96 protein-coding genes and 3 pseudogenes (2 of these 99 only partly in view) are annotated in these 113529 nt (G+C 65.9%); 42 read left to right on the top strand and 57 right to left on the bottom strand.

From position 1 onward, the window contains the following. The 10 genes from LDJ84_RS12775 to LDJ84_RS12730 all read left to right on the top strand — a co-directional run. Window positions 1-262 carry the 3' end of a methionine ABC transporter permease gene (locus tag LDJ84_RS12775; RefSeq protein ID WP_024765489.1) on the top strand. It extends 404 nt beyond the left edge of the window, so only the last 262 of its 666 coding nucleotides appear in the window; its start codon lies beyond the left edge, outside the window; the stop codon is at window positions 260-262. A 126-nt stretch (window positions 263-388) separates the two neighbouring features. Further along, entirely contained in the window at window positions 389-1159 is a 771-nt protein-coding gene (locus LDJ84_RS12770) for a MetQ/NlpA family ABC transporter substrate-binding protein (RefSeq protein ID WP_024765490.1), read from the top strand. A 173-nt stretch (window positions 1160-1332) separates the two neighbouring features. Then, window positions 1333-2568, top strand: a complete 1236-nt coding sequence (locus LDJ84_RS12765; RefSeq protein WP_024765491.1) for an SfnB family sulfur acquisition oxidoreductase — start codon at window positions 1333-1335, stop codon at window positions 2566-2568. A gap of 9 nt (window positions 2569-2577) precedes the next feature. Next, entirely contained in the window at window positions 2578-3780 is a 1203-nt protein-coding gene (locus tag LDJ84_RS12760; protein ID WP_024765492.1) for an SfnB family sulfur acquisition oxidoreductase, read from the top strand. Continuing rightward, complete coding sequence (locus tag LDJ84_RS12755; RefSeq protein WP_170859866.1) at window positions 3777-5174, top strand: LLM class flavin-dependent oxidoreductase; 1398 nt, start codon at window positions 3777-3779, stop codon at window positions 5172-5174. Before LDJ84_RS12760 ends, LDJ84_RS12755 begins: the two co-directional genes overlap by 4 nt. 39 nt (window positions 5175-5213) lie before the next feature. Then, window positions 5214-6011, top strand: coding sequence for a MetQ/NlpA family ABC transporter substrate-binding protein (locus LDJ84_RS12750; protein WP_037015040.1), 798 nt, complete (start codon window positions 5214-5216; stop codon window positions 6009-6011). Between the two features lie 135 nt (window positions 6012-6146). Continuing rightward, window positions 6147-7208, top strand: a complete 1062-nt coding sequence (locus LDJ84_RS12745; protein ID WP_226046417.1) for a methionine ABC transporter ATP-binding protein — start codon at window positions 6147-6149, stop codon at window positions 7206-7208. Then, complete coding sequence (locus LDJ84_RS12740) at window positions 7171-7845, top strand: methionine ABC transporter permease (protein ID WP_162483998.1); 675 nt, start codon at window positions 7171-7173, stop codon at window positions 7843-7845. Before LDJ84_RS12745 ends, LDJ84_RS12740 begins: the two co-directional genes overlap by 38 nt. A gap of 135 nt (window positions 7846-7980) precedes the next feature. Then, entirely contained in the window at window positions 7981-8490 is a 510-nt protein-coding gene (locus LDJ84_RS12735) for a hypothetical protein (protein WP_037015035.1), read from the top strand. 38 nt (window positions 8491-8528) lie between these two features. Then, window positions 8529-8882 carry a VOC family protein gene (locus LDJ84_RS12730; protein WP_065084738.1) on the top strand — a complete coding sequence of 118 codons (354 nt, stop codon included), beginning with the start codon at window positions 8529-8531 and terminating at the stop codon, window positions 8880-8882. An 80-nt stretch (window positions 8883-8962) separates the two neighbouring features. Here the strand turns inward: LDJ84_RS12730 and LDJ84_RS12725 are convergent, their stop codons facing one another. Together LDJ84_RS12725 and LDJ84_RS12720 are read right to left on the bottom strand one after the other, a co-directional pair. Further along, window positions 8963-9784 carry an alpha/beta fold hydrolase gene (locus LDJ84_RS12725; protein WP_024765498.1) on the bottom strand — a complete coding sequence of 274 codons (822 nt, stop codon included), beginning with the start codon at window positions 9782-9784 and terminating at the stop codon, window positions 8963-8965. A 139-nt stretch (window positions 9785-9923) separates the two neighbouring features. Then, a complete protein-coding gene (locus tag LDJ84_RS12720) occupies window positions 9924-10823 on the bottom strand; it encodes a LysR family transcriptional regulator (protein WP_024765499.1) in 900 nt (299 codons plus the stop codon). A gap of 114 nt (window positions 10824-10937) precedes the next feature. On the opposite strand from LDJ84_RS12720, the gene LDJ84_RS12715 reads away from it, so the two are divergent. Both LDJ84_RS12715 and LDJ84_RS12710 read left to right on the top strand, forming a co-directional pair. After that, entirely contained in the window at window positions 10938-11930 is a 993-nt protein-coding gene (locus LDJ84_RS12715) for an aldo/keto reductase (protein ID WP_226046416.1), read from the top strand. 67 nt (window positions 11931-11997) lie between these two features. Beyond that, on the top strand, window positions 11998-12465 hold the full coding sequence (locus LDJ84_RS12710) for a thermonuclease family protein (protein ID WP_226046415.1): 468 nt from the start codon (window positions 11998-12000) through the stop codon (window positions 12463-12465). Window positions 12466-12467: 2 nt separating this feature from the next. Here the strand turns inward: LDJ84_RS12710 and LDJ84_RS12705 are convergent, their stop codons facing one another. The 5 genes from LDJ84_RS12705 to LDJ84_RS12685 form a co-directional block, all read right to left on the bottom strand. After that, complete coding sequence (locus LDJ84_RS12705) at window positions 12468-13268, bottom strand: substrate-binding periplasmic protein (RefSeq protein ID WP_205345948.1); 801 nt, start codon at window positions 13266-13268, stop codon at window positions 12468-12470. 100 nt (window positions 13269-13368) lie between these two features. Further along, on the bottom strand, window positions 13369-16086 hold the full coding sequence (gene mgtA / locus LDJ84_RS12700; protein ID WP_226046414.1) for a magnesium-translocating P-type ATPase: 2718 nt from the start codon (window positions 16084-16086) through the stop codon (window positions 13369-13371). 125 nt (window positions 16087-16211) lie between these two features. After that, the gene (locus tag LDJ84_RS12695) at window positions 16212-19877 is read right to left on the bottom strand and encodes a translocation/assembly module TamB domain-containing protein (RefSeq protein WP_226046582.1); all 3666 of its coding nucleotides are present in this window, start codon (window positions 19875-19877) and stop codon (window positions 16212-16214) included. A 14-nt stretch (window positions 19878-19891) separates the two neighbouring features. Then, window positions 19892-21619 carry an autotransporter assembly complex protein TamA gene (locus tag LDJ84_RS12690; protein WP_413247447.1) on the bottom strand — a complete coding sequence of 576 codons (1728 nt, stop codon included), beginning with the start codon at window positions 21617-21619 and terminating at the stop codon, window positions 19892-19894. A gap of 80 nt (window positions 21620-21699) precedes the next feature. After that, window positions 21700-22347 carry a GNAT family N-acetyltransferase gene (locus LDJ84_RS12685; RefSeq protein ID WP_170859860.1) on the bottom strand — a complete coding sequence of 216 codons (648 nt, stop codon included), beginning with the start codon at window positions 22345-22347 and terminating at the stop codon, window positions 21700-21702. Window positions 22348-22476: 129 nt separating this feature from the next. On the opposite strand from LDJ84_RS12685, the gene xthA reads away from it, so the two are divergent. Further along, window positions 22477-23289, top strand: coding sequence for an exodeoxyribonuclease III (xthA, locus tag LDJ84_RS12680; protein ID WP_054907912.1), 813 nt, complete (start codon window positions 22477-22479; stop codon window positions 23287-23289). Window positions 23290-23350: 61 nt separating this feature from the next. Here the strand turns inward: xthA and LDJ84_RS12675 are convergent, their stop codons facing one another. From LDJ84_RS12675 to LDJ84_RS12660, 4 genes are all read right to left on the bottom strand, one after another. Further along, complete coding sequence (locus tag LDJ84_RS12675; protein WP_226046413.1) at window positions 23351-24502, bottom strand: hypothetical protein; 1152 nt, start codon at window positions 24500-24502, stop codon at window positions 23351-23353. A gap of 389 nt (window positions 24503-24891) precedes the next feature. Further along, entirely contained in the window at window positions 24892-25515 is a 624-nt protein-coding gene (locus LDJ84_RS12670; protein ID WP_024765507.1) for a response regulator transcription factor, read from the bottom strand. Between the two features lie 231 nt (window positions 25516-25746). Continuing rightward, window positions 25747-28383 (bottom strand): hypothetical protein, encoded by a 2637-nt coding sequence (locus LDJ84_RS12665; RefSeq protein ID WP_226046412.1) that lies wholly within the window; start codon window positions 28381-28383, stop codon window positions 25747-25749. Between the two features lie 124 nt (window positions 28384-28507). Continuing rightward, on the bottom strand, window positions 28508-28750 hold the full coding sequence (locus LDJ84_RS12660) for a hypothetical protein (RefSeq protein WP_024765509.1): 243 nt from the start codon (window positions 28748-28750) through the stop codon (window positions 28508-28510). A gap of 197 nt (window positions 28751-28947) precedes the next feature. On the opposite strand from LDJ84_RS12660, the gene LDJ84_RS12655 reads away from it, so the two are divergent. From LDJ84_RS12655 to LDJ84_RS12645, 3 genes are all read left to right on the top strand, one after another. Then, window positions 28948-30330 carry a substrate-binding domain-containing protein gene (locus LDJ84_RS12655; RefSeq protein WP_084357608.1) on the top strand — a complete coding sequence of 461 codons (1383 nt, stop codon included), beginning with the start codon at window positions 28948-28950 and terminating at the stop codon, window positions 30328-30330. A gap of 201 nt (window positions 30331-30531) precedes the next feature. Further along, the gene (locus tag LDJ84_RS12650) at window positions 30532-31575 is read left to right on the top strand and encodes a TerC family protein (RefSeq protein ID WP_037015020.1); all 1044 of its coding nucleotides are present in this window, start codon (window positions 30532-30534) and stop codon (window positions 31573-31575) included. Next, window positions 31541-31741: a hypothetical protein gene (locus LDJ84_RS12645; protein ID WP_037015017.1), complete on the top strand. Its 201-nt coding sequence runs from the start codon at window positions 31541-31543 to the stop codon at window positions 31739-31741. Before LDJ84_RS12650 ends, LDJ84_RS12645 begins: the two co-directional genes overlap by 35 nt. 205 nt (window positions 31742-31946) lie before the next feature. On the opposite strand, the gene LDJ84_RS12640 is transcribed toward LDJ84_RS12645, so the two are convergent. Continuing rightward, on the bottom strand, window positions 31947-33176 hold the full coding sequence (locus LDJ84_RS12640) for an acyl-CoA dehydrogenase (RefSeq protein ID WP_024765513.1): 1230 nt from the start codon (window positions 33174-33176) through the stop codon (window positions 31947-31949). Window positions 33177-33343: 167 nt separating this feature from the next. Here LDJ84_RS12640 and LDJ84_RS12635 point away from each other — a divergent pair, with 167 nt between their 5' ends. Next, window positions 33344-34276, top strand: a complete 933-nt coding sequence (locus tag LDJ84_RS12635; RefSeq protein ID WP_024765514.1) for a LysR family transcriptional regulator — start codon at window positions 33344-33346, stop codon at window positions 34274-34276. Window positions 34277-34415: 139 nt separating this feature from the next. Here the strand turns inward: LDJ84_RS12635 and LDJ84_RS12630 are convergent, their stop codons facing one another. From LDJ84_RS12630 to LDJ84_RS12600, 8 genes and pseudogenes are all read right to left on the bottom strand, one after another. Further along, the gene (locus tag LDJ84_RS12630; RefSeq protein WP_065084727.1) at window positions 34416-35543 is read right to left on the bottom strand and encodes an acyl-CoA dehydrogenase family protein; all 1128 of its coding nucleotides are present in this window, start codon (window positions 35541-35543) and stop codon (window positions 34416-34418) included. A 10-nt stretch (window positions 35544-35553) separates the two neighbouring features. After that, complete coding sequence (locus tag LDJ84_RS12625) at window positions 35554-36744, bottom strand: acetyl-CoA C-acyltransferase (RefSeq protein ID WP_170859893.1); 1191 nt, start codon at window positions 36742-36744, stop codon at window positions 35554-35556. Window positions 36745-36752: 8 nt separating this feature from the next. Further along, window positions 36753-37523 carry a 3-hydroxyacyl-CoA dehydrogenase gene (locus LDJ84_RS12620; protein WP_054907902.1) on the bottom strand — a complete coding sequence of 257 codons (771 nt, stop codon included), beginning with the start codon at window positions 37521-37523 and terminating at the stop codon, window positions 36753-36755. A gap of 18 nt (window positions 37524-37541) precedes the next feature. Next, window positions 37542-39206, bottom strand: coding sequence for an acyl-CoA synthetase (locus LDJ84_RS12615; RefSeq protein WP_226046411.1), 1665 nt, complete (start codon window positions 39204-39206; stop codon window positions 37542-37544). Between the two features lie 197 nt (window positions 39207-39403). After that, window positions 39404-40159 carry a methyl-accepting chemotaxis protein gene (locus LDJ84_RS30930; protein WP_371914062.1) on the bottom strand — a complete coding sequence of 252 codons (756 nt, stop codon included), beginning with the start codon at window positions 40157-40159 and terminating at the stop codon, window positions 39404-39406. 102 nt (window positions 40160-40261) lie between these two features. Then, window positions 40262-41380, bottom strand: a pseudogene (locus LDJ84_RS30925) (HAMP domain-containing protein); the annotation flags it as partial. Window positions 41381-41625: 245 nt separating this feature from the next. Further along, the gene (locus LDJ84_RS12605; RefSeq protein WP_226046409.1) at window positions 41626-42648 is read right to left on the bottom strand and encodes an AraC family transcriptional regulator; all 1023 of its coding nucleotides are present in this window, start codon (window positions 42646-42648) and stop codon (window positions 41626-41628) included. Between the two features lie 51 nt (window positions 42649-42699). After that, window positions 42700-44379 carry an AMP-binding protein gene (locus tag LDJ84_RS12600; RefSeq protein ID WP_024765566.1) on the bottom strand — a complete coding sequence of 560 codons (1680 nt, stop codon included), beginning with the start codon at window positions 44377-44379 and terminating at the stop codon, window positions 42700-42702. Between the two features lie 504 nt (window positions 44380-44883). Here LDJ84_RS12600 and pbpG point away from each other — a divergent pair. The 4 genes from pbpG (at window position 44884) to LDJ84_RS12580 (ending at window position 48440) form a co-directional block, all read left to right on the top strand. Beyond that, window positions 44884-45813, top strand: coding sequence for a D-alanyl-D-alanine endopeptidase (gene pbpG / locus LDJ84_RS12595; protein ID WP_169937884.1), 930 nt, complete (start codon window positions 44884-44886; stop codon window positions 45811-45813). A 161-nt stretch (window positions 45814-45974) separates the two neighbouring features. Further along, window positions 45975-46514, top strand: a complete 540-nt coding sequence (locus tag LDJ84_RS12590) for a PaaI family thioesterase (protein WP_413247446.1) — start codon at window positions 45975-45977, stop codon at window positions 46512-46514. 21 nt (window positions 46515-46535) lie between these two features. Continuing rightward, entirely contained in the window at window positions 46536-47669 is a 1134-nt protein-coding gene (locus tag LDJ84_RS12585; protein ID WP_169887799.1) for a thiolase family protein, read from the top strand. A 204-nt stretch (window positions 47670-47873) separates the two neighbouring features. Continuing rightward, window positions 47874-48440 carry a TetR/AcrR family transcriptional regulator gene (locus LDJ84_RS12580; protein WP_065084108.1) on the top strand — a complete coding sequence of 189 codons (567 nt, stop codon included), beginning with the start codon at window positions 47874-47876 and terminating at the stop codon, window positions 48438-48440. 160 nt (window positions 48441-48600) lie between these two features. Here the strand turns inward: LDJ84_RS12580 and LDJ84_RS12575 are convergent, their stop codons facing one another. Then, window positions 48601-49401, bottom strand: a complete 801-nt coding sequence (locus LDJ84_RS12575) for an SDR family NAD(P)-dependent oxidoreductase (protein WP_226046408.1) — start codon at window positions 49399-49401, stop codon at window positions 48601-48603. 197 nt (window positions 49402-49598) lie between these two features. Between LDJ84_RS12575 and LDJ84_RS30920 the strand changes: the two genes are divergently transcribed. Continuing rightward, complete coding sequence (locus tag LDJ84_RS30920; RefSeq protein WP_413247459.1) at window positions 49599-49877, top strand: PSPA7_2676 family Cys-rich small protein; 279 nt, start codon at window positions 49599-49601, stop codon at window positions 49875-49877. Between the two features lie 76 nt (window positions 49878-49953). Here LDJ84_RS30920 and peaD read toward each other — a convergent pair whose 3' ends face one another. From peaD to ccsA, 5 genes are all read right to left on the bottom strand, one after another. After that, the gene (gene peaD / locus LDJ84_RS12570; RefSeq protein ID WP_083195996.1) at window positions 49954-51087 is read right to left on the bottom strand and encodes a quinohemoprotein amine dehydrogenase subunit beta; all 1134 of its coding nucleotides are present in this window, start codon (window positions 51085-51087) and stop codon (window positions 49954-49956) included. Between the two features lie 59 nt (window positions 51088-51146). Continuing rightward, entirely contained in the window at window positions 51147-51470 is a 324-nt protein-coding gene (gene qhpC / locus LDJ84_RS12565; protein WP_015477047.1) for a quinohemoprotein amine dehydrogenase subunit gamma, read from the bottom strand. Window position 51471: 1 nt separating this feature from the next. Continuing rightward, window positions 51472-52902 (bottom strand): quinohemoprotein amine dehydrogenase maturation protein, encoded by a 1431-nt coding sequence (peaB, locus tag LDJ84_RS12560; protein WP_226046407.1) that lies wholly within the window; start codon window positions 52900-52902, stop codon window positions 51472-51474. A 75-nt stretch (window positions 52903-52977) separates the two neighbouring features. Next, window positions 52978-54549 carry a quinohemoprotein amine dehydrogenase subunit alpha gene (gene peaA / locus LDJ84_RS12555; protein ID WP_037007359.1) on the bottom strand — a complete coding sequence of 524 codons (1572 nt, stop codon included), beginning with the start codon at window positions 54547-54549 and terminating at the stop codon, window positions 52978-52980. A 197-nt stretch (window positions 54550-54746) separates the two neighbouring features. Beyond that, window positions 54747-56930, bottom strand: coding sequence for a cytochrome c biogenesis protein CcsA (ccsA, locus tag LDJ84_RS12550; protein WP_024765573.1), 2184 nt, complete (start codon window positions 56928-56930; stop codon window positions 54747-54749). Between the two features lie 489 nt (window positions 56931-57419). Between ccsA and LDJ84_RS12545 the strand changes: the two genes are divergently transcribed. Beyond that, the gene (locus LDJ84_RS12545) at window positions 57420-59096 is read left to right on the top strand and encodes an MFS transporter (protein ID WP_024765574.1); all 1677 of its coding nucleotides are present in this window, start codon (window positions 57420-57422) and stop codon (window positions 59094-59096) included. Window positions 59097-59269: 173 nt separating this feature from the next. Then, entirely contained in the window at window positions 59270-60763 is a 1494-nt protein-coding gene (locus LDJ84_RS12540; RefSeq protein WP_226046406.1) for an aldehyde dehydrogenase family protein, read from the top strand. 87 nt (window positions 60764-60850) lie between these two features. Here the strand turns inward: LDJ84_RS12540 and LDJ84_RS12535 are convergent, their stop codons facing one another. Continuing rightward, window positions 60851-61510, bottom strand: coding sequence for a glutathione S-transferase family protein (locus LDJ84_RS12535; RefSeq protein WP_024765576.1), 660 nt, complete (start codon window positions 61508-61510; stop codon window positions 60851-60853). 260 nt (window positions 61511-61770) lie between these two features. Here LDJ84_RS12535 and LDJ84_RS12530 point away from each other — a divergent pair, with 260 nt between their 5' ends. Further along, a complete protein-coding gene (locus LDJ84_RS12530) occupies window positions 61771-62784 on the top strand; it encodes a GlxA family transcriptional regulator (RefSeq protein WP_128082559.1) in 1014 nt (337 codons plus the stop codon). A 150-nt stretch (window positions 62785-62934) separates the two neighbouring features. Here the strand turns inward: LDJ84_RS12530 and LDJ84_RS12525 are convergent, their stop codons facing one another. Together LDJ84_RS12525 and LDJ84_RS12520 are read right to left on the bottom strand one after the other, a co-directional pair. Next, complete coding sequence (locus LDJ84_RS12525) at window positions 62935-64629, bottom strand: amidase (RefSeq protein WP_024765578.1); 1695 nt, start codon at window positions 64627-64629, stop codon at window positions 62935-62937. A 449-nt stretch (window positions 64630-65078) separates the two neighbouring features. After that, the gene (locus LDJ84_RS12520; protein WP_226046405.1) at window positions 65079-65468 is read right to left on the bottom strand and encodes a hypothetical protein; all 390 of its coding nucleotides are present in this window, start codon (window positions 65466-65468) and stop codon (window positions 65079-65081) included. Between the two features lie 202 nt (window positions 65469-65670). Here LDJ84_RS12520 and LDJ84_RS12515 point away from each other — a divergent pair, with 202 nt between their 5' ends. Further along, entirely contained in the window at window positions 65671-66090 is a 420-nt protein-coding gene (locus LDJ84_RS12515) for a hypothetical protein (RefSeq protein WP_024765580.1), read from the top strand. A gap of 4 nt (window positions 66091-66094) precedes the next feature. On the opposite strand, the gene LDJ84_RS12510 is transcribed toward LDJ84_RS12515, so the two are convergent. Together LDJ84_RS12510 and LDJ84_RS12505 are read right to left on the bottom strand one after the other, a co-directional pair. After that, window positions 66095-66595: a GNAT family N-acetyltransferase gene (locus LDJ84_RS12510; RefSeq protein ID WP_065084116.1), complete on the bottom strand. Its 501-nt coding sequence runs from the start codon at window positions 66593-66595 to the stop codon at window positions 66095-66097. An 84-nt stretch (window positions 66596-66679) separates the two neighbouring features. Then, complete coding sequence (locus LDJ84_RS12505; protein ID WP_037012222.1) at window positions 66680-67075, bottom strand: RidA family protein; 396 nt, start codon at window positions 67073-67075, stop codon at window positions 66680-66682. 153 nt (window positions 67076-67228) lie between these two features. Between LDJ84_RS12505 and LDJ84_RS12500 the strand changes: the two genes are divergently transcribed. Continuing rightward, window positions 67229-68152: a LysR family transcriptional regulator gene (locus tag LDJ84_RS12500; RefSeq protein WP_226046404.1), complete on the top strand. Its 924-nt coding sequence runs from the start codon at window positions 67229-67231 to the stop codon at window positions 68150-68152. A gap of 11 nt (window positions 68153-68163) precedes the next feature. Here the strand turns inward: LDJ84_RS12500 and LDJ84_RS12495 are convergent, their stop codons facing one another. Then, window positions 68164-68829, bottom strand: coding sequence for an O-methyltransferase (locus tag LDJ84_RS12495; protein ID WP_037012220.1), 666 nt, complete (start codon window positions 68827-68829; stop codon window positions 68164-68166). A gap of 95 nt (window positions 68830-68924) precedes the next feature. Here LDJ84_RS12495 and LDJ84_RS12490 point away from each other — a divergent pair, with 95 nt between their 5' ends. After that, window positions 68925-69554: a TetR family transcriptional regulator gene (locus LDJ84_RS12490; RefSeq protein WP_226046403.1), complete on the top strand. Its 630-nt coding sequence runs from the start codon at window positions 68925-68927 to the stop codon at window positions 69552-69554. 4 nt (window positions 69555-69558) lie between these two features. Here the strand turns inward: LDJ84_RS12490 and LDJ84_RS12485 are convergent, their stop codons facing one another. The 3 genes and pseudogenes from LDJ84_RS12485 to LDJ84_RS12475 form a co-directional block, all read right to left on the bottom strand. Continuing rightward, entirely contained in the window at window positions 69559-70251 is a 693-nt protein-coding gene (locus LDJ84_RS12485) for a B3/4 domain-containing protein (RefSeq protein ID WP_024765585.1), read from the bottom strand. 494 nt (window positions 70252-70745) lie between these two features. Further along, window positions 70746-70922 (bottom strand): LysR substrate-binding domain-containing protein, encoded by a 177-nt coding sequence (locus LDJ84_RS12480; RefSeq protein WP_226046402.1) that lies wholly within the window; start codon window positions 70920-70922, stop codon window positions 70746-70748. Between the two features lie 50 nt (window positions 70923-70972). Then, a pseudogene (locus LDJ84_RS12475) lies at window positions 70973-71134 on the bottom strand (LysR family transcriptional regulator); the annotation flags it as partial. 321 nt (window positions 71135-71455) lie between these two features. Between LDJ84_RS12475 and LDJ84_RS12470 the strand changes: the two are divergent. Next, the gene (locus LDJ84_RS12470; RefSeq protein ID WP_024765586.1) at window positions 71456-73003 is read left to right on the top strand and encodes a nucleobase:cation symporter-2 family protein; all 1548 of its coding nucleotides are present in this window, start codon (window positions 71456-71458) and stop codon (window positions 73001-73003) included. 49 nt (window positions 73004-73052) lie between these two features. Here LDJ84_RS12470 and LDJ84_RS12465 read toward each other — a convergent pair whose 3' ends face one another. The 3 genes from LDJ84_RS12465 to ptrR form a co-directional block, all read right to left on the bottom strand. Next, complete coding sequence (locus LDJ84_RS12465) at window positions 73053-73862, bottom strand: N-acetylmuramoyl-L-alanine amidase (RefSeq protein WP_226046401.1); 810 nt, start codon at window positions 73860-73862, stop codon at window positions 73053-73055. Then, window positions 73859-74845, bottom strand: coding sequence for a hypothetical protein (locus LDJ84_RS12460; protein WP_024765588.1), 987 nt, complete (start codon window positions 74843-74845; stop codon window positions 73859-73861). The genes LDJ84_RS12465 and LDJ84_RS12460 overlap by 4 nt, the downstream gene beginning before the upstream one ends. Before the next feature lie 223 nt (window positions 74846-75068). Next, complete coding sequence (gene ptrR / locus LDJ84_RS12455; RefSeq protein WP_024765589.1) at window positions 75069-75947, bottom strand: putrescine utilization regulator PtrR; 879 nt, start codon at window positions 75945-75947, stop codon at window positions 75069-75071. 132 nt (window positions 75948-76079) lie between these two features. Here ptrR and LDJ84_RS12450 point away from each other — a divergent pair, with 132 nt between their 5' ends. Beyond that, window positions 76080-77465: an NAD-dependent succinate-semialdehyde dehydrogenase gene (locus LDJ84_RS12450; RefSeq protein WP_024765590.1), complete on the top strand. Its 1386-nt coding sequence runs from the start codon at window positions 76080-76082 to the stop codon at window positions 77463-77465. 249 nt (window positions 77466-77714) lie between these two features. Here LDJ84_RS12450 and LDJ84_RS12445 read toward each other — a convergent pair whose 3' ends face one another. The 5 genes from LDJ84_RS12445 to LDJ84_RS12425 all read right to left on the bottom strand — a co-directional run bounded on the left by LDJ84_RS12445 (window position 77715) and on the right by LDJ84_RS12425 (window position 84189). Next, entirely contained in the window at window positions 77715-78242 is a 528-nt protein-coding gene (locus LDJ84_RS12445) for a DUF3828 domain-containing protein (protein ID WP_038803153.1), read from the bottom strand. A 63-nt stretch (window positions 78243-78305) separates the two neighbouring features. After that, window positions 78306-79622: an NAD(P)/FAD-dependent oxidoreductase gene (locus LDJ84_RS12440; protein ID WP_024765592.1), complete on the bottom strand. Its 1317-nt coding sequence runs from the start codon at window positions 79620-79622 to the stop codon at window positions 78306-78308. Window positions 79623-79902: 280 nt separating this feature from the next. Continuing rightward, window positions 79903-80574 (bottom strand): S8 family serine peptidase, encoded by a 672-nt coding sequence (locus tag LDJ84_RS12435; RefSeq protein WP_226046400.1) that lies wholly within the window; start codon window positions 80572-80574, stop codon window positions 79903-79905. Further along, the gene (locus LDJ84_RS12430) at window positions 80564-82291 is read right to left on the bottom strand and encodes an ABC transporter ATP-binding protein (RefSeq protein ID WP_226046399.1); all 1728 of its coding nucleotides are present in this window, start codon (window positions 82289-82291) and stop codon (window positions 80564-80566) included. The genes LDJ84_RS12435 and LDJ84_RS12430 overlap by 11 nt, the downstream gene beginning before the upstream one ends. Then, window positions 82291-84189, bottom strand: coding sequence for a sigma-54-dependent Fis family transcriptional regulator (locus tag LDJ84_RS12425; protein ID WP_084359756.1), 1899 nt, complete (start codon window positions 84187-84189; stop codon window positions 82291-82293). The genes LDJ84_RS12430 and LDJ84_RS12425 overlap by 1 nt, the downstream gene beginning before the upstream one ends. Window positions 84190-84430: 241 nt before the next feature. Between LDJ84_RS12425 and LDJ84_RS12420 the strand changes: the two genes are divergently transcribed. From LDJ84_RS12420 to LDJ84_RS12370, 11 genes and pseudogenes are all read left to right on the top strand, one after another. Then, window positions 84431-84835 (top strand): MerR family transcriptional regulator, encoded by a 405-nt coding sequence (locus tag LDJ84_RS12420; RefSeq protein ID WP_024765595.1) that lies wholly within the window; start codon window positions 84431-84433, stop codon window positions 84833-84835. A gap of 56 nt (window positions 84836-84891) precedes the next feature. Then, window positions 84892-86055 carry an isovaleryl-CoA dehydrogenase gene (locus LDJ84_RS12415; RefSeq protein ID WP_024765596.1) on the top strand — a complete coding sequence of 388 codons (1164 nt, stop codon included), beginning with the start codon at window positions 84892-84894 and terminating at the stop codon, window positions 86053-86055. Window positions 86056-86229: 174 nt separating this feature from the next. Beyond that, window positions 86230-87837, top strand: coding sequence for a carboxyl transferase domain-containing protein (locus LDJ84_RS12410; protein WP_084359757.1), 1608 nt, complete (start codon window positions 86230-86232; stop codon window positions 87835-87837). Between the two features lie 10 nt (window positions 87838-87847). Continuing rightward, window positions 87848-88660: a gamma-carboxygeranoyl-CoA hydratase gene (locus LDJ84_RS12405; protein WP_084359758.1), complete on the top strand. Its 813-nt coding sequence runs from the start codon at window positions 87848-87850 to the stop codon at window positions 88658-88660. Continuing rightward, window positions 88660-90621, top strand: coding sequence for an acetyl/propionyl/methylcrotonyl-CoA carboxylase subunit alpha (locus LDJ84_RS12400; RefSeq protein WP_169887811.1), 1962 nt, complete (start codon window positions 88660-88662; stop codon window positions 90619-90621). Before LDJ84_RS12405 ends, LDJ84_RS12400 begins: the two co-directional genes overlap by 1 nt. 135 nt (window positions 90622-90756) lie before the next feature. Then, window positions 90757-91659, top strand: a complete 903-nt coding sequence (locus LDJ84_RS12395) for a hydroxymethylglutaryl-CoA lyase (protein ID WP_037018116.1) — start codon at window positions 90757-90759, stop codon at window positions 91657-91659. Window positions 91660-91988: 329 nt separating this feature from the next. After that, a pseudogene (locus tag LDJ84_RS12390) lies at window positions 91989-93459 on the top strand (sigma-54 interaction domain-containing protein). Between the two features lie 263 nt (window positions 93460-93722). Continuing rightward, window positions 93723-94988 (top strand): OprD family porin, encoded by a 1266-nt coding sequence (locus tag LDJ84_RS12385; RefSeq protein ID WP_226046398.1) that lies wholly within the window; start codon window positions 93723-93725, stop codon window positions 94986-94988. A 78-nt stretch (window positions 94989-95066) separates the two neighbouring features. Continuing rightward, on the top strand, window positions 95067-96458 hold the full coding sequence (locus LDJ84_RS12380; protein WP_226046397.1) for a GntP family permease: 1392 nt from the start codon (window positions 95067-95069) through the stop codon (window positions 96456-96458). Window positions 96459-96516: 58 nt separating this feature from the next. Beyond that, window positions 96517-97287: a 3-hydroxybutyrate dehydrogenase gene (locus LDJ84_RS12375; RefSeq protein ID WP_084359763.1), complete on the top strand. Its 771-nt coding sequence runs from the start codon at window positions 96517-96519 to the stop codon at window positions 97285-97287. A 95-nt stretch (window positions 97288-97382) separates the two neighbouring features. Beyond that, window positions 97383-99338, top strand: coding sequence for an acetoacetate--CoA ligase (locus tag LDJ84_RS12370; protein WP_084359764.1), 1956 nt, complete (start codon window positions 97383-97385; stop codon window positions 99336-99338). A gap of 150 nt (window positions 99339-99488) precedes the next feature. On the opposite strand, the gene pcaC is transcribed toward LDJ84_RS12370, so the two are convergent. From pcaC to LDJ84_RS12325, 9 genes are all read right to left on the bottom strand, one after another. Next, window positions 99489-99887 carry a 4-carboxymuconolactone decarboxylase gene (pcaC, locus tag LDJ84_RS12365; protein ID WP_024765605.1) on the bottom strand — a complete coding sequence of 133 codons (399 nt, stop codon included), beginning with the start codon at window positions 99885-99887 and terminating at the stop codon, window positions 99489-99491. Between the two features lie 37 nt (window positions 99888-99924). Then, window positions 99925-100713 carry a 3-oxoadipate enol-lactonase gene (gene pcaD, locus LDJ84_RS12360; protein WP_024765606.1) on the bottom strand — a complete coding sequence of 263 codons (789 nt, stop codon included), beginning with the start codon at window positions 100711-100713 and terminating at the stop codon, window positions 99925-99927. A gap of 9 nt (window positions 100714-100722) precedes the next feature. After that, window positions 100723-102048: a 3-carboxy-cis,cis-muconate cycloisomerase gene (locus LDJ84_RS12355; protein WP_051445678.1), complete on the bottom strand. Its 1326-nt coding sequence runs from the start codon at window positions 102046-102048 to the stop codon at window positions 100723-100725. 258 nt (window positions 102049-102306) lie between these two features. Continuing rightward, entirely contained in the window at window positions 102307-103512 is a 1206-nt protein-coding gene (gene pcaF, locus LDJ84_RS12350; RefSeq protein WP_038803150.1) for a 3-oxoadipyl-CoA thiolase, read from the bottom strand. Continuing rightward, window positions 103509-104291, bottom strand: coding sequence for a CoA-transferase subunit beta (locus LDJ84_RS12345; protein ID WP_024767506.1), 783 nt, complete (start codon window positions 104289-104291; stop codon window positions 103509-103511). The genes pcaF and LDJ84_RS12345 overlap by 4 nt, the downstream gene beginning before the upstream one ends. After that, the gene (locus LDJ84_RS12340) at window positions 104291-105139 is read right to left on the bottom strand and encodes a CoA transferase subunit A (protein ID WP_038803149.1); all 849 of its coding nucleotides are present in this window, start codon (window positions 105137-105139) and stop codon (window positions 104291-104293) included. Before LDJ84_RS12340 ends, LDJ84_RS12345 begins: the two co-directional genes overlap by 1 nt. Window positions 105140-105410: 271 nt before the next feature. Continuing rightward, entirely contained in the window at window positions 105411-106343 is a 933-nt protein-coding gene (catA, locus tag LDJ84_RS12335; RefSeq protein ID WP_038803148.1) for a catechol 1,2-dioxygenase, read from the bottom strand. A 47-nt stretch (window positions 106344-106390) separates the two neighbouring features. Then, on the bottom strand, window positions 106391-106681 hold the full coding sequence (gene catC, locus LDJ84_RS12330; RefSeq protein WP_015477003.1) for a muconolactone Delta-isomerase: 291 nt from the start codon (window positions 106679-106681) through the stop codon (window positions 106391-106393). A 42-nt stretch (window positions 106682-106723) separates the two neighbouring features. Then, window positions 106724-107845, bottom strand: coding sequence for a muconate cycloisomerase family protein (locus LDJ84_RS12325; RefSeq protein ID WP_038803147.1), 1122 nt, complete (start codon window positions 107843-107845; stop codon window positions 106724-106726). 148 nt (window positions 107846-107993) lie between these two features. Between LDJ84_RS12325 and LDJ84_RS12320 the strand changes: the two genes are divergently transcribed. Beyond that, window positions 107994-108866, top strand: coding sequence for a LysR family transcriptional regulator (locus tag LDJ84_RS12320; protein WP_024763347.1), 873 nt, complete (start codon window positions 107994-107996; stop codon window positions 108864-108866). Window positions 108867-108884: 18 nt separating this feature from the next. Here the strand turns inward: LDJ84_RS12320 and LDJ84_RS12315 are convergent, their stop codons facing one another. The 5 genes from LDJ84_RS12315 to LDJ84_RS12295 all read right to left on the bottom strand — a co-directional run. Beyond that, the gene (locus tag LDJ84_RS12315) at window positions 108885-109658 is read right to left on the bottom strand and encodes a 1,6-dihydroxycyclohexa-2,4-diene-1-carboxylate dehydrogenase (protein WP_024763346.1); all 774 of its coding nucleotides are present in this window, start codon (window positions 109656-109658) and stop codon (window positions 108885-108887) included. A 145-nt stretch (window positions 109659-109803) separates the two neighbouring features. Continuing rightward, window positions 109804-110817, bottom strand: coding sequence for a benzoate 1,2-dioxygenase electron transfer component BenC (gene benC / locus LDJ84_RS12310; protein WP_024763345.1), 1014 nt, complete (start codon window positions 110815-110817; stop codon window positions 109804-109806). A gap of 78 nt (window positions 110818-110895) precedes the next feature. Continuing rightward, entirely contained in the window at window positions 110896-111381 is a 486-nt protein-coding gene (gene benB / locus LDJ84_RS12305) for a benzoate 1,2-dioxygenase small subunit (protein WP_065086574.1), read from the bottom strand. Then, window positions 111381-112748, bottom strand: a complete 1368-nt coding sequence (gene benA, locus LDJ84_RS12300) for a benzoate 1,2-dioxygenase large subunit (protein WP_226046396.1) — start codon at window positions 112746-112748, stop codon at window positions 111381-111383. Before benA ends, benB begins: the two co-directional genes overlap by 1 nt. A gap of 442 nt (window positions 112749-113190) precedes the next feature. Next, window positions 113191-113529 carry the 3' portion of an AraC family transcriptional regulator gene (locus LDJ84_RS12295; protein WP_226046395.1) on the bottom strand. 615 nt of this gene lie beyond the right edge of the window, so the window shows 339 of its 954 coding nt (coding positions 616-954); its start codon lies off the right edge, out of view; its stop codon occupies window positions 113191-113193.

Raw genomic sequence — 113529 nt, 5'->3', positions numbered from 1 at the left:
GCAGATCATCTGGCACACGCTGCTGCCGGAAGCCCGCACCGGGCTGATCGCTGCCGTCACCGTGACTGCCATCGTGCTGGTGGACTACACCGCGATGTCCGGCGTGATCGGCGGCGGCGGCCTCGGCGACCTGGCGATCCGCTTCGGTTACCAGCGCTTCCAGACCGACGTGATGATCATCACCGTCGCCCTGCTGATCCTGCTGGTGCAGGCCCTGCAGATGAGCGGCGACCGACTGGTGGCGCGCTACACCCGGCGCTGAAATCCCCGCCCACTCCCTCTCCGGGAGCGGCACCCAGAACACCCGCCGGCAGCCGGGCTCCGCTGCCCTCAAGGCCCCACGTCCACACCACGACGGCCCACCCACTATTGCCAAGGAGCAACACCCATGAAAAAGGCCATCGCCATTCTGGCGGCCGTCGTCGCCTTCTCCGCCCACGCAGGGGAAAAACTCGTTGTCGGCGCCACCCCGGTGCCGCACGCGGAAATCCTCGAGTTCGTCAAACCGGAACTGGCCAAGGAAGGCGTCGACCTGGACATCAAGGTCTTCACCGACTTCATCCAGCCCAACCTGCAACTCGCGCAGAAGAACCTCGACGCCAACTACTACCAGTACCGCCCGTTCCTCGATGACTTCAACAAGACCCGCCACACCGACCTGGTGCCGGTGGTGGGCATCCACATCGAGCCGTTCGGCGCCTACTCCACCAAGTACAAGTCCCTCGCCGAACTGCCCGACGGCGCCAGCGTGGCCATCCCCAACGACCCGGTGAACACCGGCCGCGCCCTGGTACTGCTGGCCGAGAGTGGCCTGATCAAGCTCAAGGATCCGAGCAATCCGCAATCCACCGAGCGCGACATTACCGACAACCCCAAACACCTGAAGATCCGTGAACTGGAAGGTGCCCTGCTCGCCCGCGCCGTGAAGCAGGTGGACCTGGCCTTCATCTTCGCCAACTACGCCCTGGAAGCAGGCATCGACACCAAGAGCGCGCTGATCGTGGAGAAAGGCAAGGACCTCTACGCCGAGTTCCTGGTGGCGCGTCCGGACAACATCCAGGACCCAGGCATCCAGAAGCTGGCCAAGGTGCTGAATTCGCCGGAGGTCCGCCAGTTCATCCTGACCCGCTACAAGGGCGAGATTGCGCCGGCGTTCTGATCGAGCTCCGGAAACGGTCTGCTGCGCGTCGGCCATGCCGCGCTGGGCAGGGACTCGCAATGCTCATTCACTGGAGTGAACAGCACTTCCGAGTCCCTGCCCGCCTTGCCTGGCTCTGGCTCGCCAGACCTCGATACCACCGGCAGCAACAAAAGCAAAAAAGAAGGCAACGCATGACCAACGAATCCGCACCCAAGGACCTTCGTGACCAGGCGCCCCGGCTACTCCCGGCGCGCCGTATCAGCAACGACGCCCAGGCCATCGAAGCCGCCCACGAAGTGGCCCGCCTGGCGAAACCCGGAGCCGCCGCCCGCGACCGCGAGCGCGCGCTGCCCTGGAGCGAACTGGAACACTTCACCGCCCTCGGCCTGGGCGGCATCAGCATTCCCCGCGAGTACGGCGGCGCGCAGGTTTCCTACGCCACCGTCGCCGAAGTCTTCCGCGTGATCTGTGCCGCCGACCCGGCTCTGGGGCAGATCCCGCAGAACCAGTTCGGCCTGCTCAACGTCATCGACAACGTCGCCAGCGACGCACAGAAGCGCGTGCTGTTCGGCGGCGTACTCAACGGCCGGCGCATCGGCAATGCCGGCCCCGAGCGTAATACCAGGAACACCCTCGAACTCAAGGCACGACTGGTGCGCGACGGCGAGCAGTTCCGCGTCAGTGGCGAGAAGTTCTATTCAACCGGCGCGCTGTTCGCCCATTGGGTCGCGGTGAAAGCCATCGACGAAGACGGCCGCGCGGTCATGGGCTTCGTCGAACGTGGCGTGGATGGCCTGCGCATCGTCGACGACTGGTCCGGCTTCGGCCAGCGCACCACCGCCAGCGGCACCGTGCTGCTGGATAACGCACCCGTCGCTGACTCGCTGGTGATCCACAACGGTCGCCTGGCCGACATCCCGAACATCCAGGGCGCCGTCTCGCAACTGATCCAGGCCGCCATTGATGCCGGCATCGCGGCGAACGCCCTGGAAGACGCCATCGACTTCATCCGCACGCGCACCCGCCCCTTTATCGACGCCAACGTCGAGCAGGCCAGCGAAGAGCCTTTCACCCTCTTCGAGATCGGCCGCCTGCAGGTCGAACTGCACGCCGCCGAGGCGCTGCTGGAGCGCGCCGGCCATGTGCTCGACGAAGTCAGCGCACGCCCCGTCGACGACGAGTCCGCCGCCCGCGCGTCCATCGCCGTGGCCGAGGCCAAGGTGCTGACCACCGAGATCAGCCTGGCCGCCAGCGAGAAGCTCTTCGAACTGGCCGGCAGCCGCGCCACCCTCGCCGAGTTCAACCTCGACCGCCACTGGCGCAACGCCCGCGTGCACACCCTGCACGACCCGGTGCGCTGGAAGGTCCAGGCGGTTGGCGCCTACCACCTCAACGGCGCCCGCCCGGCGCGACATTCCTGGATCTGAGGAGCGCCGATGAACAGTCTCGTACAGCCAAATCCCGTCCACATCATCCGCAGCGACGACGAAGCCCTCGACGTCGCCCACGCCTTGGCCGCCGACTTCCGCGCAGGCGCCATCGCCCGCGACCGCGAGCGGCGCCTGCCGTGGGACGAACTAGAACGCTTCAGCCGCTCCGGCCTGTGGGGCATCACCGTGCCGCGCGAGTATGGCGGCGCGGGCGTCTCCCGCGTCACCGTGGCGCGGGTGATCGCCATCATCTCCGCCGCCGACGGCTCACTGGGGCAGATTCCGCAGAACCATTTCTATGCCATCGAACTGCTGCGGGTGAATGGCAACGACGAGCAGAAAGCCCGCCTGTTCGCCGAGGTGCTGGCCGGCGTGCGCTTCGGCAATGCGCTGGCGGAGATCGGCACCCGTACCGCCCATGATCGCACCACGCGCCTCAAGCGCGAGGACGGCCGCCTGCGCATTCACGGCCGCAAGTTCTACTGCACCGGCGCGCTGTATGCGCAGCGCATTCCGACGCTGGTGATCGATGACGATGGCCTGCAGCAATTCGCCTTCATCCCGCGCGACACCCCGGGCGTCGAGATCATCGACGACTGGTCCGGCTTCGGCCAGCGCACCACCGGCAGCGGCAGCGTGGTGTTCGACGGCGCGCAGGTCGGCGAGGACGACATCGTCTCGTTCCAGGCTGCTTTCGAACGCCCGACCACCGTTGGCCCTTACGCACAGATTCTGCACGCGGCCATCGATGTCGGCATCGCTCGGGGCGCTTATGAAGACACGCTGACCTTCCTGCGCGAGAAGGCACGGCCGTGGATCGATTCGGGGGTGGACAAGGCCAGCGATGATCCGCTGGCGATCAACGAGGTGGGCCGCCTGGCGATCCGCCTGCATGCCGCCGAAGCGCTGCTGGACCGCTCCGGCCGAGTGCTCGACGCAGCCACCGCCGAGCCGACTGCCGAAAGCGTTGCCGCCGCGTCCATCGCCGTGGCCGAGGCGCGCGCCATTACCACCGAAGTCTCGCTGCTCGCCGGCAGCAAGCTGATCGAACTGGGCGGCAGCCGCGCCAGCCTCGCCGAACTGGGCCTGGATCGCCACTGGCGCAACGCACGCGTGCACACCCTGCACGACCCGGCGCGCTGGAAGTATTTCGCGGTGGGCAACTACTACCTCAACGGCAAGCTCCCGCCGCGCCGGGGAACCCTATGAGCCAGAAACAGATTCTCCTCAACGCCTTCAGCATGAATTGCGTCGGCCATATCAACCACGGCCTGTGGACCCACCCGCGCGACCGCTCGACGGACTTCAACAGGCTCAGCCACTGGACCGAGCTCGCCCGCCTGCTGGAGAAAGGCCTGTTCGACGGCCTGTTCCTGGCCGATATCCTCGGCGTCTACGACGTCTACCAGAACGGCATCGAGCTCACCGCGAAGGAGGCCATCCAGCTGCCGGTGAACGACCCGCTGATGCTGGTCTCGGCCATGGCCGGCGTTACGCAAAATCTGGGCTTCGGCGTCACCGCCAACCTCACCTACGAGGCACCCTACCCGTTCGCCCGGCGCCTCTCCACCCTCGACCATCTGAGCGATGGCCGGGTCGGCTGGAATATCGTCACCGGTTACCTGGAAAGCACCGCCCGCGCCATGGGCCAGGACCGGCAGATCGACCACGACCGCCGCTACGACCGCGCCGACGAATACCTGGAGGTGCTCTACAAGCTCTGGGAAGGCAGCTGGGAAGACGACGCGGTAATCGCCGACCGCCAGCGCCGCCTCTACGCGCAGCCGGGCAAGGTGCACAAGGTCCGCCACCACGGCGAGTTCTTCGACGTCGAGGGCTACCACCTCAGCCAGCCATCGCCGCAGCGCACGCCACTCTTGTTCCAGGCCGGCGCGTCCAATCGCGGGCTCGCCTTCGCAGCACGCCACGCCGAGTGCGTGTTCGTCTCGGCACAGAGCCGTGAAGCCACCCGCGTGCTGGTGGACCGCATCCGCCAGGCGGCAGTGGACGCGGGGCGTCGGCCGGACGACATCAAGGTGTTCATGGGCATCAACGTCATCGTCGCACCGACCGAGGCCGAGGCGCGCGACAAGCTCGCCGAGTACCGCCGCTTCGCCAGCGCCGAGGCCGGGCTTGCGCACTTCGCCAGCACCACCGGCATAGACTTCTCGCGCTACGCGCTGGACGAGCCGATCCGCTACGAAAAGACCAATGCCATCGAGTCCGCCACCAAGGCCCTGACCGTGGCCCGTACCGACGCCACCGTGCGCCAGTTGCTGGAACAGTTCACCCTCGGCGGCCGCTACACCACGCTGGTGGGCGACCCGGTGCAGGTAGCGGACGAGCTGCTGGGCTGGATCAACGAGGCGGGCCTGGACGGCTTCAACCTCACCCGCACCGTGGAGCCGGAAAGCTACGCCGACTTCATTGAGCTGGTGGTGCCCGAATTGCAGAACCGCGGCGCCTACAAGACCGCCTACGAGGCCGGCACCCTGCGGGAAAAACTCTTCGGCGCCGGCCGCGCCCGACTGCCCGCGCAGCACGTCGGCGCGAGCTATCGCCAGGCAACCGCCACTGGAGCGACTCCAGCCTTCTCTCTTTAAAAGGCCGTCAGGCTCTAAACCCCATAAGGATTCGTTGCCATGCATGCACGCTTCAAGCTCACCCTCGGCCTCTCGCTGAGCCTCCTCGCCGCCGGCCTCGCCCAGGCCGCCGATACCCTGCGCCTGGGCACCACCGCCGCCTTCGCCCCTCCGCTGGAAGTGGCGGTGAAGGAAGCCGCCGCACAAGGCCTGAAGGTCGAGCTGGTGGAATTCACCGACTGGAATGCGCCGAACATCACCCTCGACCACGGCGACATCGATGCCAACTACTTCCAGCACACGCCCTTCCTGGAAAACGCCAACCGCGAAGGCGGGCTGCACCTGAAGGCCTTCGCACCGGGGATCATCAACAACGTCGGCCTGTATTCGACCAAATACAAGGCCATCGCCGACCTGCCCGAGGGCGCCAAGGTCGCCATCGCCAACGACCCCATCAATGGCGGCCGCGGCCTGCAGCTGCTGCAGAAGGCCGGGCTGCTCAAGCTCAAGGATGGAGTGGGCTACAAGGCGACGCTGGACGACATCGTCGCCAACCCCAGGCACATTCAGATCATCGAACTGGAAGCCGTGCAGCTGGTGCGCGCGCTGGATGACGTCGACCTGGCCCAGGGCTACCCGCACTATATCCGCCTGGCCGGCACCATCGATCCGAACAGCGCGCTGCTGTTCGACGGTATCGAGAACAAGGAGTACGTCATCCAGTTCGTCACCCGCGATGACTACAAGGACCCGGACGGCAAGCTGAAGAAATTCGTCGACCTCTACCAGCATTCACCGCAGGTGCGCGCCGCGCTGGACAAGGCCCATGGCTCGCTCTACCAACCCGGCTGGCAGTGAGCGCGCCGACGTTCATCGGTAAGGGTAAATGTCTTCTTCTGCGAAGCCGAGGCGGAGCTTTTTCCCTATCCCCAGCCCTCTCCCTGAAGGGAGAGGGCAACCAGCCTTCTCCGAACTCCAGAACAGGCCCCCACCATGGTCAGCTTCAACCGTAACCTCGAACTCGCCACCCAGCACATCGCCCTGCGCGGCCTGGGCAAGACCTACGCCGGCCACCACGGCCCGGTGGAGGCACTGAGCGATATCGAACTCTCCGTCCGCCGTGGCGAAGTGTTCGGCATCATCGGCCGCAGCGGCGCCGGCAAGAGCTCGCTGATCCGCACCCTCAACCGCCTGGAGCAACCCAGCGTCGGCCAGGTGCTGATCGACGGCGAGGACATCGGCGCCTTCGACGCCCAGCAACTGGTCGGCCTGCGCCGCCGCGTCGGCATGATCTTCCAGCACTTCAACCTGATGTCGGCCAAGACGGTCGCACAGAACATCGCCCTGCCCCTGCGCGTGGCCGGCGTGCCCAAGGCGCGCATCGCCGAGCGGGTGGACGAACTGCTACAGCTCGTAGGGCTGCAGGACAAGCGCCACGCCTACCCGGCGCAACTCTCCGGCGGGCAGAAGCAGCGCGTCGGCATTGCCCGCGCGCTGGTGCACCAGCCGGAAATCCTGCTCTGCGACGAGGCCACTTCGGCGCTGGACCCGGAGAGCACCCAGGCCATCCTCGCCCTGCTGCGCGACATCAACCGCCGCCTCGGCCTGACCATCGTGCTGATCACCCACGAGATGGCGGTGATCCGGGAAATCTGCGACCGCGTGGTGGTGCTCGAACGGGGCAGCATCGTTGAGCAAGGCGACGTCTGGGAGGTCTTCGGCAACCCGCAGCACGAAGTCAGCCGCACCCTGCTCGGCTCGCTGCAGCAGCACCTGCCGCCGGACCTGCTGGCGCGGCTGGAAAATCCGTCGGACGACGAGGTCATCCTCGACCTGCACTACACCGGTGTACGCGAGCAGGAGCCCGACCTGCTGGCCATTGCCCAGGCACTGGGCAGCCGCATCAGTCTGCTGCACGGCGGCATCGAACGTATCCAGGGCCGCGCCCTTGGTCGCCTGCTGCTGAGCGTCGCCGCGCCCGCAACCAGCGCTGCGCAACTGCTCGAACGCGCCCGCGATGTTGCCGATCGCCTGGAGGTGCTCCCCCATGCCTGACCGCCTGCTGCAAGGCCTGCTCGACACTCTGCTGATGATCGGCGCATCCTCGGCCATCGTCCTGCTGGTGGGCATTCCGCTGGCCCTGGTGCTGGTCACCACCGGCCCCGGCGGGATCTTCCAGGCGCGCCTGGTCAACCAGAGCCTGGGCAGCGTGGTCAATGTGCTGCGCTCGATCCCGTTCCTGATCCTGATGGTCGCGCTGATCCCCTTCACCCGCCTGATCGTCGGCACCAGCTACGGCGTCTGGGCCGCGGTCGTGCCGCTGACCATCGCCGCCACGCCGTTCTTTGCGCGCATCGCCGAAGTCAGCCTGCGCGAGGTCGACCACGGCTTGATCGAGGCCGCGCAGGCGATGGGCTGCCAACCCCGGCACATCATCTGGAACGTGCTGCTGCCCGAGGCACGGCCAGGCATCGTCGCCGGCTTCACCATCACCCTGGTGACCATGATCAACTCCTCGGCCATGGCGGGCGCCATCGGTGCTGGCGGCCTCGGCGACCTGGCCTACCGCTACGGCTACCAGCGCTTCGATACACAGGTGATGCTCACCGTGATCATCCTGCTGGTGGCGTTGGTGACCCTGATCCAGTTCGGCGGCGACCGCCTGGCGCGCTGGCTGAACAAGCGGCTGTGACGTTCGTCGGCTGAATCCGCCACGGCCCCGCTCCGACGCGGGTTGCGTCTAACCTGACAACACACCCGCCCCTCCGTGCCCCGGCACAGCTCGTGGATGCGTGGCGTCCCTGTGCTCACTGCGGAGGCGTTCGTCATGGCCAACCCCCTTTCCACCCTGGGTATCGTGCATACCGCCATCAGCCTGGTGCCCCTGGTCGCGGGCATCTGGGCGTTCTATCAGGCGGGGCGCATCGACCCGCGCAGCCGTGTCGGCAGGTGGTATGTCTACGGGATGATCCTCGGCGTGCTGACGGCATTCGGACTCTCCAGTACCGGCGGCTTCAACGCGGGGCACGCCATCGGCATCCTCTGCCTGGTCGCCATTGCGGTGGGCAGCTACGCGCAGCGCGTCGGCGCCCTCGGCGGCCTGGGCGAGTACGTGGAAACGGCGGCGATGAGCTTCAGCTTCTTCCTGATGATGATCCCGACGCTCAACGAATCGCTGTCGCGCCTGCCGCCGTCGAACCCCATCGGCCAGGGTCCGGATTCGCCACCGGTGCAAACAGCGGTGACTATCGCGCTGCTGGTCTTCGTCGTCGGTGTGCTCTACCAGTTCTACCGCATCCATCGTCGGCGGATGCCGCCGGCACGCCCGGCACACTGAGGGTCTATGCTGGCGGTTGTCCTTATCGGAGCTCCGCCATGACCGTCCGCCGCATCGTCGCCAACCTCGCCGCCGGCCAGCCTGCCGAAGTCGCGCGTTTCTATCGCGAACTGTTCGACCTAGAGATCGTGATGGACCACGGCTGGCTGATCACGCTCGCCAGCGGCGAAAGCGCACTCGCGCAGTTGAGCCTGGCCAGCGAAGGGGGCTCCGGCGCGCCGGTGCCAGGCCTGTCCATCGAGGTGGACAATCTCGATGAGGTGTATCAGCGTGCCCAGGCCGCCGGCCACGAGATTGTCTATGCGTTGACCCTCGAGCCCTGGGGCGTGCGGCGGTTCTTCGTGCGCGATCCACAGGGGACGCTGGTGAATGCACTCCAGCATGTTCATTAAGAAGTGGGTGTGCGAGCAGGCTCGCTCCTACAACTGCCTGTGCGCTACTCCTGCAGGAGCGAGCTTGCTCGTGAATGGCTTCAGCGATTGAGGAAGCCCAACAGATCCGCGTTCACCTGGTCGGCCATGGTGGTACACATGCCGTGCGACCCGCCCTTGTACACCTTCAGCTCACCTTTCTGCACCAGCTCGACAGAGCGCTGGCCGGCGGCGCCAATGGGCACGATCTGATCGTCATCGCCGTGGAGGATCAGCGCCGGCACGTCGATCTTCTTCAGGTCCTCGGTGTAATCCACTTCGGAGAACTCACGGACGCACAGGTACAAGCCCAGGTGCCCGCCCATCATGCCCTGCAGCCAGAAGTTGTCGATGACTCCCTGGGAAACCTTCACACCCGGCCGGTTGTAGCCGTAGAAAGGTAGCGCCAGGTCCTTGAAGAACTGCGAGCGGTCTTCCTTCACGCCCTTGCGGATGCCGTCGAACACGTCGATCGGCAAACCACCGGGGTTGGCGGCGGTCTTGAGCATCAGCGGCGGCACCGCACCGATCAGCACGGCGCCGGAAAGCCGCTTGGTGCCATGCCGGCCGATATAGTGCGCCACCTCGCCGCCACCGGTGGAGTGGCCCACCAGTGTGGCGCCCTTGAGGTCAAGTGCCTCGATCACCGCCGCCAGGTCGTCGGCGTAGGTATCCATGTCATTGCCATTGGCCGGCTGGCCCGAGCGTCCATGGCCGCGCCGGTCATGGGCGATGACACGGTAGCCCTTCTGCACCAGGAACAGCATCTGCGCGTCCCAGGCGTCAGCATTGAGCGGCCAGCCATGGGAGAACACCACTGGCTGCCCGCTGCCCCAATCCTTGTAGAAGATCTCGGTGCCATCTTTCGCTTTCACGATGCTCATTTGGGTCGTTTCCTTCAGGGAGTAGTTGAAAAGAAACGCCGCAACTTCAGCGACTGCAAACCGCTCTACGGCGGCCTTGAGCATAGTCAGCACAGTGACGGCGGCAGGTTTCGCCGGCAGCTTTCCGACGAGCGACGGCTCAGCCGATGCCCGCCTCGAACAAACCGCCGAGCCAGTCGGAGAACACCCGCAGGCGCCGCGACATCTGCCGGCGCACTGGATACAGCACGCTGACCGGCAACGGTGGCGGCTGCCAGGCGCGCAGTACTTCGAGCAGCTCACCGCTGGCCAGCCCCTCGCGCAAGTGGTAGCGCGGCGCCTGGATCATCCCGAAACCGGCACGGCAGGCGGCGATGTAGGCATCGGCGTTGTTCACCGTGATCCGGCTGGGCAACCGCTGGGTACGCAGTTGGCCGTCGAAGCGGAACTCCAGGTCGAAGATGCGCCCGCTGGAAGCCGACTGATAGTTCACCGCCAAGTGCCCTTCGAGCCGCTGCGGATGCTCGGGCAGCCCGAACTCCTGCGCGTAGGCGCGCCCCACGCAGGTGAGTTGCTCGAGCTCGGCGATACGCCGGCCGACCAGGCTGGAATCCGGCAATTCTCCGGCGCGCAGCACGCAGTCCACCCCCTCGCGAACCAGGTCCACCTGGCGGTCGTTCAGGCTCAGCTCCAGCTCGATCTGCGGGTAGCGCCGGCAGAACTCCGGCAGCGCCGGGATCACCACCAGCCGCCCCAGCGAGCTGGGCAGGTCGATGCGCAGCTTGCCGCGCGGGTTGTCGGGGGAGTCGGAGAAGCAGTTCTCCGCTTCCTCCAGATCCTCCAGCAGGCGCACACAGCGCTCGTAGTAAGCCTGCCCGTCGGCGGTGACACTCACCTGCCGGGTGGTGCGGCGCAGCAGTTGCACGCCCAGGTGCGTCTCCAATTGCTGGATCAGCTGGGTCACGCTGGCGCGCGGCAGCTGGAGGCTGTCCGCCGCCTTGCCGAAGGCCCTGAGTTCGACGATGCGGGTGTAGACCTGCATGGCCTGCAAGCGGTCCATAACACGCTCCGATTATTCATCCATACCGAATAGTTAAACCGTAATCCGCTGGTTTATCCATACCAGACAAACAACAAGAATGGTCCTGCCCTTTCCTCACCTGGAGAATCCCGCATGAAAACCCGTCGCCTGGGCCCGCAAGGCCCCATCGTCTCCGCCATCGGCCTCGGTTGCATGGGCATGTCCGACTTCTACACCACCGGCAGCGATGAAGCCGAATCCATCGCCACCCTGCACCGTGCGCTGGAACTGGGCGTCACGCTGCTCGACACTGCCGACATCTATGGCCCGCACACCAACGAGGAACTGCTCGGCCGCGCCCTGAAGGGCAAGCGCGAACAGGTCTTCCTTGCCACCAAGTTCGGCATCGTGCGCACCCCGGACCAGCCGCAGGTACGCGGCGCCAACGGCAGCCCGGAGTACATCCGCCAGGCCGTGGAAGGCAGCCTGCAGCGCCTGGGCACCGACCACATCGATCTCTACTACCAGCACCGCGTCGACCCGAAGGTACCCATCGAGGAAACCGTCGGTGCCATGGCCGAGTTGGTGAAGGCCGGCAAGGTGCGCTTCCTCGGCCTCAGCGAAGCCTCGGCAGAAACCCTGGAGCGCGCGCACCGGGTCCACCCGATCACCGCGCTGCAGAGCGAGTACTCATTGTGGACCCGCGACCCGGAGGAGAACGGCGTGCTGGCCGCCTGTGCACGCCTGGGAGTCGGCTTCGTGCCCTACAGCCCGCTGGGCCGGGGCTTCCTCACCGGTGCGTTGAAGAGCCCCGATGACTTCGCCGAGGATGACTATCGCCGCTCCAGCCCACGCTTCACCGGCGAGAATTTCGCGAAGAACCTGCAACTGGTGGACAAGGTCGCCGAGCTGGCCGCCGCTCGGGACGTGAAACCCTCGCAACTGGCGCTGGCCTGGGTGCTGGCCCAGGGCGAGCACCTCGTGCCCATCCCCGGCACCAAGCAGCGCAAGTACCTGGAGGAGAACGTCGCCGCCGTGAACCTGGCGCTGACCCAGGCTGAACTGCTCGAACTGGACGCGATCTTCCCGGCCGGCGCCGCCGCCGGCGGGCGCTACAGCGAACAGGTGATGGCGCTGATCCAGTAAAAGCTCTGCAGCGGCGCTCCGGTGGACGCTCGCAGCGGTTATGCTGACGGGGTCCGCCGGAGGCTCCATGCGATTCGTTCCCGCCGCACTGCTCGTACTATCCTTCCTTCCCCTCGCCGCCCACGCGGATGAGGAATGCCAGGTGACGGCCGTCTTCAGCGGCGACCAGTTGACCTGCCAGCGCGCGGACGGTGGCGACACCACCATCCACCTGCGCGGCGTGACCGCTCCGGAACTGGAGCAGCCCTTCGGCCAACGTTCCCGCGCAGCCCTGGTGCAGCTTGCCCTGGGCAAGAGCGCCACCCTCAAGCACGCCGAACCGCAGGCCGACGGCAGCCTGCGCGCGGCGGTGTGGGTCACTCCGGCGGAGTGCCCGAACTGCGGCCACACCCTGGATATCGGCCGCGCCCAGTTGAGCATCGGCCTCGCACGCTGGCGGCAGAGCGACGCGCAGACGCCCGAGGAAGTCGGCCAGTACCAGTTCGAGGAACACGAAGCCAAGGCGCGCCGAATCAACCTCTGGCGCAAGCCCTGAAGTCAATTGCTGACATAGTGCTGCAGGATGCGCCGATCCTCGCCCTCTTCCACCAGGGTCTTGAGCATCTGCACATAGCGACGGACGAAACCCTCGTCCTGGGTGCGCTTGCTGAACGCGACCTCCGCCGACTCCGCTGACACCACCACGCCCGTAGGTTCGATGCGCCCCGCCAGGCCCAGTTGCTGAAGCTCATACTGGCCGCTGTGCTCGTCGGCGATGATGCCGTCGATGCGCCCCTTGTCGACCATATGCCAGAGGTTGCTGCGGTTTGGGTTGAAGAACACCCGCGCGGCGTAGTCCGGATCGGCCATCAGTTGGCGGAAGGGTTCGCCGTAGGACACATCGATCTGTGCGCCGAGACGGAAGTCGCGGCCGGCCAGATCGGACAGCTGCTGCAGGCTGTCGCGCTGGGGCAAACCGCGTCGGACAAAGAGGATGTTGCGCGAGGGCGGCAACAGTGCACCGGAGAACCAGGCATAGACCTCGCGCTCGGGCTTGCGGAAGGCGCCGGGCAACACGTCGAGGCGGCCCAGCTCCAGCTCCTTCAACGCCCGCGCCCAGGGCAGCTTGACCATGCGCACCTGGCAACCCAGGCGCTCCAGCACGGCACGGTTCAGTTCGACGTAGAGACCTCCGATGCGGCCGTCGGGCAACTGCATGCTGAACGGCGGGTCGTCATCCCAGCGCAGTGACTTTTCGCAGGCAGCCAGCGGCAAGCTGGCCAGCGCCAGGCCCAGCAGGACCAGGCGCTTGAAGCGCACACGCAGGAGCAACGGCAGGCGAACGGCTCGCGATGGCAATATCTCGACTCACAGCGGGAGAAGACGGACGCCGCAGTGTATTGAACCCCATGCCCGCGTGACCAGCGGTGATCGGGTTCGGACGTTCGTCCCGTTTCGCTCACTGCCAGCCGTAGCGCCGCGCGAACCAGCCCTTCACCGCCTGGGTCAGCGCCATGTAGCCCAACAGGATGGCCACCAGCCAAGGCCAGTAACCCAGCGGCAACGCCTCCATGCGGAAGGAGTGCGCCAGCGGTCCCATGGGCAGGAAGATCGCCACCGCGACGATCACCAGGGTCATGCCCAGCAGCGGCCAGGCGGCGCGGCTTTGCAGGAAGGGAATGCGCCGGGTGCGGATCATGTGCACCACCAGCAGTTGCGAGATCAGCCCCTCGACGAACCAGCCGGACTGGAACAGCGTCTGGTGCACGGGTGAGCTCGCACCGAACACATGCCAGAGCACGAGGAAGGTGGCGATGTCGAAGATCGAACTGATCGGCCCGAAGAACACCATGAAACGCCCCAGCCCGTCCGGGTTCCATTGCTGCGGTTTGCGCAGCAGCTCGTCGTCGACATGGTCGAAGGGAATGGCAACCTGCGACAGGTCGTAGAGCAGGTTCTGCACCAGCAGCTGCAGCGGCAGCATCGGCAGGAACGGAATGAAGGCACTGGCCACCAGCACGCTGAACACGTTGCCGAAGTTGGAGCTGGCGGTCATGCGGATGTACTTGAGCATGTTGGCGAAGGTGCGGCGACCTTCGATGACGCCCTCCTCCAGGACCATCAGGCTCTTTTCCAGGAGGATCAGGTCGGCGGCTTCCTTGGCGATGTCCACCGCCGAATCCACCGAGATGCCGATGTCCGCCGTGCGCAGCGCCGGAGCGTCGTTGATGCCGTCGCCGAGGAAGCCGACCACATGGCCGCGCTCGCGCAGCACGCGCACCAGGCGCTCCTTGTGACTGGGGGTGAGCTTGGCGAACAGCGTGGTGCGCTCGGCCAGTTCGCCCAGCGCGGTATCGTCCAGTTCGTCCAGCTGCGGGCCGAGCAGCACACCCTCGACCACCAGGCCCACATCACGGCAGACCTTGAGGCTTACCCGCTCGTTGTCGCCGGTCAGCACCTTCACGGCCACGCCGTTCTGTGCCAGCGCGCGCAGCGCCGGGGCGGTGGTTTCCTTGGGCGGATCGAGGAAGGCGATGTAGCCGGCCAGGCACAGCCGGCTCTCGTCCGCCACGCCGTAGGTATCGCGGGTCGGCGGCAACTCGCGAGTGGCGACGGCGACCACCCGCAAGCCTTCCTGGTTGAGCTCGTCGGCCACCGCGCGAATGCTGTCCAGGCGGGCACCGGTCAGCGGCTCGATACCCTCGGCGGTCTCCACCGATCCGCACACCGCCAGCACTTCTTCCAGCGCGCCCTTGCAGATCAGCAGGTGGTTGTCCTCGCGTTCACTGACCACCACCGACATGCGCCGGCGGGCGAAGTCGAAGGGAATCTCGTCGAGCTTGCGGAAGCGGCTGTCCACCTTGAGCGCATGGCGCAGCTCGACGTGTTCGAGCACGGCGACGTCCAGCAGGTTCTTCAGGCCGGTCTGGTAGTGGCTGTTGAGGAAGGCCAGTTGCAGCACGCGGTCCTGCACCTGGCCGAAGGCGTCGGTGTGGCGTTCGAGGACGATGCGGTCCTGGGTCAGGGTACCGGTCTTGTCGGTGCAGAGGATGTCCATCGCGCCGAAGTTCTGGATGGCGTCCAGACGCTTGACGATCACCTTGCGCCTGCTGAGCACCACCGCGCCCTTGGCCAGGGTCGAGGTGACGATCATCGGAAGCATTTCCGGGGTCAGGCCGACGGCGATGGACAGCGCGAACAGCGCGGCCTCCAGCCAGTCACCCTTGGTGAAGCCATTGATCAGCAGGACCACCGGCGCCATCACCAGCATGAAGCGGATCAGCAGCCAACTGACGCGGTTCACCCCGGTCTGGAACGCGGTCGGCGTCGGATCGCTGGCGATCACTCGCTCGGCAAGGGAGCCGAAGTAAGTGCGCGTGCCGGTGCCGATCACCACCGCCAGGGCGGAGCCGCTGACCACCGTGGTGCCCATGAAGCACAGGCTGTCGCGCTCCAGCGGATTGCCCTGGCGGGCATCGCGCAGCTGGGCGAACTTCTCGACCGGCAGGGATTCGCCGGTCAGTGCAGCCTGGCCGACGAAGAGGTCCTTGGCGCTCAGCAGGCGCACGTCCGCCGGCACCATGTCGCCGGCCGACAGCCACAGCACATCGCCGGGCACCAGTTGACGGATCGGCACCTCCACGCGCAGCGCGGGGCCATCGTCCTCGGCGCTGCGGAATACCGTGGCGGTGTTGCTGACCATCGCCTTGAGCTTTTCGGCGGCCCGGTTGGAGCGCTTCTCCTGGATGAAACGCAGCAACGTGGAAATAGCCACCATACTGCCGATCACCACGGCGGCCTCGACGTCCTCGGTAAGCCAGGAGATGGTCGCCAGCACGGTGAGCAGCAGGTTGAAGGGATTGCAGTAGCAGTACCACAGGTGCATCCAGGCGCCGATCGGCCGGTCCTGGTCGACCTCGTTCAGCCCGTCGCGCTGGCGGCGTTCCTCTGCCTCGGTTTCGCTGAGGCCCTCGCGCCGGCTTTCCAGGCGCTCCAGCACAGAGGCGGACTCCAGCGCGGACCATTCCAGCAGGCTCGAGGTCAGCGCATTGGACGCCTGGCGCCCGACGGCGGAGCCCCGCAGCAGGTCGCGTGCGGCCAGCCGGCGCAATTGACGGGCCGGGAAGCCCTTGTTGATGAATTCGAGCAGGTGGGTCCTGATGAGGTCCAGGCGCATGATGACTCTCCCCTTGTGCGCCACGTCGTCCGGCGGCGGGGGAAGTCTGTGCCGGCTACCTTAAGGGGCCATGAAGGCTGGCGGGGCCGGGGCGGAAGAGTCGGCAGCAACGCTGCCGACTGCACTCAGAAGTCGCGCTTGTAGAAGATATCCAGCGAACTGGCCAGGCCGCTGGCGGCCTCCAGGTAGACCTTCTTGCTCAGCAGGTAGCGCAGCGCGATGGTGTTGGCCGGCTCGAACACGCCCACGCCATAACGCAGGCTGAGACGGTCGGAGAGCTGGCCGCTGGCGACCACGCTGGTGCTGTTGCCGGTGCCCTCGGTGTCCAGCTGGAAGTCCTGGATACCCAGCCTCTGCGCCACCTCGCCGGTCAATGGCGCACTGCCCGCCAGACCGAGCGCCAGGGCCGCCTCGCCCAGCATGTTGCTGTCCTCGCCGCTGGACATCGGCCGCCCCAGCACCAGGTAGGACAGCGCCTGCTGCTGGCTCATGGCGGGCTCGGAGAACACCTCGCTGCGCGGCTGCTCGGCATTGCCGGTCAGGCGCAGGCCGGCCACCACGTCGTCGACCTTGCGGATCGCTTCGACATCGAGGAACGGCTGGTCGATCGGCCCGGCGAACAGCAGCCGCGCACGGCGGATGGTCAGCTTCTGACCGTAGGCGCGGTAGCGGCCGTTGTTCAGGCGCAGCTCGCCGCGGGTGTCCATGTTGTCGCCGATGTGCACCTGGCCGGCCAGTTCGGCATTCAGGCCGAAGCCGCTGAAGGTCAGCTTGTCGCTGCCGACCTTGACGTCGATGTCCATGTTCAGCGCCAGGGCGCTCCTGGGTTCCTGCTTCGCGCCGACGATCACGGTGTCGTCGGAGACCTTGACCGTGGACGGCGGCAACTGGCGAATGGTGATGGCGCCGCGCGGCACCTGCACCGAACCGGAAACCGCGAGCTTCTCACCCGCCATCTGCACGCTGAGGTCCGGTTCGACCTCCAGGTTGGCGTAAGGCTCCACGGTGACCGGCAAACGATTGCCGCGCAGCTTCACGTCGACATCCAGGCCACTGGCCCAGGCGATGCGTCCGGACAGGCTGCCGTTGCCGTTCTCGCCCGCCTTCCAGTCACCACTCAGGTCGACCTGCTCGCCGGCGATCCGCGCGGTGACCTGCAGCTGCTCGAAGCGCGTCGGCAGATCGCCACCGGAGATTTCGCTGTCACTCAGGCGCAGTTCGCCGTCCACCCGGGGCGCCAGCAGGCCGCCGGAAATCTGCCCGCTGCCATTGAGATGGCCTTTCAGGGTTTCCACCATGGGCGCGAACGGCCGGGCCAGGGAGATATCCAGGCCATTGAGGCTGAAGGTGCCGTTGACCGGCTTGTTCTTCGGGCGCGGATCGAGCTGGACCTGGGCCTGCAGGCTGCCGAGCTTGTCGCCCTGGAACTGCAGGTTGGTGTCGATGCGCCGTGGCGTCAGGCGACTTTCCAGCTGCAGGCGCTGGTAGGGGAAGTCGACCCATTCCTCCTGCTCCTTGATGCGCAGGGTGCCGTCATTGGCATTGATCAGGATCGAACCGTTCGGCCCGCTGCCAGGCAGGTCGAGCTGCACGTCGCCGTCGAGCTTGCCCTTCCAGGCAAAGTCTTCCGGCAGCCAGCGCGCCAGGCTGTCCAGCGGGAACTCGCGCAGGTGCATGCGCAGGCGCGGGTCGGGCATCAGGCGCTGGTCTTCCATGCACAGGCTGGCCGGGCCGGAGGCCCAGCAATGGGCGCCAAGGTTGATGCGCCCGTCCGCCAGACGCTCCAGGCGCGCCGGCTGCTGCAAGCGCCAGTCCTGTCCGCCGCTCTGTATATCGCCTTTCGCGAGGCGTCCGCGCCAGTCCTTGCCGTTCCAGTCGCCATCCAGGCCGAGGTCGAGCACCACCGGCTTGCCCTGCAGGTTCAGGGCAAGCTGCTGGCGCTTGAGATCGCCGCTGCCGTCCAGCTTGAGCACGCCGAAATCCGTATCGCCGCTGCGCAGGCCCTGGGCCGTCAGGTTGACCCGGCCGCGCTGGGCGGCATCCAGGGAAGCGTTCAGGTCCAGCGTGCGCAGACCCTGGTCGGCGTAGACGACGCGCTGGCCGTCAAGCTTGAGCTGCCCCTGCGGCGCCTGCAGCGTGCCGGCAAGATCGAGCTGGCCGCTGACCTTGCCGAACAATTGCGGCCACAACTGGCCCAGGCGATTCAGCGCGATATCCAGGCGGCCGGACAACCGCTGGTCCAGCGCAGCTTGCCCGCTGATGCGGTTGTCGCCCAGTTGCAGCGTCAGTCCATCGACCTTCCACGCCTGACCGGCCGCCACGGCATTTGCCTTGAAAATGGCTGGCTGGCCGCGCAAGCGCCCCTGCAGGTCGAGGTTGGCATCAAGGTTCAACGCCTCGCCCTTGAGCGAGCCCTTGCTGCGCAGCGGCCCGCCGAGGCGACCGGGCATCTCCTCCAGCCAGTAGGCCGGGTCGAGGTCGGACAGGTCGAGGGCCGCATCCCAGGTAACCGCGTCGGCGAAGCCGACCTTCAGGTGTCCTTCGGCCTTGCCCTGACCCGCCACCAGTTTCAGCGACGGCAGGAAGACTTCCGAGAGGTTGCCCGACACCGGGCTGGCCAGGGTGAAGTCGCCGGCAGGCCCCTTGAAGGCGCCATCGAAGTTGCCCAGGTAGGCACCCTCGCTGTAGCTCACTTCGGCCTTGAAGGTATGCACGCTCACCGGCGGCTCGTCGATGGCCGGATACAGGCGGCGCCAGGGGAAGTCGAGCCAGTCGAGCTGAGCGTTCGCAGCGAAGGCATCCTTCCAGTCGAGCCGGCCGGTCAGCGCCACGCGCTGGTCCTTGGCGGCACTCAGGTCCAGCGCGGCGATATCCGCGCCCTGGGCGTCGACACGGCCGCGCAGCGTCAGTACCACCGGGCTTTCCTCGGCAGGCAACACGGCAGCGCCGGCCAGTTGGTAGCCATCCTTGAGATTGCCGCTGGCGTTCAGGCGCAGTTGGTTCAGCGTCAGGGTATCGGGCAGCGAGGCGTCCGCCTTGAAGCCGTCGGCAGTCACCAGTGCGGTGGCCGGCAGGTTCTCCGCCAGCGGTTGCAGGTCACCTTCCAGGGTGCCGTTCAGATAGCCACTGCTCCGCGCCTGCAACTTCAGGTGGCCCATCAGCTCGCCACTGGCCTGCAGTCGCAGGGTCCAGGGTTGCTCGCCCGGCGCCGGCAGGCCGAGAGTGCCCTCAGCTTCAAGCGGCCAGCCCTGCGTGGGTTTCAGCAAGCCCTTGAGCGACAGGTTCAGGCCATCGCGGGCGAGCTTTACCGAATCGATATGCAGGCCTTCGCGGTCCCAGTGCGCCGCCAGTTCAGCGTCGCGCAGCTGTTCCTGGCCATCCAGCAGGAAGCGGCCAATACGGATATCGCCCAGCTCCAGCGACAGCGGCAGGCTCAGGTCGGGCAGCTCGATTGGGCCGGAGGACTCGCTCGGCTCGCTTGGCGGCAGGGTCAGCAGCACTTCGTTGGCCACCACCTTGTGCAAGCACAGGGTCATGCGCAGCAGGCAGGCGGGCGACCAGTCGATCTGTGGCTGATCGAGCACCAGATGCGTGGCGCCATCGCTCCATTCCAGGCGCTTGGCGCTGAAACCGCCGGCGAGGCGACCGTCGAATCCTTCCACGTTCAGGCCCGGCACCCAGCTCAACACCGCACGGCTGCCGGCTGGAGTGCCGAGCAAGGCAGCCGCGGCGATAACCAGCAGCAGAATCAGCCCGAGCAGGCCGCCCAGGCTCCAGCGCAGCGCGCGCATCCAGCCCACGCGACTCACAACTCAGGCCCCATGGAGAAGTGCAGGCGGATGCCGCCGTCCTCATCCAGGCCGTCGGCGAGGTCCAGGCGCAACGGGCCGACCGGGGAAATCCAGCGGATGCCGATACCAACGCCAGTCTTGATCGAGGGGAAGTCCAGCGAATTGAAGGAGTTGCCCTGGTCGACGAAGGCGGCGATGCGCCAGCGCTCGGCGACGGGATACTGGTATTCGACGCTGCCGGCGACCATGTAGCGGCCGCCAATGCGGTCGCCATCGGAGTTCTTCGGCGACAGCGTCTGGTAGTCGTAGCCACGCACGCTCTGGTCGCCACCGGCGAAAAAGCGCAGCGACGGCGGGATCGCGCTGTAGTCATTGGTGGCGATGCCGCCGACCTGGATGCGTCCTAGCAAGCGCTGCCCTCCCCAGAAACTGGTCACGCCCTTGGCCATGGCGTTGATGTGCGCCACGTCGGCGTCCGCCAGCAGACCTTCCTTGGCGCCCTTCACTTCGAACTGCAGACGGTAGCCCTTGCCGGGGTCGATCTTGTTGTCGGCTTCGAGGATCGAGTAACCGATCCCCGGCATCAGGAAGCTGCTCAGACCCGAATCGTCACCCAGCTTGTACTCCTCGCGCTGCCAGTTCAGCGAGACGACCCGCTGCCAGCCGCTGTCGAGCTTGTGGTGCCACTCGCCACCGAGCGTGAGCAGCTTGCTCTCGGTGTCCACCAGGTCTTCGTACTGGTAGCCGCTGGTGAAGCGCAGCTTGTCGGTGAGTGGCGGGTCCAGCGGGATCTCGTACCAGGCGCCGACGTTCTGCCGGGGCGCCGAGACTTCCGCCTCGAAGCCCAGGCTATGGCCCTGCGGGTTGACCCAGTGGCGGGTCCAGGTCGCCCGAGCGCGCGGCCCCACGTCCGTCGAGAAGCCGAGGCCAAGCCCCATGGTGCGCGGCTTGCGCGCTTCCAGGTGAACGTGCACCGGCACCACCTCGCCATCAGCATTGGTCGGTGCAGCGTCGACCCGCACGCCATCGAAATAGCCGCTGGATTGCAGAGCCTGGTTGAGATCGGCAATCTGCTCGGAATCGTAGTCGCTGCCTTCCTTGAACGGCACCATGCGCTGCAGCAGGTCCTCGTCGAAGGGGAAATCGCCGGCGAAGTCGACCTTGCCCAGCCGGTAGCGCGGCCCGCTGGCGTAGACCAGCTCGATATCCGCCACACCCGCCTCGGGGTCGATGCGCAACTGCTGCTGGGTGAACTGCCCGCGGAAGAAACCGAAGCGCGAAGCCTGGTTCTGGATCAGCCGCTTGGCGTCCTCGTAGGCGCCGTGGTTGAGCTGCGCACCAGGCTTCAGGGAATCCCCGCCGGGAACGCGGAAGCTCTTGAGCTTGGCGGCCGGCCCGTCAACTCGCACCGTCACATTACGCAGGTGCACGGGCTCGCCTGGCCGCACATTGATCCGCAGCGTGGGCACCTTGTCATCGGTCACCCGGCCACGGATCCGCGCCTGGTAGTAACCCAAAGCCTGGGCGGCCTTCTGCGCCTGCTCCACGGCATTGCGCCGGAATCTTTGCAGGGCCGCCTGATCACGCTCGCCAAGGCTGCCCACATAGGCCTCGATATTGGCCTTGAGCGCAGCGTTGGCGGGGGTGACACGAACGTCGAGATGGGCTTCGACCGCCAGCGCCCTCTGCAAGCAGAAGGCCATTACCAGCAGCAGCCCAAGCAATCCTTGGACAACTCTCATGGCGCGAAATGCTAGCACGGGTTTTCCCCGCGATGCCTCACCCTAGAGCGTAGGAAACGTCTGAGCGACTGACCGCCGGCCTATCCCGCAGCTGCCTTTGCCGCCTCGCGCCCGGCATTCGGATGGAACAGGACATGCTCGCGGATCGGTCCCAGGGCAACTTCACCGAGTTCCTCGTAGCCATGACGCCGATAGAACTCCAGGTACCGTGCGTTGCCCGTATCCAGCACCAGCCCTTGCGAGCCGCCATCCTCGGCGCACCAGGTATGCAGCGCGTCGAGAAGCTGTTCGCCCAGGTGCTTGCCCTGGAACTCCGGGTGCACGCCAATCAGCGGCAGGATGTGGTATGGCCCCGGCGGCAGGCAGCCAATCACGGCGGCGTGGTAGTCCAGATAGCGCCGGGTGCAGCCCAGGCCGGTGGTCAGCAGCATGCGCATGCGCCAGAACCAGCTTTCAGTGACATCCAGCCGGCGCTGCGGCGGAACGATCAGCGCGACGCCCACCAAGCGGTCCTCGAGCAGCAGCCCGATGGATGGCAACTCCTCGAGGAAGTGCTGGTTGACCAGTTCACGGATGGTGGCTCGCACGCGCTGGTCGAATCCAGGGCGATCGGATTCGAACAGATAGGCAAAAGTGGGTTCGTGACGATAGGCGTGGTACAGCAGCGAGCGGACTTCACGGCTGTAGCTGCCGTCCAGCAGACGGACTTCGGCGCGGGTATCAGGCATGCGGACGCCTCTTCTTGTGAGTTCTTCTTATGGTTATGAGTCCAGCCACAAAACCCTAGCAGCGCCTCGCCGGGGTCGCCAGGGTCCGTCCACCTGGGCTAGCATCGTGCTTTTGCCAGGGCGCCCAGGATGAAAATCGTCTCTTTCAATATCAACGGTTTGCGCGCACGTCCCCACCAGCTCCAGGCGATCATCGAACGCCACCAGCCGGACGTGATCGGCCTGCAGGAAACCAAGGTCGCCGACGAACAGTTCCCCCGCGAGGAAATCGAAGCCCTCGGCTACCACGTGCACTACCACGGGCAGAAAGGCCACTACGGCGTCGCCCTGCTCTCCCGTCAGGAGCCGCTGGAACTGCAGCGCGGCTTCCCCAACGACGGCGAGGAATCCCAGCGCCGCTTCATCTGGGGCACCTTCAAGGACGCCCAGGGTCAGTTGATCACCGTGATGAACGGCTACTTCCCGCAGGGCGAGAGCCGTGATCATCCGGTGAAGTTCCCGGCCAAGCAGCGCTTCTACGCCGACCTCCAGGACCTGCTGGAAACCCGCTTCCAGCCCGACCAGCAACTGATCGTGATGGGCGATATCAACATCTCGCCGGAAGACTGCGACATCGGTATCGGCGAAGAGAATCGCAAGCGCTGGCTGAAGACCGGCAAGTGCAGCTTCCTGCCGGAAGAGCGCGAATGGTTGGCACGCCTCAAGGGCTGGGGTCTGGTGGACAGTTTCCGCCTGCAGAACCCGAGCGTGGATGACCGCTTCAGTTGGTTCGACTACCGCAGTCGCGGCTTCGAGGACACCCCCAAGCGCGGCCTGCGCATTGACGTCATCCTCGCCTCCGAAGCCCTGCGCGGGCGCATTGCCGATACCGGTGTGGACTACGACATCCGCGGTATGGAAAAGCCGTCCGACCATGCGCCGATCTGGTTGCAGCTGAAGTGACACCCTGAGTGAAAAGCCCGGCAAGGGCCGGGCTATTTCATTCTCAGGCTCGGCTTCGGGCTCAGGCCTCTTCCGTGCCGGTTCCCACAGTCTTGCTGATAGCACTGTAGGTGGTGTTGAAGCGTACGGTTTCGTTGAATCCCTTGACGATGGCGCCAAAGCGCTCCTTGGCATCGAGCAGTTGCTTGAAACGATCGGACAGCTCCGCGCCCTGACGTTGCAGCCCCACCTCTCGATCATCCAGTTCCTGCACCCGTGCGCGTAGCTGATTCAACTGACGGTCAATGCTTTGCTGCTCCTGGCTCAGGATCTCGGCACGTTTCGTCGTCGCGCGGTCGCGGCTGTCGACTGTTTCAGCAAGGGCCTGCAGCGCGCTGCTGCGCTCTGCGAGCACGGCAGCATTGTGCTCGGCAATACGTTCGATGCCGTGCTTCTCTTCCTGCAACCGTTGTTCCTGCTGGCTCAGGCGTTCCTCACGCTCGGCCAGCTGACGCTCACGCTCAAGCGCCGCCAGGCGACGCTCCTCGAGCGCCTCGCGCATTTTCACGATCTCCAGCTTCTGCTGCGACAAGCCATGGGCCATTCCCGCCAGGGAATCGAGCGTGGACTGCACGTCGTGCAGTACGCCGTCGGTTTCAAGGGAGGACGACTGACGTACAGTCACAGCCGACTCCACGGGCGCCTGGGCATTTGCGACTCCGGAGCTGACGGATTGGGCTTGGGCATTCATGGTGGAGGATTCCTCGTTGGAAAAGTGAAAGGCCGGCTCGCCGGCAGGCGAGAGGATTGCTGCGTCAGCCACATTGCATTCGGCGTCATGCGCATATGCCGGCAGTTGGAGCGAATCGAGCAGAGTCGTGACGGCTTCAGCTTCATTGATCGCCGGACAGGCAGATGCTGCGTCGCTGATCATTGCCAACGGCTCGATGGAGTCGGAGCAACTGGGCTCCACAGGGCCCAGCCCCGAGCAGGCCGAGGCGAGATCGTCGAGATCCCGCTCCAGGTTTTCGAAAGCCTTCACGGAATGGAGATCGGCCGGTTCCCCAACTCCAGTCACGGCGTTCACTTGGATTGGGATATATCCCACCGACACGGAAGGACGAACCATGCCTTCGGTGGTCGCAGGCAGAGGAGACAGGAGCCCGGGCAGATCGTCCTCGATATCTGGGGAAAGAAATGCGGTTTCCTGAACGGACGGCTGAGTGGCGGTCATGGCTGACAAGCCCTCTTCTTGATGTCCTTCGTACCGCTTCGCATCTGAAGTCATGAAACGTCCTACCCTGAAGGGTGGTCAGCCCCACCGTCCCGACAGAACGCTCGACAATGCGAACGAGCCCTGGAATCTGATGGTGATTGCGCTTCGAAAGCAGAGGCAATCAGGCCGACTGGATGAGCCGATGGGCTGCCCCGCTCTACCTTGATAGTTTGAGACCGGGACAGGTTGCGGGAAGGATTCTCACAGCCCTATGTCGTCATGAATGTCAGTAACTTCCTGCATGGGCGAAGGAAAACTATGTAAGACCACCCGAATCATTCGACGCCTCGCAGGACAATCAACCCACTGGGCTCCAGGATCCGACTGATAGCTCGAGCGCCCCGCCATTAGAGCAGCCCAATCTGTTCGCTGATGCTGAACAGCTCATCGAGAGTCGTGGCGGACAGTTTCCGCATCAGTTGCCTCCTGTGCTGGCCGATGCTTGCTCCCGACAATGCCAGGACATCGGCCAGCGCCCCGACCGAGCGCCCCCTGCGTAACCCATAGAGAACGGCCACCAAATGGGTGGGAAGTGCTAGCGCGGACTCCAGTCGGGGATCACGGTCCAACGGCAGACGCGCGTGCTCGGGAAATATCTTTCCGCCCGCGAGAACGGCGTCGACGGCCCGACCGATCAGGGTCGGACGGTCGTCCATCAGCAGAAACCCCGACACGCCGATGCGAATCGCCCGTTGAATGTTCAGTGGCGATCCCAGGCTGGAGCAGACCAGCACCGGGGTAGTGGCCTTGAGTCGGCCATCCCGTCGAAGCATGGTGACCAGTTCCATGCCATGGATGTCGGGCAGCTCCAGGGTCACCACCAGGAGATCACAGCTGCTGGTATCCAGGCCACTCAAGGCTTGGCGTGCAAACTTGAAATGCACGTCACACTGATGACCGTGGTCCAGCAGAAACCGGCGAAGCGCGACGAAGTCACGTCGCAACGGTTCGATGAGAACTACGCGGGCCATGTTCCTCCTTGCAGCAAAGGCCCCACGGGCCGGGTGCGACATGGCGCATCGACAGAAATCGCCGCCGCAGTCGTTCCCGCAGAATGTCATTGAATGGCTGCCGCAACGGTATTCATGGCAATCAAATGAACGTAAACGGACCAATCCGGGTCTCGGCAACGCCCATACGACAGCGCACCCGCTGTGACAGCAGCTCGGCCAGCAGGTTTTCCAACCTACCGGCCTGCTCGGTTACTCGCTCACTGTCTTGGAAATGGCCGACAAGGTGCTGTTGAACTGCACCGTCTCGTTGAAACTCTTGACGATGGTGCTGAACTTATCCTTGGCGCTCTGCAACTGCTTGAGCCGCACCGCCAGTTCCTCGGTCTTGCGCTTGAGTGCGCTTTCAAGTTCATCCAATTCGCTCGCTCGGCCGCGCAGGCTGGCCGAGTGCTCATCGATGCGCTGCTGCTCCAGCTGGATAGACTCGGCACGTTTAAGAGTCGCCTTGTCGCGCATATCGACTGTCTGGGCCAGCTCCTTCAGTGCTTCGCTGCGTTCTGCCAGCAGGCGATTGTTCTCGGCGGCCATGCGATCCAGATTGGCCTTGGCCTCCTTGAGGTGGTTCTCGAGCTGCAGCAGACGCTCTTCCTTGTCACCCACCAGGCGCTCGCGCTCCTGCAACTGGGTGCTCCACTCCTCCAGCTCTTCCTGCAAACGGCCGGCGGCCTGCTTCTGCTGGGTCAGTCCCTGGGCCATCCCGGCAAGGGAGTTGAGGGTACTCTGGACGTCGGAGAGAACATCTTCCGGGTCCGCCTCGAGCTGAGGCACATTCAGCACAGCCGACACTTCCTGCAACTCCACCGAGGTTACTGGGACAGCCGTTTCCCGCACCTCGGCCTCAGGTAACTCATCGTGCACATGGGTCATTTCAGTTTCCTTCTGGATAAAGACTCCCTGAAGCACCGCTGCCTCAAGGTGGTTGTCAGCCAGTGGCTGGGGCTCGACTGCGGGAACTGCAGGAGCCACGCTCGACTGGGAAGTGGTCGCCGCCGCGACATCGATCGAGGTGGTAACGAGGAACTCCGACCCTGAGGACTCTTCGTCGTTGCAGCCGCACGGCAGGCTGTGTTTGCCGTCGTGATTGGTACTGGCTGCCTCCAGCATCGCCAGCGCGTCTTCAAGGCTTGCGATGATCGGCTCCAGGGCTACGTCGCTCTGAGCAGGGCCGCAGCCGGAAACGCCATGACTGGATTGCTCGTCCATTGCAGGCTGCACCATCAAGTGGTCGGATTGACCTGCCGAGGTCCGGTTCTCCTGGGGCAGGACGGCTTCCGTCAGCGTGTCTTCTTCCGGCTCGAAATGCCCTAACGCCTCCGCTGCGACTCGCACTGTGGAAACCGCTTCGTCCAGCGACTGCAGATCCATTGCACCAACTCCGGCCGCCACTGCCGATTCGGGTGACGCCGCTGGCTCCACCATCGGGGTCGACAAAGGCTCGACAGCTGCAGCCCCCTCTTGAAGATCCGCCACCTTGGCACCATCCGGCTCGGGGAACTTCTCCACCTGCACAATTTCCTGCTCGACCAATGCCTGCTGTTCGGGCTCATCCGGGACATCGGCACCGGTCGCATCAACAGCCGAAAGCTCCGAAGACTCGATCGGAACCTGAACAGCCAACTCAGGCGCGAGGGGGGCGTCGTCGATAGGTTCATCAAGGTCGGCACCACCCGTCACATCATTCGACTGCCATTCGAGAGAGCGCTCATCCACGGTGGACTCGTGGTGGACAAAGGCCTCGGTGTGCGGACTCTCCAGCGGCTCCAGAATGTCCGGGGCGTCTGGCAGAGACTGGGCGAGCGATGCGTGTACTACGACCTCATCTGAGAAGATGCCGGGGGATATTTCGGTGTTTTGCCGATCCGGCTGCGGGGTCAATACGGACGTCGACGGAACAGGCTCTGCTTCAGCGGACTCGGGCGGTGTGCCGATTGGCTCGGCGCCTACTTCCCGCTCCGGCAGGAAAGGCCTGTCCGGCTCGATTAGTATCGACTCTTCGCGAACGGGCTGTTCCGAGGCATCTGCCACAATCCTCTCGACGCCCTCCACCGCCGCGGAAGCGGCTGACACCGAAGCCACCGTTGAATACATCGGCACCGACCCCGAAACTGGGGCGGTCTCATGGCCGGTAACAGCTGGCGATTCCACGGCTTGCAGCTCATCCGTCACGGTGCCACCGGAGCCATGCTGTTCAATTGGCTCTACGGCAGTGCCTTCCGCATGTTGCGTAGTCTCGCTGCTCTCTTCATCTGCCGTGTCCGAGCTACTCACGGGATCCAGGAATTCCGCATCCAAAACATCCGATGACACGGCATCCATCGAGACTTGGCTGAGAACTGCATCGGCGTCACTGGGCAGGCCATCGAACCGCTCCTGATCACCGGTGGAGTCGGACATATCCTCGCTACCAACTATGGAAGCCTGCTCCTGCTCTCTCTTCAATCGCGACAAGCGGGCGAACTGTGCGAAATCCGGAATCATCTCCGAACTCCACTCGAAGGCCAGGTCTGCCAGTGCTGAACTGGCTTGCGGCGTCTCTACCGGCAGCGGAGCCTGATTCGCCGTCTCGCTTTGAGGACTGACTGCAGGCACGGCCCTACGCCGGTTCAACATCCCGGACCTTGCCAGCAGGTGCAACCATGAGTGCACTTGTTGCGTCGGCAGTCTGATCCCCTTGAACGTCAGCTCCCGCGGATACAGCACACTCAAAGTGCGCCGGCGCCACGGGCGCCCCCAGTGATTGGCAGAGGCGTTGTGTACAGCCAGGGAAATCAGCTTGACAGGATGCTCGGGGCCGACCGGCGTTGGTGCACTACGGGGGTGAGTCATGATTAATGTCCGGCGGGGATGTTAAAACCGCGCAAGTTTCGCTTGGCCGGAAAACTGGCGTTATCAGGTAATCCTGATGAGCCTGAAGTATTTTCCCATCACCCTTCCTCTGGGTCTGCGTTGATCAACGGTGGCGAAAATCGTGCAATGGCTTCGATGCATAGCGGCCCCGCGGGTGGCGACGCAGCGCGCCAGCCAGGTCGAGCAGTGTCGTCAGGACAAACAGCGGGGCGACCAGCCACAGCGTCGCGAAGGCGTTCTCCACCATCGATTCGGGTGCCACCACCAGGGTTGCAGCCATCAGCGTCACCAGCAGGATGAGCACCAGCTTCATCAGAAGCGACGAAAAGTCGAGAATCTCGTCCATTTTGCTCTCCGGCCTGCTCGCACAAGGTGATCTGTATAACCCCGCCCGCACGGAGTCGAAATCGGAAATCTCCGACAACCCGCCAGTCATATCCGAAGGCAGCGGCAGGCAGTCAGCAGCCCAGCGATGCGTCATATCGGTGCAATGATTCCGACTTAATCTGCCGCGCCAACGATGCCTCAAATGGAAGTTGACCCATGCAGTACAAGCCGAGCCCCAGCGACGCCCAACCCTGGCCCGTGACCATCGCCTGGCTCACCATCGCCTTCATCTGCTATGCGTTCCCCTGGTCGGCGTTCGCGGCTCTGCCTTCGTCCCGGGGCGGCGAGCCGGTACTGCGCATCCAGGGCTCCAACACCATCGGTGCGCACCTGCTGCCGGAGCTGGTGAAAGGCCTGCTGGTGAGCGAGGGCTACAGCGACGTCACTGCCAAGCCGGGCAAGGCGGAGAACGAACAGCGAATCATCGGTCGCACCCAGGACGGCAAGGAGGCCATCGTCGACCTGGCCGCCCACGGTTCCAGCACCGGCTTCCTCGCCCTGAAGGACAACAGTGCCGAGCTGGCAGCCGCCTCGCGCCCGATCAAGGACGCCGAAGTCGCAGGCCTCTCGGCATCGGGCAACCTGCGCAGCGCCAAGGCCGAACAGGTGATCGGCATCGATGGCCTGGCAATCATCGTCAATGCAGCCAACCCACTGGATGAACTGACCACCGATACGCTGGCGAAGATCTTTTCCGGCGAGGTGAAAACCTGGGAAGAGATTGGCGGGCGAGGTGGTGCCATTCGCCTGTATTCCCGCGACGACAACTCCGGCACCTTCGATACCTTCAAGGAGCTTGTCCTCGCGAGTCACGGCAAGGCGCTGGCCAGTGGCGTCCAGCGTTTCGAATCCAGCGACCAGTTGTCCGCCGAAGTGAGCAAGGACCCGCAGGGCATTGGCTTCGTCGGCCTGTCGTCCGTCCAGAATGCCAAGGCGCTGCGCATTGCCGACGGCGACTCCCAGGCCATGCCGCCATCGACAACGCTGATCGCCACCGAGGACTACCCACTGTCGCGCCGCCTGTTCCTCTACATGAAGCCCGAAGAGCCAAACCGCTGGGCCCGCGCCCTGCTGCAGTTCGCCCAGGGTGACAAGGGCCAGGCCCTGGTCAGCGCCAGCGGCTTCGTCGGCCAGCGTGTACAGGCAGTGAAGATGGCACCGCGTGCCAGCATGCCGGAGAACTATCAGGCCCTGGCGCGAGACGCCGAGCGCCTGTCGGTGAACTTCCGTTTCCGCGAAGGCAGCGCAACCCTGGACAACAAGGCACAGCGCGATATCGACCGACTGCTCGCCTACCTGCAGCAGGCCGGCAAGATGAACAAGCAGGCCGTGCTGGTCGGTTTCGGCGATCCCAAGCAGGACCCGGCGCGCGCCGAACTGCTTTCCAAGCTGCGCGCCATGGCCGTGCGCCGTGAGCTGGCCAAGGAAGGCGTGATGTTCCGCGAGATCAGCGGGATGGGCGATGCCCTGCCGGTGGCAGCCAACAGCGACAATGACGGACGGGTGAGGAATCGCCGCGTCGAAGTCTGGGTCTACTGATCCCCCTGGCGATCAGCGTCTAGACTGTCTGAAGGAAGCTGATCGCCCGGTCTGGAAATACTGTAGGAACTTGTTACGTTCCTTCGCTTGTCTCTGCCAGGCGCTCTGCTATTTTCCCGCCAGTGACGCCGGGCCCCTCTGACGGTTGCCAACCGCCATGTCGGAGTCACTTTTCGACAACGACACTAAGGGAGGGGCCAAATGACAGCTCTGCACGCCTTTTTAACCGAACCATTCCTCGGAACCGCCACCTGGTTCTGGCTGGCCTTCCTGGCCATCGTGATTCTTCTCCTCGTACTCGACCTGGGCGTCCTGCAACGCGATCACCACGAGATCGGCGTGCGCGAGAGCCTGATGCTCTCTGCCGGCTACTTCGCCTGCGGCCTGGCCTTCGGTGGCTGGGTCTGGTACGAGTTCGGCGCCACCAGCGCGGTGGAGTACTACACCGGCTTCCTCGTCGAACAGTCGCTATCGATGGACAACGTGTTCGTCATGGCGATGATCTTCGGCTTCTTCGGCATCCCTCGCCGTTACCAGCACCAGGTGCTGTTCTGGGGCATTCTCGGTGCCATCGTCATGCGCGCGCTGATGATTGGCCTGGGCGCCGCGCTGGTGAAGGAATTCGAGTGGATCATGTACGTATTCGGTGCCTTCCTGCTGTTCAGCGGCGTGAAGATGCTGTTCAGCAAACATGATGCCGAGCCGGACCTGGCCAACAACCCGGTGCTGAAGTTCCTGCGCAAGCGCATCCGCATGACCGACACCATTCACGAACACCACTTCTTCGTGAAGATGCCGGACGCCTCGGGCAAGCTGGTGCGCTACGCCACCCCGCTGTTCCTGGCGCTGATCCTGATCGAGCTGGCCGACCTGGTATTCGCCGTCGACAGCGTGCCGGCGATCTTCGCCATCACCCAGGATCCTTTCATCGTCTACACCTCGAACATCTTCGCCATCCTGGGCCTGCGCGCCCTGTACTTCTCGCTGGCGGCGATGATCCATCGATTCGTGTACCTCAAGTACGCCCTGGCGCTGGTCCTGGTGTTCATCGGCACGAAGATTTTCCTGCACGGATTCATCGGCAAGGTTCCCGCCGCACTGTCCCTTGGCGTAACCTTCGGCCTTTTGGCGGGTGGCATACTGCTATCCTTGCTCAAGACGCGCAGAACCGGCGAGGAACCGCTGGAAATCGTCAGCCAGGAGAGGATCCATGCAAGCGCTGGAGGTGAGGATCGAAGCCGTTGAGTTTCGCGGCAGGGCCTATTGGCAGGTCCGTCTCGGTCGTCGCGCGCTGCGATTTCCCCACGAGGCCGCTGCGCGGGCCTTCGCCGCCCAGTTGCACACGCGCCGGGAGTGGTTGCTGACGCAGCAGAGCCAGGCGGATGGGCCGGAGCCGTCACCGGAACAGTGAATGAACAGGGCCAGCGCAAGCTGGCCTTGTTCTGTGTGCCGTTGCACAACCGATATCCGACACCCTGCGCGGGACGCCCCACCTTCCGCGATGGTGTCCGGCACGATGCAGGCCAATCCCGGACGGAGTCCGCTTCTACGAAAAGCACCCTGTCCCGCCCAAGAAAAAGGCCCGCATCAGCGGGCTTTTTCATTGCAGGTTGCGATCAGTGACTGCTGCGCAGCGCGTCACGCGGTACGTACTTGCCGATCTCGTACTTGCCGATGGCCGCACGGTGCACCTCGTCCGGGCCGTCGGCCAGGCGCAGGGTACGCTGCATGGCGTACCAGTAGGCCAGGGGGAAGTCGTTGGAGACGCCGGCGCCGCCGTGCATCTGGATGGCGCGATCGATCACCTGCAGGGCGACGTTGGGCGCGACGACCTTGATCTGGGCAATCTCGCTCTGGGCAAACTTGTTGCCAGCCTTGTCCATCATGTACGCGGCATTGAGGGTCAGCAGGCGGGCCTGGTTGATCTCGATGCGCGAGTTGGCGATGTGGTCGATATTGCCGCCCAGGCGCGCCAGCGGCTTGCCGAAGGCGGTACGACTGACGGAGCGCTTGCACATCAGTTCCAGCGCGCGCTCGGCCATGCCGATGGAGCGCATGCAGTGGTGGATGCGGCCTGGGCCGAGGCGCCCCTGGGCGATCTCGAAGCCGCGGCCTTCGCCGAGCAGGACGTTCTCGTAGGGCACGCGGACGTTCTCGAACAGCACTTCGGCGTGGCCGTGCGGAGCGTCGTCGTAGCCGAATACAGGCAGCGGACGGAGAATCTTCACGCCGGGGGCGTCGGTGGGAACGAGGATCATCGAGTGTTGCTGGTGACGCGGTGCATCCGGATTGGTCAGGCCCATGAAGATCATGATCTTGCAGCGCGGGTCGCAGGCGCCGGAGGTCCACCACTTGCGGCCATTGATAACCCACTCGTCACCATCGCGCACGGCGTTGGCCTGCATGTTGGTGGCGTCGGAAGAAGCCACGCCCGGCTCGGTCATGGCGAATGCGGAGCGGATCTCGCCGCGCAGCAGCGGCTCCAGCCAGGTGCGCTTGTGTTCTTCGGAGCCGTAGCGCACCAGCACTTCCATGTTACCGGTGTCGGGAGCTGCGCAGTTGAAGGGTTCGGAGCCGATCAGCGAGCGGCCCATGATCTCGGCCAGCGGTGCGTATTCCATGTTGGTCAGGCCAGCGCCCAGCTCGGACTCGGGCAGGAACAGGTTCCACAGGCCTTCGGCTTTCGCCTTGACCTTGAGGTCTTCCATGATTTGCGTGGGCTGCCAGCGGTCACCCTGGGCCACTTGCTCCTCGAACACCTTTTCGGCGGGATAGACGTTGGCTTCCATGAACGCGGTGAGGCGCTCACGCAGGTCCTGAACCTTGGCGGAATAAGCGAAATCCATGGGGGCTAACCTTCTGGCGGCGGTTGTTTGTGTGGTGATGATGCTAGAACAGCCAAGGGCATTTACCCAGCCTATTATCCGAATCAATGAACATTCATAACCCGTATGGACCTGAGCGTCGGTTCGGGTATGATCGGGCCAAAACAATGACAAGCGGAGCCCCGGTAATGAACCTCAGCAAGGTCGATCTGAACCTGTTCATCGTCTTCGACGCGATCTACACCGAAGCCAACCTGACCCGCGCCGGACAGATCGTCGGCATTACCCAGCCCGCCGTCTCCAACGCCCTCGCCCGCCTGCGCGAAACCTTCAACGACCCGCTGTTCGTGCGCACCGCGCAGGGCATGGTGCCCACGCCCATGGCGCAGAACATCATCGGCCCGGTACGCAACGCGCTGCAGCTGCTGCGTGTGTCGGTACAGGAAAGCCGCACCTTCACCCCGACCCAGGCGAACAAGACCTACCGCATCAGCATGACCGACCTCACCGAGGCCATCGTCCTGCCGCCTCTGTTCCAGCGCCTGCGCCGCCAGGCGCCGAACGTGCACATCGAGAGCTTCCTCTCCAAGCGCCGCGAAACCACCAAGGAACTGGCCGCCGGCCGCCTGGACTTCGCCGTCGACGCGCCGCTGAACACCGACCCGCAGGTACGCCACGTCAAGCTGATGGAAGACCGCTACGTCTGCGCCATGCGCCAGGGCCATGCGCTGGCCAAGGACAAGGTAACGCTGGAGGAATACCTGTCGGTGGCGCACATCCAGATTTCCAGCCGCCGCAGCGGCTTGGGCTACGTCGACCTGTCGCTGGGCAAGATGGGCCTGCAGCGTAAGATCGCCCTGCGTTCGCAGCACTACCTGATGGCCTCCACCGTGGTACAGCAGACCGACATGGTGGTCACCGTGCCCGAGCGCTTTGCCCGCCACCACGGCCTGCACTTCGTCGACCTGCCGGTGAATGACGTGCCGAAGCTGGAAACCCACCTGTACTGGCACGAAAGCACCGACCAGGACCCGGCCAACCGCTGGATGCGCGAGCAGATCATCGAACTGTGCCAGCAGGTGACGGCGCGCGAAGCGCGCGAGGCGGCGGAGCGCGCCTGATGCCTGGAGCGATCCCATTGATGGGTATCGCTTCGCTCCCCGCCATAAGCGAAGGCGTCATGCTCGACAAGCCACCTGCAGACCCCGCCCTGCCGAAGTGCCTGTCCAACGAACAGGCCGGGGTCTGCCGGCGAACCCTTTACAAGCTGCGCGCGATCACCAGTCGCTGCACGTCGCTGGTGCCTTCGTAGATCTGGCACACGCGCACGTCACGGTAGATGCGCTCCACCGGGTAGTCCTGCAGATAGCCGTAACCGCCCAGGGTCTGGATCGCCGCGGAGCACACCCGCTCGGCCATTTCCGAGGCGAACAGCTTGGCCATGGAGGCTTCGGTCAGGCACGGCAGGCCGGCTTCGCGCAGGCTGGCCGCGTGGTGAACCATCTGCCGGGCCACGGCGATCTCGGTAGCCATATCGCTCAAGCGGAAAGCCACGGCCTGGTGCTGGATGATCGGTTTGCCGAAGGTTTCGCGCTCGTGGGCGTAGTCGCGGGCGTACTCGAACGCGGCGCGGGCCATGCCGACGGCTTGCGAAGCGATGCCGATGCGGCCGCCTTCCAGGTTTGCCAGGGCGATGGCGTAGCCCTGCCCCTCTTCGCCCAGCCTGTAGCTCGCAGGAATACGCATGTCGTCGAAGGCAATCTGGCAGGTATCGGAAGCGTGCTGGCCGAGCTTGTCCTCGACGCGTACCACGCGATAGCCAGGCGTTTCGGTCGGCACGATGAAGGCGCTGATGCCTTTCTTGCCTGCCGCCGCATCGGTCACTGCGAAGACGATCACTACACCAGCATGGCTGCCGGAGGTGATGAACTGCTTGCTGCCGTTCAGCACGTAATGGTCGCCGTCCCGGCGTGCGCGGGTTTTCAGGAAGCTGGCGTCGGAGCCGGCCTGCGGCTCGGTCAGGGCAAAGGCGCCGATCATCTCGCCACGGGCCAGGGGCACAAGGAACTGGCGCTTCTGCTCGTCGTTGCCGAACTTGGCGATGGGCATGCAGCCCACCGAATTGTGCACGCTCATGATGGTCGAGCAGGCGCCGTCGCCGGCGGCGATCTCTTCCAGCGCCATGGCGTAGGCCAGGTGGCCGGTCTGCGCGCCGCCCCACTGCTCCGCCACCAGCATGCCGAGGAAGCCGAGGTCGGCCATTTCCTTGATGGCCTCGGCCGGGAAACGGTGCTCGCGGTCCCAGTCGGCGGCAAAGGGTTTCAGCCGCTCCTGGGCGAACTGGCGGGCAACGTCACGGATCTGGAGGTCTTCTTCGCTGGGAATCATGGCTCGCTCCTTAGGCCAGGCGCTCGACCGCGATGGCCGTGGCTTCGCCGCCACCGATGCACACCGAGGCCACGCCGCGCTTGAGGTCGTACTGCTTGAGCGCCGACAGCAGGGTCACGATCACCCGCGCGCCGGAAGCACCGATGGGATGACCGAGGGCGCAGGCGCCGCCGTGGACATTGAGCTTGTCATGGGGAATATCCAGGTCGCGCATGGCGGCCATGGCGACGACGGCGAAGGCTTCGTTGACCTCGAACAGATCGACGTCGCCGATCGCCCAGCCGGTGCGTTGCATCAGGCGCTCAACCGCGCCCACCGGGGCAGTCGGGAACAGGTTCGGCGCATCGGCGTAGGACGAATGGCCACGGATCGCCGCCAGCGGGGTCAAACCGCGCTTCTCGGCTTCGGACAGGCGCATCAGCACCAGTGCGGCGGCGCCGTCGGAGATGGAGCTGGCATTGGCCGCCGTCACGGTGCCGCCTTCGCGGAAGGCCGGCTTCAGGCTCGGAATCTTGTCCAGCTTCGCCTTCGGCGGCTGCTCGTCTTCACTGATGGCACGCAGTTCCTTGCCAGCCTTCACAGTGACCGCGACGATCTCGTCCTTGAAGCGGCCTTCGCTCATGGCCTTCTGCGCGCGGCTCAGCGAGGTGATGGCGTAGTCATCCTGCTGCTCACGGGTAAAGCCGTATTTCTCGGCGCAGTCCTCGGCGAAGGTGCCCATCAGGCGGCCCTTGTCGTAGGCGTCCTCGAGGCCGTCGAGGAACATGTGGTCAAGCACCTTGCCGTGGCCCATGCGGTAGCCGCTGCGGGCGCGCTCCAACAGATACGGTGCGTTGGACATGCTCTCCATGCCACCAGCCAAGGCGACGCGGGCGCTACCGGCGAGGATGGCGTCGTGGGCCATCATCGCGGCCTTCATGCCCGAGCCACACATCTTGTTCACCGTGGAGCACGGCGTGCCACGCGCCAGCCCCGCGCCCAGCACCGCCTGGCGCGCGGGCGCCTGGCCCTGGCCGGCGGCGAGCACGCAGCCGAGTACGGCTTCATCCACTTCTTCGGCACCCAGGCGGGCGCGCTCGACGGCCGCACGGATCGCGGCTGCGCCGAGGGTGGCGGCGGTGACATCCTTGAAGTCGCCGAGGAAGCCGCCCATGGGGGTACGGGTGGCGCTGACGATGACGATGGGATCGTTCATGGCAATTCTCCTGCTTACTTCGCGGCCATGCGGATGGCGCCGTCGAGGCGGATCACTTCGCCGTTGAGCATGCTGTTCTCGATGATGTGGCGGGCCAGCGCGGCGTACTCGTCGGGACGACCGAGGCGCGGCGGGAACGGCACGCTGGCGCCGAGGGAGTCCCGGACTTCCTGGGGCATGGCGGCCATCATCGGCGTCTCGAAGATGCCGGGGGCGATGGTCATCACGCGGATGCCCGAGCGCGCCAGTTCGCGGGCGATCGGCAGGGTCATGCCGACCACGGCGCTCTTGGAGGCGGAATACGCGGCCTGTCCGATCTGCCCGTCGAAGGCCGCCACCGAGGCGGTGTTGATGATGATGCCGCGCTCGCCGCCGGCGTCCGGCTGGTTCTGCGCCATGGCTTCGGCGGCCAGGCGCAGCATATTGAAGGTGCCGATCAGGTTGATGTTGATGGTGCGGGCGAAGCTTTCCAGCCCGTGCACGCCATTGCGGCCAATGACTTTCTCCGCCGGCGCCACGCCCGCGCAGTTGGCCAGCCCATGCAGCGCACCAAAGGCGTCCAGGGCGAGTTGCACGGCAGCCTTGCCGTCCGCCTCGCTGCACACGTCGGTGCGGATGAAGCGTGCATTGGCTTCGCCCAGTTCGGCAGCCTGGGCCGCACCGGCTTCGGCGTTGATATCGGCCAGCACCACCTTGGCGCCAGCGCTCACCAGCAGCTTCGCGGTGGCCGCACCGAGGCCGGAACCGCCGCCGGTGATGAGGAATACCTTGTTCTGGATCTGCATGAAGTTTCTCCGCTGGACTTAGTGAGCCGCCGCTTTCTCGGCCGCTTCGCGTTGCTTGGCGATCTCCTGGTTGCGCAGGAGGAAGCGCTGGATCTTGCCGCTGGGGGTCTTGGGCAGTTCCTCGACGAACTCCACTTCCCGCGGGTAGCTGTGCGCCGACAGTCGCTTGCGCACGTACTGTTGTAGTTCCTCGGCCAACTCCGCGCCCGGCCGGTAGGAGGAACAGAGCACCACGAAGGCCTTGACCAGTTCGGTGCGTTCCGGGTCCGGCTTGCCGATCACCGCCGCCTCGATCACCGCCGGGTGCTCGATCAGCGCGCTCTCCACGTCGAACGGGCCGACGCGGTAGCCGGAGGTGGTGATCAGGTCGTCGGCGCGACCGACGAAGCTGATGCTGCCGTCAGCGTTCAGCTCCACGGTGTCGCCGCTGAGGTAGTAGTCGCCAACGAAGGATTTGGTTTCCATGTCCTGGTAACCGGCGAACCACATCAGCGGCGAGCGCTTGCGGTCCATGGCCAGCACGCCGGGCTGGCCGGCGGGCAGCTCGTTACCCTGCTCGTCCAGCACCACCACGCGGTGGCCGGGGATGGAGAAGCCGGCAGCGCCCAGGTGCACCGGGTGTTCCAGCTCGTGGTGATTGGCCAGCACCATGCCCAACTCGGTCTGGCCGTAGTGGTCGTGGATGGTTACACCCAGCTCGCTGGCGAACCAGCGGATGACTTCCGGCGTCAGCGGCTCGCCGGCGCTGCTCACGGCACGCAGGCGGCCCTTGAGCGGTTTGGACGCTGCCTCGCCAGCCGCGATCAGCAGACGGTAGGCGGTGGGCGAGCCAGCCAGGTTGGTGATGCCGTACTGGCGCACGATGCGGCAAGTGCTCTCCACCGTGAACGCGCCTTCGTAGAAGGTGATCGGGTGCCCCATGGCCAGCGGCCCGGTGAGGCCATAGTAGAGGCCGTAGGCCCAGCCCGGATCGGCGAGGTTCCAGAACGAATCCTCCTCGCGAAGCCCGACCGCATCGCGCATGTAGCCGACGAAGGCGACGATGGCCTTCAGCGGCACGGCCAGCGGCTTGGCCAGCCCGGTGGTGCCGGAGGTGAACATCAGCAGGAAGGGATCTTCGCCGCTGCGCAGGACAGGTTCGAAGTCCGGCGAGTGTCGTTCCAGTTCGGCCCAGAAGCTGTAGTCGCCATGACGAATACCCTGCCCCTTCGGCCCGCCGACGGTGACCCGCGTGGGGGCGTCGGGGACCTCGTCGAGCTTGCCGCGGTTGGCGCCGTCGGTGACCACCACCTTGCTGCCGGCGAGCTTGACACGGTGCTCGATGGCCTTGGGTCCGAAGGCGGTGAACAGCGGCTGGTAGACCGCGCCGAGGCGCCAGGTACCGAGTACGGCGATCAGCAACTCCGGGGTACGCGGCAGCATGCCGGAGACGCAGTCGCCGGGGCGCACGCCGAGGCTGTACAGGAAGCTGGCGAAGCGGCCGGAAAGTTCTTTCAGCTGGGTGAAGGTGTAGCTGGCGCTGTCACCGTCCTTGCCCTCCCAGAACAGCGCGACGCGGCCGGGAATGGCGTGGCGGTCGCAGCATTCGACACAGGCGTTGAGGGCATCGAGGTTGCCGGCCAGGACGGCGTCGGCGGCGGCGAAGTAGTCGAACTCGGCCGTGGCGGCGGTATGGGAACGCATCGCGGAACTCCTGGGTTTGTTCTTGTGTGGAGTCCTCTGATGTTCCCGCTGCACTGGCGCGCGGGCAATGTCGAAAGCCGCCAACCTGGATGAGCGGATTGGACAGCCCGGCGAGTGCTTTTGTTGGGTGGATAACGCGCCAGCGTTATCCACCGCTGGCTGAGCGGCCTGCCTTCCTTGAATGGCAGGCCCGGAACTCAAACCCTGAACTGATCCATCAACCCCTGCTGGTGATTCGCCAGCTTGTTCAGCGACTGGCTCACCTGCGCCGACTCCTGCGCCTGGCTCGACAGCGATTCGGTGACGTCACGGATGCCTGCCACGTTGCGGTTGATCTCCTCGGCCACGGCACTCTGCTCCTCGGCGGCGCTGGCGATCTGCAGGTTCATGTCGGTGATCACGCTGACCGCATCGCCGATGCGCTTGAGCGCGGCCACGGCCTGCTCGACCTGGGACACGCTGTCTTGGGCCTGGCGGTGGCTGTTGCTCATGGCGCCAACCACGTCGCGGGTACCGTTCTGCAGGCCCTCGATGACCTGGCGGATTTCCTCCACCGAATCCTGGGTGCGCTTGGCGAGGTTGCGCACCTCGTCGGCGACCACCGCGAAGCCGCGCCCGGCTTCACCGGCGCGAGCCGCTTCGATGGCGGCGTTGAGCGCCAGCAGGTTGGTCTGCTCGGCGATGCCGCGAATCACTTCCAGCACCGAGCCGATCTGCTCGCTGCTGGCGGCCAAGCCTTCCACCTGGCTCATGGCACTGCTCATGTCGCTGGCCAGTTCGTCGATCAGGCGGGTGGTGTTGTCGATCACGTTGAGGCCGTCGCGGGTCGCACCGTCGGCGCCACGGGCGGCATCGGCGGCCATGGCGGCGCTGTTGGCGACGTCGTGGGCGGTGGCGCTCATCTCCTGCGAAGCAGTGGCAACCTGGTCGACTTCGCGGAACTGCTGCTGCATGCCGGCACTGGTCTGGCTGGCGATTTCCGAGGACTGGTCGGCGGTGGCGCGGGCGTCGTGCACCGAGGATTTCACGTCGCGGATGATCGGCTGCAGCTTGTCGAGGAAGCGGTTGAACCAGCCGGCCAGCTCGCCCAGTTCATCCTTGCCGGCGTAGTCCAGGCGCTTGGTCAGGTCGCCTTCGCCGCTGGCGATGTTGCGCAACATGGCGGCCACACCGAGGATCGGCCGGGTCACGCCGCGGGCGGTGAGCCAGACCAGCAGCAGGCCGACGATGGCGGCGATCAGGCCGAAGATCGTCTGCCACAGCGCGCCGCTGGAGTTGCGCTCATCGAGCTGCTTCTGCAGTTGCAGCGCGGGCGCCAGCAGCACGTCCTGCGGTACGTCGAGCACCACGGCCCATGGCTTGGTGGCGTCCGGGATCGGCAGCAGCGGCTCGACCACCCGCAGTTGGCCATCCTTCTCCAGCACCTGCGGGCGACCGCTGGCCTGCAGCGACAGCAGTTCGGCGGCCTGGCCGGGAATGGCCTTCTCCAGCGGCTGGCCGAGCAACGCTTCGTCGCTACTGTAGCCGGCGAGCAGGCCCGCCGGGCTGACGATGCTGACGCTGCCGGCACCGTCGTAGAGCTCGCGGTCGCCATCAACGGCCAGCTGTTGCAGGCGGCTGAGGCTGATGTCGATACCGATCACGGCGATGACCTTGTCCTGATCCATCAGCGGGAAAGTCACGGTGGTCATCAGCACCTTGGTGCCCGAGGCGCTGTCGAAATAGGGGTTGAGCACGCAGGCCTTGCGGGTCTGCAGCGGGCACAGCTGCCAGGTGTTGAACGGGCTGCCGTCGAGCATGGCCGAGGTGTCGGCGATCATGTCTTCGGTCACTGCCAGGCCGGTCATTTCACCGGAGGCCTTCTGCGCCCAGTAGGCACCGAAGCGGCCCTTTTCGTTGCTGCCGGCATCGGGCTGGTCATGGAAGGCGGCGTCCTGGCCGTCCAGCGCATCGGGCTCGAAGACCACGTAGAGGCTGAGCAGGTTGGGGTTGCTCTTCAGGCCGTCACGCACCAGCAGGTTGAGGTCCTTGCGCACGGCTGCCGGGTCCGCGCCGTGCTTGGTGGACTGTTCGCGCAGTTGGGCGACCTGGCGGGAGAACTGGTTGCCGAAGTGGTACACGTCGGTGAAGAAGCGCTGGATGATTTCCGCCTGCTGCTCGCTGCGCGCCTGCATCCGCGACTTGGCCGCGTCCTTGAGCATGTCAGCGTTGGCCGCCTTGATCAGCTGCGCATCATGGTTCATCCGGAACAGCGAGAGGCCGACCAGCAGGCAGACGATACAGAGCAGGCAAAGGCCGGTCAGCAGCGTAATCTTCCACTGGATCGAAAGGCGGGACAGGGGCATGGAGGGGCGTCCTTGGGCAAGAGCGGTTCTGTGTCGTTCTATCGGCTTGAAAGGCGGCTACTTGAGCGGCGCCCTTAAATTTCAGGCTCCTGGCGGATCAGTGCGCGGTATTGCCCCGGCGTCGATCCGGTCCATTTGCGGAACGCCTTGTAGAAGGCGCTGGTGTCGGCGAAACCCAGCTCTTCGGCCAGGTCGGCGAAGTTGCCGTCGCCGCTGTCCAGCCGTGCAAGGGCGAGGTCGCGGCGCAACTGGTCCTTGAGTGCCTGGTAGGACTGCCCCTCGGCGGCCAGCTTGCGGCGCAGGGTCGAGGGCGCCATGTAGAAGTGGCTGGCCAGCGCGTCGAGGTCCGGCCAGCGCTCGAACTTCAGGCTGCGCAGGTAGGCCTTGGTACGTGCAGCGAGGCTCTGCGGGTCGCGGTAGCGCACCAGGATATTGGCCGGCGCGCCACCCAGGAATCGCCGCAACTCGCGCTCGTCGCGGCGCACCGGCAGCTCCAGCGCTTCGGCGTTGAACAGCAGGCGCGACTGGCGGCGGGCGAAGCGCAGATTGTCACAGAACATCACCCGGTAGTCCTCGATGAAATCCGGCCGTGGACAACGCAGCTCGATGGCGAGGATCGGGATGCGCCGCCCCACCAGCCAGCAGGCCAGGCCATGCAGCATCAACCACAGGGTGAAGTAGCAGAAAGCGCGAGGCGCGGAGCTTGCAGGCTCGTCGAGGGTGATCGAGGCGACGCCGTCCTGGCGCACCAGGCGCGGCGAGAAGTCGTCGAACACCAGGCCCATGAAGCGCAGCGCGGCGTTCATCGCCGCTTCCAGGGTCAGTTCGCGGATCGCAGCAGCGGCCATGAAGTTGAAGCTGCCGGACTTCATGCGCCGGGCATTCATGCCGAAGAACTCGTCGTCCATCTCCTTCGCCAGGCGCAGCCAGAGCCGCGCGTAAGCCTGGCTGGAAACCCGCGCGTAAGGCTTGCCGAACAGCTCCGGGGCGATGCCGGCGGCGGCCAATAGAGGCCCGTCGTCACGGCCGGCGCGACGAAACTCGGCCAGCGCTTCGCTGACCAGGCGGATGGAGATGGTGCCCTTCTCTACGCCCATGGCGCGCCGATGTCAGGGACGCACGCCTGGGCGCAGGAAGGTGTCGAGCGCTCAGCCACGCTTGGCGCGCACCTCGTCGATGCTGATTTCGCGCATGCGGAACTTCTGGATCTTGCCGGTCACCGTCATCGGGAACTCGTCGCAGAAGCGGAAGTGGCGCGGCACCTTGAAGTGGGCGATGGCGTTCTTGCAGAAGGCGCGCAGTTCGTCCTCGGCGACGCTGTGGCCGGGGTGGAACTTGACCCAGGCCACCAGCTCCTCGCCGTACTTCTCGTCGGGAATGCCGATCACCTGCGCGTCGGCCACGGCGTGGTGGGTATAGAGGAACTCCTCGATCTCGCGCGGATAGATGTTCTCGCCGCCGCGGATGATCATGTCCTTGCTGCGCCCGACAATGCGCACGTTGCCCGCCTCGTCCATCTCGGCGAGATCGCCGGTGAGCATCCAGCGCGCCGGGCTGATGGCCTCGGAAGTCGCCTGCGGGTTGTTCCAGTAGCCGAGCATCACGCTGTAGCCACGGGTGCAGAGTTCGCCGATGGTGCCGCGCGGGACGACGCGGCCGTCGGCGTCGATGATCTTGCTTTCCAGGTGCGGCTGGGTGCGACCGACGGTGGTGACGCGGGTTTCCAGGTCGTCTTCCGGGCCGGTCTGCAGGGACACCGGGCTGGTCTCGGTCATGCCGTAGGCAATCTGTACCTCGGCCATGTGCATCTCGTCGATCACGCGGCGCATCACTTCGATCGGGCAGGTGGCGCCGGCCATGATGCCGGTGCGCAGGCTGGAGAGGTCGAAGTCGTGGCGGGTCGGGTGATCCAGTTCGGCAATGAACATGGTGGGCACGCCGTACAGCGCGGTGGCCTTCTCTTCTGCCACCGCCGCCAGGGTTGCCTCGGGCTCGAAGCTGGGCGCGGGGTAGATCATGGTGGAGCCGTGGGTCAGGCAGCCGAGGTTGCCCATCACCATGCCGAAGCAGTGGTACAGCGGCACCGGGATCACCAGGCGGTCGTGCTCGGTGAGGCCGAGGCTGTCGCCGACCATGAGGCCGTTGTTGAGGATGTTGTAGTGGCTGAGCGTGGCGCCCTTGGGGAAACCGGTGGTGCCAGAGGTGTACTGGATGTTGATCGGCTCGTCGAACTGCAGCAGCGCCTGGCGCTCGGCCAGCTCGGTGGCGGACGTGCCACGGCCCAGCGGCTCCAGCTGGCTCCAGCGCAGGAAGCCGGACGGCGCCGTATCGGACAGGCTGATCACCCCGCGCAGCTCCGGCAGGCGGTCGCTGGACAGCTCGCCCGGTCGCCCCTGCCCCAGTTCGGGCAGCAGGTCGGCAAGCATGCCGTGGTAATCGGACGTCTTGAACGCATCGGCGCACACCAGCCAGCGGCAGCCGGACTGCTTGAGCGCGTATTCGAGTTCGCTCACCCGGTAGGCCGGGTTGATGTTGACCAGCACTGCGCCGACCTTGGCGCTGGCGAACTGGGTGACACACCATTGCGCGCAGTTGGGCGCCCAGATGCCCAGTCGGTCGCCGGGGCGCAGGCCGAGGGCGAGGAAAGCGCGGGCGATGCCATTGACCACCTCGGCCAGCTCGGCCCAGGTGTAGCGCAGGTTCTGGTGACGCACGACCAGAGCCTCGCGGGCCGCGAAACGCTCTACCGTGGCGTCGAAGGCAGCGCCGACGGTCATGGCCAGCAGGGGTTTGTCCTGGGGGCCGCGGGTGTAACTCAGGTGGTTCATGGCTTTCCCTTGTTGTGCTTGTTCTGGGATCAACGCTGAACGATCGGCTCTGGCAGCGGTGCCAAAGCACCGAGAGCCAACCTACCCGGCCGGACTGACTGACCGGTCGCGGGCGACGGAGAATGTTTACGTTAACGTAAAGGTAAACGCAACCCCGACCATCGGCAGAACGATGTTGGCGGGCGCCTCCGCATCATTCAGGATAGCTACTCACAAAGCGTGCCATTCGGCCTGAAAGCCAGAGCTGGCGAGGCCTTGAGAAGAGTTTCGGAAGTTCGCCTCCCAACCGCTGCGGTTGCATTTCGCAACAGCTCGAGCTGGTAGCTGAGCTACGGCCGCCAGTACCAGTCGTGGCCTTGCTTGGACGACGTCGGCACGTCTCAGGCTGTCGCAAACTGAGACGCCCAGCGCCAGGTGCGCTAGCGCAGGCCTTGCAGTAGAATTCGACGAAAATGCCTACATGGATGTAGACAAATTCCCACTCAACGCTTGCGAATCACATCCATGACTACTCGTCGTTCGATACTGAGCCTGCTGTTTGCCTGCGCCGCTGTTGTCTGTACATCGAACTCCTTTGCTGCCACCCCCAAGACGGCCTCCCCCAAAGAACTCGTCCTCGCCTCCGGCAGCGCGCTGGTGGTCGACCTGGAGAACGGTAAGACCCTCTACTCCAGCAACCCCAACCTGGTAGTGCCTATCGCCTCGGTGACCAAGCTGATGACCGCGATGGTTACCTTGGACGCCAAGCTGCCGATGAACGAGCTGATCCCCGTGGACATCTCCGAGACCGCCGAGATGAAGGGCGTGTTCTCCCGCGTCCACCTGGGCAGCATGATCAGCCGCCAGAACATGCTGCTGTTGGCGCTGATGTCCTCGGAAAACCGCGCCGCCGCCAGCCTCGCCCACAACTACCCGGGCGGCTCCAGGGCCTTCGTCGCAGCCATGAACGCCAAGGCGAAATCCCTCGGCATGACCAGCACTCATTATGTCGAGCCCACCGGCCTGTCGATCCACAACGTTTCCGACGCCAATGACCTGATCCGCCTGGCCAAGGCTGCCTACACCTACCCGCAGATCCGCCAGTTGAGCACCACGGCGACCAGCGATGCGCGCTTCAGCAAGCCCAGCTATTCGCTGAGCTTCTTCAACACCAACCCGCTGGTGCGCAACGGCAAGTGGGACATCCGCCTGACCAAGACCGGCTTCACCAACGACGCCGGCCACTGCCTGGTGATGGTTACCATGATGAACGGCCGCCCGGTCGCCCTGGCCCTGCTCGATGCCTTTGGCAAACGCACCCACGTGGCCGACGCCGGTCGCATCCGCCGCTGGGTCGAAACCGGTGTCGCTTCGCCGGTGCCCGCCGTCGCCCTGCAATACAAGGCTCAGCGCAGCCAGGCCCGTGCGGCCAGCATGACCGCCACCGCCGAGTAAAGCCCTCCGCGCTGGCGGAGTCCGCTCCGCCAGCGCCCTCTCCTTCCCACTTTCCCTGTCGTTTCAGCCCTGCTGGATGGCGCTTCCGTCACTTATATGCCGATCATCATTCAATGCTAGTATGATGATCGTAATATTTAATCGAAGTGCTGGAGCCCGCGATGACCGAACTGACACTGACCCGTGAACAGAAGATTGCCGCCTGGGAAGCGGCGGCCGCGCAAATGCGCCAGCGCCTGGCCGAGCCTGGCGTGATTGCCGTGCAGGAACTGCGCAGCAAGACGCCCCAGGAGTTCTTCGACGGCATCGGAGCAGGCGAGCTGCCCGCCCCGCCGATCAACGCGCTGATCGGCTTCGTCCCGCTGGAATGGAGCCAGGGCCGCTTCATCTTCCAGGGCACCCCGGACATGCGCCACTACAACCCGCTGGGCACCGTGCACGGCGGCTACGCGGCCACGCTGCTGGACTCGGCCATGGGCTGCGCGGTGCACACCATGCTCGAACCGGGCCTGGGCTACACCACCACCGACCTGCGCATCAGCTACATCCGCGCACTGACCCGCGACACCGGACCGATCCGCGCCGAGGGCACGATCGTGCATGTCGGCCGCTCCACCGCCCTGGCCGAAGGCCGTCTCTACGACGTGGACGGCAAGCTCTACGCCACCGGTTCCACCACCTGCCTGATCCTCGGGCGCTGACAGCTGTTCAGGAGACCGACCATGACTTCCGTAGTGATCGCGGGTTATGCCCGCTCCCCGTTCCACTTCGCCAAAAAGGGCGCGCTGATCGACGTACGCCCGGACGACCTCGCCGCGCAGACCGTCAAGGCACTGGTACAACGCAGCGCCCTGGATGCCAGCCTGATCGAGGACCTGATCATGGGCTGCGCCTATCCCGAGGCCGAACAGGGCATGAATATCGCGCGCATCACCAGCTTCCTCGCCGGGCTGCCGGAAACGGTGGCCGGCGCCACGGTGAACCGTTTCTGCGGCTCGTCCATGACGTCCATCCACTTCGCCGCCGGGCAGATCCAACTCGGCGCCGGCGATGCGTTCATCTGCGCCGGCGTGGAATCCATGACCCGCGTGCCCATGGGTGGCTTCAACCTGTCACCCAACCCGCACCTGCTGGCCGAATTCCCGCAGGCCTACATGCCGATGGGGCAGACAGCGGAAATCGTCGCCGAGCGCTTCGGCATCTCGCGCGCGGACCAGGAAGCCATGGCGGTGGACTCCCATGCCAAGGCGGCCCGTGCCCGCGAGCAAGGGCTGCTGGCCGCGGAGATCGTGCCCATCGACACACCCAACGGCGTGGTCAACGAGGACGGCTGCATCCGCCCCGGCACCAACCTGGAGGCGCTGGCGCAGCTCAAACCGGCGTTCGGCGGCAGCGTCACCGCGGGTACTGCCTCCCCCCTCACCGATGGCGCAGCGGCCGTGCTGGTGTGCAGCGAAGACTTCGCCCGTGCCCATGGGCTGGACATCCTGGCGCGGGTGAAAGCCGTCGCCGTGGTTGGCTGCCCGCCGGAAATCATGGGCATGGGCCCGCTCTATGCCACCCGCAAGCTGCTCGACCGCGCGGGTCTGCGCATGGCCGACATCGACCTGGTGGAAATCAACGAAGCCTTCTCCAGCCAGGCACTGGCCTGCCTGCGCGGGCTTGAGCTGGATATCGACCGCGTCAACCTGCACGGCGGTGCCCTGGCCATCGGTCACCCGCTGGGCGCAACCGGTGCGCGCATCACCGGCAAGGCGGCGGCGCTGCTGAAGGAAACCGGCGGGCGTTATGCCATTGCCACCCAGTGCATTGGTGGCGGGCAAGGTGTGGCGACGTTGCTGGAAGCTGTTCGCTGACGGTTACCGAGCGCTATTGACGTTTGTGGGAGCGAGGGGAACGCCTGGTCCTTGCTCGCGAACCTGGACCCGCTGCGGGGGTTCGTTCGCGAGCAAGCTCGCTCCTGCAACTCCATCCACACCTCTGCCCTGAATCACCTCTCCTCACCCACCCTGCGTTAGAATGTCACCCAGCATTCCATGCACCGCAGGAGACACCCGGTCATGCGTTACTCCGAAGACCACAAGGCCCAGACCCGCGAACGCATCATCAACGAGGCGGCACAGCGCTTCCGCAGCGAAGGCGTCGACGCCACCGGCCTGCAGACGTTGATGAAGGCGCTGGGCCTGACCCACGGCGGCTTTTACGCGCACTTCAAGTCCAAGGACGAACTGGTGGAAATCGCCCTGCAGCAGGCCGCCGAGCAACTGCGCCCGGTGGTCGACCAGCAGTTCGCCAAGGACGACCCGCTGCCCGGCTTCATCGACCAGTACCTCTCCACCGGCCATCGCAACACGCCGGGCAAGGGCTGCCCGTTGCCGACCATCTCTGCCGAACTGGGCGCCCGCGGGCATGCCAGCGCCACCACGGACGCCATCGTCCAGGCACGCATCAAAGCCATCGAGCAGGCGCTGCCAACCGAGCATGCCGAGGACCAAAGCGTCGCCCTGCTCGCCACCCTGATTGGCGCGCTCGTGCTGTCGCGCAGCGTGGCGGACACCGAGCTGGCCGAGCGCATCCTGGACAGCACCCGCCGGCACCTGAAGCGGGAAATCGGCGCGGCGGAATAAGAGACACCCGCAGGACCGAGGGGGACGCCCAGTCCATGCTCGCGAACCGCTTGGCAGCGTGCCTTGCAGGTTCGCGAGCAAGCTCGCTCCTACAAAGAGCCGCGCATAAAAAAGCCCCGGCGCAAGGCCGGGGCAAGCTTTTCGCCACTCAGTTACCCGGTTAGCCCACTGCAACTCCGTAGCGCTGCGCCGGCACGCTGCGCGAGAGGTTCGGCGCCAATTTCAGGCGCGCAGCGGTGAAGGCGTCGAACTCGCCGGCATCCGGCAGCGCCGGCAGGGTCACTACTTCGCCCTGGGCCAGGCCGGCCAGCGCGGCGTCGACCATGTGGTTCACGTCCATCAGCATTTCCGCCGGCAGTGCGGAGATATCGGTGCCGGCGCGATCCCAGATTTCAGTGCGGGTGGCACCCGGCAGCACGGCCTGGATACGCAGGCCCTGCGGCGCCAGTTCCTGCTGCATGGATTGGGTCAGGTTGAGCACGAAGGCCTTGGTGGCGCTGTAGCTGCCGTTGAACAGCTCCGGCGCCAGGGCCAGCACCGAGGCCACGTTGATGATGGTGCCGCGCCCGGCGAAGGCCTTGGCGGCAGCGCCGGCCAGGCGCGCGGTGGCGGTGACGTTCAGCTCGATCATGCTTTCCAGGCGGTCCAGGTCGGTCTCCAGCAGGGTGCCGTTGATGGCGACACCGGCATTGTTCAGCAGCAGGCTGATGCTGCTGTCTTCGGCCAGGCGCGCTTCGACGCGGGCACGATCCTCGCGACGGGTGAGGTCGGCCTTGAGCACATCCACGGCAACGCCGTACTCCTCGCCCAGCCGTGCGGCCAGGGCCTCCAGGCGTTGCTGGTCGCGGGCCACCAGCAGCAGGTCGTAGCCCTGGGCGGCGAAGCGCTGGGCGTAGGTGGCGCCGATGCCGGAGGAAGCACCGGTGATCAGTGCGCGGCCCAGTTCGGATTTGGCATACATGGTTCTGTCTCCAGTGAGGCGGTTGCCCCGCATGCAAGGTGGGTAGGGCCGATTGGCCGTCTGGAATGTCCGACCCGATTCAGATTATGGCCGTCATCTGAAGGTGAATATTATGCTCATAATATTAACTGTCAAGGTCCATTCCCTGAGGGTGACGAGTGGTAACCGGCGTGGCGGCAGACCGCACCGCACGGGCCATGAAGGCCATTGGGCGGTTTAGATTGCCCATTCTAGAGCGCGCGCGAGAACCTCTCGGGCGTCTCCACACAAGAACAAGCCGGGAGCCACACCTGCACCTTTCTGCCTGTCTCAACACCGGCGTTGCCGGAGGAGGACACATGCGATTGCGCTGCTTTTTCCTGGGCTGTGCTTGGGATGAAGGGAATCTGACCGAGGTCGGCCATGTGCCGATGCTGTGCCAGCGCTGTGCGCGCTGCGGGGCGCAGCGGTACCTGAGGCCCGCTCCGGAAATCTGAGCCGGGATTGCGGGCCGGAAACGAAGCTGCCCGGAGCACGCAAGTGCTCCGGACAGTCCGGTACAGCGGAGGTGAATCAGTTCGCCACGAAGGCCTGGCTGGTGGTGATCGCCATGTCGCCGCCGGGCAGCTTCAGATCGCCGATGCGCTCCAGGCTGTCGGCATCGTAGATCGCCACGTCGTTCAGGGTGCCGGTCAGGTACAGCTTGTTGCCGGCCTTGTTGGTCGACAGGCAGTAGTAGGAGTGGTCCAGGTTCGCCGCCTTGACCAGCTTCTGCTCCTTGATGTCGTACTTGGCCAGGCGGTTCAGCACGCCGTAGATGACGTTGCGGTCCTTGGCCGAGCGAATACCGCTGAAGTACACCTCGGTGACCGGGCCGAAATCGACGGTCTCGGTCTTGCCGGTGGCCAGGTCGATGTTGAAGAAGCCGTAGAGGAAATCGGCCGTGGCCATGTCCTGCTTGGCGTCCTTGAACTTCGCCGTGGTGTAGAGCAGCGAGAAGTCACGCGGGTAGGTCTGCTGGTTCCACACGTAGAGCACATCTGGCGGCGCGTAGTTGGGGCGCTTCCAGTTGCGGCTGGGGATGATCACGTCGAACTTGCCGGTCTTCACGTCCACCTTGTAGATGTCCGGGCCCGCCACGTAGAGGGTGCCGTCATCGCCGCTCTGCATGATGGTCAGCTGACGCGGCGCCGGGAAGGTGCGCACCGGCTTGGCGCCCATGCCGTCGGCCACCGAGTAGACCTGCAGGCGCGGCTGCTGCACTTCGTAGTGTTCGGAGAGGATCAGCGTCGGGTTGGCGATGGCGTAGATCTCCTTGCCGTCGTGACTGACGGTCATGGAGAACATCGCCCGCGCGTTCTCGCCCGGCTTCTGCGCGATGGTGGCGTGGAACACCGGTTTGCAGTCATCGAGCTGGATGCCGTAGATGTCCGCGTAGTGGTTGCTGAGGATGTAGGCGACCTTGCGATCCGGCGACAGCTGGGTCATGCCCGGGCCATAGGCGCCGGGGATCGCGCAGGTCTTGTAGAGCTTGTCGGTCTGCATGTCGATGACGTGCAGGTTGTTCGGGTAGTTGGTGCTGATCAGGTACTCGTGGCCACTTTCCAGCGCTTTGCCGGTGTCGGTGCCGGCATCGGCGGCGACGGCTTGCAGCGCGCAGGCCAGCGAGAGGCCACCGAGCGCGGCGGCGAATGCTTTTCTGGACATGCAGGTTTTCCTCTTGTTCTTCTGGTCCATGCTCTTTGGGCCGATATTCGTCAGTCCGGTCATTTGTCGTCCGGGAATACGGTGCCGAGGTTGCGCCAGTTCTCGGCCGAGGCCTGCGCATCCTTGTTCCAGTCGGGGTAGGTGCTCATCATGTCCGGCACCTGGGCCGGCCACCAGCAGGGGTCGGAGCAGCCGTAGAGGTCCGCTTCCATCGGCTGGCAGAGCGAGGACACGCCGCCGAACACGTCGACTTCCCAGCCCGGGTCGGTGGTGGCCGCGCAGCCGGCCACGGAGTTCATCGCCACCACGTCCTCGATGCGATCCTCGGCGGCGGCCTGTTCGAGCTTCTGTGCTTTGGTGTTGATCGCTTTCAGATGTTTCATGTCAGTGCGCCTTCCGCGGAGTGATGTGGCGGTCGATGAAGCTGGGGTTGGAAGCCATGATCCGGCTGTAGACCTCGATGCCGAAATCGACCCAGTCCCTCATCAGTTCGCAGTAGTGGTAGGTGGGGTGCGCCGGGTCGCCGTAGCGCGCATAGCTCTCGTGGTAGCAGCCGCCGGAGCAGAGGTTGCGGATGTGGCAGCTGGCGCAGCCGGTGTCAGTGCGGTCCAGACGCTGGGAGAGGAACTCGTTCAGCTCGGCCTGCTTCACCCCTTCATGGACGTTGCCGAAGGTCGGCAGCGAGGAGCCGGTGAAGCGGTGGCACAGGTTCAGCTCGCCCTTGTGGTCCACCGCCAGCATCTTCAGCCCGGCGCCGCACGGCAGGGCCTTCTTCTGCCCTTCGTGGATATCGGTGATCAGCTGGTGCAGGTTGGAGAAGCCGATGTTGCGCCCTTGCAGTGCCTCGTCCAGGTAGCGCCGGCCGAGGGCCTTCATGCCGGCGAAGACCGCCTTCAACTCGTCCCCGGTGAGGTTGTAGCTGCTGATGTCGCCCGAGGTGACCGGGGCGAAGCCGACTTCGGCAAAACCCATCTCGTTGAACAGGTGATTCCAGATGGTCTCGACATCGGTGACGCCGGTGGTCAGCGTCACCCGCGCGCCGACCGGCCGCGCGGTATAGCGCGACAGCAGCATGTCGGCCTTGCGCCGCACCACGTCATAGGTGCCCTGCCCGCCCACGGTGATGCGGTTGCGGTCGTGCACCGTCTTCGGCCCGTCGATGCTGATGGACAGTCCGAAGCGATGGGCGTTGAGCCAGTCGACGATTTCCTCGGTGAGCAGCGTGGCGTTGGTGGTCATGACGAAGTCCACCGTCTTGCCCAGTTCGCCGAAACGGCGCTCGCAATACGCGACCATGTGCTCGATCAGCGGGCGGTTGGACAGCGGTTCGCCGCCGAAGAACACCACGGTGTAGCGCTGCTCGTCGGGGGACTCCTGGATCAGCATTTCCACCGAGGCCTCGGCGGTTTCCGCACCCATCTTCTTGCCGGCGGAGGGCTTGTCCAGGTCTTCCTTGTAGCAGTACGTGCAGCTGAGGTTGCAGCCGGTGTTGACGTTCAGCACCACGGTATTGAGTGCGGTACGGTCAACCTTCTTGATACCGATTTCAGGGGTCAGCGGCGAGCCGTCGCTGACCAGCTCCAGCGCGATCAGCTCGCGCAGGGTCTCGTCGATTTCCTCGGCGCCGAAGCGCCCGGCCAGGCGTTGGGTCAGCTCGTCCGGCGAGCAGGCATGCCCGCGCAGCGCGTCGATGATCCCGCCGGTCAACTCGTCGCTGGCGAACAGCGAGGAGCTGGGGATATGGAACAATAGGCGGTCGGCGTCGACCTGCACTTCATGCAGGTTGCGTTCGACCAGATTCAAGATGGCGCCCATGGCGACCTCCCGGAACTTGCTTGCCAATCCCCGTCCGAAGACGGGGTTCAGGGGTTCAGTTCATCCGATCCCGCATCACGGAATCGGCGGGTTGTTCCAACGCTGCACGGTGACGATCATGTGCCCTTCGCCCTTGTGCGACTGGCCGGCGTCGTCCACCGCGGCAATCACCTTCAGGTTGCCGGCATTGTTGGTCATCATCTTGCGCGCCGGGTTCGGGCCGGCGTCACCCGGCGTGAAGATGCCGCTGTCGGCGTCCATCACCCCGGCGTACTTCACGTCCTGGTCTTCCTTGGCGCGGTCGTCGAACGGCTCCACCGACCACTGCGCGGGGAACACGCCGATGCGGAACGGTTTGCCGTCGGCACCCTTGCCCCAGGCCTCGGCGTCGAAGCTGCCCTGGACCTTGGGCGTCGAGCCGCCATTGCCGCCGATGCGGGAGATGGAGAACTCCGGCACCACCTTCACTTCGGCGATGTCCTTGTACACCGCGAGGCTTCCACCCTTGGCGCTGCCCACGGCAACATCGCGCTCGCCGACGGCAGCGGAGTCGGCAGCCTTGACCTTGACGGTCACGCGCTCGGGCGTCGCGGAAACCACCGACACCACCTCGACGCCCGGGCCGAACGACGGCTTGCCTTTAAGGCCGCTGCCGATGACGCTGACTTCGGTCTCGGCGCCCGCCTTCAGGTACGCCGGCTGCACGCCCAGGACGCGGCTGGTGCCGTTCTGTGCGGCGACGAAGTCCAGGCCGCGCTCGTCGTGGGCCTTGTCGAACATGCGGCCCTGCATCTGGCCGTTCAGGGCGGCGAACACCTGGCGCATGGTGACGTCACCGACCTTCACCGCGCCGCGCCATTCGTAGCCGTTGTAGAGCACAGCGCTGCCCTCGCCATCGAACGGCGAACCGTCGGCATACTTGCCGGTCACGCTGACCTTGAAGGCGTCGTCGCCGTCCTTTGCGACTTTCATGCTGCCCGCGACATCGCCCTTGCCCGGCATGTGCCCGGCGAAGCTCCATTCGCCGGCCAGTGTCTCGGCCTTGGGCCGGTTCTTCTGCCAGTCGCTCCAGGCCTTGTCTTCCAGCGGGAAGCGCTTGGCCAGCTCCGGGACCATCTCCTTCTTCGCCAGGTCGAACCAGTCACGGTCACGGGCCAGGGCCTGGTATTCCAGAGACGGCCAGCGGCCGAGGTGGAAGTTCACCAGCTTCTCCCACTCCGCCGCCGGGCGGCGCTGCAGGGCGATGCGCGCGCCCGAGTGGCAACGGGCGCACATCTGCTCGAAGTTGGTATCGAATGTCTCGACGGTGTTCAGCCGGCGCTCGAGGGCGTAGCGCACGCCTTCGGTCTCGCTGGGCGCCAGGCCCTGCTTGTCGGCGAGGAACTTGACCACCGCACGACGCTCCTCGTCGGTGATCTTCAGGCCGTACATCACCTGCATGCGGCCGATGCTCATCAGCCAGCCCTCGGGGGTCTTCCGCTGATGACTGATACGGCTGAGGGAGTTGTTGCCTTCGGGCGTGTGGCACGCCTGGCACTTGGCGTTGATGATCGCCTGGCCCTCGGGTGCGGCCTGGGCCGTCTGGTGCAACGCGAGGGCCAGTGCGGCCAGGGTTCCGGCACCCAGATAGTGCCGAAGTCGTGTCATCTTCAAGGTCAGGCCTCCTCGGTATTCTTGTTGGTTATTGGCGCCCACCGATGGGCTAAGAGCGAGCTCTTGAAAGCGGTTTAGCAGGTTGTGTGCCACTCCTTTGCAAACCCCGCCTACTCAGGCTTCCGGCGGTACTTGCCGGCACGCCCGGCGGGTGGCAGCGGGGTTGCGACGTCACATTTCGCGATTGCTGTCTAACTCTGAGACAGGGCCTGTGAGACACCCTGCGAAGCAGTATGGTCCTGCCTGCGCAAAGTGCCGCCCGCCGGCAGCATCAGGGCGCCGAACAGCATGGTGAGCAGGCCGATCCAGACCAGCGAGAGGAACGGAAAGCGGCGCACCACCACCACGCTCTCGATGTCGTCGCCGGGCTGGTTGAGCAGACGCGCCGAGGCTGGCACCCATATCTGCAGATCGCCCCTCCAGCCACGGACGATGAAGGGATGCAGCACGTAACCGCGATCCGAGGCGAAGCGCGCGTAGTGGTAGTCGAGGATTTCACAGAGCTGGCGAACCGGGCCCTGGTAGGCCGGCGGGTTGCCGCGGCTGTCCTGGAACAGCGCGTGGCCGGCCAATGTGCGCTCGCCGTCGCGCAACTCGACCTTGGCCACCGCGTGGTAACCGGAGAAATCCGGGCGGCTGGAATCCGGCGAGACGCGCATCTGCATGCCGCCGATCACCGCGTGCCACTGCTCGAAGGACGTGCCCGGCGGGATGCTGATCTGCTGGTAGCTGTTCAGCGCCGTGGCGGCCAGCCCACCCACCAGCGCAATCACCGCGCCGCCGTGCACCAGCGCCAGCCCGCCGCTGTAGCGCAGGTTGCCCAGGCGTCGGCTGCGCCACAGGCTCTGCACGCCCCACAGCAGGCAACTGCCCATCAGGAAGGCGCCCCCCAGCAGCGCCGCGTCCAGCCAGGGCAGCACCTGCACGATATTCTGCGAAAGCATGCCGTCGCCGTTGTAGCCGCCGCTCAGCCAACCGCCGCGCCAGCCGGTCCAGAGCATCAGGGCGGCCATCAGGGCGGTTGCCAGCAGCGCCAGCCGAGGTCGCCCGCAACGGCGCAGGAAGCTGTAGCCGCCCATCAGGCCGAGGGCCGCCAGCAGCGGCACCACCCAGTGCGCCAGGCCGTAGCCGTTGACGTCCCACTGGTCGAAGGCGCGACGCAGGCTGTCCATCTCGGCGGTGGTGGCCCAGGCGGTCAGGGTTTCGAAGAAGGGTTTCAGCTCGCTCGGCCGCTCCATCCCCAGCCATTCGTAGAGGTGCGCCTGGAGCAGCGCGCCGAGGGCCAGCAGGCCGGTGCCGGCGAACAGGTAGATGGCCACGTCCAGCGTCCAGTCCGAGGCTCCGCGCCGCCGCCCTGCCCGCTTGCGGGATCGCCATCCGGCCAGCAGGTGGAACGCCGCCAGGGCCAGCAGGATCGCCGCCAATGCCAGGTGGCTGAGCCAGGACGTGGTACCGATGTAGCGGTGCGAGCTGGCCAGAACCGTGCTGCGAGTCACCGCCATGGCGCCGCAGGCCATGGCCGCCGCCAGCAGGCTGAGCACCGGCAGCAGACGTGCGTAGGCGCCGTCAGCGCGCCAGCGACGGGCACCGTGCAACACCGCGCCAAGCAGCGCCCAGATGATGAAGGCCGAGGTCTGCACCGGGTCCCAGTGCCACAGCTGGCCGTAGGTGAAATCTTCCATGGCCCAGGCCATGCCGACGCCAATGCCCGCGCTGAGGATCAGCCAGGCGCGACGGCTATAGCGCGGCATCACCCAGGCATAGGCGTGCCCGCCTCGCCCCAGCGCTTCGAGCGCGGCCCCGGCGGGCGCCAGCACCCAGGCATAGGCGCAGAGAATCAGCGGCGCGTGCAACGACATCCAGAACGTCTGCAGGTGCGCGTTCATGCCCTGGCTCGGCTGCGCCGCCAGCCAATCCCCCGGTGTCGCACTGAACGGCCCGAGCCAGGCGGCGGTGGCGGCATACCAGGCAGCGATCAGCGCCATGCCGCGCCCCGCCCAACCGGGCAGCGCGGCGCTTTTCAGGGCGATCGCCATGCAGAAGGTCGCCAGCAGCAGCACCGTGCCTTCGTCGCCACCCCAGAGATTGGAAAACTTCAGGTAGGCCGGCAGCCCCGCGCTGCTGTAGAGCCACGCATAACGCAGCTGAAAGTGGTCGGCCACCAGGTGCAACGCCAGCGCCAGGCAGGCGCCGCAGAGCGCACCGACGGCAATCGGCCAAGCCGGCCCTCGCCATTCATGGCGGATGGCGCCCAGGGCAATCAGACCCGCCAGCGCCCAGAGCAAAGCGTTGCCCACGCCGGGCAGCAACCACAGCAAAAGGCAGGTCAGCGCGGCGGCCGACGGCCCCGCCATCCACGGCAACGACAGATGCATCCTCTTCAAGCCAGGCCTCCTTGTGCAGCGCCGACGCGGCGCTTGGCGAAACCCAGCGCTCTTCACGTTGCGTGCCAGGGGGGAAAATCCTTGTGAAACAGCAGGCTGCGCTCACGCGATGGGCAATGCGGCGTGGCAGATCGCGACAGCTGTAGCAGCCTGAGACAGCTCCACCCGTTATAGACGATGGTCTAACAGCAGAAAGCCATCATCGAATACCGCTCCCGAGAAAGGCGCCAGCCAGACGCGTCACTTCCCACCGCTTGTCCAGAACAGGTGCCAATCCGCGCCAGCCGGGGCTTTTCCGGTGATGGCCAGTGGATATCCGCGGCAGGCCGATTATGCTTCTCATTGACCTTGCGACGTGCCGCAGGGCTGCCTGTATTCAAGCTTCGCGCAATCCGTACGACCTGACATCAGCCCTGGGCTCGAGTGCGGTAACGGTATTGAGGGACTCCGGCCCAACACAACAACAAGACGGAGACGAACATGGCACAGACATACAGCCCGTCCGCGGGCAACGCGCCTTCCACCGGAGTGACGAAGGAGGAGCGCAAGGTCATCTTTGCCTCCTCCCTGGGCACCGTTTTCGAATGGTACGACTTCTACCTCTACGGCTCCCTGGCGGCGATCATCGCCAAGCACTTCTTCGCCGGGGTCAACGAAACCACCGCCTTCATCTTCGCCCTGCTGGCCTTCGCCGCCGGCTTCGCGGTGCGGCCCTTCGGCGCCATCGTGTTCGGCCGCCTGGGCGACATGATCGGGCGTAAGCACACCTTCCTCATCACCATCGTCATCATGGGCGTGTCCACCGCCGTAGTCGGCCTGCTACCGGCCTACTCCACCATCGGCGTCGCTGCGCCGATCATCCTCATCACCCTGCGCCTGCTGCAGGGCCTGGCGCTGGGCGGCGAGTACGGCGGCGCGGCGACCTACGTCGCCGAGCACGCGCCCAAGGGCAAGCGGGGCTTCTTCACCTCGTGGATCCAGACCACCGCGACCCTCGGCCTGTTCCTCTCGCTGCTGGTGATCATGGCCTGCCGCACCGTGCTCGGCACCGAGGCGTTCGAAGCCTGGGGCTGGCGGATTCCGTTCCTGCTGTCGATCCTGCTGCTGATCATCTCGGTGTACATCCGCCTGCAACTCGCCGAGTCGCCGGTGTTCATGAAGATGAAGGAAGAAGGCAAGGCCTCCAAGGCGCCGCTGACCGAGTCCTTCGGCCGCTGGGAGAACCTCAAGGTGGTGATCATGTCGCTGCTCGGCGGCACCGCCGGCCAGGCCGTGGTCTGGTACACCGGGCAGTTCTACGCGCTGTTCTTCCTGCTGCAGACACTGAAGATCGACCCGCAGACCGCCAACCTGCTGATCGCCGGCTCCCTACTGCTGGGCACACCGTTCTTCGTGTTCTTCGGCAGCCTGTCCGATCGCATCGGCCGCAAGAAGATCATCATGACCGGCTGCATCCTCGCGGCGCTGACCTACTTCCCGATCTTCCACGGGCTGACCCAGTTCGGTAACCCGGACGTGTTCGCCGCCCAGGAGAAGAACCCGGTGACGGTGGTCGCCGACCCGAGCGCCTGTGCCTTCCAGTTCGACCCGGTGGGCAAGGCCAGATTCGTCAGCTCCTGCGACATGGCCAAAAGCCTGCTGGCCAAGCGCGCGATCCCCTACGAAAACCTCAAGGCCGAAACGGGCGCCGTCGCCCAGGTGCACATCGGCGACAAGGTCATCGCCAGCTTCGAAGGGGCCGGCATGCCGGCGGCAGAGTTCAAGGTGCAGTCCGAAGTCTTCACCGCGCAACTGGCCGCCTCGCTGAAGGAAGCCGGCTACCCCGAGAAGGCCGACCCGGCGAAGATCAACCACCTGATGATGCTGGTGCTGCTGACCGTCCTGGTGATCTACGTGACCATGGTCTACGGCCCCATCGCCGCGTGGCTGGTAGAGCTGTTCCCGACGCGCATCCGCTACACCTCCATGTCACTGCCCTACCACATCGGCAACGGCTGGTTCGGCGGCTTCCTGCCCACCGTCGCCTTCGCCATGGTGGCGGCCACCGGGGACATCTACTACGGGCTCTGGTACCCCATCGTCATTGCCGTGATGACGGCGGTGCTGGGCATTCTGTTCCTGCCGGAGACCAAGGACCGGGATATCACCCGCACCTGAGCCCGACGTCTCAGCCGCTGTCGCACAATGCGACAGCGGCTTTCCTTTTTCTTTTCCTCCATAAAAATAAAATCCTTTTAAGTCATAAAGTTGCCTTCAATTTTCAGCCTTGGCACAGCCGTTGCGATATCCCGCCTCAACGTTCCTGGAACAGACAACAAGAGGCCACCGCAATGCTCGCTTCCCTGCCCATCAAGCCCGAATCCCGCGCCTTCCTGCAGCGCGCGCCGAAGATGCTCATCGGTGCCGACTGGACCTCCGCCAGCGACGGCGCCCTGATGGACCTGCGCAATCCGGCCACCGGCGAAGTGCTCTGCCAGGTGCCGGCCGGCACCGTCGCCGATGTCGACCGCGCCGTGCGCGCCGCACGCCAGGCCTTCGATGACTCCGCCTGGAGCCGCACCCGCCCGCGCGAGCGGCAGAACCTGCTGTGGAAGCTCGCCGAGCTGATGGAGCGCGATGCCGACCTGCTGGCCGAACTCGAATGCCTGAACAACGGCAAGAGCGCCGCCGTCGCCCGCGTGATGGACGTGCAACTGGCCATCGACTTCCTGCGCTACATGGCCGGCTACGCCACCAAGATCGAAGGCACCACCGTGGACGTATCGATGCCGCTGATGCCCGACGGCGACTTCCACGGCTACATCCGCCGCGAAGCCGTCGGCGTGGTCGGCGCCATCGTCGCCTGGAACTTCCCGCTGCTGCTGGCCTGCTGGAAGCTCGGCCCGGCGCTGGCCACCGGCTGCTCGGTGGTGCTCAAGCCCGCCGACGAGACGCCGCTGTCCGCGCTGAAACTTGCCGAACTCGTCCTCGAAGCGGGCTACCCGGCCGGCGTGTTCAACGTCGTCACCGGCACCGGCATCACCGCGGGCGCCGCCCTCTCCCACCACCCGCTGGTGGACAAGCTGACCTTCACCGGCTCCACCCCGGTGGGCAAGCAGATCGGCAAGGCGGCCATGGACAACATGACCCGCGTGACCCTGGAGCTGGGCGGCAAGTCGCCGACCATCGTCATGGCCGACGCCGACCTGGCCACCGCCGCAGCCGGCGCCGCCCAGGCGATCTTCTTCAACCAGGGCCAGGTCTGCTGCGCCGGCTCGCGCCTGTATGTGCAGCGCAAGCACTTCGACAACGTGGTGGCCGACATCGCCGGCATCGCCAATGGCATGAAGCTGGGCAACGGGCTCGACCCGAGCATCGACATGGGCCCGCTGATCTCCGCCAAGCAGCAGAAGCGCGTGTTCGACTACATCGAACTGGGCCGCGACAAGGGCGCCACCATCGCCTGCGGCGGCGAGCAGTTCGGCCCCGGCTACTTCGTCAAGCCGACGGTGATCGTCGACGTCGACCAGAAGAACCCGCTGGTGCAGGAAGAGATCTTCGGCCCGGTGCTGGTCGCCCTGCCCTTCGACGACATCGAGGATGCCCTGCGCCTGGCCAACGACAGCCCCTACGGCCTGGGCGCGAGCGTCTGGTCCAACGACCTGGCGGCGGTGCACCGCATGGTGCCGCGCATCAAGTCCGGCTCGGTGTGGGTCAACTGCCACAGCGCGCTGGACCCGGCGTTGCCCTTCGGTGGCTACAAGATGTCCGGCCTCGGCCGCGAAATGGGCGCCGCCGCCATCGAGCACTACACCGAGCTGAAGTCGGTGCTGATTCGCCTGTAACTCTCCACTCGTCTACCTCGTCCGCGCATCCTCTGTGCGGGTCTTGCATCCCCCGGACGCGGCAGCGCACGGGGGATTTTTTTGCGCTCAATCGCGATCCGGCGCTCCCAGCGGGAACAGTGTCCGCAGAGGTCGCGCATCCTCCACCGCGCGGGCGAAGGACGGGCGCGCCAGCAGGCGCGAACGGTAGGCGCGCAGGGTCGGGTAGCGGTCGCCGATGGGGTGGGTCCAGTCGGCGTAGAACAGCGAAGGTGCCGCAGCGCAGTCGGCCAGGCTGAAGCTGTCGCCCGCCGCCCAGGCGCGCCCGGCCAGTTCCTCTTCCAGCCAGGCATAGGCCAGTTCGAGCTTGCTCACCGCGTGGGCCAGGCCTTCGGCACGCTTGCTCGCCTCACCGCTCATGGCCCCCAGCACGGCGTGCTGCACCGGGGTCATCACGTGCCAGTCGAAGAAGCGGTCGAGGAAGCGCACGTCCAGCGCCTTCAGCGGATCGTCCGGCAACAGCCGCACCGGGCCGGGATGCTGCAAGTGGAGGTACTCGATGATGATGCTGGTCTCGGCGACGCTGTGCTCACCGTCGAGCAGCACCGGGAACTTCGCCAGCGGCCACAGGCGCAGCCAGTGCGCACCGTTGTCCGGCTCATCCGGGCCCAGGCCGCGGAACTCGAAGGGCGTGGCGTTCTCGTACAGCGCGATCAGCACCTTCTGCGTGTAGGAGGAAAAGAGATGGCCGAAAAGGACAAGGGACATGGCGGAATTACCTGGGGTGGACCAAAGCCTTGAGCCTAGCCCCGAATGCAGGGGAGCGACCGACGGCCCCGCCGACCGGCCATGTCGTTTTTGGCGATGCCCACGACGATGTCGAGTAACTCACAGCTCTGCCACTGCCTTAGCTTGAGTCTCACGGCGCCCCCATTCCCAGCCCGCCCACGGCCATCGGGCCGTTCACGGTTGACGCTTGCCCACAGGAGAACCGCCAATTGGTCGAACGCCGCCAGTTCAGTGGGGCCATGCAGAGGCGCAACCTGCGCTATCTCGACGGAAAGTCCCGGGAGCCCGGCCGTCTCGCGCGGGTAGGCTTCCTGCTGCTGGAGCACTTCTCCCTGCCGGCCTTCACCCAGGCTCTGGATACTCTGGTCACCGCCAACCTCATCCGCGCACAAACCTTCGCCACCCAGACCTTCAGCCTCGATGGCGAGTCGGTCACCAGCGACCTGGGCCTGGTGATCTGCCCCGGCGCGACGCTGACCTCGGCGCAACTCGCCGAGCTCGACCTGCTGGTGGTCTGCGGCGGCTTGCGCACCTCGCTGCGCGCGATCCCCGAGCTGACGCGCCTGCTGCGGATCGCCGCCGACCGCGGCATCGCCCTCGCCGGCCTGTGGAACGGCGCCTGGTTCCTCGGCCAGGCGGGCCTGCTGGACGGCTACCGTTGCGCCATCCACCCGGAGAACCGCGCGGCGCTGGCGGAGATCGCCCGGCACAGCGATGTCACCAGCGAGAGCTACCAGGCCGACCGCGACCGCCTCACCGCCGCCAGTCCCACCGGCGCCTTCAACCTGGTGCTGGAGTGGATCAATGTGCGACACGGCCGCGAACTGGTCGACGCCATTGTCGACATCCTGGCCTTCGAGGAGTCCCGCTTCCGCCGCACTCGCCCGGCACTGCACGAGAAGCTCAGCGAGCCATTGCGCGAGGCGATCAACCTGATGAGCGCGAACATCGAGGAACCGCTGAGCCAGGACCAGCTGTCGAACTACGTCGGGCGCTCCAAGCGGCAGATCGAGCGACTGTTCCAGGACCAACTGGGCACCACGCCGGTACGCTATTACCTGGAGCTGCGCATTACCGAAAGCCGTCGCCTGCTGCAGCATTCCAGCCTGCCGATGTACGAGGTGGGGCTGGCCTGCGGCTTCGTCTCGCCCAGCCATTTCAGCAAGTGCTACACGTCCTTCTACGGCTACTCGCCGTCCAAGGAGTCGCGCTTCGGTTGCGTGAAGGCGGTGCGCACAGGGGAGCGGTTGTAGAGGCACGCTTCGGCAACCGGGCCGGCGCCTGGTCGCTAATATGGCCCATTAGCACGCCAGATCATCGAAAACGTCGCACCCAGCGCTTCTGGCAATAAAAAACCGCGCCCTGGGGCGCGGTTTTTCATCCTGCTGGAAGCAACCGACCGATCAGCCCAGCGGCGGCGTGCTCGGCGGCACCAGGCGCTTGGAGCCGGTGGCCTCGAAGGCCGCGGCAAAGGTCAGCAGCGCCGAGTCGTCATAGGCGCGACCGGCGAAGGTCAGGCCCACCGGCATGCCGATGTCGGCCATCACGCCCATGGGCACGGTGACGGTCGGCACGCCCAGGTGACGGATCGCCAGGTTGCCGTTGGCCACCCAGATGCCGTTGCTCCAGGCGATGTCGGCCGACTCCGGATTGACGTCGGCGTCCGCCGGGCCGACATCGGCCACGGTGGGGAACAGCACGGCGTCCAGCTTCAGCCCGTCCATCCAGTCTTCCAGATCGAGCTTGCGGGTCTTTTCCAGGCCACGCAGGCCGTCGGGCAGGGTCTCGATCTGGTCCCAGGTCTTCAGGCCGCGCTTGGCCATGTTGACGTACTCGTCCATGCCGGCGACCAGGTCGTCCTCGCGGTTGGGCAAGGTGCCCGGATCGTGCGGGAATATCTGCGGACCATCGACGTCGGCCAGCTTGTTCAGCTTGGGGTCGCCGTTGGCGCGCAGGAAGTCGTCGAAGCCCCAGCCGGACAGCTCCCACAGTTCATCGTGGAGGAACTCGGGGGATACGATGCCGCGGTTGAATACGGTCGGCGCGCCGGGACGGTCGCCCTCGCAGTTGGAGACCAGCGGGAAATCCACTTCGACGACTTCGGCGCCGGCGGCTTCCAGGGCCTTGCGGGCCTGTTCCCAGAGGTCGATGACCGAGGCGCGGGTGTTGATGCGCTGGCCGGTCGGGCCGCCGATGCCAGGCTTCTCGCTGGTGCCGGCCAGTTCGTCCTTGTTGATGAACATGCGCGGCACGCCCAGGCGCTTGCCCTTGAGGGCTTCGGGGCCGGCGGCGAGGTCCAGGTAGGACGCCGGGCGCACTTCGCTGACGGCGGGGATCGGCACCCACGGCTGCAGGCGCCACAGGTCGCCACGCTTGTCGGCGTCTTCGGCGACGACCACGTCGAGCACTTCCAGCAGGTCGGCCATGGTGCGGGCGTAGGGCACCACCACGTCCATGGTCGGGGTCAGCGGCCAGTTGCCACGCACCGAGATCACGCCACGGGACGGGGTGTAGGCGCACAGGCCGTTGTTCGAGGCCGGGCCGCGGCCGCTGGACCAGGTCTCTTCCGCCAGGCCAAAGGCCGAGAAGCTCGCGGCGGTCGCAGTGCCGGCACCGTTGGAGGAGCCGGAGGCGAAGGGCGCGGTGAGGAACTTGCGGTTGTACGGGCTTTCAGCACGGCCGTAGACGCCGCGCTGCATGCCACCGTTGGCCATGGGCGGCATGTTGGTCTTGCCCAGGCAGATGGCGCCGCCGGCGCGCAGGCGCTCGACGGTGAAGGCGTCGCGGTAGGCGATCAGGTCCTTGAAGGCCGGGCTGCCGGAAGCGGCGGTCAAGCCTTTCACCAGGTAGCTGTCCTTGGCGGTGTACGGAATGCCGTCCAGCGGGCCGAGGGTTTCGCCACGGGCGCGGCGGGCGTCGGAGGCTTCGGCTTCCTTCAGGGCCTCGGGGTTGCGCACGACCACGGCGTTGAGCTTGGTCGGGCCATCGTAGGCATCGATGCGCGCGAGGTAGGCCTTGACCAGTTCGACCGCGGTGGTGCGGCCCGACTCGAGGGCTTCACGCAGCTGCGCAATGGAAACTTCGGTTACCTCGATCATGCTTTCACCGTCGGCTGAAGGTTGGTGGGAAGGGGCAGGTCTGCGTCGCGAAGGACCCAGACGGCGCAAGTCGGAAAATGCGTGTTCATCTCGATTCTCTTGTACTTCTGTTACGCGACGGGAGTGAGTTTACCGTCGGCCGGCGGCGTCGTTCAGCGCCCGGCGGACAAACCGGATGCGCATCCTGGGCAAGGCAGGGCGAATACAGCCGCCAGGGCGCACACACTGGCATGTCCGATCAGAATACACAACACGCGTAAATTAAAAAAAACGCCCGCCGAGCGCGGACTCGACGGGCGAGATACGGGTGCCGGGGGAAGCACCCTTGGAGAGTGAATCAGCGAAAGCCCGAAGGCAGACGCTGGCGCAGGCTACTCGCCGCCTGCCGGCGCTGGGCGGGTCGCTGGGGGGAGCGATCCGCCCGAAGACGTATCAACCTCTACAGATCATCAACCGTGCTGCGAGCACTGGTAGGCGGCGTCCAGCAACTCGCCCTTGTCCTGCCAGGCGCTGCGCTGGAAGGCGCTGAAATGGTTGCCGCCGGCGATGGGGGTCACCTGGACGATGCCGCTGGCCTGCAGCGGATCGGCGCTGCCGGTGAGCAACTGGCGGGTGGTGCCGCGGTCGCTGACGAACGTGGCGGTGCCGGGAGTCAGCCTGCCGTCGACGCAGTTGAGGTAGGCGCTGCTGTCCTGGGCAGTCATGCCACCGAGGCTATCCCAGCTCAGCTGGCTTTCGGAGGTCGCCGCGCAGCCGGTCAGGCTTGCCAACGCCAGCAGCAGCGGACCAAGGGCGATACGGGCAGCCGGGCGATTGGCGGTGGGGCGCTGGGTGTTCATCGATTCTGTCCCTTGCTCGGTTCATCGATCTCGTGGGGCAGATAGTCAGCCGCGCCCGGCCCGCGCACCACTCGATTGCATCGATAGTGAAGCTCGACGGCATTGATGGTTGCGCGCCGCTGCGCAGGAAGTTCGAACCCTCCCCGCCCTGGCCGGTCGCAAATCAGGAAGCCCCCGACTTTCCAACCCCGGAGGACATGCCATGAGCTACGACTGGGACCTGATCGAACGCCTGCTGCTGCGCGCCCAGGAATGCGCCGACCAACCCTACAAGGCTCGCGAATGCGGCGAGGAAGTGGCCGAGCAGCACCGGCTGCAGGGCGAGCCGGTGGAGGGCAGCACGGATCATCTGAAGAAGGTCGCTGGCGACCTGGAGGGCGATCTCTACGCCAACGGCTATATCCAGGAGCGCCCGCGCGAGCACGGCGGCACCGGCAACAACTTCGAGCTGACCGAACGCGGCACCGAGCTGCTCACGCTGATCAGCCGCAGCTTCCCGGACCACCTGGTATTCCGCCAGCTGCTCGACGAGCAGGGCGAGGCGGCGCTGCTGCCGGAATCCTTCGACCGGCTGGCCGAGCGCGCCACCCGCGACCGGGTGAACGATCGACCGGAGCGCTGAAGGCTCAGGCGGCTGGCAATTCCATGACCATCTCGTGCCACGCCATGCCGCCATGGTCGGACGCCGACGGCTTGACGTAGCGGTAGCCGAAGCGCTCGTAGAGCGGCACATGGCGGTCCTTGCACATCAGGTGGATGGTGCGCTTGCCCAGGCCCGCCATGCGTTCGACGAAGGTGCGCATCAGCAGCGACGCATAGCCCTTGCCCTGCTGCGCCGGGTCGATCACCACCGACATGATCACCACGTTGGGCGCCGCCGGATCATGGCCGATGAGTTCCTTGAAGCCCTCGTCGGACATCACCACGTCGAACGCGCAGCCACTGTTGATGAAGCCGATGATCTCGCCGTCCAGCTCCATGATCAGGAAGCCTTCGGGATATTGCGCGATGCGCGTGGCGATCTTCTCGTGCGTCGCCGCCTCGTCGCCCTCGTAGGCGGTGGTTTCGATCGCGAAGCAACGGTCGGTGTCGGCGGGAACGGCGGTGCGGAAGGTCGGAGCGGTCATGGGGAAATCCTGGCAGGGCAAAACAGGACGGCATGGTAAAGAAACCCGGCCGTCCCGTCTCGCCGCCCTGCCCTGCGGCCGGTTTCAGCCCTGTGGCAGGCGCGCGATCACCTTGATCTCGAAATCGAAGCCGTAGAGCCAGGTCACGCCCACCGCCGTCACCGTCGGATAGGGGGCTGCGCCCCAATAGTCGGCGGCGACCTGCCAGGCGCGCTCGAAATTCGCCTGGGGGTCGACCATGAAGATCGTCACGTCCATCACGTCATCGAAGCTGCAACCGGCGGCGTCGAGGATCCCGTTGAGGTTTGCGAAGGCGCGCCGCACCTGGGCATCCAGCCCGGCCTCGGGCGAACCGTCCTCGCGGCTGCCAACCTGACCTGAGACGAACAGCAGGCCGTTGCTGCGGATCGCCGGGGAATAGCGGTTGCGTTCATAAAGAGCCTGGCGGCCGGAAGGGAAAACCACGTCACGTGTACTCATCTGCTTGCTCCAGCGAGGGGCGCGATGGCCCCGGTTCAACGATGGAGGCAGGTTACGGCGCGCGGGGGCAGCGATAATCGGGCAACACTGGTCAGCATTGTTTGTAGAATCCAAACAATCAGCCCCTCTCAACGCAGGTCAGCCGGAGCCGCCATGGACCGTTTCGATGCGATGCAAGCCTTCGCCCGCGTGGTGGAAACCGGCAGCTTCACCAAGGCCGCCGACACCCTGCACATGAGCCGCACCAGCGTGACCCAGCTGATCCAGCAGCTGGAGGCGCGCCTGCGCGTGCGCCTGCTCAACCGCACCACGCGCAAACTCAACCTCACCGCCGACGGCGCCGCCTACTACGAGCGCGTGGTGCGCCTGCTGGCGGACATGGACGACGCCGAGACCAGCCTCTCCAGCGCCGCCGCCCTGCCTCGCGGGCGCCTGAGGGTGGACGTGCCCAGCCCGCTGGCGCGCATCCTGCTGATCCCCGCGCTGCCGGACTTCCACGCGCGCTACCCGGACATCCAGATCGACCTGGGCGTCAGCGACCGCATGGTCGACCTCATCGATGAGAATGTGGATTGCGTGGTCCGCGGTGGCGAACTTACCGATCAATCGCTGATGGCCCGGCGCGTCGGCGACCTGCAGTTGGGGGTCTTCGCCGCGCCTTCCTACCTGCAGCGCGCCGGAATGCCGGAACACCCGCGTGACCTGGGGAACAGCCAGCAGCGCATCGTCGGTTACCTCTGGGCGCGCACCGGCAAGCCGTTGTCGTACGCGCTGCACAAGGCGGGAGAGACCGTGCAGGTCCAGGGGCGGCCGGTGCTGACCGTGGACGACGGCAACGCCTACCTCGCCGCCGGTATCGCCGGCATGGGGGTGCTCTGGCTGCCGCGCTACATGGCCGACGAGGCCGTGGCGCGCGGCGAACTGGTGGAGCTGTTCGCCGGCTGGACGATGGAAACCATGCCGCTGTTCGTGGCCTTCCCGCCCAACCGCCACGTCAGCGCGAAGCTGAGGGTGTTCATCGACTGGATCGTCGAGCTGATGGCGCGGCACGCGCCGGTGGCCCAGCCCCAGCTCTAGACAGCGCAACTTCAACCCAGGCGCATGGACAATTCCACGTCATCGGCAAACGGAATCGACAGGTAGCGCCCGCCCGGCAGGCGGACCTCCGCCAGGTACTCCGCGCTGTAGTCGGCGTTGTCGGCGATGACCAGCGCACCGGGCCGCAGGCGGTTTTCCACCAGGGCGAGGACTTCCGGGTAGAGCGCCTTGGCGCCGTCGAGCAGCAACAGGTCGATGCTCTCAGGCAGGTCGCGGGCCAGCGTCTGCAGTGCATCGCCCTCGCGGATTTCCACCAGGTCGGCCACGCCACCCGCGACCAGGTTGGCCTGGGCGCGTGCCACTTTCGAAGGCTCGAACTCGCTGGTGATCAGCCGGCCGCCGCCGTTGTCGCGCAAAGCAGCCGCCAGGTGCAGCGTCGAAATACCGAAGGAAGTGCCGAATTCGACGATGTGCCTGGCGCCGATGCTGCGCGCCAGCATGTACAACAGCGCAGCGGTTTCCCGCGAGACGGGCAGCGGCTGGTCCCTGAGCTGGCCGTAGAGCTCCCGATACTGGGTCTTGCTCTGCATCAGGCGCGTCAGCGCGGCCTGGTCGAGATTGGCGAAGGCCGGGCTGGACTGGGGAGAGGCCGCATCAGCTTCCTCGAAGAGGCGTTGCAGCAGGGGTGCCAAGGGGGCAGAAGTGAGGGTCGTCATGCTGGTCTCCGGATAGGGGATTGAGCGCGAACAAGCGCCCGACTAGAATGCGACGAATTCGTCAGGTTACACTATTCGCATTGCCGGAGAGCCCCATGCCCGAACGCCGCAGCCCGCGTATTTCCACGCGCAAGGAGCCGAAACAGGCGCGCTCCAACGACCTGGTGACGGCCATTCTGGATGCCGCTGTTCAGGTTCTGGAGAAGGAAGGCGCCTCGCGTTTCACCACCGCGCGCGTGGCCGAGCGCGCCGGGGTCAGTGTCGGCTCGCTGTACCAGTACTTCCCGAACAAGGCGGCGATCCTGTTCCGCCTGCAGAGCGACGAATGGCGGCAAACCACGGAGATGTTGCGCGGCCTGCTGGCGGACGAAACGCAGGCGCCATTGCAGCGCCTGCGCAACCTCGTCCATGCCTTCATCCGCTCCGAGTGCGAAGAGGCGCGCATGCGCATCGCCCTGAGCGATGCCGCCCCGCTCTACCGCGATGCGCCGGAGGCCCGCGAAGCCAAGGCCGCCGGCGAGGGGATTTTCCAGGGGTTCATCGCCGAAGCCCTCCCGCTCGCTCCCGAAACCCAGCGCACGCTGGCTTGCGAGTTGATCACCACGACGCTCAGCTCAGTGGGCAAGCAGTTCTCGGAAAGCCCGCGCAGCGCCGAGCAGATCGACGCCTTCAGCGATGCGCTGGCAGATATGTTCTGCGCCTACCTGAAGAGCCTCATGCAGTAGAGGCTTACTCCCGGCACTCCACCAACTGCGCCTCGGCCTTGGCGCCCGGCATCATCGCCTGCAACCCGGCGATCAGTTGGTCGCCCGCCTCGCGCAGGGCTTCCAGCGGCATCTGCGGCAGGCTTTCGAGGATGAACCACATCTGCTGCGCGTCGGCGTCCAGGCGGGTGCGCACGCCCTGCCGCCAGTTCCAGCGGCGACAGGTGACACCGAGGTCGTCACGCCAGATGACTTCGCCGGATTCGGGCGATTCGTGGGCCGGCGCGCCGTCCTTCATGGTGTCGAAGAGTTCGTTGCCGTCGGCGATCACCAGGCGCGGGGTTCCGGCGTAGGCGGCGAGGTTCTCCCCACCCACCGGAATCGCGAACTGCACGCTGATGGCGTTGTACAGGTCCACCACCGGATCGATGACCGGCAGACTGCCGTCACGCAGTACACGCTTGCGCAGCGCCTCCGCCGAGCAGGGCGTGCGCTGAGGCTTGGCACCAAAACGGCGGAACACGTCGGCCCACGCCGCCAGGTGTGCCTCGGCCCAGGCCGGCTCGCCCGCCAGGAGAGCCGCGCAGGCTCGCTGCAGGGCCTGCTCGGCCACCGCCGGGTGGCGGATCGGCGCGGCCTCGACCGTGATGCTCAGGGCCCGAAAGCCGGGGGCGATGGCGGCGATGGCGGGGGCAATGCGAGGCGTGACGGGATGCATGACGAAATCCTTGGTGTACAGCGAATGCGGACGATCAAATTGCCCATCTCAGCGGTGGACGAAGTTGCGCTTGTGGTAGTCGCCCCAGGCAACGGACAGGGTTTTCAGCAGGCAAAGCAAAGTGGTCCATCTGGACTTCATGGGAATGTCTCCGGAATCGGTGGGCACGAAGGCGCCGGGCAGCAAGCCTGGCCAGGCTATTTCTACCGGGAAGGCGCCGACGCTGCCATGAAATCCCCGAATGAAGTATTAGCCAGGCTTATGCAAGCTCTCAAAAATCAGTCCAGCTAATCCGCAATGCTTTAGTCGAACAGAACTGTCGGGCCACAGAAATCGTGCATTGAAGTGCGCCCCTGCCAGCGGTGAGATGGAGAAGGACATCAGCATCCTGACCGACATCCAGTTCACGGATGGGCGCGGTTACGGCTACTGAGGCCTGCGCCCAAGCCGCCTTTTGCAGACTCACCCAAGCCACAGCGCTCCCGGGTTGAGCACTACTCACCAACCGACAGCAACCACTCGATGAACGCCCGGACCTCCGGGCGTTCCCGCTTCGCCTCGGGGCAGACCACGTAGTAGTTGTGCACTGCCGCCACCGAGATCGGCGCCGGACGCACCAGCCGGCCTTCGTCGAGGTCGCGCTGTGAAACCGTCTCGTCGCTGAGCGCCACGCCGAAGCCAGCGCGCTGGCCACGCTCTTCTGCAGCGCTCGCCCACTGGCGGTCAGCACCAACTGGCGGCCGCGCTTCTCGAACAGCTCCACACCCAGGCCGGCCTGCAGCGCCTTGACCTGCTGGCTGACCGCGCCAGTGGCGGGAGGGCCACCTTCTGAAGCAATCCTGCGCAAATCGTGACGGACGGTTATAGCAGGAGCGGCCTTCACCCGGGAACGCAACGCGCTCCAGGCACCTCTGGCCCGCAATTTGCGAAGTCCTGTGTCCAGGTGGGTGCAAAGAAGCTTGCGGCGCTTTGCATGCAGCCAACTGGTGCTTTTGGATTCAAGAATGCACACATTTTGGGCAGAGCATACCGAGTCAGGATTTCATGCATAACGCTGATTACAGAGCCATCTCAACGGAAAAGGCACCTAACCACCCGGTCAGATTCCTGATCATTGGACGCGAAAATGTATACAAACCAGTGGATATTTCCCACGAACTTTGTCTACAGTGGCCGCACAACAAAAACAAGCGAGTCCTCAGCCATGAATGATCGTTCAGCTGTAGCGTCCGCCGGCGCACGCCCGGAAGACGAGAACCTCGGAATCGGCGCCAACCTGGCGTACGGCCTGCAACACGTTCTGACCATGTACGGCGGAATCGTCGCCGTACCCCTGATCCTCGGCCAGGCGGCCGGGCTCTCCCCCAGCGAAATCGGCCTGCTGATCGCCGCCTCGCTGTTCGCCGGTGGCCTCGCCACCCTGCTGCAGACCCTCGGCATCCCGTTCTTCGGCTCACAGATGCCGCTGGTGCAGGGCGTATCCTTCGCTGGCGTCGCCACCATGATCGCCATCCTCGGCGGCGGCTATGAGGGCGGCGGTCTGAATGCCGTGCTCGGCGCAGTCATGGCCGCCTCGTTCATCGGCTTCCTGATCACGCCGATCTTCTCGCGCATCACCAAGTTCTTCCCGCCGCTGGTGACCGGCATCGTCATCACCACCATCGGCCTGACGCTGATGCCGGTGGCCGCGCGCTGGGCCATGGGCGGCAACCCCAAGGCACCGGACTTCGGCAGCATGGCCAACATCGGCCTGGCCGCGCTCACCCTGGTGATCGTCCTGCTGCTGAGCAAACTGGGCAGCGCGTCGATCTCGCGCCTGTCGATCCTGCTGGCCATGGTGATCGGCACCCTGATCGCCGCCGCCCTGGGCATGACCGACTTTTCCCGCGTGGCCGAAGGCCCGATGGTGGCCTTCCCGGCGATCTTCCACTTCGGCATGCCGACCTTCCACATCGCCGCGATCCTGTCGATGCTGATCGTGATCATGGTGACCTTGGTGGAGACCTCGGCGGACATCCTCGCCGTGGGCGAGATCATCGGCACCAAGGTCGACTCCAAGCGTCTGGGCAACGGCCTGCGCGCCGACATGGCGTCGAGCATAGTGGCGCCGATCTTCGGCTCCTTCACCCAGAGCGCGTTCGCCCAGAACGTCGGCCTGGTGGCGGTGACCGGCGTCAAGAGCCGCTACGTGGTAGCCACCGGCGGCCTGATCCTGGTGACCCTCGGCCTGCTGCCGGTGATGGGCCGGGTGATCGCCGCGGTGCCCTCCTCCGTGCTGGGCGGCGCTGGCGTGGTGCTGTTCGGCACCGTGGCGGCGAGCGGCATCCGCACGCTGTCCAAGGTCGACTACCGCAACAACATGAACCTGATCATCGTCGCCACCTCGATCGGCTTCGGCATGATCCCGATCGCCGCGCCGAGCTTCTACGAGCACTTCCCCAGCTGGTTCGCCACCATCTTCCACTCGGGCATCAGCTCGGCGGCGATCATGGCCATCGGCCTCAACCTGCTGTTCAACCACTTCAAGACCGGCAACTCGGACCAGCAGTCGGTGTTCGTCGCCGCCGAGGAACGCACCCTGCGCTACCGTGACATCGCCGCGCTGAACGAGGGTGACTACTTCCAGAACGGCAAGCTGTTTGACGCCGAGGGCAACGAAGTACCGGTAATCGTCGACGATCACGACCACGACGAGCACCACGCGCCAGCGACCAGACCGCTCAAGCGCGAGACGGTGAACAGCAGCGCCTGATACTCGGTCAGACGTCCATGAAAAAGGCCCCTTCCGGGGCCTTTTTCATTCAGGGCGCCTGTTCCTGCTGCAGGGCCTGATCGATCAGCCGCCAGGTCTTCGGCCCCACTATGCCATCGGCCACCAGCTCGTGGTGGCGCTGGAACTCCCGCACCGCAGCTTCGGTCTTCGCGCCAAAATGGGCGTCCTCATCGGCACCACAGGCACGCTGGACAAGGCGCACCAGGTCACCTACCGCACCGCGCCGCAAGGTCGGCCGCGGTAACTGACCAGGCACCGTATCCGGCTCCAGGGCCGGGATCATCGGACGCAGGATCGCCTTGCCATCGAGTATCTCGCGCACCCTCGTGCGAAATGCCTCCATGTCGAAGGTCGGATCGTTCTTGCGCCCATGCGGCAGGGCGTACTCCTTGTGGCCGGCGCAGGCCTGTTCGTCCTGCCTCAGGTGCTTGAGAATGGCCGCGACACCGCGCTGGTAACTGTCCATCTGTACATCGCTCCAGGCTTCATCGAGCCCGGTGTTTTCCGCCTCGATGCCGATGAAGCTGCTGTTGCCGGAACTTATGCCTTCCCAGCTTCCCTTGCCGGCATGGTTGCAGCGGCCGGCGGCGATCACGTAGTAGGTGCCGTCACGCCCGAGCCCCAGCTGGGCCAGTGGCCCACTGAGGTCACGGCGCCCCTCGATCAGGGTCTTCAGGCTGGGCATATTGCCGCGCAACGGGCCAGCGGTGTGATGGCAGATCACGCCATGCACCTGCCCCATATCACCCACCCCGCGACTGCTCCAGCCGTCCACACGGGCGACTTTCAAGCCGGCGGCTTCGAGCACGTCCGGCAACCAGGTCAACGCGTAGTTCATGCTTGGACTCCTCCGGTAGCGGCGGGCAGGTCCTCGTCCGCGGTTTCCTCTTCGATGGGGCAATCGCAACCGTCGATCTCAACCTCCGGGTGCAGCATGACGACGCCAGGCGCCGACAGCCCCACCGGCGCCGCGAGCGGCGGCGCGGCAGCCTCCAGCAACGGCAGCATCAGCGGCGCCGAGGCGCCTCCCCCCGGAGGCGGATTGACTACCACCAGGCTCAGTTGGCGGCCCGTCAGCAGGTCCTCCTCCAGCAGCTGCACCGCCAGGCGAGTGCTGTCGCTGACGGTGGTTTCACGGCTCACGCCGTTGACCTGGACGACGGCGCCGCGCACGAAACCGCCGCCCTGCAGGCAGACATGGAGGGACTGGGCATCCACGGCGCCAGGCTGTGCGTCGGTCAAGGTCGGCACGGGGTTGCCCAGACCGTCGCGGCGCTTGTCGCTTTCACGGGTACGGAACAGGGTGTCGAACAGCTCGCCCAGCTTGTCGGTGGCCTGCTTGGCGAACATACCGGCAAGGCATGCCATGCCCACCAGGCCGTAGAGGTTGACGTTGACCACACCGTCATCGGCAGCCGCCGTGGTGCCGACGGTGAGGAATCCGCCGCGGATGACCAGGTAGAGCATCAGCGCGAGGATCATGCCGATAAAGGGCTTGAGGATGTACCACCAGATCCAGCTGGCCATGAAGCGGTCGTTGCCGACGAAGTCGCCGAACGACTTGGCGATATGCACGAAGCTGCCCAGGCCGCCCGCGACCATCACCATTACCAGCAGCCGGGCATCTGGGCCAGGGCACCAGCCGAGCAGGCATTGCGCGCCAGCATCGCCTTCGACACCGGCCAGCGGGAACTTCGGGTAGTGCTGCGGCCACAACGACACCAGCAGCCAGGCCAGCAGAAGGGAAAGGAAGATCAGGCCAGCGCCCATCGTCCATATCTGCAGACGATTCGCGCGACGGGTCCGGGGGCGTGTGTCCATAGTGGCTCCGGGCAACGAGGGATGGAAACGATCCCTGTCGCGAAGCGCCACGGCATGCGCCCAATGCTCCAACCACGGGCGCCTTCCGCGCATTCGCACGGCTGACAGTCCAGCTCACGTTAGCGCAGCGCAAAGGCTCTGCAAGGGGGCTTTGCGGATAAATTCGAGCGTATTGCCAACGTTACGTTGCAGCGCTGAAACAGCTGCTGTTTCAGCGCTGAAATCAAGCCGCTTCGGTTTCCGCGCCCGGCGCGTCCAGTAGCTCGATAAAGGCCCGCAGCGCCGGCGTATCGGTGCCGCGCCGCCAGAACAGCCAGGTCGTCGCATCGGCATGCTGCGGCGCCAGCCGGTGGATCGCCACGTTGCGACCGCCGGCCAGGCTGTCGAACATCCCCCGCGGGATGATCGCCACGCCGCCGCCCGCCGCGATGCAGGCGAGCATGCCGTGGTAGGACTCCATCTCGACGATCTTGCCCGGCACCACCCGGTGTTCGGCGAACCAACCCTCCAGGCGCTTGCGGTAGGAACAGGTATCGCGGAAGGCGAATACCGTCTCCCCCGCCACGTCCCGCGCGTCATGCACCGGCGCATGGTGCTTGGCGCTCATCAACACCAGCTCTTCTCGGTACACCGGCTGGCCGTCCAGTTGCGGGTGGTTGGCCGGGCCGTCGGCGAAGGCGGCGATGAAGCGGCCGGAGAGCACGCCGTCGATCATCTCGCCCGACGGGCCGGTGGACAGGTCCAGCTGTACCTTGGGGCAATTCTGGTGATAGCGAGCGAGCATCTCCGGGATGCGCACCGCCGCCGTGCTTTCCATCGAGCCCAGGGAGAACCCGCCGTGCGGCTCGGCGCCCACCGCGACCTGCCTGGCTTCCTCCACCAGATCGAGGATGCGCTCGGCGTAGTCGAGAAAGCTGCGCCCGGTTGGCGACAGACGCAGGCGCAGCTTCTCGCGGATGAACAGCTCGGTGCCCAGCTCCGCTTCCAACTGCTTGATCCGCGTGGTCAGGTTCGAAGGCACGCGGTGCAGACGGGCCGCAGCGGCGGTGATGCTGCCTTCGGTGGCGACGGCGCGGACGATTTCCAGCTGGGTCAGGTCCATCATTCTCTCCTGGAGAAAGAGTCTTTCTTGATTATTCATTTTACATGAATGGTTCGACATCTTAATTTCAGCGTCATTCCGGAGCCAGTGCGACCGGACGAACCGCCTCCTACAGAACAAGCAGGACTCACCATGAACCAGATCGCCGCCATCCCCGCTGCCATCTCCCGCAGCCCCGCCACCGGCCAGGAACTGGCCCGCTACACCTTCGAAGACGCCGCCCAGCTGGAAACCGCGCTGGCCCGCACCGACGCCGCGTTCCGCCAATGGCGCGACACCGGCATCGCCGAACGTGTCGCCGTGCTGCGCAAGATGGCCGAGGTGCTGCGCGCCAACGTCGAGCCGATGGCTCGCATGGAAGCGCAGGAAATGGGCATGCCGGTCACCCAGGCCCGTGGCGAGATCAACAAGTGCGCCAATCTCTGCGAGTGGTACGCCGACAACGGCCCGGCCATGCTCGAAGACGAGAAGACCAGCATCGACGGCGCGTACATCTCCTACCTGCCGCTGGGCCCAGTCCTGGCCGTGATGCCGTGGAACTTCCCCACCTGGCAGGTCATGCGTGGCGCGGTCAGCATCATCCTCGGCGGCAACACCTACGTGCTCAAGCACGCGCCCAACGTCATGGGCTGCGCCTATCAGCTGCGCGACGCCTGGCTGCAGGCCGGCCTGCCGGAAGGCGTGTTCGAGGTGCTGAACGTCGAGCCGCCGCTGGTCTCCAAGGCCATCGCCGATGACCGTATCGCCTCCATCGCCGTGACCGGCAGCGTCGGCGCGGGCGCCGCCATCGCCTCCCAGGCCGGTGCCGCGCTGAAGAAGTGCGTGCTGGAACTGGGCGGCTCCGACGCCTTCATCGTGCTCGCCGACGCCGACCTCGACGCCGCCGTGAAGGCTGCCGTCGCCAGCCGCTTCGGCAACTGCGGCCAGGTGTGCATCGCCGCCAAGCGCATGATCCTCGAAGAATCCATCGCCCCGGCCTTCACCGAGAAGCTGCTGGCTGCGGTGAAAGCGCTGAAGATCGGCGACCCGCTGGCAGACGACACCTTCGTCGGCCCCATGGCCCGCTTCGACCTGCGCGACGAGCTGGACGGCCAGGTACAGCAAGCCATCGCCGACGGCGCCACCCTGCTGCTGGGCGGCCACAAGCTCGACGGCGAAGGCAACTACTACGCGCCGACCGTGCTGGCCAACGTGCAGCCGGGCAACACCGCGTTCAAGAAGGAAATCTTCGGTCCCGTCGCCTCGCTGATCGTCGCCCGCGACGCCGAGCACGCCCTGGAACTGGCCAACGACAGCGAGTTCGGCCTCTCCGGCGCGATCTGGACTGCCGACAAGGCCAAGGCCCAGCACATGGCCCGTCGCCTGGTCAGCGGTGGCGTGTTCATCAACGGCTTCTCCGCTTCCGATCCGCGCGTACCGATCGGCGGCGTGAAGAAAAGCGGCTTCGGTCGCGAACTGTCGCACTTCGGCCTGCGCGAGTTCACCAACCCGCAGACCGTTTGGATCGACCGCAAGTAAGCCGCTCTGAAAGCAGAAGGCCCCTCTATCGCCAAGCGGTAGCGGGGCCTTTTTCATGGGCGATGTGCCGTGCGTTTCGTTCAAGGCAGAAGGGCCTTTGCAGGGGCAGACTTCTTGCTCGCGAACCGGACCGAAGTCCGTCATCAAGCCGTAGGGCGCATAACCTGGAACAGGTTATCCGCCGGCTCATCCTTCGGCGGATAACGCTTGCGCGTTATGCGCCCTACAAGAACTTGAGGCGCTTCTGCATCAGGGCTTGGCCGCGCCCTTCTTCAGCTGCAGGAGCTCACGGGTGCTATGCCGGAGATTCTCGGCCAGGCTGCCCTGCTCGTTGAAGCAGTCCTCGACGAGCCAGCCGCCTGACGTGCGATGCAACAGCAGGCCAAGGTCGCGGTCCTCCCCGGTCAGTGCATCCTTGAGCACCACCCGGGCCTTGATTCGCTCATCGTCCACCGGCGCAAACTCCAGCGACTTCACCTTGATATCGCCCCAGTCCTGGCAATCGCATAGCGGGTCGCCACCCAGGTAGCCCAGCTCGCCATCGGCGGCGTCCTGGTCGGCCTTCATCAGGGCGATCAGCGAGGCATCGTAGACGTCCTCTTCCTTCAGCGACGGGTTCGGCACGCCCGGCCCGTCCGGCGAATAGCTGGCGTACAACTGGCGCAGGAAGCGTTCCGCGCTGGCGGTGTCGACCGCCGACGTCGAAGCCGCGAGCGAGGTATCGAAGAGCGTCAGCAGGATCAGCGACAGGGCAAAGGCGGATCGCAGGAAGGCCATGGGATTCTCCATCGGGCAGCCGTACATCATCGCCTGGCGCAGCCTCGAAAATCCGTGAAGTGGTTAAAGCTGCGGGCGATAGCCCTGGGCGAGCAGCCAGCCCTGGAAGGCTCGACGCCGTTCCGGCGGCAGGTCCGCCAGCACCTGGGCTTCCGGCTCCGCGCGCAGCCGCCGTAGCCAGGGCGCCAGTTCCAGGCCGTCGAGGTGCCAGATGCCCAGCGGCTGATCGGCGCTGACCACCACTTCCGCCTCATCGACGAACTCGCCCTTCAGGACCGGTGCACGCTCGATGCGCAGGCTGGCGAAATCCGCAGGCACGTGGCTCGGCTGCTCGTCCGGCCACCCGCGGCGAGCCTGCCAGAACGGCTGGCCACTCCATTGTTCTTCGCTGGCATAAAAGTCACGGCCAACGCGGGCGAAGCGCAGGAACAGCTGCTCGACCCGTTGCCGGTGGAAGCGCTTGGCCAATTCAGCCCGCTCCGGCGCGCGCAGCAGCGTGTTGATCACCAGCGGCGCCTGCAAGGCCGAGGACAGCGACTGGAAGATGCCATTGCCCGACAACGGGTCCACCGCCATCGCCGCATCGCCCACGCGAATCCAGTTATCGCCGCAAGCCTCCAGGCAGAGGATCGCCGTGCTGCTGCGGGCGTGCAGGTCCAGTTCGCGCTCCTCGGCATCCCCGAAAAGTTGCCGGACCAGCCTCGACGCGCGGCGGCGCTCGCGGCAGTAGTCCAGCAGTTGCTCGCGGGGCGGCAGTTGGCTGCTGGCGACGTCCAGAGTGAGCTGCCAGTAGCAGCGCCCATCCTCCAGCCGCGCCATCCACGCCCAGCCGTCGGGCAGACTCTCCACCGCTGTCGCCAAAGGACCGGGCTCGCCCCGCCAGCGATTCAGCAGGCTGAGGGTTTCCGGGCCGCGCCGGGCCTTCTGGCCCTTTTGATTCAATGGTGCCTGGCGGCCGCGGGCTTCGACGAGGAAGGCGCCCTGCACTACCCGGCCGTCATCCAGCGTCACGCGCCAAGCAGCGCCGTCTTTCTCCACTGCCAGCACCTGCGCTTCGATCAGCTCGACACCGGCTTGGGTCATGTCCTCGCGCAGCCCGGCATCGAAGCGCGGACGGTCGAGGATGCATTCGATGTTCTGCGCGCTTTCCACGCCGTTCCAGTGCACGCGACGCTGTGAGGGTGGCGCGGCGCACTCCAGCGCATGCCGCAAGCCGGCATTGCGCAGGCCTTCGAGTACGCGCTGGGAGACACCTTCGACGGCGGCGAAGCGGCGCCATTCGCTGATCACTGTGACGGGATGACCGAGACGGCGCAGGCCGAGGGCGACGGCGGCTCCGGCGGGGCCGGCGCCAAGAATCAGGATCGGGCGTTCACTCATGCTACGGAGGCCCTCACCCTAGCCCTCTCCCAGAGGGAGAGGGGACTGATCGGCGTGCATGGGGATTTCTGTTCACGCCGAGGGCTGCAGCAAAGTCTCAGAACTGAATGCCTGCAGAGGACGGCTCTCTCCCGGAGGGAGTAGGGACTGATCGGCGTGCATGGGAGTTTCTTCGCACGCAGAGGGCCGCGGGAAAGTCTGCGTAATGAACGCTTGCAGAGGACGGCTCCCTCTCCCTCCGGGAGAGGGTTGGGGTGAGGGGAAAGATCTCGACCATGACTCACAAACTCACCTTCCGCTCGATCCCCCGAAAAGCTGCCCGCTCCCGCATCAGCTCAATGAGCTGCACATTGGAAAGCTCCGGTCGTTCCACCAGCAATGCCGCCAGATGCCCGCAAAAAGCCGCACACCCCAGGCTCGCCCCGGAACGCCCGCCGACCTTCACCGCCGCGCCAAAATCCGCCTGCGGACTATCCAGCCAGGACCACTCGCCTTCACCGCAGCGCGCATCACCCGTCACGCGAATCACACCCGGATAACCTGCCGGAAACACCGCTTCCCCCCGCGCCGGGCTGGACGCGCAAACGATCAGGCCGGCTTCGACCAGTTCCGCCACGGCATCACGCAGGATCGGCCGATCCTGGCGCACGCCCAGGCTCAGGTTGATCACCCGCACACCCTGCTCGCCGAGCCAGTGCAGCGCAGCGGCGATCTGCAGCGGGCTGGTCACGCCGCGTTCATCGAAGACCTGTGCAACAGACAGGCGAGCATCCGGCGCACGGGTAAGGACGGCTTCGCAGACAGCGCTTCCGTGGCCAAGGGCATCCACCTGGGGTTCGCTTCCAGCATGGCCGGTGTCGGTGAGGAAGAAACGGCGCGCAGCGCTGACACTCGCTGACTGCGACTCGGCAAAACCGCTATCGACCACCCCAACCCGCAGCTCAGGCCTCATGTCGCTGCACCGGCTGCGCTGCGCGCACGCGCATCTGCCCGTCCTGCAATTCCAGATACAGGTCGGCGGCGGCCAGGGTCGAGGTGCGATGGCTGATCAGCAATCGCGTACGCCCGGCAAACAACTGGTCGATGGCCGCGATCACCTCGCGTTCGGTGCTCTCGTCCACTTGCGAAGTGGCCTCGTCCAGCACCAGGATCAGCGGGTCCTGCAGCAGCGCGCGGGCAATGGCGATGCGTTGCTTCTGCCCACCGGACAGCTGCTGGCCGCGCTCGCCCAGCGGGCTGTCGAGGCCTTCGGGCAGGCTGGCGATCAGGCTGTCCAGCTGCGCGGCGCGAGCGGCCTTCTCGATGGCCTCGCGGCTCGACTCGGGTGCGCTGTAGGCCAGGTTGTCGGCGAGGCTGCCGCGGAACAGCACGATGTCCTGACTGACCACCGCCACGCGCCGGCGCAGGGCTTGCAGGTCGAGTTCGCGCAGGTCCACGCCGTCCAGCAGGATGCGCCCCTTGTCGGGGTCGTAGAAGCGTTGCAGCAAGTCGATCAAAGTGCTCTTGCCGACGCCTGATGGGCCGCTCAGCGCGACTTTCAGGCCGGCAGGAATCACCGCCTGTACGTCCAGCAAAACGGCTTGCGCACGGCCCGGCCAGGCGTAGCTCAGGTTCTCCAGGCGCAGCTCGCCAATCGCAGGCATGGCCCGTGGAGTGACCGGTGAAACGATGCTGGCTTCCTCGCCGCGCAGTTCCATCACCCGGCCAAGGCTGACCGTCATGCGCTGCAACGCGACATACAGGCCGAGCAGGCTCTGCACCGGCCCGATGGCCATGCCCAGGTACGTGGAAAAGGCGATCAGCGAACCCAGTTGCCAGGTGCCCTGCACCACCCAGTAGCCACCGACCAGGAAGGCGCAGGCGCGGGACAGCGACATCAGCGTGCCCGGCACGGCCTGGGTGAAGAACTCGGTGAGCTGCAGGCGCAGCAGCTGGCCCAGATAGCCCTGCCCCAGGCCTTCCAGGCGCCCGGCTTCGCGGTTCTGCTGGCCGGCGGACTGGATGAACTTCATTGCCGGCAGGGTCTCGACGAAGAACGACGAAAGGTCCGCCGAACGCTCGCGCAAACCGCGCGCCTCGCGCTCGACCTTGCGCCGCATCCAGCGCAGCCAGAGCACGTCCAGCGGAATCAGCAGCGCCACCAGCAGCGACAGTTTCCACGACAGGGTCAGCAACAGCACCAGCGCGCCAACCAGGCCGATCACGCTGGAAACCGCGGAGAACAGCGAGTCCACGGCGAAGCGCTGGATTTCCGCGACATCGCCATCCAGCCGGGACATCAGGTCGCCGATGCGACGGCGGCCGAAGAAGCTCGGCGAAAGCGTCTGCAGGTGGCGGTACAACGCATCGCGCAAGGCGAACAGGATGCGCCCGGACAGCCGCGTGTGCAGGTAGCGGTTAAGGCCGGACAACGCCGTACCCGCCAGGCCGACGATGATCATCGCCACCGCCACCGTCACCAGCACCGGGAAGTCCTTCGCCAGCAGGCCGTCGTCGATCAGCGTCTTGGTCAGCCAGGGCTGCGCCAGCACCAGCAGGGATGCGCAGAACGACAACCCGAGCAGGCCGGCGATGGCCGCCTTGTGCGGCCTCACGAAGCCGTACAGCCAACGCAGCGAAGCCTTGAGCGCCTGCGGATCGTCGCTCTCGATCAGGCGGGTGAAGAACATCAGCCCACCTTGAGTTGCTTGAGCTTGCGGTACAGCGTGGCGCGGCTGATGCCCAGCGCATCGGCAGCGGCGGAAACGTTGCCCTGGTGGCGCTCCAGCGCCTGGCGGATCAACTCCAGTTCGTTCTCGCGGATGCTGCCGCTCTGCGGCCGCTCGCCGGCGGCGAGTTCGTCGAGAGTGCTGTCGGGCAGATGGTCGAGGCCAAGTTCCTCCTCGCCCTCCTCGCGCATGGCCAGCGCGGTGCGCAGGACCATCTCCAGCTGGCGGATGTTGCCCGGCCAATGGTATTCGCGCAGCAGGCCGAGCAGTTCGGCTGAAAGTTTCACCTTGGGTGCGCCCAGGCGTGCCAGTAGACCTCTGGCGAGCTCGGCGAGGTCGTCGCGTTCGCGCAGCGCCGGCAGCTTCACGCTGATGCCGTTGACGCGGTAGTAGAGGTCCTCGCGGAAGTGCTTTTCCTCCACCAGGCGCTTGAGGTCGCGGTGGGTGGCGCAGATCAGTGCGACGTCGATGTCCTGCTCTTCGCCGGCGCCCAGCGGCGCCACCTTGCGCTCCTGCAGTACGCGCAACAGCCGCGCCTGCAGGGCCAGGGGCATATCGCCGATTTCATCGAGGAACAGCGTGCCGCCGTGGGCCTGCTGCAGCCGTCCGACCATGCCGCCGCGCCGAGAGCCGGTAAAGGCGCCGTCGCGGTAGCCAAAGAGTTCGGACTCGATCAGGCCCTCGGGAATCGCCGCGCAGTTCACCGCGACGAAGGGCTTGTCGCTGCGCGCGCTGGCCTGGTGCAGGGCACGGGCCACCACTTCCTTGCCGCTGCCGGTTTCGCCCAGCAGCAGCACGGGCAGTTCGTTCACCAACCCCTGGCGCGCCATGCGCAGGGCACGGGCGTAGCGGGGGTGATTGCCGGCCAGAGCTTCGAGTTCGGGGCCGGCCGCCGGGCGCGGTGCACGCGTACTGACCGGCACCGCATGGCTGCGCAGCGGCGCTTGCAGGGTCTTGTAGAACAGCTCGCCCTTGGGCGTCTGCAGGCTGCCCACGCCGCCCTGGTATAGCCGCGCGATGAGCTGCTCACCGCGCACGCCGAGGAAATCTTCACTGCGCCGGCCGACGAGGGCTTCGCGGTTGGCGCCGAGCAACTGGCAGGCCTGGCCGCTGACGGCCAGCACCTTGCCGTCCAGCCCCAGCGCCAGCAGGCCCTGCCAGGCGGAATCGAGGTACTGGCGGCGGTAATGGAAGGCGATCACCACCTGTCCCGGATGGCTGACAGCGAACAGCCGCGCCTCGATCTGGAACACCGCGAGGCTGAGCAGCGAGAGGCTTTCCCGCGGACCGGAAAGCGGCCCTTCGCGGGTCATGTCGAGCACACCGAGCAACGTGCCTTGCGGCCCCTCGATGGGCACCGAGGTGCAGGAGAAGCGGCTCAGGCGGTCGAGGAAGTGTTCGCCGCAGTCGATCTGCGTGGCGCGCTTTTCCACCAGCGCGGTGCCCAGGGCGTTGGTGCCGCGGGAAGCTTCACTCCAGCAGGCGCCCTGGACGATATCGGCCAGGCCCTTGCTCTGCATGCGCTCGCGCGCGCCTTCGACGGACAGGATGGTGGCGTCGGCGTTGGCCAGGATGATCACGCCATCGTGGCCCTGGCGCTGCTGCAGGTAGTCGAGCTCGGGCGTGGCGGCGTCGAGCAGTAGGCGATTGCCGGCCAGCAGCACGTCGGGCTTCACCCGCGTGTCGAGGCCGTGCTCGGTGCCGCTGGCGCAGTCCAGGCCGTGGCCGAGGCTGCGTCGCCAGGAGGCGTCGATTTCCTCGCGGAGCACGCCGCTGGGCACTTCGCCCTCCTGCTGCAGGTGTTCACGGGCAAGGTGGGCTTCGCGCAACAGGTTGCTGCTTATTGTTCTTGTCGTCATGCATCGCTCCGGTAGGTTCCGCGCCCTCTTTCAGGGCACGGAACTCGCAGGCTGGTCAGGGCTGTGTACACCCGCCGGCGGCGTCCGTAAAGGGGAAGCCCCTGGTGGGAAAGGTTAGAGGCGACCACGAGGCAATTCCCGCGCCATCCACCTTTCCTACGCCACCTGCGAGGTGTGTTGACAGTGACCCAAGGCAGGTTTACGTTAACGTAAAGGTAAACGACCGAGCAAGAAGATTCCCATGCCCACGACCTACACCATCTCCGAGCTGGCCCGCGAACTGGACGTCACCACCCGCGCCATCCGCTTCTACGAGGAGCAAGGCATGCTCAGCCCCGAGCGCCGTGGCCAGGAGCGCATCTACAGCGCCAAGGACCTGGTAGCCCTGAAGCTGATCCTGCGCGGCAAGCGCATCGGCTTCTCGCTGGCCGAGTGCAAGGAGCTGATCGACCTCTACGACCCCAGCAGCGGCAACACCAGGCAGCTGCAGACCTTCCTCGACAAGATCACCGCGCGCCGCGCGCAGCTTGAGCAACAGTTGCTCGACATCGAGCAGATGAAACTGGAACTGGACACGGCCGAGGAGCGCTGCCTGGCGGCCATGGCCGAGACCGACAAACCCCGCAAGCAGCGCGCCACGAGCTGATCTCGCCGCCCTGCCCGCTCTCTCATCCGCATATAAATACAAGTACAGGTGATTCCATGAGCTACCCCTCCCTCAACTTCGGCCTCGGCGAAACCATCGACATGCTGCGCGAGCAGGTGCAGGGCTTCGTCGCCAGCGAACTGGCCCCGCGCGCCGCGCAGATCGACGCCGACAACCTGTTCCCCATGGACATGTGGAAGAAGTTCGGCGACATGGGCCTGCTCGGCATCACCGTGGCGGAGGAATACGGCGGCGCCAACATGGGTTACCTGGCCCACGTCATCGCCATCGAGGAAATCAGCCGTGGCTCGGCGTCGGTCGGCCTGTCCTACGGGGCGCATTCCAACCTGTGCGTCAACCAGATCAAGCGCAACGGCAACGCCGAGCAGAAGGCTAAGTACCTGCCCAAACTGATCAGCGGCGAGCACATCGGCGCCCTGGCCATGAGCGAGCCCAACGCCGGCTCCGACGTGGTATCGATGAAGCTGCGCGCCGAGAAGCGCGGCGACCGCTTCGTCTTGAACGGCAGCAAGACCTGGATCACCAATGGCCCGGATGCCAACACCTATGTGATCTACGCCAAGACCGAACCGGAAAAAGGCGCCCACGGCATCACCGCGTTCATCGTCGAGCGCGACTGGAAAGGCTTCAGCCGTGGCAGCAAGTTCGACAAGCTGGGCATGCGCGGCTCGAACACCTGCGAGCTGTTCTTCGATGATGTGGAAGTGCCGGAAGAGAACGTGCTGGGCGCAGTCAACGGCGGCGTAAAGGTGCTGATGAGCGGCCTGGACTACGAGCGCGTGGTTCTTGCCGGCGGCCCGATCGGCATCATGCAGGCGTGCATGGACGTGATCGTTCCCTACATCCACGACCGCAAGCAGTTCGGCCAGAGCATCGGCGAGTTCCAGCTGATCCAGGGCAAGGTCGCCGACATGTACACCCAGCTCAACGCCAGCCGCGCCTATCTCTATGCCGTGGCCCAGGCCTGCGACCGTGGCGAAACCACCCGCAAGGACGCCGCCGGGGTGATCCTCTACACCGCCGAGCGCGCGACCCAGATGGCCCTGGACGCCATCCAGATACTTGGCGGCAACGGCTACATCAACGAGTTCCCCACCGGCCGCCTGCTGCGCGACGCCAAGCTCTACGAGATCGGCGCCGGCACCAGCGAAATCCGCCGCATGCTGATCGGCCGCGAGCTGTTCAACGAGACCCGCTGAGCAGCCTGAGAGCACCCTCACCCTAACCCTCTCCCGGAGGGTTAGGGAACTGAGCGGTGCCGGCTGAACCTTCAGCGTTCCGATTGCGCCCCCTCTCCCTCAGGAGCGGGGCGCGCAGCCAGGGTCGGGGTGAGAGAAAAGCCCCCGCACCGAGCTCAACCTGATGGAGCCCCCATGGCCATCCTGCACACCCAGATCAACCCGCGTTCCCCCGACTTCGCCGCCAACGCCGCGACCATGCTGGAGAACGTCCAGGACCTGCGCGCCGTCCTCGGCCGCGTCCATGAAGGCGGCGGCGCCGCCGCCCAGGCCAAGCACACTGCGCGCGGCAAGCTGCTGGTGCGCGAGCGCATCAACCGCCTGCTCGACGCCGGCTCCCCTTTCCTCGAAGTCTCCGCCCTCGCCGCCCATGAGGTGTACGGCGAAGACGTCGCCGCCGCCGGCGTGGTCGCCGGCATCGGCCGCGTGGAAGGCGTGGAATGCATGATCGTCGGCAACGACGCCACGGTAAAAGGTGGCAGCTACTACCCGCTGACCGTGAAGAAGCACCTGCGCGCCCAGACCATCGCCCAGCAGAACCGCCTGCCGTGCATCTACCTGGTGGACTCTGGCGGCGCCAACCTGCCGCGCCAGGACGAAGTCTTCCCCGACCGCGAGCACTTCGGCCGCATCTTCTTCAACCAGGCCAACATGAGCGCCCAGGGCATCCCGCAGATCGCCGTGGTGATGGGCTCCTGCACCGCCGGCGGCGCCTACGTGCCGGCGATGAGCGACGAGACCATCATGGTGCGCAACCAGGCCACCATCTTCCTCGCCGGCCCGCCGCTGGTGAAGGCCGCCACCGGTGAAGTGGTGAGCGCCGAGGACCTGGGCGGCGCCGACGTGCACTGCAAGACCTCCGGCGTGGCCGACCATTACGCCGAGGACGACGAGCACGCGCTGGCCATCGCCCGCCGCTGCATCGCCAACCTCAACTGGACCAAGCAGGGCCAGCTCAACACCCGCGCCCCGCGCGCGCCGCTGTACGCCGCCGACGAGCTGTACGGGGTCATTCCGGTGGACAGCAAGCAGCCCTTCGACGTGCGCGAGATCATCGCCCGCCTGGTCGACGGCAGCGAATTCGACGAGTTCAAGGCGCTGTTCGGCACCACCCTGGTGTGCGGCTTCGCCCACCTGCACGGCTACCCGGTGGCGATTCTCGCCAACAACGGCATCCTCTTCGCCGAGGCCGCGCAGAAAGGCGCGCACTTCATCGAACTGGCCTGCCAGCGCGGCATCCCGCTGGTGTTCCTGCAGAACATCACCGGCTTCATGGTCGGCCAGAAGTACGAGGCCGGCGGCATCGCCAAGCACGGCGCCAAGCTGGTCACCGCCGTGGCCTGCGCCCAGGTGCCGAAGTTCACCGTGATCATCGGCGGCAGCTTCGGCGCCGGTAACTACGGCATGTGCGGCCGCGCCTACGACCCGCGCTTCCTGTGGATGTGGCCCAACGCGCGGATCGGCGTGATGGGCGGCGAACAGGCTGCCGGCGTGCTGGCCCAGGTCAAGCGCGAGCAGGCCGAACGCGCAGGCTCTGCGCTGTCCGCCGAAGACGAGGCAAAGATCAAGGCACCGATCCTCGAGCAGTACGAGCGCCAGGGCCATCCCTACTATTCCAGCGCCCGCCTGTGGGACGACGGCGTGATCGACCCGGCGCAGACCCGCGACGTGCTCGGCCTCGCCCTCTCCGCCTCGCTCAACGCGCCTGTCGAAGCAACCCGCTTCGGCGTCTTCCGCATGTAAGGCCGCAGCCATGACCGACTATCAGACTTTCTCTTTTGAGAGCATCGAGCTCGATATCGACCCGCGCGGCGTCGCCAGCCTGTGGCTGAACCGCCCGGAGAAGAACAACGCCTTCAACGCACAGACCATCGCCGAGCTGATCCAGGCACTGGACACCGTGGCCAACGACGACCGCGTACGCCTCGTCGTGCTGCGCGGCCGTGGCCGCCACTTCTGCGGCGGTGCGGACCTGGCGTGGATGCAGGAGTCCGTGAAGCTGGACTACCAGGGCAACCTGAACGACGCCCAGCAACTCGCGGAGTTGCTCTACAACCTGCACCAACTGAAGAAGCCGACCCTCGCCATCGTCCAGGGCGCGGCGTTTGGCGGCGGTGTCGGACTGGCCGCCTGCTGCGACATGGTGCTGGCCGCCGAGGACGCGCAGTTCTGCCTGTCCGAAGTGCGCATCGGCCTGATCCCGGCCACCATCGGCCCCTTCGTCACCAAGGCCATCGGCCAGCGCGCCGCCACCCGCTACGCAATGACCGCCGAGCGCTTCAGCGGCATCCGCGCGCGAGAGTTGGGCCTGGTGGACGAAACCTATCCGGCGGCCGAACTGGACGACGAGGCCGAAGCGTGGATCGCCAACCTGCTGAACAACAGTCCGGCGGCCCTGGTCGCCTGCAAGGCGCTGTTCCACGAAATTGGCGCCGGTGATCTCAAGCCCGAATTGCGCCGCTACACCGAAGCCGCCATCGCCCGCATCCGCATCAGCCCCGAGGGGCAGGAAGGCCTGCGCGCCTTCCTGGAGAAGCGCAAGCCGGCCTGGCAGGAGCAAGTCTGATGAAGAAGATCGATACCCTGCTGGTGGCCAACCGCGGCGAGATCGCCTGCCGCGTGATGCGCACCGCCAAGGCCCTGGGCCTGACCACCGTGGCCGTGCACAGCGCCACCGACCGCAATGCCCGCCACGTCGAAGAGGCGGACATCGCCATCGACCTGGGCGGCGCCAAACCGGCTGAAAGCTACCTGCGCGCTGACGCCGTGCTGGCCGCCGCGAAGGCCGCTGGTGCCCAGGCCATTCACCCTGGCTACGGCTTCCTCTCGGAGAACGCCGGCTTCGCCCGCGCCTGCGAAGAGGCCGGGCTGATTTTCCTCGGCCCGCCGGCCAGCGCCATCGACGCCATGGGCAGCAAGTCTGCGGCCAAGGCGCTGATGGAAACCGCCGGCGTACCGCTGGTGCCCGGCTACCACGGCGAGGCGCAGGACTACGCCACCTTCCAGCGCGAAGCGCAGCGCATTGGCTACCCGGTGCTGCTCAAGGCCGCCGCCGGTGGCGGTGGCAAAGGCATGAAGGTCGTCGAGCGCGAGGCCGAACTGGCCGAGGCGCTGGAATCCGCCCAGCGTGAAGCGCAGTCCGGTTTCGGCGATTCGCGCATGCTGGTGGAGAAATACCTGACCAAGCCGCGCCACGTGGAAATCCAGGTGTTCGCCGACCAGCACGGCCACTGCCTGTACCTCAACGAGCGCGACTGCTCGATCCAGCGCCGCCACCAGAAGGTGGTGGAAGAAGCGCCGGCACCCGGCCTCTCCGCCGAACTGCGCGCCGCCATGGGCGAGTCCGCTGTGCGCGCGGCCCAGGCCATCGGCTACGTCGGCGCCGGCACCGTGGAGTTCCTCTACGACGAAGGCAGCGGGCAGTTCTTCTTCATGGAAATGAACACCCGCCTGCAGGTGGAACATCCGGTCACCGAAGCCATCACCGGCCTCGACCTGGTCGCCTGGCAGATCCGCGTCGCCCGTGGCGAGCCGCTGCCGATCACCCAGGAACAGGTGCCGCTGAACGGCCATGCCATCGAAGTGCGCCTGTATGCCGAAGACCCCGAGGGCGGCTTCCTGCCCGCCAGCGGCCATCTGGCGCTGTACCGCGAACCCGCCGCCGGCCCCGGCCGCCGCACCGACAGCGGCATCCGCGAGGGCGACGACATCTCGCCGTTCTACGACCCGATGCTGGCCAAGCTGATCGCCTGGGGCGAGAACCGCGAGGAAGCGCGCCAGCGCCTGCTGTCGATGCTCGCCGAAACCGCCGTTGGCGGCTTCAAGACCAACCTGGCCTTCCTGCGCCGCGTGCTGGCCCATCCGGCCTTCGCCGACGGCGAGCTGGACACCGGCTTCATCGCCCGCTACCAGGACACCCTGCTGCCCGCTCCGACCGCACTGCCCGAGCGCTTCTGGCAACTGGCCGGCGAAGCCTGGGTGCAAAGCGAAGCCACCCGCGTGCGCGGCGACGACGCCCATTCGCCCTGGTCCGCCCAGAGCGGCTGGCGCAGCGGCCTGCCGGGCGAGACCGACCTGCACCTGCTGGCCAAGGGTGAGTCGCACGTGGTGCGCCTGCGCCATGCCGATGGGCAGCGCATCGCCCAGCTCGAGGGTCAGTGGCTGGATGTGAAGGACGGCGAGATTCGCCGCCGCCATCAGGTGATCCGCCGTGGCGACAGCCTCTATCTGGAGTGGAACGGTGAACTGGTCAACGTGCAGCGTTTCGACGCCATCGCCGAGGCCGAAGCCGCGCATTCGCACCAGGGCGGCCTGGGCGCGCCGATGAACGGCAGCATCGTGCGCATCCTGGTCGAACCGGGGCAGAGCGTCGAAGCCGGCGCCGCACTGGTGGTGCTCGAAGCGATGAAGATGGAACACAGCATTCGCGCGCCGCACGCCGGCGTGGTGAAATCGCTGTATTGCAGCGAGGGCGAACTGGTGTCCGAAGGCACCGCGCTGGTCGAACTGGAAGAAGCGCCGGCCTGACCCCGGCTCTTGTAGGGCGCATAACGCGCCAGCGTTATCCGCCACCAGGCAACGGCGCATAAAGCGTTCCGCTTTATGCGCCCTACTTGGCCGAAAGCTCCTGCGCCCTTCGCCCAAACCCAACGAGGACATTTAATGACACTGCCAACATCCGTCCGCCTGGTCGAAGTCGGCCCGCGCGACGGCCTGCAGAACGAGAAGCAACCCATCGCCGTCGCCGACAAGGTGCGCCTGGTCGATGACCTCACCGCCGCCGGCCTGGGCTACATCGAAGTCGGCAGTTTCGTGTCGCCCAAGTGGGTGCCGCAGATGGCCGGCTCGGCCGAAGTCTTCGCCGGCATCCGGCAGAAGGCCGGCGTCACCTACGCAGCCCTGGCGCCGAACCTGAAGGGCTTCGAAGCCGCGCTGGAGTCCCAGGTGAAGGAAGTCGCGGTATTCGCCGCCGCCTCCGAGGCCTTCTCGCAGAAGAACATCAACTGCTCGATCAAGGAGAGCCTGGAGCGCTTCGTCCCGGTGATGGAAGCGGCACGCCAGCACGGCGTGCGCGTGCGCGGCTATGTCTCGTGCGTGCTCGGCTGCCCCTACCAGGGTGAAGTGGACGCAGAGCAGGTCGCCGCCGTCGCCGCGGAACTGCACGCCATGGGCTGCTACGAAGTCTCCCTGGGCGACACCATCGGCGTCGGCACCGCCGGCGCCACCCGGCACATGTTCGACGTCGTCGGCCAACGCGTGCCGCGCGCGCAACTGGCCGGGCACTTCCACGACACCTATGGCCAGGCGACGGCGAACATCTACGCCAGCCTTCTGGAAGGCATTGCGGTGTTCGACAGCTCGGTCGCCGGCCTGGGCGGCTGCCCCTACGCCAAGGGCGCCACCGGCAACGTCGCCACCGAGGACGTGCTCTACCTGCTGGGCGGCCTGGGCATCCACACCGGCGTCGACCTGGACCAGCTGATCGATGCTGGCCAACGCATCTGCGCGGTGCTGGACAAGCCCAACGGCTCGCGGGTGGCCAAGGCGCAACTGTCCAAGCGCTGACGTCGACCGATCCTACAAGAGCCCCTCACCCTAACCCTCTCCCAAAGGGAGAGGGAACCGTTCGGCGCCGGCTGACACCAATGTGTCAGCCGGCACGGACTGCCCCCTCTCCTCGGGGAGAGGGCTGGGGTGAGGGGGAGCCGGTGACGCCGATTCACGGGGCTGCTCGCCGGCACACTCCCAGAACGTAGGGCGCCTGAAGCAGCGCGCTTCATCCAGCGCCGAGCCATCGGCGGATAACGCCTGTGGCGTTATTCGCCCTACCGGCTGACCTGATCTTCGCATCCCGGTACAGTGCGCCCTCTGCCCTCCCCGCGCACGGCCTGACCATGACCGACACCCACAGCCTCAAGGACTACCCCAGCGTCCGCCAACTGGCGATCCGCTCGCTGTTCGAGATCTTCGAGCAGTTCAGCGAGGGCACGGTGATCGTCGACCGCGAGGCGCGGATCGTCTGGATCAACCAGCGCTATGCGCAGCGCTTCGGCCTGGACAGTGCCGAGCAGGCCGTCGGCCGCCCGGTAGAACAGGTGATCCCCGGCAGCCTGATGCGCGAAGTGGTCAGCAGCGGCCGGCCGATGCTGCTGGACATCCTCGACATGGCCAAGGACCCGCTGGTGGTCATGCGCGTGCCGATCCGCGACGATGCGGGCGAGGTCATCGGAGGCATCGGCTTCGCCCTGTTCGACGAACTGCGTGCGCTGTCGCCCCTGCTCACCCGCTACCAGCGCATGCAGGCCGAGCTGGCCTCGACCCGTTCGCTGCTGCAGGCGCGCCAGGCGAAGTACAGCTTCGGCCACTTCATCGGCACCAGCCCGGCCAGCCTGGAAGTGAAGCGCCGCGCCCGCCGGGGTGCCGCCAGCGAGGCACCGATCCTGTTGCTGGGCGAGACCGGCACCGGCAAGGAACTGCTGGCCCACGCCATCCACGCGACCTCGCCACGCGCCGACAAACCCTTCGTCAGCCTCAACGCCGCCGCCATTCCCGAGTCCCTGCTGGAAGCCGAGTTCTTCGGTACCGCGCCGGGCGCCTTCACCGGTGCCGACCGCAAGGGCCGCGCCGGCAAGCTGCAGATCGCCCAGGGCGGCACGCTGTTCCTCGACGAGATTGGTGACATGCCGCTGACCTTGCAGAGCAAACTGCTACGGGTGCTACAGGAGAAGGAGTTCGAACCGGTCGGCTCGAACGAAGTCCTGCGCAGCGACATCCGCCTGATCGCCGCCACCTCCATCGACCTCGCTGCGGCCGTGCGCGAGGGACGTTTCCGCGCCGACCTGTTCTACCGCATCAACGTCCTGCCCATCGAGATTCCGCCGCTGCGCGAGCGCCTGGAGGATTTGCCGGCGCTGTGCGAAGCCATCCTCGACGGCCTGCGCGACGACCGCCAGACACTTTATGAACTGAACACCGATGGCCTCGCCCTACTCGCCCGGCACTCCTGGCCGGGCAACGTGCGCGAGCTGCGCAACCTGCTGGAGCGCACCGTGCTGCTGGGTGATCGCCCGCAGATCGACGCCGCCGCGCTGCGTTCGGCACTGGGCGAGTTGCAGCCACTGCCCGTCGCCTCGACGACACCGGGAACCCGTCTGGCCGAGGGGCAGGACTTCTACGCAGCACGGGATGCCTTCGAGCGCGAACTGATTGCCAACACCCTGGCCGAGCATGCCGGCAACGTCGATGCGGCCGCACAACGCCTGGGCCTGGGGCGCTCGACGCTGTACAAGAAAATGGCAGCGCTGGGCCTTCAGTCCTGAAAAAGAGACAAGTCTCAAAAAAGAGACAAACACTCCAAACTCTTGAGTGATGGGCCCCAGGCGATTCAATCCGTCGCCTTGTCTCCAGTTAGAGACAAACCGCTTCTCCCAATCCACGAAAATCTCAAAATAAGACTTATAAATCAAATAGTTACAATCCTGGCATGGTCCTGGCTATGTCGCCTCTCGCGGCCTTCGCGCCGCACAGCCGACATAACAACAATCAACGCTGCCCGAACGCGAACAGACCCCAGCGGACACCACGGCTAGTCCCGCTTCGCATACGGCGCCGCGCCAGGAGATCACCCGATGAGCCGCTCCACGCTCAATCATGCCGCCGTCATCACCGCCCTCGGTTCCACCCTCGCCCTTTCGCCCCAGGCCTTCGCCGAATTCCTTGCCGACAGCAAGGCCAGCGTCGAGTTGCGCAACTTCTACTTCAACCGCGACTTCCGCCAGGACAACGCCGCGCAATCCAAGCAGGACGAGTGGGCGCAGGGCTTCCTGCTGCGCTACGAATCCGGCTACACCGAAGGCACCATCGGCGTGGGCGTCGATGCTATCGGTCTACTGGGCCTAAAGCTGGACTCCAGCCCCGACCGCGCCGGGTCCGGCCTGCTGCCGCGCGACAAGGACAAGGTCAACGGCGCGCCGGACGACTACAGCGAACTGGGCCTGACCGCCAAGCTGCGCGCCTCGAAGAGCACGCTGAAGATCGGCACCCTGCTGCCCAAGCTGCCCACCGTGCTGGCCAACGATTCGCGCCTGCTGCCACAGACCTTCGAAGGTGCGCACCTGAATTCCGCCGAGTTCGCCGGCCTGACCTTCGACGGCGGCCGCCTGCGCCAGGTGAGCCAGCGCGACTCGTCCAACCGCGAGGACATGACAGTCACCAGTGGCAGCGCGCGCGGCATCGTCGCCACCGACACCAGCGACCAGTTCGACTTCGCCGGCCTCAGCTACAAGTGGACGCCGCAACTCACCACCGGCTACAGCTACGCCAAGCTCGACGGGCTCTACGACCAGCACATCGTCAACCTGGTGCACGTACTGCCCATCGCCGCCGGCCAGTCACTGAAGACCGACCTGCGCTACGCCCGCTCCGACGACGACGGCCACAGCAACGTCGACAACCGCGCCTTCGGCGCCATGCTCACCTACACCCTCGGCGGCCACGGCTTCGGCGCCGGCTACCAGAAGATGAGTGGCGACACCGGCTTCGCCTACATCGGCGGCACCGACGCCTTCCTGGTCAACTTCGTGCAGATCGGCGACTTCGCCAACCGCGACGAGAAATCCTGGCAGGCGCGCTACGACTATGACTTTGCCGCCCTTGGCGTGCCCGGTCTGACCTTCATGACGCGCTACCTGTCCGGCGACAACATCGAACTGGGCGCCGGCAAGCCCGAAGGCAAGGAGTGGGAGCGCGACACCGACATCGGCTACGTGGTGCAGAACGGGCCGCTGAAGAACTTCGGCGTGAAGTGGCGCAATGCGACAGTTCGTTCCAGCCACTTCGGCAACGACCTCGACGAAAACCGCCTGATCCTCAGCTACGTGCTGCCGCTGTGGTGATCATCTGAGCGTCAGGCAATCCCACTACAACAAGAACGACGCGCGGCCCGGAGCCGCGCGACAACTGGAGATACTTCGATGAGCGTGGTCATCGCCCTCGCGGCCCTCGCCCTGCTGATGCTCGCCGCCTACCGCGGCTACAGCGTGATCCTCTTCGCCCCCATCGCCGCGCTGCTGGCAGTGCTGCTCACCGACCCTTCCGCCGTGGCACCGGCCTTCACCGGCGTGTTCATGGAGAAGATGGTCGGCTTCGTCAAACTCTACTTCCCGGTGTTCCTGCTCGGTGCGGTGTTCGGCAAGCTGATCGAGCTGTCGGGCTTCTCGCGCTCCATCGTCGCCGCGGCCATCCGCCTGCTCGGCACCCGCCAGGCGATGCTGGTGATCGTGCTGGTCTGCGCCCTGCTCACCTACGGCGGCGTGTCACTGTTCGTGGTGGTGTTCGCGGTCTATCCGTTCGCCGCCGAGATGTTCCGCCAGAGCAATATCCCCAAGCGACTGATCCCGGCGACCATCGCCCTGGGCGCCTTCAGCTTCACCATGGACGCCCTGCCCGGCACCCCGCAGATCCAGAACATCATCCCCACTGCCTTCTTCAACACCACCGGCTGGGCCGCGCCCTGGCTGGGGGTGATCGGCAGCCTGTTCGTGTTCACCGTGGGCATGCTGTTCCTCCGCCGCCAGGCCGGCAAGGCGCGCGCGGCCGGTGAAGGCTACGGCAACGAACTGCGCAACGAGCCGGAAACCGCGGACGACATCCGATTGCCCAACCCGCTGCTGGCGCTCTCGCCGCTGGTGCTGGTGGGCGTCGCCAACCTGCTGTTCACCCACTGGATTCCCCAGGTCTACGGCAAGACCCACAGCCTGCAACTGGCCGGCATGGCCGCGCCGGTGGCCAGCGATGTGGCCAAGCTGACCGGCATCTGGGCGGTGCAGGCGGCGCTGCTGCTGGGCATCCTGCTGGTGCTGGTGACCAGCTTCGCGGTGATTCGCAGCAAGATCGCCGAGGGCAGCAAGACCGCTGTTTCCGGCGCGCTGCTGGCGGCCATGAACACGGCTTCGGAATACGGCTTCGGCGCGGTGATCGCCTCGCTGCCGGGCTTCCTGGTACTGGCCGACGCACTGAAGAAGATTCCCGATCCGCTGGTCAATGAGGCCATCACCGTCACCACCCTGGCCGGCATCACCGGCTCGGCGTCCGGCGGTATGAGCATCGCGCTGGCGGCCATGTCCGAACAGTTCATCGCTGCCGCCCAGGCCGCCAACATCCCGCTGGAAGTATTGCACCGGGTGGCGGCCATGGCCTCCGGCGGCATGGACACCCTGCCGCACAACGGCGCGGTCATCACCCTGCTCGCGGTCACCGGCCTGACCCACCGCGAAGCCTACAAGGACATCTTCGCCATCACCCTGATCAAGACCCTCGCGGTGTTCGTGGTGATTGGCACTTTCTACGCCACCGGCATCGTATAAACCCGTTGCTTTCCAGCGGTCGCCGCGCGGCGACCGCTCCGTTGCAGAGGAGATTTGCATGACACTCAAGGGCAAGACCGCACTGGTCACCGGCTCCACCAGCGGCATCGGCCTGGGCATCGCTGCGCGCCTGGCCCAGGCGGGCGCCAATGTGGTGGTCAACGGCTTCGGCGACATCGACGCGGCCGTGCGCGAGCTGTCGGTGCACGGCACGCGCATCGGGCACCAAGGTGCGGACATGGCACAACCCGAGCAGATCGCCGAGATGATCGCCTACGTCGAGCGCGAGTTCGGCGGCCCCGACATCCTGGTCAACAACGCCGGCATCCAGCACGTCGCGGCGCTGGAAGACTTCCCCGTGGAGCGCTGGAACGCGATCCTCGCCATCAACCTCTCCTCGGTGTTCCACACCACCCGCCTGGCGCTACCGGGCATGCGCCAGCGCGGCTGGGGGCGCATCCTCAACATCGCCTCGACCCACGGCCTGGTCGCCTCCGCCGGCAAGAGCGCCTACGTGGCCGCCAAGCACGGGGTGATCGGCCTGACCAAGACCACCGCCCTGGAAACCGCCACCACGGCCATCACCTGCAACGCCATCTGTCCCGGTTGGGTGCTGACGCCGCTGGTACAACAGCAGATCGACGCGCGTATCGCCGCCGGCGCCAGCCCCGAACAGGCGCGCCACGACCTACTGGCGGAGAAGCAGCCGTCGCTGGACTTCGTCACCGCCGACCAGCTCGGCGAGCTGGCGCTATTCTTGTGTTCTGAAGCTGCCGCCCAGGTCCGCGGCGCCGCCTGGAACATGGATGGCGGCTGGGTCGCCCAGTGACTTGAGGGTTCTTGCGGCGCTTCGTGACATGCTGCGCAGGCACCGTTCGTCGGCGGTGCCTTCCGTCCCACACGAATCAGTTGGAGTCGTAGTCGATGAACCAGGCGCTCTGGAGCCCCTCCCCCGAACGCATCGCCGCCACCCGCATGGACGCCTTCCGGCGCAAGGTAGCGCAGCAGCACGGCCTTGACCTGCCCGATTACGCCGCCCTGCACGCCTGGAGCATCGCCGAGCGCGAGGCCTTCTGGCTGGCCATCGTCGACAGCTTCGACGTGCAATTCCACGAGGCGCCCACGGCGGTCCTCGAGGAAGGCCCGGAAATGCCCGATGCGCGTTGGTTCCCCGGCGCCACCCTGAACTTCGCCGAACACCTGCTGCGCCGCCGCGACCACAAGCCGGCGTTGATCGCCGTCAGCGAGGATGAACAGCGCGAAGTGCTCAGCCACGCCGAACTGGCCGCCCAGGTCGCCGGCCTGCAGCGCGCCCTGCGCGAAGCCGGCGTGGGCGTCGGCGACCGCGTCGCGGCCTTCATGCCCAACACCTGGCAGACCGTGGTCGGCATGCTCGCCACCACCAGCCTGGGCGCCACCTGGTCGAGCTGTTCGCCGGACTTCGGCACCCAGGGCGTGATCGACCGTTTCGGTCAGATCGAACCCAAGGTGCTGATCGCCTGCGCCGGCTACCGCTACGCCGGCAAGGTGCTGGACCTGACCGCCAAGCTCAACGAAATCCTCGCCCAGTTGCCGAGCCTCGAACAGTTGCTGATCGTCCCCTACGCCAACGGCCATGCGCGCCGCACGGACTTCCAGACGCCGGCGCGGGTCAGCCTCTGGCAGGACTTCTTCCACAGCGGCGGCGAGCCCGTATTCACCCCGGTGCCCTTCGACCACCCGCTGTACATCCTCTACTCCTCCGGCACCACCGGCGTACCCAAGTGCATCGTCCACGGCACCGGCGGCGTGCTGCTGCAACACCTGAAGGAACACGGCCTGCACGTCGACCTGGGGCAGGACGACACGCTGTTCTACTACACCACCTGCGGCTGGATGATGTGGAATTGGCTGGTCTCCGGCCTGGCCGTCGGCGCCACGCTGGTGCTCTACGACGGCTCGCCCTTCCACCCCGGCCCCGAGCGCCTGATGGACCTGATCGATGCGGAACACATCAGTGTCTTCGGCACCAGCGCCAAGTACATCGCGGCGCTGGAGAAAGCCAATGTGCGCCCGCGCCTGACCCACTCGCTGGAGCGTCTGAAGACGCTCCTCTCCACGGGTTCACCGCTGGCCCACGAGAGCTTCGACTACGTCTACCGCGAGGTGAAACCCGACCTTTGCCTGTCGTCGATTTCCGGCGGCACCGACATCGTTTCCTGCTTCGCCATCGGCAATCCGACTGCGCCGGTCTGGCGCGGGGAAATCCAGTGCAAGGCGCTGGGCATGGCAGTTGAGGTCTGGGACGAGACGGGTAAAGCGGTGCACGGTGAAAAGGGCGAGCTGGTCTGCGTGAAGCACTTCCCATCGATCCCGGTGGGTTTCTGGAACGACGAAAACGACGAGAAATTCCACGAGGCCTACTTCGCCACCTTCCCCGGCGTGTGGGCCCACGGCGACTACGCCGAAGAAACCGAGCACGGCGGCCTGGTGATCCATGGTCGTTCGGATGCCGTGCTCAACCCCGGCGGCGTGCGCATCGGCACCGCGGAAATATACCGCCAGGTGGAAAAGGTCGAGCAGGTACTGGAATCCATCGCCATCGGTCAGGACTGGCAGGGCGACGTGCGCGTGGTGCTGTTCGTGCGCCTGCGCGACGGCGTGGAACTGGACGAGACACTGCAGGAGCGCATCCGCCAGACCATCCGCAGCAACACCACCCCGCGCCACGTGCCGGCGAAGATTCTCGCGGTCACCGACATCCCGCGCACCATCAGCGGCAAGATCGTCGAACTGGCGGTGCGTAACGTGGTGCACGGCCGGCCGGTGAAGAACACCGATGCGCTGGCCAATCCGCAGGCGCTGGAGTTGTTCAGGGATCGCAAGGAGCTGGAGAGCTGAGTCTCTCCAGAGTCGTGGGAGCGGCTCTTGATCTCATGGGAGCGGAGTTTCTCCGCGAGACTTCCCCGCTCGGACTATCGCAGGGTCGTAGGGCGGACGAGCATCAGCCAATCAGGCACCGCCCGGATGCGTGGTCCGGGCGGCGCTGAATCAGGCGTCGTCCAGCGACTCGGTACCCAGCTCGTCCCACACCGCCTCGGCGAGGTGGAAGGTGGCGTTGGCAGCGGGGATGCCGCAGTAGATAGCGCTCTGCAGCAGCACTTCCTTGATCTCTTCGCGGGTCACTCCATTATTGCGCGCGGCGCGCAGGTGCAGCGTGAGTTCGCCCTCGCGGTTCATGCCGATCAGCATGGCGATGGTGATCAGGCTGCGGGTGTGGCGCGGCAGGCCGGGGCGGGTCCAGATGTCACCCCAGGCGTGGCGGGTGATCATTTCCTGGAACTCTTCGTTGAAGGCGTTGCGCTTGGCCAGGCTGCGGTCGACGTGGGCATCGCCGAGTACCGCGCGACGCACCTGCATGCCGGCTTCGTAGCGTTCTTTTTCGTCCATCTCAAACTCCAAATCGGAACCTTGTAGGAGCGAGCAATTACGCGCGCAGGAAGGAAAGCACGCGCTGGCTGAAGGCATCCCCCGCCTGCACGTTGGACAGGTGCGCAGCGCGGAACTCCACCAGCTCGGCGCCGGGAATGCGAGCCTGCAGGAAGCGGCCGTCCTCGGTAGTGGTCACCGGGTCGACTGAGCCGCAGACCACCAGGGTCGGCGCGGTGATCGCACCGATCTCGCCACGGAAATCGGCATCACGCACGGCTGCGCAGTTGGCCGCATAACCTTCCGGCGACGTCTGCGCCAGCATGCCGACGATGGGCTCCACCTTGCCCGGCTCAGCCTCGGCAAAGTCAGCGGTGAACCAGCGCGAGATCGACGCGTCACGCAGGTTGCGCATGGCCTCGGCACCGCCGCTGAGTACGGTCTCGATGCGCGAGTTCCAGACTTCCGGGGTGCCGATCTTCGCGGCGGTATTGCACAGCACCAGCCGCGAGAGGCGCTCCGGCGCATGGATGCCCAGCCACTGACCGATCAGGCCGCCCATGGACAGACCACAGAAATGCGCGCGCGGAATGTCCAGCGCGTCCAGCAGCGCCAGCACGTCGCGGCCGTTCTGCTCGACGCTGTAGGGGCCGGGGGTGACCAGCGAAGCGCCGTGGCCACGGGTGTCATAGCGCAGCACGCGGAAGTGTTCGGCGAAGGCCGTGACCTGTGCGTCCCACATGTGCAGGTCGGTGCCCAGGGAGTTGGACAGCACCAGCACCGGCGCACCGGCCGGGCCGTCCAGTTGGTAGTTCAGGTCGCCATCGGCGAGACGTACGGCAGGCATGCAAGGCTCCTATCGGGATTCTTTGCGCAAGGAAAGTTCTTGGTGTTCGGCCAGCGTGCGCTCGACCCAGCGGCGCGCCTGACCCAGGTAATGGGCAGGATCGAGAAGACGATCCAGCTCCTCGGCATTCAGCTGTGCAGTGACCTCGGCATTGGCGCCGAGCACCACGCGCAGGTGCGCGCCCTCCTTCACCGCCTGCTTGCAGCACTTTTCCACCAGATGGTGCGCGGCATCACGGCCGATACGCTGGGCCAGGGCGATGCTCACTGCTTCGGCGAGCACCAGGCCGCGGGTCAGGTCGAGGTTGGCGAGCATGCGCTCGGCGTCGACTTCCAGGCCCGGCACGAGGGACAGCGCCTGTTGCAGGGCACCCGAGACGAGACAACACAGCTCCGGCAGGCTTTCCCACTCGGCGTGCCACAGGCCAAGGCTGCGCTCGTGTTCCTGGGGCATGGCGGCGAATAGCGTCGAGACCAGCCCCGGCGCACGGGTGGCCGCACCGATCAGCACGGCAGCGCCCACCGGATTGCGCTTGTGCGGCATGGTGGAGGAACCACCCTTGCCCGGCGCGGATGGCTCGAAGACTTCGCCGGCTTCGGTCTGCATCAGCAGGCTGAGGTCGCGGCCCAGTTTGCCGAGGCTGCCGGCGATCAGGCCGAGCAGGCTGGCAAACTCCACCAGACGGTCGCGCTGGGTGTGCCAGGGTTGCTCGGGCAGTTGCAGGTCCAGCTCTTCAGCCAACGTCTCAGCCACGGCAAAGGCCTTCTCACCCAATGCGGCGAGGCTGCCGGAAGCGCCGCCGAACTGCAGACAGAGCAGGCGCGGCTTGAGTTCGTCCAGGCGTTGGCGGTGGCGGGTCATCGCGCCCAGCCAACCGGCGATCTTCATGCCAAGGGTGACCGGCGTGGCATGTTGCAGCCAGGTGCGGCCGACCATGGGCGTACCGGCGTGGGCTTGTGCTTGAGCGACGAGCGCGTCGGCCAGTCGAGCGAGATCACTCTCCAGAAGCTCGATGGCAGCACGCAGTTGCAGGACCAGCCCGGAGTCCATGACGTCCTGGCTGGTGGCGCCCAGATGCACATAGCGCTCGGCCTCGGCGTCCTCAGCGGCGATGCGCTTGCCCAGCGCCTTCACCAGCGGGATCGCGGAATTGCCGGCACTGCAGATGGCCTGGGCCAGTGCCTCGAAATCGTAGAGCTCGGCGCGACAGGCAGCGGTGATGGGTGCCACCGCGTTCGCCGGGATCACGCCAACGCGGGCCTCGGCACGAGCCAGGGCGGCCTCGAAGTCGAGCATGCCCTGCACCCGGCCGTGGTCGCTGAAGATCGCGCGCATGGCGGGCTGGGTGAAGTAGGCGTCGAACAGAAGGTTGGTGCTCACGAGGCAGCTCCGGAGATCGGCGGGCGTTGTCGGGACAGTATGGCGCGTTGGGCGGCCCTCACCCCAGCCCTCTCCCAGAGGGAGAGGGAGCCGTTCGCAGTGAGAAGATATTCCGCCATGCATCCTGACTCTTCAGGATGCGCACGCAATCACCGCCATGACGGACAATCCCCTCTCCCTCCGGGAGAGGGTTAGGGTGAGGGGCTCTTGGGATCACACCCGCTCGACCACCAGCGCCACACCCTGCCCTACGCCCACGCACATGGTGCACAGACCGAGCTTGCCGCCCGTCTTCTGCAACTGATGCACAGCAGTGAGCACCAGCCGTGCACCGCTGGCGCCCAGCGGATGCCCAAGGGCGATGGCGCCGCCGTTGGGGTTCACCCGCGCATCGTCATCGGTGACGCCAAGTTCACGGGTCACCGCCAGGCCCTGCGCGGCGAAGGCTTCGTTCAGCTCGATGACGTCGAACTGATCCATCGACAGATTCAGGCGCTCCAGCAGCTTGCGCACCGCCGGCACCGGGCCGATGCCCATCACCCGCGGGGCGACGCCGGCGCTGGCCATGCCGAGCACTTTCGCACGCGGTGTCAGGCCGTGTTTCTTCACCGCTTCAGCACTGGCGAGGATCAGCGCCACGGCGCCGTCGTTGACGCCCGAGGCGTTGCCGGCGGTGACGGTCTTGCCTTCGCCGTTGACCGGCTTGAGCTTGGCCAGCGCTTCCAGCGTAGTGTCCGGGCGCGGGTGTTCGTCGGTGTCGACGACGGTTTCGCCCTTGCGACCCTTGATCACTACCGGGACGATTTCCTCGGCGAAGTAACCGGAAGCCTGGGCGACGCCGGCGCGCTGCTGGCTGCGCAGGGAGAAGGCGTCCTGGTCAGCACGGTTGACGTTGTAATCGTCGGCCACGTTGTCGGCGGTCTGCGGCATCGCGTCCACGCCGTACTGCGCCTTCATCAGCGGGTTGATGAAGCGCCAGCCGATGGTGGTGTCCTCGATCTTCTGCCCACGGCCGAAGGCGCTGTCGGCCTTGCCCATTACGTAGGGCGCGCGGGACATGGACTCCACGCCGCCGGCAATGACCAGTTCGGCCTCGCCGCTGGCGATGGTGCGGAAGGCGGTGCCCACCGCGTCCAGGCCCGAGGCGCAGAGACGGTTGAGGGTCACGCCCGGCACGCTCTCCGGCAGGCCCGCCAGCAGCAGCGCCATGCGCGCGACGTTGCGGTTGTCCTCGCCGGCCTGGTTGGCGCAGCCGAGGTAGACCTCGTCCAGCGCGGCCCAGTCGACCTGCGGATTGCGCTCCACCAGCGCCTTCACCGGCACGGCGGCGAGGTCGTCGGCGCGCACACCGGCCAGCGCGCCGCCGAAGCGGCCGATGGGCGTGCGCACTGCGTCACAGATGAAGACCTCGCGGCTCATTCCTCACCTCCCTGCTGACCGTGAGCGGCAGCGGTGCGGGCCTCCAGGGCGCGCAGGGCTTCCAATTCGACCTCGGTCGGCGCGACGGTTTCGCTCACCTGCTCGGCGAAGCGAATCGCCCAGCCAGTTGCTTCCACGACCTGCTCGCGGGTCACGCCCGGGTGCAGCGAGGTGACGATGAATTCGTTGCTGCCGGCTTCCGGTTCCATGATGCACAGGTCGGTGATGATCGCCACCGGGCCTTTTCCGGGAAGGCCCAATTGCTGGCGGTGGTCGCCGCCCTCGCCGAAGCCGACCGAGGTGATGAAGGCCAGCTTGTCGACGAAGGTGCGGTGGGACTGTTTCAGGATGATCAGCACTTCCTTGGCGGAACCGGCGATTTCCGGCGCGCCGCCGGCGCCGGGTAGGCGCACTTTCGGCTTGTTGTAGTCGCCGATGACGGTGGTGTTGATATTGCCGAAGCGATCGACCTGGGCCGCGCCGAGGAAGCCGACGTCGATGCGCCCGCCCTGCAGCCAGTAACGGAAGATTTCGCCGGTGGGCACCACGGTGTCGGCCGTTTCGGCCAGCTCGCCGTCACCGATGGAAAGCGGCAGCACGCTGGGCTTGGCGCCGATGGGGCCGGATTCATAGATCAGGACCACGTCCGGCGAGGCAGTCAGACGCGCGAGGTTGGCAGCCTTGGACGGCAGGCCGATGCCGACGAAGCAGACGGCGCCGTTCTTCAGGCGGCGGGCGGCGGCCACGGTCATCATTTCATTGGTGCTGTAGGCGCTCATTACTTGGCCTCCGCGAGCTTGGTACGAAACTCGCTGAAATCTTTCGTGCCACGGATGTAGGTATCGATCCAGGCGTTGAAGGTGTCGCGGTCGCGGGCGATCGGGTCCCAGGCCTGGTAGAAGCGGTTGTCGCGCTCGGAGTAACCGTGGGCGTAGGACGGGTGCGAGCCGCCGGGCACCAGGCAGACGGCGGACAGCGCCCAGGTCGGCAGCACGCAGGAGTTCATCGGCGCGTTCAGGTCGTCGACGATTTCTTCCACGGTGACGATGCAGCGCTTGGCGGCCAGGGCGGCTTCCTTCTGCACACCGAGGATGCCCCACAGCAGCACGTTGCCCTTGCGGTCGGCCTTCTGCGCGTGGATCACGGTGACGTCCGGGCGTACCGAAGGCACGGCAGCCAGTTGCTCGCCGGTGAACGGGCAGTTGATGAACTTGATGTTCGGGTTGACCTTCGGCAGGTCGGAGCCGGCATAAGCGCGCAGCACCGCGAACGGCAGACCCGAGGCACCGGCGACGTAGGAGTTGGCCAGGTCGGCGTGGCTGTGCTCGTCGATCTCCAGCTCGCGCGGCCAGCCCTTCTCCACCGCGTCACGCAGGCGATGCAGTGAACCGACGCCAGGGTTGCCGCCCCAGGAGAAGGTCAGCTTGCGTACGCAGCCGGCACCGATCAGCAGGTCGTAGACCAGATCTGGCGTCATGCGGACCAGGTGCAGATCTTTCTTGCCCTGGCGAATCAGCTCGTGGGAGGCGGCGGTCGGAATCAGGTGGGTGAAGCCTTCGAGGGCGACGGTATCGCCGTCGTTGACGAAGCGCTCGACCGCTTCGCGGAGAGTCAGGAGTTCAGCCATGGTCGGTCTCGTTGTAGGGGTGGTGCAGGTGGGAAAAAGGTACCGCCGGGGGGATGGGCAAACAATGCGATAATCGACTATTGGTGCGAATATCGAACACTTCTCTTAGGGGACTAACGGCTGCGCTGCGAGTGAGGATTGCCATTTGAGCGAGTGCGCGGGAGGCGCAGCCCGCTGCAGGAGGGAGCTTGCTCGCGAACCCGCCCGGCGCCGGAGCAGCCGGAGATTGCGTTCGCGAGCAAGGACTGGGCGTACCCTCGGTCCTACCCGGTCAGGCCTCCTGCAGCGCGCGGGGGCGGTTGCTGCGGTCTTCGGCATCGGCGGAAACCGCCGGCTGCAGCTGGAAATCGAATTCGATCTCGGCGAAGCGCCCTTCTACTCCGCGCGCTTTGGCGGCGGCTGCGTCCTCGACGAAACGCACCTCGCCGATCAGCCCATCGCGGGTGGCATAGGCGAAGTCGTCCCACAGGTACTGGTCGCCGGCCAGGTTGATCTGTGTGGTCAGGTGGCGATGGCCCGGCGCGGAGATGAAGAAGTGGATGTGCGCCGGGCGCTGGCCGTGGCGGCCGAGTTGGTTCAGCAGCTCCTGGGTCGGGCCGTCCGGCGGGCAGCCGTAGCCGCTGGGCACGATGCTGCGCGCCTGGTAGCGGCCTTCGGCGTCGGTGACGATGCGCCGGCGCAGGTTGTACTCGGACTGGGTGCTGTCGAAATACGAGTAGGTGCCCTTGGTGTTGGCGTGCCAGAGGTCGACCACGGCGCCAGCCAGCGGCTTGCCGTCGAGGTCGAAGACGCGGCCGGAGAGGAACATCACGGTGCCGGCGTCTTTTCCGTCATCCATCCGCGCCTCGCCTTCGGACAGCGGCGCACCGGCCACGTACAGCGGGCCTTCGATGGTGCGCGGGGTACCACCTTCGATGCCGACCGCCGCGTCCTGGGCGTCCAGCAGCAGGTCGAGGTAGTGCTCGATGCCCAGGCCGGCGACGACCAGCCCGGCCTCCTGGCGCGCGCCGAGGCGGTTGAGGTAGTCCACGGCTTTCCAGAACTCGTCGGGGGTGACGTTCATGTCCTCGATGAGCCTGGCGGTGTCCTGCAGGATGCGCAGGACGAGGTTCTTCACCCGCGGGTTGCCGGCATCGTTCAGGGCGCCGCTGGCCTCTTCGAAGAAGGTCTGGATGTCGGCAGTCTGGGAAATCTTCACGGTCATGGTGCGATCCTCAAGTCTTGTTCTTGTCGAGTCGTACGGAACGAAAATCAGCGGTCGTCGGCATGGATCGAGGACGGATGGCGGCAGAGCCCGTCGACCTCGATGTCCATGTAGGGGAACAGCGGCAGCTGCATCAGGGTGTCGTGCAGTTCCTCGACGCTGGCGAGGTCGAACACGCTGTAGTTGGCGTAGTGCCCGGCGATGCGCCAGAGGTGGCGCCACTTGCCCTCGCGCTGCAGGCGCTGGGCCAGTTCCTTCTCGTCGGCCTTGAGCTGGGCGGCCTTGGCCGGGTCCATGTCGACGGGCAATTTCACGGTCATCTTCACGTGGAACAGCATCGGGTCATCTCCTCTATCGGGCAGTCGGGAACAGGTTGAAAATCAGGTGCGGCGGAAGCGCGCCAGGCGCTCTTCGTCCAGGCTCAGGCCCAGGCCGGGCGTGCGCGGTACGTGCAGCTGGAAGTCGCGGTAAACCGGCGCCTCGGTGACAATCTCCTCGGTTAGCAGCAGCGGGCCGAACAGCTCGGTGGACCAGGTCAGCTTCTCCAGGGTGATGAAGGCGTGGGCCGAGGCCAGGGTGCCGACGGCGCCTTCGAGCATGGTCCCGCCGTACAGCGCGATGCCCGCCGCTTCGGCGATCTGTGCAGTGCGCAGCACGGCGCGCGGGCCACCGTTCTTGGCGATCTTCAGGGCGAAGATGCTGGCGGCGCCGTCGGCGGCGAGACTGAAGGCGTCGGCCACGCTCTCGATGGACTCATCGGCCATGATCGGTGCCGGGCTGCGCTGGTTCAGGCGCACCTGGCCGCTGCGGTTGATGCGCGAGATGGGCTGTTCGATGAGGTCGATGCCGTTCTCGCCGAGCACCTGGCAGCCGCGGATGGCCTGGGATTCATCCCAACCCTGGTTGACGTCCACGCGCACGCTGGCGCGCTCGCCCAGGGCCTTCTTGATCGCCACCACGTGCTTGAGGTCCTGCTCCAGCGGGTTGGCGCCGATCTTCAGCTTGAAGATGCGGTGGCGGCGGATCTCCAGCATCTGTTCGGCTTCGGCGATGTCGCGGGCGGTGTCGCCGGAGGCCAGGGTCCAGGCCACTTCCAGGCTGTCGCGCACGCGGCCGCCGAGCAGCTCGCTGACCGGCAGGCCCAGGCGCTTGCCCTGGGCGTCCAGCAGCGCGCTCTCGATGCCGGATCGGGCGAAGGTGTTGCCCTTGATCGACTTGTCCAGGCGCTGCATGCAAGCGTTGATGTTGCTCGCATCCTGGCCCTGGAGCAGCGGCGCGAAGTGCGCGTCGATGTTGGCCTTGATGCTTTCCGGGCTCTCGTTGCCGTAGGCCAGGCCACCGATGGTAGTGGCTTCGCCGATGCCTTCGACGCCGTCGGAGCAGCGCAGGCGGATGATCACCAGCGTCTGCCGCTGCATGGTGTGCATGGCCAGCTTGTGCGGGCGGATGGTCGGCAGGTCGACGATGATCGACTCGATGCGTTCGATGACGGGGCTACTCATGGACGGCGTTCCGTTCTGCTATTTCTGAAGTGGCCGGGCTGCCAGCTGGCGATACCCGGAGGGTCTTTTCGCGATTCAAGAAGGATTGCGCCGGGGCCTGCGGCCAGTCCAATATCGATGCCGTCTGGTTGCATACCCTGGAGGTATCATGGAGCTGCGACACCTGCGCTACTTCCGCGAAGTGGCCGGCACCCTCAACTTCACCCGCGCCGCCGAGCGCCTGCACATCGCCCAGCCACCGCTGAGCCGGCAGATCCAGCAGCTCGAGGAACTGCTCGGCGTGCCCTTGCTGGAGCGCGGCCGGCCGCTGCGCCTGACCGACGCCGGACGCTATTTCCACGAGCAGACCGGCACCCTGCTGGCGCAGCTGGAGGGCATCTGCGAAAGCACCCGGCGCATCGGCCTGGGCGAGCGCCAGTGGTTCGGCATCGGTTTCGCGCCGTCGACGCTGTACGACGGCCTGCCCGAGCTGATCCGCGAGCTGCGCAGCGATGCCGGGCTGGAGCTGGGTTTGCAGGAAATGACCACAGTGCAGCAGGTCGAGGCGCTGAAAAGCGGGCGTATCGACATCGGCTTCGGGCGCATCCGCATCGACGACCCCGCCATTACCCAGCAGGTATTGCGCGAGGAGCCGATGGTCGCCGTGCTGCCGGCCGGGCATCGCCTGCTTGGCGCGCCGCTGAGCCTGGCGCAACTGGCCGGCGAGGACTTCGTGCTCTACCCCGCCAACCCGCGCCCCAGCTATGCCGACCATGTACTGGCGCTGTTCGCCAACCATGGCCTGAGCGTGCGCGTGACGCAGTGGACCAATGAGCTGCAGACCGCCATCGGCCTGGTCGCCGCCGGCCTGGGCGTGGCGCTGGTGCCGGCGTCGGTGCAACAGCAGCACCGCGCCGACATCGGCTACGCCAGGCTGACCGACGCCGAGGCGGTCTCGCCGATCATCCTCAGCCAGCGCCGCGGCGACGTCAGCACGCCATTGCAACGCTGCCTGCAACTGATCGGCGCAAACCTGCCGTAAGCGGAACATGGCGGCGCCTCAACCCAGGTCGCCGCCACCCACCGGCAAAGTCACGCCGGTGATGTAGCTGGCTTCGTCGGAGGCGAGGAAGAGGATCGCGCCGACCTGTTCGTCGATGGTCCCGTAACGCTTCATCAGGCTGCTGTTCTCGGTCTGGTCGATGATCTGCTGGTACCAGACTTTCTCCTGCTCGCTCTGCTGCGCTGCATTGCGCGGGATGCGCCGGGGCGGCGCCTCGGTGCCGCCGGGTGCGGTGGCATTCACCCGTACGCCGCGCTCGGCGGTCTCGAAGGCCAGGCAGGCGGTCAGCGCGTTCACCCCGCCTTTCGCCGCGCCGTAGGGCACGCGGTTCACCCCGCGGGTGGCAATGGATGACACGTTGACGATGGCGCCCGCGCCCTGCTCCAGCATCGGCACCAGCGCCGCGCGGCAGCACCACAGGGTGGGGAACAGCGAGCGGCGCACCTCGGCTTCGATCTCGTCTTCGGCGTAGTGCTCGAAAGGTTTGGCCCAGATGGTGCCGCCGACGTTGTTGATGAGGATATCGAGGCGGCCGAAGCGCTCGATGGTCTGCGCGACCACACCCTGGCAGTCGGCGAAACGCTCCAGGTCGGCGGTGAGAGTGAGGACTTCGCCGTGCTGGCCGAGGGCGTCCCGCAGTTCGTGGACGATCTCCGAACGGTCCACGGCGATGACCTTCGCGCCCTCTTCCACCAGCCGCTCGGCGACGCGCCGGCCGATGCCCTGGGCGGCGCCGGTGACGAGGGCAATCTTGTTGTTGAATCTTTTCATGGTGACCTCATGGCACTGGAGCGAGCCGCCCTGTAGGACCGAGGGGGGGCGCCTAGCCCTTGCTCGCGAACCAAAGCCCCGCTGCGAAGCTGTTCGCGAGCAAGCTTGCTCCTACGAAGAGCCGCCCCGCGTGGGTTGTCGGGAATCAGGCAGCGCTGGCGGCGAACTTCTCGTAGTAGAAATTCGCCGGAGTGATGCCCTGTTCTCGGATGTACTGGCTGACCGCCTCGACCATCGGCGGCGGGCCGCAGAGGTAGAGGTCCACTTCGCCGTCGTTCAGGTGCGCCGGCTCGATGTGCTGGGTGACGTAGCCCTTGCGCGGGTAGCTGCTCTGCGGGCTGGCCACGCAGGCGCTGAAGGTGAAGTTGGGAATGCGCGCGGCGAAGTCTTCCAGCCGGTCCATTTCCACCAGGTCAACGTCGTGGGTGACACCGTAGATGAGGTGCAGCGGGTGTTCGCTGCCGCGCTCGGCGATCTGTTCGAGCATCGCGGTGAAGGGCGCGAGGCCCGTACCGCCGGCCAGCAGCAACAGCGGTCGGTTGATCTCGCGCAGGTAGAAGCTGCCCAGCGGGCCGGCCAGGGACAGGGCGTCGCCGGCCTTGGCCAGGCCGGTAAGGAAGCTGCTCATCAGGCCGCCCGGCACATTGCGGATCAGGAAGCTGACCTCACCGTCCTTCTGCAGCGAGCTGAAGGAATAGGCGCGGCTCTGCTCGCTGCCCGGCACCTGCAGGTTGACGTACTGCCCCGGCAGGAAGGCCAGCCTGCTCAGCGACTCGCCCTTGATCGACAGCGCGATGGTGCTTTCGGAGAGCTGGCGCACCGCGCTGATGTTCGCTTCGAAACTGGCCTGGGCGGTCTTGCAGACCTGCGAGGAAGCCGGCACGCGTACCACGCAATCGCTCTGCGCACGCATCTGGCAGGTGAGCACGTAGCCCTGCTCGGCTTCATCCTCGGTCAGCGCGTCCTCGATGTATTCCTGGCCCAGGTCGTAGCGGCCGGCTTCGGCGAAGCACTTGCAGGTGCCGCAGGCGCCGTCGCGGCAATCCAGCGGAATGTTGATGCCCTGGCGGTAGGCCGCATCGGCCACGGTCTCGCTCGGGCTGGCGTCGATGAAGCGGGTAACGCCGTCTTCGAAGTTGAGGGCGATCTTGTGGTTCATGGCGTGCACCTCGATGCCGCGCAGGCGGCGTCGCGCGCGGCGAATCCACGCGCGCGACGCACAGCCCTGACGGCGAAATTAGATGTGGTAGATGTCGATGACTTGCCTGACGTAGTCGTTCTTCAGCACGACCTTCTTCGCCTTCACCAACGGCCGTTCGCCACGCACGTCGAGCGTGTAGAAGCTGGTGCCGAAGTAGCTGTCGACGGTCTTGTAGCGGAAGCTCAGGGTGTGCCAGTTGAAGCGCACCTGGCACTGCCCATCGGCCTCGCCGAGCACCTCGATGTTGCTCAGGTTGTGCGAGGTGCGCGTGTCCGGCAGGGTCGCGCTGGAGCGCTCGGTCTTGATGCGGAACACGCGGTCTTCCAGGCCGCCACGGTTGCCGTACCAGATCAGCGAGATTTCCCGCTGCGGGTCTTCGGTGAGCTGGTCGCGGTCGTCCCAGGAGGGCATCCAGAAGGTGGCATCGGCGGCGTACAACTCCAGCCAGGCATCCCAGTCCTTGTCATCGAGATAGCGCGCTTCGCGGTAGAGGAAGTCACGCACGAGTTCGTAGCGGCTCATCACACGTCCTCCTCTGTCAGCGCGATGTGATTGACCTGTTCGGCAGCCAGCGCGTCGATCATGGTCTGCTGCCAGTACTGGTGCTGCAGCACGAACAGGCCCTCGTCCTCGGTGCGCACGCCGGACAGCGCCGGCGCCAGGTCGATTTCCCGCGCTGCGTCGTCGGCGCCTTCGATCCAGTGCTTCGCCCCGCGCGACATGTCGTTCCAGCCACCGGCACTGCCCTGGTAGGCCTGCTGGCAGGAGCGGAATTCCTCCAGGTCGTCCGGCGTGGCCATGCCGCTGACGTTGAAGAAATCCTCGTACTGGCGGATGCGCTGGGCGCGCGCCTCGCTGCTCTCGCCCTTGGGCGCGATGCAATAGATGGTGATCTCGGTGCGGTTGACGTCGATGGGCCGGGCGATGCGGATCTGCGAGCTGAACTGGTCCATCAGGTAGACGTTGGGGTACAGGCAGAGGTTGCGCGAGTTCTCGATCATCCAGTCGGCGCGGGCCTGGCCATGGTCGCGTGCCAGCTCGTCGCGGCGCTCGAAGGCCGGGCGCGCCTCGGGGTTGGCCCAGCGGGTCCAGAGCAGCAGATGGCCGTGGTCGAAGGAGTAGAAACCGCCACCCTGCTTGGCCCAGCCACCGGCGCTCATGGTCTTCACGGCCTCGCCCGCTTCGCGCTGCTGACGCTGGTTCTGGGTGGCGGCGTAGTTCCAGTGCACGGAGCTGACATGATAGCCGTCGGCACCGTTCTCGGCGGTGAGCTTCCAGTTGCCTTCGTAGATGTAGCTGGAGGAACCGCGCAGGACTTCCAGTCCTTCGGGGGACTGGTCGACGATCATGTCGATGATCTTCGCCGACTCGCCCAGATGCTCCACCAGCGGCTTGACGTCGGCCTTCAGGCTGCCGAAGAGGAAGCCGCGATAGGACTCGAAGCGCGCCACTTTGGTCAGGTCGTGGGAGCCTTCGCAGTTGAAGCCTTCGGGGTAGCCGGCCTCGGCCGGGTCCTTCACCTTGAGCAGCTTGCCGGAATTGTTGAAGGTCCAGCCGTGGAACGGGCAGGTGTAGCTGGAACGGTTGCCGGACTTTTGCCGGCAGAGCATGGCGCCCTTGTGGCTGCAGGCGTTGAGGAAGGCGTTGAGCACGCCGTCCTTGTTGCGCGCGATGAAGACCGACTGGCGACCGATCATGGTGGTCAGGAAGTCGTTCTTCTCGGGGATCTGGCTTTCATGGGCGAGGTAGACCCAGTTGCCTTCGAAGATATGGGTCATCTCCAGGTCGAACAGGCGCGGGTCGGTGAACATCTCCCGGCGGCAGCGGTAGACGCCCTTCGCGGCGTCTTCCTCAAGCAGTGAACGCAAGTAGTCGATACCCAGGGACATGGCCAGGGCCTCCGTTGTTATTGTTCAGGCAGGCTCAGGTTAGGGCTGGGTACGCGGGGGCAATATCCGCTTTGTGCAGAGTGCTATCCGTTTTGTGCAGGCGTGCTGGTGAGCGGATGCCCTTGATTTGTGGCACGGGATTCGCGAGCAAGCTCGCTCCTACAGGCAGGGGCTGCCTCTGTGTGCTCTTGAGGGCTTCCAGAGCGACTTCCGAGCACTCCGAACGCCCCCGTTCAACGAGGGAATTTTTCGCCTAAGCGAAAAACCGGATGTCCGGGGCAAGACCTTTGGTTACTTTGGGCGGGGCGGCCATCCGTCGTTTGCCAAAGTGACTCGCCCGAGGGGGCGAAACAAAGAGTCGGAGCGCACGCCGATGCGGCGCAGGACGCCCAAACGGCACACCCATCCAATATTGGAACCAAGGCTAACCAGCAGGAACGGCTCAGGTGCGACGCTTGAAAGTTTCCGAAGGCAACTCGCCAAACTGCTGCCGATACCCCTCGGCAAACCGCCCCAGGTGCAGGAAGCCATAGTCGAGCGCCAGTTCGGTCACGCTGCGGACGTTGCAAGCCGGGTCCGCCAGGCACGAGCGAATACGCTCCAGCTTGAGCCGGCGGATGTACTGCCGCGGCGTGGCGCCGGCATGGCGCTCGAACAGCGTGTACAACGAGCGCAGGCTCATGGACGCCTGGCGCGCCAGGGCTTCGACATCGATGTCCTCGCGCAGGTGGCCTTCGATGTACGCCTCGATGCGCTCGAAGGAGGCGCTGCCGCCAGCGAT

The organism is Pseudomonas sp. HS-18 (assembly GCF_020401845.1).
Classification (GTDB): domain Bacteria; phylum Pseudomonadota; class Gammaproteobacteria; order Pseudomonadales; family Pseudomonadaceae; genus Pseudomonas; species Pseudomonas nitroreducens.
This window is presented reverse-complemented; position numbering and strand designations above follow the sequence as displayed.

Bases quoted from the DNA above. Each gene is read 5' to 3' on its own strand.
- LDJ84_RS12420 (WP_024765595.1), top strand. From the start codon at position 84,431: ATGCCCACGACCTACACCATCTCCGAGCTGGCCCGCGAACTGGACGTC.
- qhpC (WP_015477047.1), bottom strand. From the start codon at position 51,470: ATGAAACATCTGAAAGCGATCAACACCAAAGCACAGAAGCTCGAACAG.
- LDJ84_RS12660 (WP_024765509.1), bottom strand. From the start codon at position 28,750: ATGGACGAGATTCTCGACTTTTCGTCGCTTCTGATGAAGCTGGTGCTC.
- LDJ84_RS12535 (WP_024765576.1), bottom strand. From the start codon at position 61,510: ATGTCCCTTGTCCTTTTCGGCCATCTCTTTTCCTCCTACACGCAGAAG.
- LDJ84_RS12770 (WP_024765490.1), top strand. From the start codon at position 389: ATGAAAAAGGCCATCGCCATTCTGGCGGCCGTCGTCGCCTTCTCCGCC.
- LDJ84_RS12685 (WP_170859860.1), bottom strand. From the start codon at position 22,347: ATGCCTGATACCCGCGCCGAAGTCCGTCTGCTGGACGGCAGCTACAGC.
- LDJ84_RS12400 (WP_169887811.1), top strand. From the start codon at position 88,660: ATGAAGAAGATCGATACCCTGCTGGTGGCCAACCGCGGCGAGATCGCC.
- LDJ84_RS12690 (WP_413247447.1), bottom strand. From the start codon at position 21,619: ATGAGAGTTGTCCAAGGATTGCTTGGGCTGCTGCTGGTAATGGCCTTC.
- LDJ84_RS12430 (WP_226046399.1), bottom strand. From the start codon at position 82,291: ATGTTCTTCACCCGCCTGATCGAGAGCGACGATCCGCAGGCGCTCAAG.
- mgtA (WP_226046414.1), bottom strand. From the start codon at position 16,086: ATGCGCCTGGACCTCATCAGGACCCACCTGCTCGAATTCATCAACAAG.
- LDJ84_RS12590 (WP_413247446.1), top strand. From the start codon at position 45,975: ATGACCGAACTGACACTGACCCGTGAACAGAAGATTGCCGCCTGGGAA.
- LDJ84_RS12715 (WP_226046416.1), top strand. From the start codon at position 10,938: ATGAAAACCCGTCGCCTGGGCCCGCAAGGCCCCATCGTCTCCGCCATC.
- peaB (WP_226046407.1), bottom strand. From the start codon at position 52,902: ATGGGCGCCATCTTGAATCTGGTCGAACGCAACCTGCATGAAGTGCAG.
- benA (WP_226046396.1), bottom strand. From the start codon at position 112,748: ATGTCCCTGGGTATCGACTACTTGCGTTCACTGCTTGAGGAAGACGCC.
- LDJ84_RS12450 (WP_024765590.1), top strand. From the start codon at position 76,080: ATGAACCAGATCGCCGCCATCCCCGCTGCCATCTCCCGCAGCCCCGCC.
- LDJ84_RS12325 (WP_038803147.1), bottom strand. From the start codon at position 107,845: ATGAGTAGCCCCGTCATCGAACGCATCGAGTCGATCATCGTCGACCTG.
- LDJ84_RS12755 (WP_170859866.1), top strand. From the start codon at position 3,777: ATGAGCCAGAAACAGATTCTCCTCAACGCCTTCAGCATGAATTGCGTC.
- peaD (WP_083195996.1), bottom strand. From the start codon at position 51,087: ATGTCCAGAAAAGCATTCGCCGCCGCGCTCGGTGGCCTCTCGCTGGCC.
- pcaF (WP_038803150.1), bottom strand. From the start codon at position 103,512: ATGAGCCGCGAGGTCTTCATCTGTGACGCAGTGCGCACGCCCATCGGC.
- LDJ84_RS12760 (WP_024765492.1), top strand. From the start codon at position 2,578: ATGAACAGTCTCGTACAGCCAAATCCCGTCCACATCATCCGCAGCGAC.
- LDJ84_RS12425 (WP_084359756.1), bottom strand. From the start codon at position 84,189: ATGACGACAAGAACAATAAGCAGCAACCTGTTGCGCGAAGCCCACCTT.
- LDJ84_RS12765 (WP_024765491.1), top strand. From the start codon at position 1,333: ATGACCAACGAATCCGCACCCAAGGACCTTCGTGACCAGGCGCCCCGG.
- LDJ84_RS12395 (WP_037018116.1), top strand. From the start codon at position 90,757: ATGACACTGCCAACATCCGTCCGCCTGGTCGAAGTCGGCCCGCGCGAC.
- LDJ84_RS30920 (WP_413247459.1), top strand. From the start codon at position 49,599: ATGAAGGCCATTGGGCGGTTTAGATTGCCCATTCTAGAGCGCGCGCGA.
- LDJ84_RS12710 (WP_226046415.1), top strand. From the start codon at position 11,998: ATGCGATTCGTTCCCGCCGCACTGCTCGTACTATCCTTCCTTCCCCTC.
- LDJ84_RS12500 (WP_226046404.1), top strand. From the start codon at position 67,229: ATGGACCGTTTCGATGCGATGCAAGCCTTCGCCCGCGTGGTGGAAACC.
- LDJ84_RS12525 (WP_024765578.1), bottom strand. From the start codon at position 64,629: ATGATCGAGGTAACCGAAGTTTCCATTGCGCAGCTGCGTGAAGCCCTC.
- LDJ84_RS12645 (WP_037015017.1), top strand. From the start codon at position 31,541: ATGCAAGCGCTGGAGGTGAGGATCGAAGCCGTTGAGTTTCGCGGCAGG.
- LDJ84_RS12745 (WP_226046417.1), top strand. From the start codon at position 6,147: ATGGTCAGCTTCAACCGTAACCTCGAACTCGCCACCCAGCACATCGCC.
- xthA (WP_054907912.1), top strand. From the start codon at position 22,477: ATGAAAATCGTCTCTTTCAATATCAACGGTTTGCGCGCACGTCCCCAC.
- LDJ84_RS12750 (WP_037015040.1), top strand. From the start codon at position 5,214: ATGCATGCACGCTTCAAGCTCACCCTCGGCCTCTCGCTGAGCCTCCTC.
- pbpG (WP_169937884.1), top strand. From the start codon at position 44,884: ATGACTACTCGTCGTTCGATACTGAGCCTGCTGTTTGCCTGCGCCGCT.
- LDJ84_RS12415 (WP_024765596.1), top strand. From the start codon at position 84,892: ATGAGCTACCCCTCCCTCAACTTCGGCCTCGGCGAAACCATCGACATG.
- ptrR (WP_024765589.1), bottom strand. From the start codon at position 75,947: ATGGACCTGACCCAGCTGGAAATCGTCCGCGCCGTCGCCACCGAAGGC.
- LDJ84_RS12505 (WP_037012222.1), bottom strand. From the start codon at position 67,075: ATGAGTACACGTGACGTGGTTTTCCCTTCCGGCCGCCAGGCTCTTTAT.
- peaA (WP_037007359.1), bottom strand. From the start codon at position 54,549: ATGACACGACTTCGGCACTATCTGGGTGCCGGAACCCTGGCCGCACTG.
- LDJ84_RS12540 (WP_226046406.1), top strand. From the start codon at position 59,270: ATGCTCGCTTCCCTGCCCATCAAGCCCGAATCCCGCGCCTTCCTGCAG.
- LDJ84_RS12630 (WP_065084727.1), bottom strand. From the start codon at position 35,543: ATGATTCCCAGCGAAGAAGACCTCCAGATCCGTGACGTTGCCCGCCAG.
- LDJ84_RS12615 (WP_226046411.1), bottom strand. From the start codon at position 39,206: ATGCGTTCCCATACCGCCGCCACGGCCGAGTTCGACTACTTCGCCGCC.
- LDJ84_RS12515 (WP_024765580.1), top strand. From the start codon at position 65,671: ATGAGCTACGACTGGGACCTGATCGAACGCCTGCTGCTGCGCGCCCAG.
- LDJ84_RS12740 (WP_162483998.1), top strand. From the start codon at position 7,171: ATGTTGCCGATCGCCTGGAGGTGCTCCCCCATGCCTGACCGCCTGCTG.
- LDJ84_RS12650 (WP_037015020.1), top strand. From the start codon at position 30,532: ATGACAGCTCTGCACGCCTTTTTAACCGAACCATTCCTCGGAACCGCC.
- LDJ84_RS12545 (WP_024765574.1), top strand. From the start codon at position 57,420: ATGGCACAGACATACAGCCCGTCCGCGGGCAACGCGCCTTCCACCGGA.
- LDJ84_RS12405 (WP_084359758.1), top strand. From the start codon at position 87,848: ATGACCGACTATCAGACTTTCTCTTTTGAGAGCATCGAGCTCGATATC.
- LDJ84_RS12605 (WP_226046409.1), bottom strand. From the start codon at position 42,648: ATGGGCGTAGAGAAGGGCACCATCTCCATCCGCCTGGTCAGCGAAGCG.
- LDJ84_RS12720 (WP_024765499.1), bottom strand. From the start codon at position 10,823: ATGGACCGCTTGCAGGCCATGCAGGTCTACACCCGCATCGTCGAACTC.
- LDJ84_RS12355 (WP_051445678.1), bottom strand. From the start codon at position 102,048: ATGCGCGCGATCTTCAGCGACCACGGCCGGGTGCAGGGCATGCTCGAC.
- benB (WP_065086574.1), bottom strand. From the start codon at position 111,381: ATGAGCCGCTACGAACTCGTGCGTGACTTCCTCTACCGCGAAGCGCGC.
- LDJ84_RS12470 (WP_024765586.1), top strand. From the start codon at position 71,456: ATGAATGATCGTTCAGCTGTAGCGTCCGCCGGCGCACGCCCGGAAGAC.
- ccsA (WP_024765573.1), bottom strand. From the start codon at position 56,930: ATGCATCTGTCGTTGCCGTGGATGGCGGGGCCGTCGGCCGCCGCGCTG.
- LDJ84_RS12520 (WP_226046405.1), bottom strand. From the start codon at position 65,468: ATGAACACCCAGCGCCCCACCGCCAATCGCCCGGCTGCCCGTATCGCC.
- pcaC (WP_024765605.1), bottom strand. From the start codon at position 99,887: ATGGACGAAAAAGAACGCTACGAAGCCGGCATGCAGGTGCGTCGCGCG.
- LDJ84_RS12435 (WP_226046400.1), bottom strand. From the start codon at position 80,574: ATGAGGCCTGAGCTGCGGGTTGGGGTGGTCGATAGCGGTTTTGCCGAG.
- LDJ84_RS12735 (WP_037015035.1), top strand. From the start codon at position 7,981: ATGGCCAACCCCCTTTCCACCCTGGGTATCGTGCATACCGCCATCAGC.
- LDJ84_RS12410 (WP_084359757.1), top strand. From the start codon at position 86,230: ATGGCCATCCTGCACACCCAGATCAACCCGCGTTCCCCCGACTTCGCC.
- LDJ84_RS12370 (WP_084359764.1), top strand. From the start codon at position 97,383: ATGAACCAGGCGCTCTGGAGCCCCTCCCCCGAACGCATCGCCGCCACC.
- LDJ84_RS12320 (WP_024763347.1), top strand. From the start codon at position 107,994: ATGGAGCTGCGACACCTGCGCTACTTCCGCGAAGTGGCCGGCACCCTC.
- LDJ84_RS12445 (WP_038803153.1), bottom strand. From the start codon at position 78,242: ATGGCCTTCCTGCGATCCGCCTTTGCCCTGTCGCTGATCCTGCTGACG.
- benC (WP_024763345.1), bottom strand. From the start codon at position 110,817: ATGAACCACAAGATCGCCCTCAACTTCGAAGACGGCGTTACCCGCTTC.
- LDJ84_RS12315 (WP_024763346.1), bottom strand. From the start codon at position 109,658: ATGAAAAGATTCAACAACAAGATTGCCCTCGTCACCGGCGCCGCCCAG.
- LDJ84_RS12440 (WP_024765592.1), bottom strand. From the start codon at position 79,622: ATGAGTGAACGCCCGATCCTGATTCTTGGCGCCGGCCCCGCCGGAGCC.
- LDJ84_RS12510 (WP_065084116.1), bottom strand. From the start codon at position 66,595: ATGACCGCTCCGACCTTCCGCACCGCCGTTCCCGCCGACACCGACCGT.
- LDJ84_RS12730 (WP_065084738.1), top strand. From the start codon at position 8,529: ATGACCGTCCGCCGCATCGTCGCCAACCTCGCCGCCGGCCAGCCTGCC.
- LDJ84_RS12640 (WP_024765513.1), bottom strand. From the start codon at position 33,176: ATGGATTTCGCTTATTCCGCCAAGGTTCAGGACCTGCGTGAGCGCCTC.
- LDJ84_RS12620 (WP_054907902.1), bottom strand. From the start codon at position 37,523: ATGCAGATCCAGAACAAGGTATTCCTCATCACCGGCGGCGGTTCCGGC.
- LDJ84_RS12460 (WP_024765588.1), bottom strand. From the start codon at position 74,845: ATGGACACACGCCCCCGGACCCGTCGCGCGAATCGTCTGCAGATATGG.
- LDJ84_RS12665 (WP_226046412.1), bottom strand. From the start codon at position 28,383: ATGACTCACCCCCGTAGTGCACCAACGCCGGTCGGCCCCGAGCATCCT.
- LDJ84_RS12465 (WP_226046401.1), bottom strand. From the start codon at position 73,862: ATGAACTACGCGTTGACCTGGTTGCCGGACGTGCTCGAAGCCGCCGGC.
- LDJ84_RS12580 (WP_065084108.1), top strand. From the start codon at position 47,874: ATGCGTTACTCCGAAGACCACAAGGCCCAGACCCGCGAACGCATCATC.
- LDJ84_RS12575 (WP_226046408.1), bottom strand. From the start codon at position 49,401: ATGTATGCCAAATCCGAACTGGGCCGCGCACTGATCACCGGTGCTTCC.
- LDJ84_RS12725 (WP_024765498.1), bottom strand. From the start codon at position 9,784: ATGAGCATCGTGAAAGCGAAAGATGGCACCGAGATCTTCTACAAGGAT.
- catC (WP_015477003.1), bottom strand. From the start codon at position 106,681: ATGCTGTTCCACGTGAAGATGACCGTGAAATTGCCCGTCGACATGGAC.
- LDJ84_RS12670 (WP_024765507.1), bottom strand. From the start codon at position 25,515: ATGGCCCGCGTAGTTCTCATCGAACCGTTGCGACGTGACTTCGTCGCG.
- LDJ84_RS12485 (WP_024765585.1), bottom strand. From the start codon at position 70,251: ATGCATCCCGTCACGCCTCGCATTGCCCCCGCCATCGCCGCCATCGCC.
- LDJ84_RS30930 (WP_371914062.1), bottom strand. From the start codon at position 40,159: ATGCAGCAGCAGTTCCGCGAAGTCGACCAGGTTGCCACTGCTTCGCAG.
- LDJ84_RS12655 (WP_084357608.1), top strand. From the start codon at position 28,948: ATGCAGTACAAGCCGAGCCCCAGCGACGCCCAACCCTGGCCCGTGACC.
- LDJ84_RS12585 (WP_169887799.1), top strand. From the start codon at position 46,536: ATGACTTCCGTAGTGATCGCGGGTTATGCCCGCTCCCCGTTCCACTTC.
- LDJ84_RS12380 (WP_226046397.1), top strand. From the start codon at position 95,067: ATGAGCGTGGTCATCGCCCTCGCGGCCCTCGCCCTGCTGATGCTCGCC.
- LDJ84_RS12345 (WP_024767506.1), bottom strand. From the start codon at position 104,291: ATGAGCGCCTACAGCACCAATGAAATGATGACCGTGGCCGCCGCCCGC.
- LDJ84_RS12375 (WP_084359763.1), top strand. From the start codon at position 96,517: ATGACACTCAAGGGCAAGACCGCACTGGTCACCGGCTCCACCAGCGGC.
- LDJ84_RS12340 (WP_038803149.1), bottom strand. From the start codon at position 105,139: ATGGCTGAACTCCTGACTCTCCGCGAAGCGGTCGAGCGCTTCGTCAAC.
- LDJ84_RS12600 (WP_024765566.1), bottom strand. From the start codon at position 44,379: ATGAACCACCTGAGTTACACCCGCGGCCCCCAGGACAAACCCCTGCTG.
- pcaD (WP_024765606.1), bottom strand. From the start codon at position 100,713: ATGCCTGCCGTACGTCTCGCCGATGGCGACCTGAACTACCAACTGGAC.
- LDJ84_RS12695 (WP_226046582.1), bottom strand. From the start codon at position 19,877: ATGCGCGCGCTGCGCTGGAGCCTGGGCGGCCTGCTCGGGCTGATTCTG.
- LDJ84_RS12635 (WP_024765514.1), top strand. From the start codon at position 33,344: ATGAACCTCAGCAAGGTCGATCTGAACCTGTTCATCGTCTTCGACGCG.
- LDJ84_RS12530 (WP_128082559.1), top strand. From the start codon at position 61,771: ATGCAGAGGCGCAACCTGCGCTATCTCGACGGAAAGTCCCGGGAGCCC.
- LDJ84_RS12495 (WP_037012220.1), bottom strand. From the start codon at position 68,829: ATGACGACCCTCACTTCTGCCCCCTTGGCACCCCTGCTGCAACGCCTC.
- catA (WP_038803148.1), bottom strand. From the start codon at position 106,343: ATGACCGTGAAGATTTCCCAGACTGCCGACATCCAGACCTTCTTCGAA.
- LDJ84_RS12490 (WP_226046403.1), top strand. From the start codon at position 68,925: ATGCCCGAACGCCGCAGCCCGCGTATTTCCACGCGCAAGGAGCCGAAA.
- LDJ84_RS12675 (WP_226046413.1), bottom strand. From the start codon at position 24,502: ATGACCGCCACTCAGCCGTCCGTTCAGGAAACCGCATTTCTTTCCCCA.
- LDJ84_RS12385 (WP_226046398.1), top strand. From the start codon at position 93,723: ATGAGCCGCTCCACGCTCAATCATGCCGCCGTCATCACCGCCCTCGGT.